At 60.9% G+C, this 115,343-nt stretch carries 78 protein-coding genes and 35 pseudogenes (2 of these 113 running past the window's edge); 45 read left to right on the top strand and 68 right to left on the bottom strand.

Annotation, left to right across the window (positions count from 1 at the left end):
- Positions 1-216: the 5' end (the start) of a hypothetical protein gene (locus HU230_RS41245; RefSeq protein ID WP_234633847.1), read on the bottom strand. The gene continues 228 nt to the left of window position 1, outside the view; 216 of the gene's 444 nt are visible here — the first part of the coding sequence; it begins with the start codon at positions 214-216; its stop codon lies beyond the left edge, outside the window.
- Positions 217-857: 641 nt separating this feature from the next.
- Here HU230_RS41245 and nopM point away from each other — a divergent pair.
- Positions 858-2,585, top strand: a complete 1,728-nt coding sequence (nopM, locus tag HU230_RS41240) for a T3SS effector NEL-type E3 ubiquitin ligase NopM (protein WP_176533515.1) — start codon at positions 858-860, stop codon at positions 2,583-2,585.
- A gap of 824 nt (positions 2,586-3,409) precedes the next feature.
- Complete coding sequence (locus HU230_RS41235) at positions 3,410-3,544, top strand: DUF2628 domain-containing protein (protein WP_371821700.1); 135 nt, start codon at positions 3,410-3,412, stop codon at positions 3,542-3,544.
- A gap of 328 nt (positions 3,545-3,872) precedes the next feature.
- Here HU230_RS41235 and HU230_RS41230 read toward each other — a convergent pair.
- The 3 genes and pseudogenes from HU230_RS41230 to HU230_RS41220 form a co-directional block, all read right to left on the bottom strand.
- Positions 3,873-4,175: pseudogene (locus tag HU230_RS41230) on the bottom strand (class I SAM-dependent methyltransferase); the annotation flags it as partial.
- Between the two features lie 31 nt (positions 4,176-4,206).
- On the bottom strand, positions 4,207-5,562 hold the full coding sequence (locus HU230_RS41225) for a DEAD/DEAH box helicase (RefSeq protein ID WP_224924243.1): 1,356 nt from the start codon (positions 5,560-5,562) through the stop codon (positions 4,207-4,209).
- A 153-nt stretch (positions 5,563-5,715) separates the two neighbouring features.
- Positions 5,716-5,967 (bottom strand): zincin-like metallopeptidase domain-containing protein, encoded by a 252-nt coding sequence (locus HU230_RS41220; RefSeq protein WP_176533516.1) that lies wholly within the window; start codon positions 5,965-5,967, stop codon positions 5,716-5,718.
- Here HU230_RS41220 and HU230_RS41215 point away from each other — a divergent pair.
- Positions 5,966-6,148: a hypothetical protein gene (locus HU230_RS41215; RefSeq protein WP_166104017.1), complete on the top strand. Its 183-nt coding sequence runs from the start codon at positions 5,966-5,968 to the stop codon at positions 6,146-6,148. The genes HU230_RS41220 and HU230_RS41215 overlap by 2 nt on opposite strands.
- Positions 6,149-6,485: 337 nt before the next feature.
- On the opposite strand, the gene HU230_RS41210 is transcribed toward HU230_RS41215, so the two are convergent.
- The 3 genes from HU230_RS41210 to solA form a co-directional block, all read right to left on the bottom strand.
- Entirely contained in the window at positions 6,486-6,674 is a 189-nt protein-coding gene (locus tag HU230_RS41210) for a WGR domain-containing protein (protein ID WP_321576397.1), read from the bottom strand.
- A gap of 227 nt (positions 6,675-6,901) precedes the next feature.
- Positions 6,902-7,447, bottom strand: a complete 546-nt coding sequence (locus tag HU230_RS41205) for a nucleotidyl transferase AbiEii/AbiGii toxin family protein (protein WP_166104020.1) — start codon at positions 7,445-7,447, stop codon at positions 6,902-6,904.
- A 545-nt stretch (positions 7,448-7,992) separates the two neighbouring features.
- Entirely contained in the window at positions 7,993-9,141 is a 1,149-nt protein-coding gene (gene solA / locus HU230_RS41200) for an N-methyl-L-tryptophan oxidase (protein ID WP_176533517.1), read from the bottom strand.
- 905 nt (positions 9,142-10,046) lie between these two features.
- On the opposite strand from solA, the gene HU230_RS41195 reads away from it, so the two are divergent.
- Both HU230_RS41195 and HU230_RS41190 read left to right on the top strand, forming a co-directional pair.
- Positions 10,047-10,226 (top strand): hypothetical protein, encoded by a 180-nt coding sequence (locus HU230_RS41195; protein ID WP_176533518.1) that lies wholly within the window; start codon positions 10,047-10,049, stop codon positions 10,224-10,226.
- A gap of 139 nt (positions 10,227-10,365) precedes the next feature.
- Positions 10,366-10,587, top strand: a pseudogene (locus tag HU230_RS41190) (transposase); the annotation flags it as partial.
- On the opposite strand, the pseudogene HU230_RS41185 reads toward HU230_RS41190, so the two are convergent.
- Together HU230_RS41185 and HU230_RS41180 are read right to left on the bottom strand one after the other, a co-directional pair.
- A pseudogene (locus tag HU230_RS41185) lies at positions 10,582-11,138 on the bottom strand (helix-turn-helix domain-containing protein); the annotation flags it as partial. The pseudogenes HU230_RS41190 and HU230_RS41185 sit on opposite strands and share 6 nt — an antisense overlap.
- Before the next feature lie 155 nt (positions 11,139-11,293).
- A pseudogene (locus HU230_RS41180) lies at positions 11,294-12,067 on the bottom strand (outer membrane protein).
- A gap of 107 nt (positions 12,068-12,174) precedes the next feature.
- Between HU230_RS41180 and HU230_RS41175 the strand changes: the two are divergent.
- Complete coding sequence (locus HU230_RS41175) at positions 12,175-12,891, top strand: ParA family protein (protein WP_224924242.1); 717 nt, start codon at positions 12,175-12,177, stop codon at positions 12,889-12,891.
- Positions 12,860-13,822 carry a hypothetical protein gene (locus tag HU230_RS41170; RefSeq protein ID WP_210284302.1) on the top strand — a complete coding sequence of 321 codons (963 nt, stop codon included), beginning with the start codon at positions 12,860-12,862 and terminating at the stop codon, positions 13,820-13,822. Before HU230_RS41175 ends, HU230_RS41170 begins: the two co-directional genes overlap by 32 nt.
- A 418-nt stretch (positions 13,823-14,240) precedes the next feature.
- Here the strand turns inward: HU230_RS41170 and HU230_RS44305 are convergent.
- A pseudogene (locus HU230_RS44305) lies at positions 14,241-15,319 on the bottom strand (IS110 family RNA-guided transposase).
- A gap of 69 nt (positions 15,320-15,388) precedes the next feature.
- On the opposite strand from HU230_RS44305, the pseudogene HU230_RS41160 reads away from it, so the two are divergent.
- Positions 15,389-15,701: pseudogene (locus HU230_RS41160) on the top strand (integrase core domain-containing protein); the annotation flags it as partial.
- A 1,053-nt stretch (positions 15,702-16,754) separates the two neighbouring features.
- On the opposite strand, the pseudogene HU230_RS41155 reads toward HU230_RS41160, so the two are convergent.
- The 4 genes and pseudogenes from HU230_RS41155 to tnpA (HU230_RS41140) form a co-directional block, all read right to left on the bottom strand.
- A pseudogene (locus HU230_RS41155) lies at positions 16,755-17,635 on the bottom strand (transposase).
- 1,652 nt (positions 17,636-19,287) lie between these two features.
- Entirely contained in the window at positions 19,288-20,859 is a 1,572-nt protein-coding gene (gene tnpC, locus HU230_RS41150; protein ID WP_166213725.1) for an IS66 family transposase, read from the bottom strand.
- Positions 20,860-20,911: 52 nt separating this feature from the next.
- Positions 20,912-21,265, bottom strand: coding sequence for an IS66 family insertion sequence element accessory protein TnpB (tnpB, locus tag HU230_RS41145; RefSeq protein WP_166073804.1), 354 nt, complete (start codon positions 21,263-21,265; stop codon positions 20,912-20,914).
- On the bottom strand, positions 21,258-21,716 hold the full coding sequence (gene tnpA / locus HU230_RS41140) for an IS66-like element accessory protein TnpA (protein WP_166073826.1): 459 nt from the start codon (positions 21,714-21,716) through the stop codon (positions 21,258-21,260). Before tnpA (HU230_RS41140) ends, tnpB (HU230_RS41145) begins: the two co-directional genes overlap by 8 nt.
- Positions 21,717-21,848: 132 nt before the next feature.
- Between tnpA (HU230_RS41140) and HU230_RS41135 the strand changes: the two are divergent.
- Positions 21,849-23,071: pseudogene (locus HU230_RS41135) on the top strand (IS256 family transposase).
- Between the two features lie 89 nt (positions 23,072-23,160).
- Positions 23,161-23,406 (top strand): annotated as a pseudogene (locus tag HU230_RS41130) (transposase domain-containing protein); the annotation flags it as partial.
- 114 nt (positions 23,407-23,520) lie between these two features.
- Here the strand turns inward: HU230_RS41130 and HU230_RS43965 are convergent.
- The 3 genes and pseudogenes from HU230_RS43965 to HU230_RS41120 all read right to left on the bottom strand — a co-directional run.
- Positions 23,521-24,351, bottom strand: a pseudogene (locus tag HU230_RS43965) (Ulp1 family isopeptidase); the annotation flags it as partial.
- Between the two features lie 1,076 nt (positions 24,352-25,427).
- The gene (locus HU230_RS43960; protein WP_338077335.1) at positions 25,428-27,419 is read right to left on the bottom strand and encodes a hypothetical protein; all 1,992 of its coding nucleotides are present in this window, start codon (positions 27,417-27,419) and stop codon (positions 25,428-25,430) included.
- A 263-nt stretch (positions 27,420-27,682) separates the two neighbouring features.
- Entirely contained in the window at positions 27,683-29,887 is a 2,205-nt protein-coding gene (locus tag HU230_RS41120; RefSeq protein ID WP_176533519.1) for a hypothetical protein, read from the bottom strand.
- Between the two features lie 218 nt (positions 29,888-30,105).
- Here HU230_RS41120 and HU230_RS44300 point away from each other — a divergent pair.
- Positions 30,106-30,180: pseudogene (locus HU230_RS44300) on the top strand (transposase domain-containing protein); the annotation flags it as partial.
- A gap of 35 nt (positions 30,181-30,215) precedes the next feature.
- Here HU230_RS44300 and HU230_RS41115 read toward each other — a convergent pair.
- From HU230_RS41115 to HU230_RS41100, 4 genes and pseudogenes are all read right to left on the bottom strand, one after another.
- Positions 30,216-31,489, bottom strand: a pseudogene (locus HU230_RS41115) (IS256 family transposase).
- A 111-nt stretch (positions 31,490-31,600) separates the two neighbouring features.
- On the bottom strand, positions 31,601-31,897 hold the full coding sequence (locus HU230_RS41110) for a transposase DNA-binding-containing protein (RefSeq protein WP_231168567.1): 297 nt from the start codon (positions 31,895-31,897) through the stop codon (positions 31,601-31,603).
- Between the two features lie 281 nt (positions 31,898-32,178).
- Positions 32,179-36,525, bottom strand: a complete 4,347-nt coding sequence (locus tag HU230_RS41105) for a Ulp1 family isopeptidase (RefSeq protein ID WP_224944077.1) — start codon at positions 36,523-36,525, stop codon at positions 32,179-32,181.
- Between the two features lie 247 nt (positions 36,526-36,772).
- Positions 36,773-36,997 (bottom strand): annotated as a pseudogene (locus HU230_RS41100) (transposase); the annotation flags it as partial.
- A gap of 273 nt (positions 36,998-37,270) precedes the next feature.
- Between HU230_RS41100 and HU230_RS41095 the strand changes: the two are divergent.
- Complete coding sequence (locus HU230_RS41095; RefSeq protein ID WP_371821700.1) at positions 37,271-37,405, top strand: DUF2628 domain-containing protein; 135 nt, start codon at positions 37,271-37,273, stop codon at positions 37,403-37,405.
- A gap of 328 nt (positions 37,406-37,733) precedes the next feature.
- Here the strand turns inward: HU230_RS41095 and HU230_RS41090 are convergent, their stop codons facing one another.
- Positions 37,734-38,666 (bottom strand): class I SAM-dependent methyltransferase, encoded by a 933-nt coding sequence (locus HU230_RS41090; protein ID WP_166106165.1) that lies wholly within the window; start codon positions 38,664-38,666, stop codon positions 37,734-37,736.
- 580 nt (positions 38,667-39,246) lie between these two features.
- Between HU230_RS41090 and tnpC (HU230_RS41085) the strand changes: the two are divergent.
- Positions 39,247-40,092 (top strand): annotated as a pseudogene (gene tnpC, locus HU230_RS41085) (IS66 family transposase); the annotation flags it as partial.
- A gap of 1,201 nt (positions 40,093-41,293) precedes the next feature.
- Positions 41,294-42,359 (top strand): annotated as a pseudogene (locus tag HU230_RS41080) (IS1380 family transposase); the annotation flags it as partial.
- Between the two features lie 466 nt (positions 42,360-42,825).
- Here HU230_RS41080 and HU230_RS41075 read toward each other — a convergent pair.
- Positions 42,826-44,649 (bottom strand): hypothetical protein, encoded by a 1,824-nt coding sequence (locus HU230_RS41075; RefSeq protein ID WP_224924239.1) that lies wholly within the window; start codon positions 44,647-44,649, stop codon positions 42,826-42,828.
- 239 nt (positions 44,650-44,888) lie between these two features.
- Positions 44,889-45,133: pseudogene (locus tag HU230_RS41070) on the bottom strand (IS256 family transposase); the annotation flags it as partial.
- A 151-nt stretch (positions 45,134-45,284) separates the two neighbouring features.
- Between HU230_RS41070 and HU230_RS44295 the strand changes: the two are divergent.
- Together HU230_RS44295 and HU230_RS41065 are read left to right on the top strand one after the other, a co-directional pair.
- Positions 45,285-45,668, top strand: coding sequence for an Arm DNA-binding domain-containing protein (locus tag HU230_RS44295; protein ID WP_176533520.1), 384 nt, complete (start codon positions 45,285-45,287; stop codon positions 45,666-45,668).
- A 53-nt stretch (positions 45,669-45,721) separates the two neighbouring features.
- Positions 45,722-45,982: pseudogene (locus HU230_RS41065) on the top strand (transposase); the annotation flags it as partial.
- Between the two features lie 297 nt (positions 45,983-46,279).
- Here the strand turns inward: HU230_RS41065 and HU230_RS43560 are convergent.
- Together HU230_RS43560 and HU230_RS44290 are read right to left on the bottom strand one after the other, a co-directional pair.
- A pseudogene (locus HU230_RS43560) lies at positions 46,280-46,882 on the bottom strand (transposase); the annotation flags it as partial.
- The gene (locus HU230_RS44290) at positions 46,779-47,282 is read right to left on the bottom strand and encodes an IS110 family transposase (protein WP_420840922.1); all 504 of its coding nucleotides are present in this window, start codon (positions 47,280-47,282) and stop codon (positions 46,779-46,781) included. The pseudogene HU230_RS43560 and the gene HU230_RS44290, both read right to left, overlap by 104 nt.
- 321 nt (positions 47,283-47,603) lie before the next feature.
- Between HU230_RS44290 and HU230_RS41055 the strand changes: the two are divergent.
- Positions 47,604-48,449, top strand: a pseudogene (locus tag HU230_RS41055) (IS3 family transposase); the annotation flags it as partial.
- Here HU230_RS41055 and HU230_RS41050 read toward each other — a convergent pair.
- Positions 48,419-50,488, bottom strand: a complete 2,070-nt coding sequence (locus HU230_RS41050) for a recombinase family protein (protein WP_176529004.1) — start codon at positions 50,486-50,488, stop codon at positions 48,419-48,421. The pseudogene HU230_RS41055 and the gene HU230_RS41050 sit on opposite strands and share 31 nt — an antisense overlap.
- Positions 50,478-50,648 carry a hypothetical protein gene (locus HU230_RS41045; RefSeq protein WP_176529003.1) on the bottom strand — a complete coding sequence of 57 codons (171 nt, stop codon included), beginning with the start codon at positions 50,646-50,648 and terminating at the stop codon, positions 50,478-50,480. Before HU230_RS41045 ends, HU230_RS41050 begins: the two co-directional genes overlap by 11 nt.
- 1,253 nt (positions 50,649-51,901) lie before the next feature.
- Between HU230_RS41045 and HU230_RS41040 the strand changes: the two are divergent.
- Positions 51,902-53,124, top strand: a pseudogene (locus HU230_RS41040) (IS256 family transposase).
- Between the two features lie 557 nt (positions 53,125-53,681).
- The gene (locus HU230_RS44285; protein ID WP_173640822.1) at positions 53,682-53,966 is read left to right on the top strand and encodes a PAN domain-containing protein; all 285 of its coding nucleotides are present in this window, start codon (positions 53,682-53,684) and stop codon (positions 53,964-53,966) included.
- A 639-nt stretch (positions 53,967-54,605) separates the two neighbouring features.
- Here the strand turns inward: HU230_RS44285 and HU230_RS41035 are convergent.
- Positions 54,606-55,736, bottom strand: a pseudogene (locus tag HU230_RS41035) (IS3 family transposase).
- Positions 55,737-56,764: 1,028 nt separating this feature from the next.
- Here HU230_RS41035 and HU230_RS41030 point away from each other — a divergent pair.
- The 3 genes from HU230_RS41030 to HU230_RS41020 all read left to right on the top strand — a co-directional run bounded on the left by HU230_RS41030 (position 56,765) and on the right by HU230_RS41020 (position 59,698).
- Positions 56,765-57,490 (top strand): thermonuclease family protein, encoded by a 726-nt coding sequence (locus HU230_RS41030; RefSeq protein WP_173640820.1) that lies wholly within the window; start codon positions 56,765-56,767, stop codon positions 57,488-57,490.
- 34 nt (positions 57,491-57,524) lie between these two features.
- Positions 57,525-58,238 (top strand): carbonic anhydrase, encoded by a 714-nt coding sequence (locus HU230_RS41025; RefSeq protein ID WP_224924238.1) that lies wholly within the window; start codon positions 57,525-57,527, stop codon positions 58,236-58,238.
- A gap of 905 nt (positions 58,239-59,143) precedes the next feature.
- Positions 59,144-59,698, top strand: a complete 555-nt coding sequence (locus HU230_RS41020) for an MFS transporter (protein ID WP_176533522.1) — start codon at positions 59,144-59,146, stop codon at positions 59,696-59,698.
- A gap of 283 nt (positions 59,699-59,981) precedes the next feature.
- Here the strand turns inward: HU230_RS41020 and HU230_RS41015 are convergent.
- From HU230_RS41015 to HU230_RS41005, 3 genes and pseudogenes are all read right to left on the bottom strand, one after another.
- Positions 59,982-60,188 (bottom strand): annotated as a pseudogene (locus tag HU230_RS41015) (helix-turn-helix domain-containing protein); the annotation flags it as partial.
- Between the two features lie 417 nt (positions 60,189-60,605).
- On the bottom strand, positions 60,606-61,832 hold the full coding sequence (locus HU230_RS41010; RefSeq protein ID WP_176533524.1) for an IS91 family transposase: 1,227 nt from the start codon (positions 61,830-61,832) through the stop codon (positions 60,606-60,608).
- Positions 61,833-61,852: 20 nt separating this feature from the next.
- Complete coding sequence (locus HU230_RS41005; RefSeq protein WP_029085027.1) at positions 61,853-62,713, bottom strand: tyrosine-type recombinase/integrase; 861 nt, start codon at positions 62,711-62,713, stop codon at positions 61,853-61,855.
- A gap of 201 nt (positions 62,714-62,914) precedes the next feature.
- On the opposite strand from HU230_RS41005, the gene HU230_RS41000 reads away from it, so the two are divergent.
- Both HU230_RS41000 and HU230_RS40995 read left to right on the top strand, forming a co-directional pair.
- Positions 62,915-63,675, top strand: a protein-coding gene (locus HU230_RS41000; protein WP_224924208.1) for an IS5 family transposase whose coding sequence is annotated in 2 segments (ribosomal slippage) — positions 62,915-63,241 and positions 63,244-63,675 — 759 coding nt in all. Because the reading frame shifts where the segments join, the coding sequence is not laid out codon by codon here.
- 519 nt (positions 63,676-64,194) lie between these two features.
- Positions 64,195-64,377, top strand: a complete 183-nt coding sequence (locus HU230_RS40995; protein ID WP_166072233.1) for a hypothetical protein — start codon at positions 64,195-64,197, stop codon at positions 64,375-64,377.
- A 210-nt stretch (positions 64,378-64,587) separates the two neighbouring features.
- Here the strand turns inward: HU230_RS40995 and HU230_RS40990 are convergent, their stop codons facing one another.
- The gene (locus tag HU230_RS40990) at positions 64,588-65,235 is read right to left on the bottom strand and encodes an FkbM family methyltransferase (protein ID WP_176535211.1); all 648 of its coding nucleotides are present in this window, start codon (positions 65,233-65,235) and stop codon (positions 64,588-64,590) included.
- A 436-nt stretch (positions 65,236-65,671) separates the two neighbouring features.
- Here HU230_RS40990 and HU230_RS40985 point away from each other — a divergent pair.
- Positions 65,672-66,404, top strand: a pseudogene (locus HU230_RS40985) (IS256 family transposase); the annotation flags it as partial.
- On the opposite strand, the gene HU230_RS40980 reads toward HU230_RS40985, so the two are convergent.
- Positions 66,358-66,651 (bottom strand): AsnC family transcriptional regulator, encoded by a 294-nt coding sequence (locus HU230_RS40980; protein WP_176533526.1) that lies wholly within the window; start codon positions 66,649-66,651, stop codon positions 66,358-66,360. The pseudogene HU230_RS40985 and the gene HU230_RS40980 overlap by 47 nt on opposite strands.
- 949 nt (positions 66,652-67,600) lie before the next feature.
- Here HU230_RS40980 and HU230_RS40975 point away from each other — a divergent pair.
- Together HU230_RS40975 and HU230_RS44280 are read left to right on the top strand one after the other, a co-directional pair.
- Positions 67,601-67,924 carry a hypothetical protein gene (locus HU230_RS40975; RefSeq protein ID WP_176533527.1) on the top strand — a complete coding sequence of 108 codons (324 nt, stop codon included), beginning with the start codon at positions 67,601-67,603 and terminating at the stop codon, positions 67,922-67,924.
- Between the two features lie 229 nt (positions 67,925-68,153).
- Positions 68,154-68,438, top strand: a complete 285-nt coding sequence (locus HU230_RS44280; protein ID WP_176533528.1) for a helix-turn-helix transcriptional regulator — start codon at positions 68,154-68,156, stop codon at positions 68,436-68,438.
- A 306-nt stretch (positions 68,439-68,744) separates the two neighbouring features.
- Here the strand turns inward: HU230_RS44280 and HU230_RS40970 are convergent, their stop codons facing one another.
- The gene (locus HU230_RS40970) at positions 68,745-69,059 is read right to left on the bottom strand and encodes a PLP-dependent aminotransferase family protein (RefSeq protein WP_224924237.1); all 315 of its coding nucleotides are present in this window, start codon (positions 69,057-69,059) and stop codon (positions 68,745-68,747) included.
- A gap of 737 nt (positions 69,060-69,796) precedes the next feature.
- Positions 69,797-70,525: a GNAT family N-acetyltransferase gene (locus tag HU230_RS40960; RefSeq protein ID WP_224924236.1), complete on the bottom strand. Its 729-nt coding sequence runs from the start codon at positions 70,523-70,525 to the stop codon at positions 69,797-69,799.
- Between the two features lie 424 nt (positions 70,526-70,949).
- Here HU230_RS40960 and HU230_RS40955 point away from each other — a divergent pair, with 424 nt between their 5' ends.
- The 4 genes and pseudogenes from HU230_RS40955 to HU230_RS40940 form a co-directional block, all read left to right on the top strand.
- A complete protein-coding gene (locus HU230_RS40955) occupies positions 70,950-71,264 on the top strand; it encodes a co-chaperone GroES (protein WP_176533529.1) in 315 nt (104 codons plus the stop codon).
- A gap of 78 nt (positions 71,265-71,342) precedes the next feature.
- Positions 71,343-72,983, top strand: coding sequence for a chaperonin GroEL (groL, locus tag HU230_RS40950; RefSeq protein ID WP_176533530.1), 1,641 nt, complete (start codon positions 71,343-71,345; stop codon positions 72,981-72,983).
- A 161-nt stretch (positions 72,984-73,144) separates the two neighbouring features.
- A pseudogene (locus tag HU230_RS40945) lies at positions 73,145-74,288 on the top strand (IS1380 family transposase); the annotation flags it as partial.
- 250 nt (positions 74,289-74,538) lie between these two features.
- A pseudogene (locus tag HU230_RS40940) lies at positions 74,539-74,929 on the top strand (transposase); the annotation flags it as partial.
- A gap of 54 nt (positions 74,930-74,983) precedes the next feature.
- Here the strand turns inward: HU230_RS40940 and HU230_RS40935 are convergent.
- The 3 genes and pseudogenes from HU230_RS40935 to HU230_RS40925 all read right to left on the bottom strand — a co-directional run.
- Positions 74,984-75,571, bottom strand: a pseudogene (locus tag HU230_RS40935) (transposase); the annotation flags it as partial.
- 219 nt (positions 75,572-75,790) lie between these two features.
- A complete protein-coding gene (gene tnpB, locus HU230_RS40930; protein WP_210284304.1) occupies positions 75,791-75,967 on the bottom strand; it encodes an IS66 family insertion sequence element accessory protein TnpB in 177 nt (58 codons plus the stop codon).
- A gap of 44 nt (positions 75,968-76,011) precedes the next feature.
- Positions 76,012-76,155 carry a hypothetical protein gene (locus tag HU230_RS40925; protein WP_176533532.1) on the bottom strand — a complete coding sequence of 48 codons (144 nt, stop codon included), beginning with the start codon at positions 76,153-76,155 and terminating at the stop codon, positions 76,012-76,014.
- Between the two features lie 141 nt (positions 76,156-76,296).
- Between HU230_RS40925 and tnpA (HU230_RS40920) the strand changes: the two genes are divergently transcribed.
- The 6 genes and pseudogenes from tnpA (HU230_RS40920) to tnpC (HU230_RS40895) all read left to right on the top strand — a co-directional run bounded on the left by tnpA (HU230_RS40920) (position 76,297) and on the right by tnpC (HU230_RS40895) (position 80,566).
- Positions 76,297-76,722 (top strand): IS66-like element accessory protein TnpA, encoded by a 426-nt coding sequence (tnpA, locus tag HU230_RS40920; RefSeq protein ID WP_224924222.1) that lies wholly within the window; start codon positions 76,297-76,299, stop codon positions 76,720-76,722.
- Positions 76,719-77,075, top strand: a complete 357-nt coding sequence (gene tnpB / locus HU230_RS40915; RefSeq protein ID WP_176529066.1) for an IS66 family insertion sequence element accessory protein TnpB — start codon at positions 76,719-76,721, stop codon at positions 77,073-77,075. The genes tnpA (HU230_RS40920) and tnpB (HU230_RS40915) overlap by 4 nt, the downstream gene beginning before the upstream one ends.
- Positions 77,076-77,197: 122 nt before the next feature.
- A pseudogene (tnpC, locus tag HU230_RS40910) lies at positions 77,198-78,010 on the top strand (IS66 family transposase); the annotation flags it as partial.
- A gap of 124 nt (positions 78,011-78,134) precedes the next feature.
- Positions 78,135-78,536, top strand: coding sequence for an IS66-like element accessory protein TnpA (gene tnpA, locus HU230_RS44275; RefSeq protein WP_166202958.1), 402 nt, complete (start codon positions 78,135-78,137; stop codon positions 78,534-78,536).
- Positions 78,533-78,883: an IS66 family insertion sequence element accessory protein TnpB gene (gene tnpB, locus HU230_RS40900; protein ID WP_166202960.1), complete on the top strand. Its 351-nt coding sequence runs from the start codon at positions 78,533-78,535 to the stop codon at positions 78,881-78,883. The genes tnpA (HU230_RS44275) and tnpB (HU230_RS40900) overlap by 4 nt, the downstream gene beginning before the upstream one ends.
- A gap of 99 nt (positions 78,884-78,982) precedes the next feature.
- The gene (gene tnpC, locus HU230_RS40895; protein ID WP_176535063.1) at positions 78,983-80,566 is read left to right on the top strand and encodes an IS66 family transposase; all 1,584 of its coding nucleotides are present in this window, start codon (positions 78,983-78,985) and stop codon (positions 80,564-80,566) included.
- Here tnpC (HU230_RS40895) and HU230_RS40890 read toward each other — a convergent pair whose 3' ends face one another.
- A complete protein-coding gene (locus HU230_RS40890; RefSeq protein WP_166202962.1) occupies positions 80,567-81,004 on the bottom strand; it encodes a hypothetical protein in 438 nt (145 codons plus the stop codon). It abuts the gene before it with no gap.
- Positions 81,005-81,142: 138 nt separating this feature from the next.
- Here HU230_RS40890 and tnpC (HU230_RS40885) point away from each other — a divergent pair.
- Positions 81,143-81,817 (top strand): annotated as a pseudogene (gene tnpC, locus HU230_RS40885) (IS66 family transposase); the annotation flags it as partial.
- 289 nt (positions 81,818-82,106) lie between these two features.
- On the opposite strand, the gene HU230_RS40880 reads toward tnpC (HU230_RS40885), so the two are convergent.
- Positions 82,107-83,216 (bottom strand): IS110 family RNA-guided transposase, encoded by a 1,110-nt coding sequence (locus tag HU230_RS40880; protein WP_173643979.1) that lies wholly within the window; start codon positions 83,214-83,216, stop codon positions 82,107-82,109.
- A 263-nt stretch (positions 83,217-83,479) separates the two neighbouring features.
- On the opposite strand from HU230_RS40880, the gene HU230_RS40875 reads away from it, so the two are divergent.
- Positions 83,480-83,758 carry a hypothetical protein gene (locus tag HU230_RS40875; protein WP_176533533.1) on the top strand — a complete coding sequence of 93 codons (279 nt, stop codon included), beginning with the start codon at positions 83,480-83,482 and terminating at the stop codon, positions 83,756-83,758.
- A gap of 540 nt (positions 83,759-84,298) precedes the next feature.
- Here HU230_RS40875 and HU230_RS40870 read toward each other — a convergent pair.
- The 7 genes and pseudogenes from HU230_RS40870 to HU230_RS40840 all read right to left on the bottom strand — a co-directional run.
- The gene (locus HU230_RS40870; protein ID WP_224944073.1) at positions 84,299-84,874 is read right to left on the bottom strand and encodes a 2OG-Fe(II) oxygenase; all 576 of its coding nucleotides are present in this window, start codon (positions 84,872-84,874) and stop codon (positions 84,299-84,301) included.
- Between the two features lie 97 nt (positions 84,875-84,971).
- On the bottom strand, positions 84,972-85,187 hold the full coding sequence (locus HU230_RS40865) for a GFA family protein (protein WP_234600203.1): 216 nt from the start codon (positions 85,185-85,187) through the stop codon (positions 84,972-84,974).
- 58 nt (positions 85,188-85,245) lie between these two features.
- The gene (locus HU230_RS40860) at positions 85,246-85,986 is read right to left on the bottom strand and encodes a hypothetical protein (RefSeq protein WP_224944344.1); all 741 of its coding nucleotides are present in this window, start codon (positions 85,984-85,986) and stop codon (positions 85,246-85,248) included.
- 329 nt (positions 85,987-86,315) lie between these two features.
- The gene (locus HU230_RS40855; protein ID WP_176533534.1) at positions 86,316-87,158 is read right to left on the bottom strand and encodes an electron transfer flavoprotein subunit beta/FixA family protein; all 843 of its coding nucleotides are present in this window, start codon (positions 87,156-87,158) and stop codon (positions 86,316-86,318) included.
- Positions 87,159-87,739: 581 nt separating this feature from the next.
- Entirely contained in the window at positions 87,740-89,494 is a 1,755-nt protein-coding gene (nifA, locus tag HU230_RS40850; protein WP_176533535.1) for a nif-specific transcriptional activator NifA, read from the bottom strand.
- Positions 89,495-89,746: 252 nt separating this feature from the next.
- Positions 89,747-90,583, bottom strand: a complete 837-nt coding sequence (locus HU230_RS40845) for an SDR family NAD(P)-dependent oxidoreductase (RefSeq protein ID WP_176533536.1) — start codon at positions 90,581-90,583, stop codon at positions 89,747-89,749.
- A gap of 383 nt (positions 90,584-90,966) precedes the next feature.
- Positions 90,967-91,287: pseudogene (locus tag HU230_RS40840) on the bottom strand (transposase); the annotation flags it as partial.
- Between the two features lie 604 nt (positions 91,288-91,891).
- Between HU230_RS40840 and HU230_RS40835 the strand changes: the two are divergent.
- Complete coding sequence (locus HU230_RS40835; RefSeq protein ID WP_176533537.1) at positions 91,892-93,190, top strand: hypothetical protein; 1,299 nt, start codon at positions 91,892-91,894, stop codon at positions 93,188-93,190.
- Positions 93,191-93,296: 106 nt separating this feature from the next.
- On the opposite strand, the pseudogene HU230_RS40830 reads toward HU230_RS40835, so the two are convergent.
- The 19 genes and pseudogenes from HU230_RS40830 to HU230_RS40745 form a co-directional block, all read right to left on the bottom strand.
- Positions 93,297-93,592 (bottom strand): annotated as a pseudogene (locus HU230_RS40830) (IS630-like element ISSpo6 family transposase); the annotation flags it as partial.
- A gap of 249 nt (positions 93,593-93,841) precedes the next feature.
- Positions 93,842-94,414 (bottom strand): IS66 family transposase, encoded by a 573-nt coding sequence (gene tnpC / locus HU230_RS44270; protein ID WP_420840921.1) that lies wholly within the window; start codon positions 94,412-94,414, stop codon positions 93,842-93,844.
- Positions 94,296-95,231 carry an IS66 family transposase gene (tnpC, locus tag HU230_RS40825; RefSeq protein ID WP_420840824.1) on the bottom strand — a complete coding sequence of 312 codons (936 nt, stop codon included), beginning with the start codon at positions 95,229-95,231 and terminating at the stop codon, positions 94,296-94,298. Before tnpC (HU230_RS40825) ends, tnpC (HU230_RS44270) begins: the two co-directional genes overlap by 119 nt.
- A 122-nt stretch (positions 95,232-95,353) precedes the next feature.
- Complete coding sequence (gene tnpB, locus HU230_RS40820) at positions 95,354-95,710, bottom strand: IS66 family insertion sequence element accessory protein TnpB (RefSeq protein WP_176529006.1); 357 nt, start codon at positions 95,708-95,710, stop codon at positions 95,354-95,356.
- Complete coding sequence (tnpA, locus tag HU230_RS40815; protein WP_224944070.1) at positions 95,707-96,111, bottom strand: IS66-like element accessory protein TnpA; 405 nt, start codon at positions 96,109-96,111, stop codon at positions 95,707-95,709. Before tnpA (HU230_RS40815) ends, tnpB (HU230_RS40820) begins: the two co-directional genes overlap by 4 nt.
- Positions 96,112-96,159: 48 nt before the next feature.
- Positions 96,160-96,351 (bottom strand): group II intron maturase-specific domain-containing protein, encoded by a 192-nt coding sequence (locus HU230_RS40810; protein ID WP_224924232.1) that lies wholly within the window; start codon positions 96,349-96,351, stop codon positions 96,160-96,162.
- Positions 96,352-96,419: 68 nt separating this feature from the next.
- Positions 96,420-96,853: pseudogene (locus HU230_RS40805) on the bottom strand (transposase); the annotation flags it as partial.
- Positions 96,854-97,271: 418 nt separating this feature from the next.
- Positions 97,272-98,498 (bottom strand): IS91 family transposase, encoded by a 1,227-nt coding sequence (locus HU230_RS40800; protein ID WP_176533524.1) that lies wholly within the window; start codon positions 98,496-98,498, stop codon positions 97,272-97,274.
- 20 nt (positions 98,499-98,518) lie between these two features.
- Positions 98,519-99,380: pseudogene (locus HU230_RS40795) on the bottom strand (tyrosine-type recombinase/integrase).
- Between the two features lie 174 nt (positions 99,381-99,554).
- Positions 99,555-100,574, bottom strand: a pseudogene (gene fni, locus HU230_RS40790) (type 2 isopentenyl-diphosphate Delta-isomerase).
- 86 nt (positions 100,575-100,660) lie between these two features.
- Positions 100,661-101,563, bottom strand: a complete 903-nt coding sequence (locus HU230_RS40785) for a terpene synthase family protein (RefSeq protein ID WP_166104093.1) — start codon at positions 101,561-101,563, stop codon at positions 100,661-100,663.
- A complete protein-coding gene (locus HU230_RS40780; RefSeq protein ID WP_176533539.1) occupies positions 101,560-103,107 on the bottom strand; it encodes a hypothetical protein in 1,548 nt (515 codons plus the stop codon). Before HU230_RS40780 ends, HU230_RS40785 begins: the two co-directional genes overlap by 4 nt.
- Complete coding sequence (locus HU230_RS40775; RefSeq protein WP_224944063.1) at positions 103,104-103,355, bottom strand: hypothetical protein; 252 nt, start codon at positions 103,353-103,355, stop codon at positions 103,104-103,106. The genes HU230_RS40780 and HU230_RS40775 overlap by 4 nt, the downstream gene beginning before the upstream one ends.
- A 28-nt stretch (positions 103,356-103,383) precedes the next feature.
- The gene (locus HU230_RS40770; protein ID WP_166104103.1) at positions 103,384-104,373 is read right to left on the bottom strand and encodes a polyprenyl synthetase family protein; all 990 of its coding nucleotides are present in this window, start codon (positions 104,371-104,373) and stop codon (positions 103,384-103,386) included.
- A 137-nt stretch (positions 104,374-104,510) separates the two neighbouring features.
- A complete protein-coding gene (locus HU230_RS40765) occupies positions 104,511-105,854 on the bottom strand; it encodes a cytochrome P450 (protein ID WP_176533541.1) in 1,344 nt (447 codons plus the stop codon).
- 63 nt (positions 105,855-105,917) lie between these two features.
- Positions 105,918-106,226 (bottom strand): ferredoxin, encoded by a 309-nt coding sequence (locus HU230_RS40760; RefSeq protein WP_173640810.1) that lies wholly within the window; start codon positions 106,224-106,226, stop codon positions 105,918-105,920.
- Between the two features lies 1 nt (position 106,227).
- Positions 106,228-107,517 (bottom strand): cytochrome P450, encoded by a 1,290-nt coding sequence (locus HU230_RS40755; RefSeq protein ID WP_176533542.1) that lies wholly within the window; start codon positions 107,515-107,517, stop codon positions 106,228-106,230.
- 92 nt (positions 107,518-107,609) lie between these two features.
- Positions 107,610-108,801, bottom strand: a pseudogene (locus HU230_RS40750) (cytochrome P450).
- A gap of 16 nt (positions 108,802-108,817) precedes the next feature.
- Positions 108,818-108,973: a cytochrome P450 gene (locus tag HU230_RS40745; RefSeq protein ID WP_224924231.1), complete on the bottom strand. Its 156-nt coding sequence runs from the start codon at positions 108,971-108,973 to the stop codon at positions 108,818-108,820.
- A gap of 566 nt (positions 108,974-109,539) precedes the next feature.
- Between HU230_RS40745 and HU230_RS40740 the strand changes: the two genes are divergently transcribed.
- Positions 109,540-109,779 carry a phospholipase effector Tle1 domain-containing protein gene (locus HU230_RS40740; protein WP_176533543.1) on the top strand — a complete coding sequence of 80 codons (240 nt, stop codon included), beginning with the start codon at positions 109,540-109,542 and terminating at the stop codon, positions 109,777-109,779.
- A 436-nt stretch (positions 109,780-110,215) separates the two neighbouring features.
- On the top strand, positions 110,216-111,007 hold the full coding sequence (locus tag HU230_RS43955) for a hotdog family protein (RefSeq protein ID WP_338025827.1): 792 nt from the start codon (positions 110,216-110,218) through the stop codon (positions 111,005-111,007).
- On the opposite strand, the gene HU230_RS40730 is transcribed toward HU230_RS43955, so the two are convergent.
- On the bottom strand, positions 110,985-111,803 hold the full coding sequence (locus HU230_RS40730) for a YopT-type cysteine protease domain-containing protein (protein ID WP_166104119.1): 819 nt from the start codon (positions 111,801-111,803) through the stop codon (positions 110,985-110,987). The genes HU230_RS43955 and HU230_RS40730 overlap by 23 nt on opposite strands.
- 726 nt (positions 111,804-112,529) lie before the next feature.
- Here HU230_RS40730 and HU230_RS40725 point away from each other — a divergent pair.
- From HU230_RS40725 to HU230_RS40715, 3 genes and pseudogenes are all read left to right on the top strand, one after another.
- A pseudogene (locus HU230_RS40725) lies at positions 112,530-113,391 on the top strand (tyrosine-type recombinase/integrase).
- 20 nt (positions 113,392-113,411) lie between these two features.
- Positions 113,412-114,638, top strand: coding sequence for an IS91 family transposase (locus HU230_RS40720; RefSeq protein WP_176528572.1), 1,227 nt, complete (start codon positions 113,412-113,414; stop codon positions 114,636-114,638).
- Between the two features lie 418 nt (positions 114,639-115,056).
- Positions 115,057-115,343, top strand: a protein-coding gene (locus HU230_RS40715; protein ID WP_207835011.1) for an IS5 family transposase; it runs 471 nt beyond the window's last position. Within the gene, positions 115,057-115,343 belong to an annotated coding region that runs on past the window's edge; the region does not span the whole gene.

Below are 115,343 nucleotides of genomic sequence, written 5' to 3'. Positions count from 1 at the left end.
CGACCAGTGGTTGCCGAGGCTATTAGGATCTTCAGGATCGGCATTAGTCACGAGCAGGAACAGGAAGTCGGCTGCATCATTACCATTATCATCATCGACGATGCGCTGGAATTCGGTTCGCACGACGCCATCGTCGTCAGAGCGCAGATAATTTAGAACGATGAGGGGATTCACGAACCGCGTTCGGGCGGCGAGATTTGGATGGTACCTCTGCAAATCCTGCTCCTGGAGCCGGTGATCCCTGTCGATATGCTCGTCGCCCAGCCATTCCGTCCTCGAGCACCAGCCCGCGGCCGTGGGACGAGGCTGTCGGACCTAAAGCCCCGATCTGAGCATCAGCGGAGGTGCTCGGAAACGGCCGTACAGAATTAGCATCGTCGCGTGATTCAGACGGCGTGGGCGCAGTCAGATCAACCAATGGAAAACCGCCGTAGGTGTCTGAGCGAGCCCTGGCAGCGGGCGCCGGCGCTGCTTCCATTGCGGAGGACCTCCTCAAGCCCCGAAATAAGGCGAGCATCCTCGGAATAAAGAGGCGGGCTTACTTCTGTCACCGCTGGCAACCGAGCGACCCGGGGTTCTGCAGCGACACTCGTCAGCTGATCGACAGGTAGGCCTGCTAAGGGCAGAACGCTGCCACGTTGACGGTCCTCCGGGACTTAATCTGGTCAACGAAATGGCAGGAAGCCTCGCAGCAGTAGCGATCCATTTGCCGCATTTGGGCTCATGTGAACCTGTACCGGCTCGAGTCGCGCGGGAGCCGCAGCGCACGTGCGCTGGCTCTCGAATGATCATGACAACCAGCCTGTTTCGCGACCTTGAGAAGCGGGGGCATTCTTGTTCTGACGATGGAGAAATTGATGAACACAGGACAGGCACAGCGGAGTGCAGGTTCTTCCTCGGACGCTTCTGAAGAGGGGGAGCAGGAAAGTTACCTCAGCGGCTTCAGCCGAGCCGTGGCGGATTTGGTCGAAGCCATGACAGGATATCGGACCCCGGCCTCCGCGCGCGCGCAGATCCTGGACAACTGGGTTGCCGAAGAGGGGCAGGGCGAAGCCGAGAATCGGCGACAGGGGCGCACACGAATTAGGGTTTCGGACAACGCGGGCTCGCACTTGCTGGATTTGTCCTCCCTCTCCCTGACCGCTTTGCCCGCCGCCCTGCCGCCAAGATTGCTTGAACTGCGCGCCAGGCACAACGAGCTAAGCAGCCTGCCCGCTAGCTTCCCACCCGGTCTTCAGCATCTTCTCATTAGCCATAACCGGTTGATCAGTTTGCCGGACGCTCTTCCGGCGACCCTCTCTCGGCTGGAGGTGGCCGATAACAGCTTGACCAGTCTGCCGGCCAACCTTCCGGCTCGGCTCGAGATCCTGAACGCAAGCGACAACCGACTAACTAGCCTGCCGGACGCTCTCCCGAGCAGGCTCACCTCGCTCGCGGTTAGTGGCAATCAGCTGACCGACCTCCCCGACTCCCTCCCATCGGGGCTCATTGAACTCGATGTCAGCAGCAATCAATTGGCCAACCTCCCCGCCCCTCTTCCGAGCACGCTCCAATCGCTCAATCTCAGCGGTAACCGGCTGACCAGCCTACCTGAGGGTCTTTTATCGAGTTTTAGCTATCCGCATTTGGAGAACCTCGAGTTCGGGGATAACCCGCTGCCGGACGACGTCCTCGCTAATCTGGCGGCGGCTGAAGCGCCACCTCAGCTTGCGCAGCAATCTCTGTATGAGGCTGCCGCGCACTGGCTGGGAGACGCCCCCTCGGCACTGGCCGAATGGCAGCACTTTGCGGATGAGCCCGGCGCGCAGGACTACGCACGGTTCCTAGAGAGGCTACGAGAGACCGTTAATTATGGCAATCACGAGTTTCGGCAGAGAGTGGCTGATGATCTGCGGCAGGCGGCGGCCAATCCGAGATTGCGCGAGCAGTTTTTTGCACAGGCTTCCGAGGCCAACGCGAGCTGCGAGGATCGAGTTACCTTGCACTGGAACGGTATGCAGACCGCGCGCCTCAACGCTGATGTCGAGGGCGGCGTCTATGACGATCGTCTTGGCGAACTGATCCAGCGCGGCCGTGTTGCGTTCCGCTTGGAGGCGCTTGACGAGATCGCGCGCGACAGGGTCAACTCGCTCCTCAGCCTCGACCCAGACATAGACGACGTGGAAGTCTACTTGGCCTATCAACATCGGCTGCGCGAGCCGCTGGAGCTCAGTCACGTCGCCCCTGACATGCGCTTCCTGGCGGTCTCTCGCGTAAGCGAGGATGATGCGACGGAGGCGCTGGACCTGGTCCGGGAGCGGGAAGCGAACCAATTCACCGACTATATGGCCACCCGCTGGCAACCTTGGGAGACGGTGCTGAGGCGCATCGCACCGGACGAACATGCAGCGATGCAGGACCGGCTTGTCGAAGCCATGGGCGAAGAGTTTCAAAGCCGTCTGGATCAGCGACTGGCCGAACATGGTCTGGTAGGCGACGTCGATGCCGAGCGGGTGCTCGGAGCCCAAGTCCGAAACCAAATCGCAGCCGAGATAAAAGGCGAGGTCATGCACCGGCTGCTCGCAGAGCGTGGCCTAGAACAATGAGACTCAAGAGTCCCGCAGGGATATTTTCATTGCTCTATGGGGCTGCTTCAAGATGGATTCCCGCAATCGGCATCATCCTTGAGCTGACGATTGGCGCTCGAGCCAGAGGCTGAGGCGCGGCCCGTTGAGGGCCGCACGCATCTACCGCCGTGAAGATCGCCCGATGTGCGGCAGCGTGAAATGGTCGGCGTGCAGCCGGTTCGAAACTGCTCAGAAGACTTCGCCGACGAAGGATCCCTCCAATGACGGATTCTTCGGCTTGGCGACCCAACAAAAAGCAGAGTGGTAGTACTCTTCCTGCCGCATCTTGAATGGGGATCGCAAGGCGCTCGAACGGCGCCGCGCACCTACTCGAGAAAAATACATAAATACGTGAAGATCCTTGAGCGCTTATTCGAACCTTCTCCTCTCAGGATTTGCAGCAGCAATCCGGGGAGATGCAGCGGGCTGCCGTATCCGGCCGCGTCGCAATCATGAACCACGGCAAACCAGATCGATTATGATGTCGGTCGATGAATTTCGTCGGCTCAAACCGAAGGCCGGTGAAAAGGTGCCGACAGAATCGGAGCGCCCCCCTCCTGTCGTCAGGCGGGTCCGATGCGAGACCCGCTCGGGTATTCGACCTCAGACCTCAAGACGGCGTCTTCCTGCAGGCTCGCATGGAAGACCACAGCGAATGCATACTGGCGTCTCAACCAAGGGGCAGCTCGGCGGCTGATCTCCGGGTGCATGATCCGGAAAAGGTCGTGCCGGTTTTCCGGAAGATCATGCTGTAAGTAAGAGTCCATCCTCGGCGGAGCGTTCGAAGCCGGTCTATACAGTGCATGCCCCCGCGGCCAACGGCGCGGCTCTTGCGGCGGCCGACAAATTCGTCTTCGTACGCGACCGGCTTCCATTTCTGGGCCGCGATTGCGGGCGTGATCTGGCTGGCCTGGAACAGGCTCTGGCTGGCGCGCTAATCGGCTGGCTCGTGCTGACCTTTGCTATCGATTTCGCCCTAGCCTTGGCGTCGGCCGCAGTGCGACCTTCTTCGCTTGCCGCACTTCGAACGATACGTTGGAAACGGCAATACGCCGCACTCGATCGTAGAAATCTGACGCAGCGGCGACCTCGATCATACGGCACGGCAACACATGGATTCGCAATCGGCGAAGTAGTCATAACCAAGGCTTCTCTGTAAGACTACCGACCTGATAGAAAGTAATCATTCAGGAAGTCAGGGTATGATCCACTTCGGTGTACAGTTCCTTGGGGCATACCCACAACTATCCTCGGAAAAGGAACCCGTCACGGCTCCAACGCAACCTGCAAGCCCGCGTTGCCTCCAATATGCACATAACGGGGCCCGATAGGCCGACCCCTGCCGCTGGCGACGGTGACAATGTTTTCGAGAGGGGTGGCGCGAGCATCCATCTCAGGGCGGGACAAGAGCAAATCGGCGTGAAACAGCCCTTCCGACTCAAGACCGGTAGTATCGACGCCAAGAGCCGCCAAGGTGGCCAAACAACTTTCAAACTCTTCAGCATCGCGAAAGCAACGCTGGATAAATGTCGCGCCGGTAAGACGTTCCGTTACAAGGCCACGCTTCGCGGCCATGACGCACAGAACCCGCGCCGCGTCTTCATCTGCCGGCCAGAAGCGCGGCGTCTTCGGTTGAGACGATGGCGCGTATTTCGGGCGGGTCGGCACGAAACCGCGCGATGGTCTCTTGGTTCCGCTGGCCCGATGAGCCGTTGATAATGCCAACCTTGAGCCCGAGTTCTAATGCCTGAATTGTGGTCTGCGTTTCGCGCCGCCCGGTGAAGACGACCATTCGCCAGCCGGTCGGAGTTTGCTGCTTGAGCATCGAAACGAGTTGACGAAGCCCTTCGAGCTTCGCGCTCGTTCTCATGGGCGTGACGATCGCTTTGACGGTTTCCGCTAGTTCGCGTGGCACCATCTCGTTACGGGCCATCGTCTGGAGTTGCGCCATGAGCGCGTGTAGACTGCTCGTCAACGCTTGCAGAATGCTGATCTGGGCGAGCCGATTGAGCTTTTGGATCGGTTTGGCTATGGCATTGATGAGCGCAAGCTCCTCCTCCGATGGGGTGACTTTGTGCAACTGGATCTTCCGTTCGGGAAAATCCAGATTGGCGTCGCCCCGTCTAACGCGCGACATATAGCCATAGACGATCTTACGAAACTCCTCTCGCGCCTCTGGCTTGAGGACGCGCGCATTTTCGCGCTTATCGTCCATGAAGCGGCGGGCAAAGACGCCTTCGTTGCCGAATAGATTTTCGTGTCCGCGCGCAACCGTGAGGAGTTCGACCAAGGAATAAAGATCCCATAGCCGATTTTGGATTGGTGTCGCGGTCAGCATCAGCACGTAGCGGAAGCGGCGTCGCTGCAGCGCCCTGTGAAATACCTTCGCGACCTGCGGCGTGGGATCAACGCCATAGAGGTTACGAAGCTTGTGAGCTTCGTCGAGCACAAGCATGTCGAAACGGTCATCGGGAATCTTGTCGAGATGGACGCGCGCGGAATGATAGGTCGTAATGATCGCGCCCATTTCATCAGGGTCGGCTGAAACAAGTTTGCTTCCGGTAACGACCTCGCCCGGGATATCGAACTTTGTCCCGAGCTCGTCCTTCCATTGTGGGCCAAGCAGTTTGGGCGCAACGATCAGAATCTTCGCCACCCGATTTCGGGCCATGAGCTCGCTTGCCACAAGCCCAGCGGATATCGTTTTGCCGAGACCGACATCGTCTGCGAGTAGGGTCACCGGCAAACGTCGGCAAAATGTGATGAGGTTTTGTACCTGGTGGTGGAAGGGCTCAAGTCGGCCCTTCCAACGGAACTCGGATTTGAAATCGTCGCGGCTTTCGATCACGATTGGATCGGTCAGCCCCCACTCAAGCGCGGCCCGATAGACGGTATAATGCTGGTACGATTTCGCTCGCCGCAAGATCTTGGTCTGTAGCCCCTGCGCCGCCGCCATGGCACCCGCCCCCTTTGAAAATAGAGTGGCGCTAGGTTTGGGGGACCGCAAGCCCTTCTTTTGCCAGATCACCCAAAGGTTTAGTCCTTATGGACGCACGACCGCGCCTGCCGATCGCCAGTGGGCGCACCAGATCGAAGCTGGCGGCGGGATTTAGCCGACCAGTTGCAGACCCCGGTCCTGCGGTGAAGCCGCAGGCGCCTCGCCGTAGATGGGCTGCAAGCTGCGCAGATATTCGGCTGCCTTTTGGGCGTACGAGCAAGTGGTGAAGAGGCCCCTTTTAACGTTCTTCGAGATCTTAATCCACGATCCGATATAGGCGGCGTGCACTTCCCTCACCTCTGGTCTGAGGTTGAAATCGGCCGAAAGGAAGGCCCCGCCAAGTTCGGCGACGAGTTTTTCCATGTCCTCGCACAAGCTGGCCCATGGCGCAGCGCAAATCCGAAACGTCGAACTGGATCGCGTCAACTTCAGCCGCGAATTGCTTTTGCCGCTCCGTCTCGTAGGCGCGGAGCGCGTTCATATACGGCGCGTTTTCATCTGGATCGGACATAGCAGTTATTTCGGGTACGGCAGTGGCTTCTGAAAGGCGGACGCTCCTCATAGAGGACCATGAGACTCTGTCGCGGAGTGGTTTGGCGTGATCGTCGATTGCCCACAAGACGGTTTCACAGAACGAGATGTCGGCCCCGGGGTGGATAGCTACACTCTCCAAAATCGCCGCAGTAGCGCGCACTTGCCGCCCTGGGTCGCGGCAAGAATTGAGAATTCCACCGCGACTTCATCGGGGACGCGAAGCGCGATCAAAGGCATGCGGGCCAATCAGCCAGCTTGCGGTATGTCGCACGCTGGCTCCAAACGCGGAAATTCTCGCTGGAGATAACCACGGCGGGTCTTGCGCCTGAGCCAAGACTCGAGGGCCTTTACAGCTGCACGCGCCCCTTGAACAGATCGAGCCGCCGTCGCCCGCGCCCACCGAGAGGACCCCATTCACGCACCAATGCCGTATCGCCAAACAGCGTCGGTTCGATCGTGAGCACATAGAACCGCGCCATGTTGCGGGCCGGATCGCGACGCTCGAGCACGAGATATTGCACCGTGAGTTCGGACATGCGCCAGAATCGCAATTACCGAATCGACCGTCCAATTAAATAAATGAATTAATCCGGGCCAGCGATTCAGAACTTTCATGCGGGCAATGAGACCGTCGCAGTCAGGCTCGCGCCGGCTGAGCTGAAGCCGCAATCTCCACTCCTGCTGGGCGGCGGAGTGCTCCCTGGACATGTCGTCTGAACGAGTTGCCACGCGCGTGCTCGACGGAGATCCCCCTCCTCCGACCTCAGGCATTACGCAAGACTTCCTCGAGTTGCGCGACGAGCTTCGCCCAGTGCTCGGCAGGAAGCTTGTCCAGATTGATCTGCTTCCAGCACACCGCCGGCAGCTCCGCCGCGCCAGGGACGCCCAGCAGGCTCCAATCCGGCTCGCCGCGCTTAAACCCTATGAGGAAATCCTTATGAGCTTGCGGCATTTTTCCCGCGATCTCGGCGATCAGCGTTTCTCGGGCTTCGAGCAACTCGTCCAGACTTACTTCATCGGCGCTCATGCCCTCGAAGCCGTGCGTGAACTCGTGCTCGATATCCTTGCGACGAGGAACCACGACCTCGGAAATCGGCCTGTCATGGCTGATGAGGTAGATGATGAATGCCTCGCGGAGATCATCCGTGATGCCTTCGTTGGCGAGCAGATCGCGGACATCGAACAGGTCGCGCGGATGCTGCCGGTCGAGCGCCGCGAGATACGGGTGTTGAAGATCCTTCTCGAGTCGGAACGGAACGCCCGCCGCGAGGAAGAGGCCAGGCACACTCGCACGATCGAGGCGCTTCAACGCGAGATCGAGATCGCCAGCCGCGGTTTGACCGACCGGGGCGCCGAAGGCGTCCGGCCATCGCGGACGGTCGGCGCGCCGGAACCGCGCTCAAGGACCAGATCCTGAGGGCCACCGACGACCGGTTCGGACCATTGGCGCGAAGATTGCTGCGGCCCGGCTCCAGATGGCTTGCAACGGAACGAAGGATTGGCGCTCGTACTTCGAATCCTTGAAACAGGTCCGCCCCGGCCTGACACCGGCACGTTATCAATCGGCGGGATCGATCGCGCTGGCGGCATCTCCAAGCGCGGCAACCACCAGGTTCGGACCTATCTGTTCGAGGCCGCGAACGTCCTGCGAACGGACGTCTTACGCCGAGCAAAGAGTTGCGCTGGACTGTAAGCAACCTGCATCATCTCGTGCTGCTCTCAAAATCAACCGCTAGAATCGGCCAGCAAGAGCTGCGGGCGACTCGGTTGTTTGCGGGAGCTCCATTGGTTCCCGAGCCCACGACCGCAATTACGCCATTGTCTGCAATACCAGAATTGGACGCCATTGACCTGTCAGGAGCTTGGCGGCTCGACGCCGCTGAACCGGTCTAATTGGAATGCCTTCGGCGCTATCAGCTTCGCATCGAGCGCCAAATCCGCGAGCATCGTACCGATCGCGCTGGCGAACTTGGCACCGTGACCGGAGCAAGGCGAGGCGACGATGATGCGGGGATCGGCCGGAAGTCGGTCAATGATGAATTCGTTGCCCTCGTCCGGTCGCAGGTCTGCTCGGAGCGTGTTCGTGTAGAGGCAGATATCGCGCTCGACGATTGGGCCCGCCGCTCCGGGGACCAATTCGGCGAGCGTCAATCCAACAGTCTCCAGTTCTGCGTCGGTCGGCTGCGGGTGCCAGGCGTCTGCCCCCACGACCGGCCCATGGTCATGCTGTGCAGCCTTCACGCCTCGTCCCTCAAAATCGGGAAAGCCGTATACCACTCCTTTCTCCCCTTCGACAATGAACGCCGGAAACTCACCGTAACGCACCAATTCCGGTTTGGCCGGCTTGAACCAACCGACCGTTTGTCGGGTGATCTTTAAGTGTCGTGCAAGTCCCGGGACTAGCCCGGCAATCCACGGTCCAGCCGCGATGATGGCCCTCTCGGCCAAGATTACCTCTTGGGGCATTGAAATACGGATGCCGGCGGCCACCGGCCGTATTCGGGCCGGAGCCAGAATGATGCGGTGCTCGGCTCCTTCGCGAAATGCGCGGATCGCAGCTTCGGCCAATAGGATCCCGCCGCTTTCCTGGACGACCACATCCCAGTGTTCGGGAAGCCGGAAGGCGGGAAATGCGGCGTTTGCTTCCGCTCCCGTGGCTGGACCGGGGACGGCGTCCTTCAGCGCGGCAGCGCGGGAGTCGGCCACCATCTTCGATCCGGGAGGTCCTGCTTCGAGTACATGAGTCGGCATCAGGATTGTCCGTCCACTGGCGGCCTCCAGCATCCGCCATCCCTTGAAGGCAGCATCGCTTAGCTCCGTGTAGGCCGCGCTCTCGAAATTGAAGCGTCGGTACACTCGGCATGAGCCATGCGACGAGCCGCGAGCCTCGCCCAAGACAAGAGGGTCGAATCCGAGCACGTCGGTCCCACGACGCAGCAGCGAATGGAACGCAGAGCTTCCTATCAGCCCGAGGCCGACGACGGCGACTTCGCAAACACGCATTCCTCACCCCGTCTTCCGCTGTCCAACGCGCGCTATTAATCCGCCGCGCCACCGCACTTTTAAGCTCCGCCCTTTGTGGACACGCTGCAGCCGCAGCAGGAGCACAAGAATCATCCGCCGTGCCGCAGCCATCGATAAGGGAGCGCCGCGCCATCGACCAGAGTCGTTACCATAGTCGGAGAGTGAGCGGCGCTCGACCCGCCTGCGCCGAACGGCGAAATGCCGCCTCGCTCCCGCAATCGCGGGCGAGCACCGCCGCCATCGCAGTGCCATAGAGCGCCAACGGTGCTTCCGCGAAGAGCACGCCGCGAATAACTGCTCGAGCAGCAGAAAGGTCGCGAGCGCGTGGGGCTGTGAGAGGCGCTGCGGCGGAGAACGGTGCGAAGACCGGAAGCAGCAGGCGGCAGTCGCGCACTATCGCAGCACAGCATTCTCCGCATCGTCCCCTCGTCGCGGTGTGATGGTGTTCTGAGCAAAGCAAGCGACGTGCCGAACTGAAAGTCCTTCTGCAAGCACTACATTCTCTGTTGGACAGAGCGGCGCTTGTTGATGTTGGGTCAAAGCTGACAACATTCGTGAGGATCCAAACATCTCCTCATTTTGAGCACCACCGCAGCCAGAAAGGGCTGCCAGCGTTACCCGCGACCCTCTTCAGGCCAAGTTTTGAGTCGGATCGCCGTTTAGACATCGAACCGGTGGAGGAGGAATGGCACGGCTGTCTCGGTATACAGTTCGTTCTCCGCTTGAGAGCCGCTTGCAATTGAGACGCAGGCGCCCGAACATGTTAGGTAAGCGGTTGGAGAATGATCCGGATTTCAAAGCGAACGGCGCCCACCTCGAACAGACGAACGAGCAAATGCAAACGCATAACAGTATTGGGGAGCTGCAGCGACAAGGTTTCGAGCTTGGAAGGCATTAAGCCTGCTTGCGGCAAACGCGATAGCTATGTTCATTCGACAGGGGAAAACGAGTTCATCAAGATCAATACATTCGGGCGCTTCGAGACCATCGCCTACAAGTTGCCACTGGCCGCTGTCCGGCGCCTGGCATGGACGCTGCCCGAGCCGGCCAAGAGGCTTCGCTGAAGGAGCAACGCCAAACGGCTGCCAGGATCGAGGTCAATATACAAAAGTAACCATGTTGACCTGGATCGCGACCAAGCGGCATGTGGCCCATCACAGCGACGGTCGCTCGTTGGCCCTGGCGCCGACGACTCGGGCATATAGGAGAGGACGCGACTTTGCGGCCTGGCTGGGGCTCACCCCGCTGCAGCGCTCCACGGGCGGAAAGCAGAAGCTCGGCGAGACATCCCGCATGGGCGAACGAACTCTGCGCCGACTATTAATCATCGGTGCGAGCGCAGCCGTGCGCTGGGCAATGCGTAAAGGCTCGACCGCAAATCCTTGGCTTGCGCGCTTGCTTGCCCGCAAGCCGTCCATGCTCGTGATCGAGTGCCTGAATGTGGCTTTTCTCATCGATGCTGAGGACAAGGGCTCGGTTTGGGATAGGTAAAGGCCGATGATATTGCCCACCTTGACGACGAACAGCGGATCGCTCGACAGCTTGAATGTCTGGCTACGGTGCGGCAAGCCGAACGCCGCCCACATGCGGCGGATCGTGGTGTGGAAAAAGCCAGTTTCCGCCGCCATCGAGCGGATCGACTGGGCGTCGCGTCGGCTGGCGTCAGCCGCAACGTTCGTTCGATCACCGCGGCAACCTGATCGGCGTTGATGGTGCGGGGTCAGCCATGGCGCGCCTCTTCAAGCAGACCATCACAGCGATCCTTCAAAACGCGATGGCGCCATTTGGCAACGGTGTGTTCATGGAGGCCGAGTTTGGCAGCCACGGACTTGCTAAGGCAAGCCGTCCGCACACCACAGGATCGCGCGGTACCGCTCAGATAGCGAGCGGGCAACGTGGTGACGACGAACGTGCCTCTCCAAGTACGTCCGCTCCTGCTGACTTAGCACCAACGGCGCGATCGGCCGGCCTCTCACACCTGCATTTGCGACAAGCGCTCTGCTTCAGAGGTCCCAGCGCCGATTTATGTGGCGAACTTGCGTTCCAGATGACTACCTTGAGAGAGGAGCAACGCGCGTCAAGGATTGTCTCTAGCGCTCCGTGTGATCGAACGCTTCCGTTCCGGCGAAGATCAATATGTCGTGGCGACCGCGCCACCCCAGCGGTAATTCAGGCGGACCAGACCGATATCGACGTCCTGACTGATACGGGCAGTCCCCGCGAAAGCGGCCGCCGGACCACCCACGAGTCCAGGTGAAAAAAGAAGTCCACGTCCCGATGACCCATGAACAGGTGGTCGTACTCAACGCCGATGGACCAGTTCGGAGCGAAGCCAAATTCAAGGCCCGCCCCTACCGTGCCGCCCCAACAAGTTTCGCTGCCGTTGTCGATAGTCAGCCCAGTCGCAAAATCGAAGACCCGGTATTTGTCGCGGACAACCGCAGCGCCACCCTTCACATAGAGCAGCATGTTATTCCAGGCATAGCCGACTTGGCCCGTGAACAGGCCGAATGCATCAAGCTTGGATTCATCCTGGACGCCTGCAAAAGCGAGGTTGGCGTTGGAGCCCTTGAAATCGGCCCAGTCGCCCTACGCCTCCAGGCCAAACTGCGAGTTGGCTATTTGCCAGCGATAGTCGATTTGACCGCCGACCGTGCCTCCCGTCGCATTATGGCAACCCTATGCCGACGGGCGGAGCGACAATCGCGCCTCCGGCGTTGACCACGTCCCAGCATTGATGCGCGGAGCCGCCGCCGCCATTTATGCCGACGTAGAAGCCGCTCCAATCATAGATTGGAATGACCGCTGGGAGCGCTTTGACGTAGGGCCCCGCGGCCAGATCAGCGGCAGAGGAAGGGGCAACCAGCGCGATCAGGGCTACCGTGCCCAGCAGGACCTTTTTCATTCTCTAAACCCAGCTTCGTATCGACCGTCCCTGACGGGTATAGGACGAAGATTGCCATGTGCCCGTCCTCTCCATCAATTCCCAAGGTTGGTAGTTGACTGACGCCCATGCAGCCGACGACTCATGCGTCTCATCTCGTTGTCATCCGGGAAGCGCAGGATATGCATGTCCTTGTTCTGGTCACCCAAAAAGGCGGAAGCGGCAAAAGCACGCTGGCGGTTGGCATTGCGGTCGCGGCGATGGGGAACGGGGAGCGCGTCGCAATTGTCGAGGCGGATCCACAAGGCACGATTTCAAAATGGAAAGAGCGGCGTTGCCATCCCTATCCGCGGGTCGTTCGGATCTCCGATCCCGCCGAACTAGAAGTGGCTCTCGTCAGCCTTGAAGCTGAGGGAATCTGGCTTACGGTCATCGATACCGCCGCCACGAACAATGCAATGGCCGTGCTCGCCATCGCGAGGGGCGATCTTTGCCTGATCCCAGTGCGTCCGAGTCTGGCCGACATCGAAGCTGCGATACCGACACTGATTGCTATTCGTAGGCTCAACCGCCGATTCGCTTTCGTCCTCAATCAGACGCCACCGCGGGGCTGCCGCTTGAGTGAAGCTGCAACGTCCCTCAATTCGCTCGGAGTGCTTGCGCATCCCTATGTCGGACAGCGCAATGTCCACCAGGACGCGCTTGGGGCCGGATTAGGCGTAACCGAGTTTGCACAAGAGGGAAGAGCCTCGGAGGAAGTTCGTGAGCTTTGGCGCTGGGTCTTGAAAACGCTTGTCGAGGGGTCGTTAGATCATGAGCCACACGAAAAAAAGGCGTCGTGCTAGCCATACGCGCTGTGCGCGACGCTCGCTGGTGGAGCTTACCGCGGCGGCGAGCCGAGCCGTTGACGATGGCCTGTTTGTGTTGTCCAGCGGGATTGCCGCTTCCAATCCGCGATCGGAGCACACAGGAGAGAAGACGCCTGATCAAGCAATGCTTGCGAGGCAAGCGACGGCTCCGGGTGCCGTTGCGGTGCTTGAATCTCGGAATGCGGCGGCGCCGCGCAAGGACGAACTTCTAGATTCCGACGCTACGACTGAGATGATGGTGAAGATTGCCAATCTCGTAGAGACACGGGTGGGGAGGGAAGCGGCACCGAAAGACATCGGCCGCTCCGGTCTTGAAGGCGACTTTTTGACCGCTCTCAAAGAAGCCGCAACAGAGTTCCCCGCGGATGCGGCCGAGTTGATCGTGCAGAAGGAACCTGCCGACGGCGCGGGGCAGCCGCAACTGCGATACATGCGGCGGCTCACTGACGAGGCGGTCAGATTGCTGGACGATCTTCAGAGCGGCAAGCTGGAGAATCAGGCGAACTTCATCCTGAGCGAATGCTTCAGAGAAGCCGCTAGCGCGTTCTCTATGATCAATCAGCAGCTCAAGCGCGACGGCTATGCTGCGAGCATTGATCCATCAATCTTCATTTGGCTTGCCAATCTCATCGAACCGGAGACGCGCGACACCGGGACCATGCGGCTTGAGATCGTACCCAACCACCGAGCTCGTCCGAGCACGTATGCGCGCCAGGTCGGTCAATTCATCTGGCACCTTGTCGAGAGGCAAGGCTGCGGGCGACAGGCCGCATATCGGGCTGCGCTCACGAAGTTCAGCATAAGCGCGAGTTTCGCCGAGACGGCCTATGCCTTTTGGGAGCCGATCTTCAAGCGGGCGGGACCGCACGTGAAGATGCTGACCCGCATTTCAGATCCAGAAATGTAAAGCAAAGCAGCGTGGGCATTTGGCGTCCGATTTAACTGAGGCCCCTGAGAGGACTGCCCGGCAACTTCGTCCGAGCTCTGGACGAAGAAGACGCTGACCTTGGGGCCGCTCCTGCATGGCCCATAATTGCGCTGATAAGGGCCCGGAGCGAAGCCGGCTGATCGTGCTGGGCGCCGTGACAATTGCGCTTGTGAAATCGAAGCCAGTACCGCATCTTGATTGTGCTCGTACTGCTCCAAGATTGCATCCCATAGGACTTTCCACTCCTTCGAGCCCCATTCGTAAGAACGTTGAAATAGAGGCGCCAACATCTGTTCGATGCCTTTGAAGAGTTCAATTATTGGACGGGACGAGCTTCCATCGAAAGTCTCTATTGGCGAAGGTTGCGCAGCGGACGTGCTTCTATTAACAAGAGAATCTAATTCATGCATGTTGTCGGTCTCAGATCAAGATCGGTCGAATGTTGTGCAATCAAGTTCGCTGCCTGCCACTGATTATTTCCTCCAGAGAGAGTCATCGCCCAGACGATCCGGGCCAGACTTGTTGGCAACGGCGATGGCGACGACGACCATGTCCGACGCCGTTCAAGCAGGACTTTGATCCAGCCGCCTCCAACCCGGGAGCGTGCCTTTGGGCACCGAACGACGTTACGTGCTCCGATGACAAGCAAGTGCCTGAGATAGGAATCGCCCTGTTCGTAATCCGGCCGAGCCGATCCTTCCCGCCGGTGAAATTCTGCTTAGGCGTCAGGCCAAGCCAGGCCGCGAACTCGCGCCCGGAGCGGAACATTGTCGCATCCGGCACGGTCGCGGCGAGAGCCGTGGCCGTTATGTGACCGATCCCTGGAATCGAGGACAGCAACTTCGTCATCGGATTTATTCGCTGGATCTGAGCTAGCTCGCGCTCGATGGCCTCGACCTGCCGGTCCAATTCCTTCAGTTGGTTCACAAGGACGGCTAGTGCAATTCGGGCGTGGGCCGGTAGCATCAGTTCCTCGTCATCCAACAAGCCCACCAGACCGTCCGCCCGTTGCCGGCCTTGCCCGGCAATGATTCCGAACTCAGCAAAATGAGCCCGAGTGGCGCAGGCTGTCGTGGCCCGTTGGCGGACCAACAAAGCCTCTTGCACGATGAAGCATCAAGAAGCCATGGTTCTCGACGCTCTTGATTGGAACGAACCGCATATTGGGACGGGTGACCCCTTCGCAGATTGCAGCCGCGTCAACGGCGTCATGCTTGGCTCCTCTTCGTAGGTAGGGTTTAACATAGGCTGGCGGGATCAATCTCACATCGTGTCCAACTGGCGAATCTCCCGCGCCCGGTTGTGAGCAGTCGCGCAGGCCTCAATGCCGACTAGGCAAGGTACGAGCGAGGAGAAGAACGACACGATCTCGCCTGGCCGGAGGCGTTGGCGACAGGCCACTTGGCCTTGGCCATCAACGGCATGGATGTGAAATACGTGCTCCGAAACGTCCAACCCAATTGTCGCGACTTCCATTGGTGAACTGCTGGCTGTTAGCGGGTTCGTCCATCGCCAGCATATCGCCGGCGCCGAGGGAGCGGGGCCGTCTTCCCCATCAATGGCCGGATGCGCGATGAGCTGCTCAACGAGACCCTGTTCTTCGATCTTGGCGGCGCCCGCGCCAAGATCGCCAACTGGGTCGACGATGACAATCTCCGGCAGCCTCACTCGTCGCTGTAGTATGTCATCCCCCGCGGCCTATGCAGCCCACCTCACCGCAACGGACGATCGGCTACGCAACCCCGACCAGCTTCGCCGATCGTTCGTTGCTCCAACCGCGCCACTTGGCGTCCAAGATCCCGACACTCTAATGCCGCTGGATGAAAGTTCAGTGGCAGGTCCATTCGTGAATCCATGATCGCTCCTCCAGATTGGTTAGAAGCCGACATTGTGGTTCGATAGATGCACAACTTAAATTCCGATTCGAGTTTTGCAGTGTGTCAGGGTTGCAGTCGCGCGTAAGCGCGCAATCAATCTGCAACGAGCAGGCCTACGTGCGAGTGAATTTGCGTGATGCGAAGCACTGAAGCTTCCTGCCTGTGCGCTTGCGACGCGAGACGCGACGCCGACCCTCGAGGCAACGCCCTGAACTGCGACGTTTGTTTGTAGAAAGCACAACGCCGCCCGCTCAAAATGCATGCGGGCGGCGTTGGCTCTAGCCCCAGGAAGGAAATGCAAAATCCTAGCTTGCATAGAATATGGAGGAGGGCGCACGCCGTCGCTATCCGTAAGACTCCGGTATCCTCCAATGAATAGGGGAACTGTGCGGCGCGGGGTCTCGGATCAAGAAACTCAGTTGCTCGCCCAAAGCCAACTTTCAAGCTCAGCAATTTGGATCGAGAATGATCGGGGAATTTGGCCTCCTGAGTATGTTGCTGCGGTGGCTACAAATGACGCGGGCGCTGCCTTGGAGAAACCGCCCAAGCGCAAGTCTGGGCTGAGCAGATTTGGCCATCTCATGGGGTCGCGAGTGTGAATGTTTGAGAAGCCAAGCCCGCACGTTTCTCAGCAACTCGCGTACCAAACGGGCACGACGAAAAGAGAGAGGGAAGAACAGGACGCGCGCGGTTGACTAGTCGCGCCCTCGGAAAAGCGTGCGAGCGGCTGCTGACGACCGCCCGCACGAGTTGCGGTATGAAGAGAAGAAGCAAGAAGCCGTACTTTTAAAGCAGCAGACGAGCCAGAGCCGCGCTGGCGCTGGGATTGTCAGAACTTTTGTGTCAGGGGTTTCTGTGAAGGGTGAATTTGTCTCCCGGCATCAAGAACAAGGCATCAGCGGCATGGTGGATGAGTTTGCTTGGCCGCACCGAGCGTTCAAGTCCCGAAGCCGCGGAGCGGCGCGCCGCAGGCGAGGAACTTGACGGCGAAGGGGCGTGCCGAGCCATCATGACCGTTGCCGTGATGCCGTTCGTCATCGCGTCGTTCCCGGAAAGCGCTCGCCGAACCGGATGGCAAACTGGCCCATCGCGGAGGTCCATTCGACCGGGCGTCGCCAGCGCAGGCCGGCATTCTTGATTGCGAGATAGAGCAGCTTCGACGCCGCGTCATCGTTTGGAAAGCTGCCGCGCGTTTTGATGATCTTGCGCAACGAGCGATGCAGCGCCTCCACAGCGTTGGTGGTGTAGATCATCTTGCGGGTGCCCGGTGCGAAGGCGAAGAATGGCACGACGTAATCCCAGGCGCTCCGCTAGGCCGCTCCGATCGCTGGATAGCGCTTGCCCCACTCGGCCTCGAACTCCTCGAGGCGGACAAGCGCAATATCGGCGTGCTCGGCCCGGTAGATCGCCTTGATCGCGGGCAGGATCGCCTTGCGGTCCTTCCGGGACACGAAGGCCATTTTGCCACTCCCGCACCTCATCGAGGACGGCATCGGTGACCCGGCTGATGAGATCGGGTGAGACCTCGGCCAGGTGGCCCTGGATCTCGCGCACCGTCATGCCGCGGGCATACAGGCCCAGAATCTTGTCGTCGAAGCCATCGAACCGCGTCCTGGCCCTTGGCGACGAGCTGCGGTTCGAAACTGCCGGCGCGGTCGCGCGGTATGGCAATCTCGATCTCGCCGTCCTCGGTCAGGATCGTCTTGCTGCTGGTGCCATTGCGGCTGTTGCCCGTCCCTCGACCGCCCGGATCGCCCTTCTCATAGCCGAGATGTTCGCTCAACTCGGCGGCGAGCGCGCGCTCGATCAACGCCTTCTTCAGCTGCTTGAACAGCCCGTTGTCTCCGGTCAGGTCCTCGGGCTTCTCATAGTTAGCAAGCAGTTGATCAAGCAGTTCAGGTGTTATCGTCGTCATGTGAGTCTCCTCGGTAGGGTAAACTCACAGAAACCTGCTTACACATTCCTTATGACACCCTCCTTCGCTGCCGCCGGCTGCGTCGCATCCTGGTGGGCACATTTCAGCTTGAGGACATCAGCAGGCGTGGCCTGAACCTGTTCAGGCTTCCGCGGCGCGAGGCGTGGTCAAGTCTGCCGGTGTAACCTGATCTTCTTGCCGACCTTCTGCGCTGGGTGGATCCGACGACCTGCCAAATAGTCAAGCCCCTTCATCGACGACAATTGCCGCAAACGATCAACTACCAATACTCGCAATTGACTGCTGATGGAGGTATGACCACCATCATCGGCCGATGAGCACGAAAAGGATATGGCTACAACACACTTGGTATGTTTCCTTCAACCAGTCGAAGGGGCCAAATCGATACCCCATTCGAGAAACCAGAACCTTTCCAAGCGAGGCTGACGCGAAGAGATTCGCAGACGAACTGCTGAACAGTCCATCCGCGAATTCGACTACCATGCTGGCTGGCACGATAAACCCACATTATCCAAGGCGCGTAATTGGATCGAGCGACATAATACTTTGGATACGTGGCCGCAACTGACATAATTGACAACCGCGCACGAAAACGGTGTGTTCGCGTCATTCAGTCGATAGCAATCAGAAAATTGTCTCGGGCGCTTCAGATTTCTGTGGGACGCCGATCGTGAGACTACCATCCACGACCATCTCTGAACCGGTAATGCAATGTAAGACGACTCGTCGCTAAGTCGGAACACCACTGCCTCAACGGCGTCTGCTCGGCCGTTAACGACGGGACGAACAATTTCCGATGCCTCCAATCTTTGGCGCCTCGAATACTTCGTACCGCGCCGGAACCGAGCACGGCGGAAGCGCGCGGATAGGCTTCGACTAGAGCTCGCCGACCCGGCACCCCCAAGGAATTAAGCGCGGATCTGATCAGCAGCATCCCCGCGATCGTCGCATTTACCGGAGAAGCGCGCCACGCTCGATATCCTCATAAAGCCGCCCACTGCAGCTTTGCACAGGTCATGATCGGGTCTTGAGTTGATTTCTGGCTCTCGGCAGCCCAACGCCTCGCCCTAGGCATTTTGCCCGTGTCGAAGCTTCTTTTCTAGGTACAACTGGAGGCAGCACAACGGTTCATCGTTCGTCAGGGCACCAAAGGTTGGATGGTTTACGATCGAGAACGCAAGGGGCCGGCTCTTTTAAGAAACGGGGACTGGGCCCGAGAAACTGTCGAGGGAAGAGGCCGAACGAATAAAGGGTCAGTTTGCGAACCAGGTCTCCTGACCGGCCGCTACCATCACTGAACGCCTCTGCCCTCAATTCAGAGCTCACCTCAAAATTGTCCTCCATTCTAAGTCGCTTCTTGCGCAAGCTGGTCGGTTCTACATCGCTTCCAGGATGTCACGGGCACCGAACAACTCGCATACGCAGACATCCACTCCCGTAATATCGGACGATGCTGTGGGCCTACGTGCCGATCCGCACAAAGCTCTGCGCGGGGAGAGTTCGGGGGGATGTCCCGGGTTCTGTTGAATTTCTGAAGAGGTCGGCGTTGCCCACCTTGAGCGTAAGCGCGATTTTCTTCGCACGCCGGCGGTTTTGATGGATTGCCCTGGTATCGGGCGATACCGAGCCGTTCAGGCAGTGGCGGCTTTGTGGAAGTTGAAGGGCAGCAGGTCTGTAATATCGGCGTCGCCGGCGCGCTGAGGCAATTCGGTGAGGACGTGGCGCAACCACGCTAACGGCTCGACACGTGAGGCGCGGCAGGTCAGCATCAGGCTATAGACGACGGCACTGGCCTTGGCTCCGTCCACGGTATCGCTGAACAACCAACTCTTCCTGCCAGTTGCAAAAACCCTGATGTCGCGCTCCAGAAGATTGTTGTCAATCGGCATGCTGCCGTCCCCGGTGTAGCGCGTCAGATATTCCCATTGGTTTCGGGTGTAGGATACGGCGTCGCCGAGCTTGCTGTCAGGCAAGACCTTCGGGGCCATGTCATCGAGCCATACTTTGAGAGCATTGAGGATGGGGACACTATGTTGCTGGCGGAAGCGGCGAATGCAGTAGGCCTGTGTTTCACCCTTCTCCGGTATTCCGTCCCACGCCCGCCTTTCAACCCGGTAGAGCTGTTCAAAGAACCGCAGCGCTTGCTCGGGCGGACCGCCGCCCTTCTTCCTGGCTTTGAGGGCATCGACAAAGCGCCGCCGGGAGTGGGCCATGCATCCAATGTGGGTGGCCCCTTCCAGCGTGCGCCATGCGGTATAGCCGTCACTCATTACAATGCCACGGTAATCGCCGAGGAAGGCTTGCGGGTGGATTTGGCCGCGGCCCGGCTGATAATCCAGAAGAACGATCGGCTCGTGGCTGCCCTTGCCGCTGCGATAAGCCCACATGTACGATGTGCTGGTGGCCCGTTTGTCCTTCTCCTTGAGGACCTGAACCGTTGTCTCGTCGCCATGGATGAGAGGTTGTGATCTGAGCCGCAGCTTCAGGGCGTCGTAGATGCGATGCAGATGCTTCTCGCTCGAGCCAATCACCCAGTGGCCCAAAGCGCCGCGGCTGACAGGAACACCTGCACGTTCGAAGGCCTGCGCCAGGCGGTAGAGCGGCGTGCCATCGACATATTTGTGAACCAGCGCGAACGCCAGCGTCGAGGGCGTGGCAACGCTGCCCGGCAATGGTTGCGGCGGCATCGGCGCGGTCACGACAGGGGCGTGGATCCCGGTGCGATCGCAATGGCGGCACGCATATTTGAAGCGCACATTCTGTAAAACCTTCGCCTTCACCTCGATATGAAGTTGCTCGGTGACAGCCTCGCCCATGCGATGCATCTGGCCACGGCAGCAAGGACACGCCTTCTGATCGTCGGACAGGTCATACTCGACGCGCTCACGAGGTAGGTTCCCCGGCAGCGGCTTGCGGCCGCGCTTCTTTCCCATTGTGTTTTCGACGGGTGGCAAGCCCGTGTCCGGAAGTTCGGCGATATTGTTCGTTTCACTGCCGGCGTCCTCCTCATCGGAGGCCTGCTCGGCTTCATTGAAGAGACGATCAACATGCTTTTCGCTGCGCGGCGCAAAACGATGCAGGCGTGCCAGCGCCAGTTCTTCCTCGAGCTTGGCGACGCGGTCGGCGAGTTGATGGTTCTCCGCCTGCAGCGCAGCAATGCGTGCCAACAGCACTTCAACACTCGGATCGCCGGTTCGATTCATCGAATTCTTGAATCTGAACCGTACCGACGCGTCAACCGCTCAACTCGAGAGCTCAGCCGGCAACCTGATATTGCCGCACCGGATGGCGGACCATCGCATCGATATCGATGCCGTCAAGGATCCAGTGCAATTGCTCCGTCGTCAGCGTGACGATCGCCTCCTGGCGGCGCGGCCATCGGAACCTGTCTTCGGTCAGCCGCTTCAGGACCAGTACAAAGCCGGACCGATCGAAGAACAGAAGCTTCATCCGGTCGCAACGGCGATTGCAGAACGCAAAAACCGCCGGAGTGAATGGATCGAGCGCCATCGTCTCCTGGACCAGGACCGCAAGGCTGTTGATGCCAGCCCGGAAGTCGATCGGCTCACGGTGCAGATAGACCTGCAGGTCATCGCCCAGTCTAAACATCGCCCAGCGCTCCGATGATCGCCGTCAATGCATCCACATCGCCGCATTCCAGCGCGAGCTTCACGCCATTCGGCAGCGACACGCTCACTTTGGCCGGAGAACAAAAAGCTGGAGTCCCTTTGGGTTCCGAACCACGCACTTCATCGTAAGCCGGCAAATCAACCGTCGCCACGCTGTCTTTTCGCGACAGGTCCCGCTCGGACTTCCCCTCAAGCTGAACCGGGATGAACGCCGGGCGTGAGGACGGCGGCAGCGACCTGGTCGCGCTGTGCTTCTTGATCCACTTCCGAAGGAGGTTCGCGTTGACCCCATGTTCGAGTGCAAGCCTCGATACCGAAACCCCAGGCTCAAGGCAGGCCGCGACAAGACGCTCTTTCGATGCCGCCTCGTAGCGCCGGCGACCGTTCCGGCCGACAAGCCTGACCCGCAGTTTCTGATCATCGTCGCTCATCACAAGGTGTCCACCTATTTTGGTGGACACCTCATGCATCAGGACTCTCAAAAGCAAAAGGTGCGGAGAAATTCGCGCTTACCCTTGAGCCGGTAGGCTCGGGGTGCTGATTCCATAAAGGAGAGCAACGCCATGACGAGAGATATCAAACCGGCTGGTTCGTCGGCGACCGGGGCGGTGGACGAAGCGTTTGCAGAAGTGCGGGCGAGCTTCGATCGGTTCTGCCTTGCGGCAGGGATGGAGGCGCTCGGCACGACGATGGAGGCGGATGTTGTGGCGGCCTGCGGGCCGCGCCACGGTCGCGACGCGGCGCGGCGGGCGCACCGTTGGGGTCGAACGCGGGGACGGATTGGTTTCCACGGCGGCAAGATCGAGGTCGAGCGTCCGCGGGTCCGGGGCGTGGATGGCGGCGAGGTCACGATCCCGAACTGGGAAACGGCGGCGCAGGAGGGTCTGGCTGGGTCGCTAGGCGATGAACCTGATGCTGATCAATGTGTCGACGCTCCGGTTCGGCCGTGCTGCCCGAGGGTGACGTGCCGGCACCGCCCGGATCGGGGTTTCGAAGTCGGCGGCCTCGCGGAGGTTCGTAGCGCTGTCGGCGGCGCAGCTGGCTGACTTCATGGCCGCCGATCTGTCCACGCTCGACCTTCTGGTGGTCCAAATCGACGGGCTGCATCTCGGCGACGATCTCGTGCTGGTCGCCGCGATCGGAGTTGACGGCGAAGGCAACAAGCATCCGCTGGCGCTGGTGGAAGGGGCGATCGAGAATGCCGTAACGGTTCAGGCCCTGCTGGACAACCTGGTCTCGCGCGGGCTCGACCCGACGGTGCCAGGACTGTTCATCGCCGACCGCACGAAAGGCGTTGTCGAAGGCGATCCGCCGCACCCTCGATTCGGCCGCTGCGATCCAGCGCTACCAGATCCACAAGGCGCGCAACATCATGGAACGCCTGCCGAAAGAGCATCATGCGGCCACCCGTCGGGTGCTGCGCCAGGCCTGGGAGCTCAATGACGCCGACAAGGCTGAAAAATTGATCCGCAATCTCGCGCGTCGACTCGACCAGCAATGGCCCGGTGTAGCGGCGAGCATCCTCGAAGGCCTCGACGAAATCCTGACTGTCGTCCGGCTGAAGCTGCCGAAGGAGCTTCGTCGATCGCTCGCCTGTACCAACATCGCCGAGAACATGATGGGCACCATTCGCGGCGTCACGCGCAACATCAAACGCTGGCGCGATGCCGGTATGGCCTTGCGATGGGTCGCGGCCGGCATGATCGAGGCCAACAAGGGCTTCCGACGATTGAAGGCGCATAAGCAATTGTCGGTTCTGCGTGCGGCCCTTACGAGGGCCGCGTAACATTCATTCCGGCAACGTCGGCCCGACGTAGTTCAACACCGATCGGGACATCCCCCCTCGACGCAGAGCCCTGTTTGGGCCGAATGACAGGCAGGATCTGCTTGACCAACAATTGTGCTGAGCGCGCATTGAGAGGCATCGCCTTGGGAAGGCGCAACTGGACCTTCGCCGGCAGCCAGCGTGGCGCCGACCGTGCCGCCATCATGCTGACGATCATCACGACCTGTCGCCTCAACAAAGTCGATCCCAAGGCCTGACTCGCCGACGTCCTCGCCCGTATCGCCGATCTTCCCGCATCGCATCTGCACGAACTGCTGCCCTGGGAATGGAAGCTCCTGCGCCGAGCCCGCCGGTCAGCAAGCCGCCTGACCTTCACGCAAACCATCATAGAGTTCGTCGTGCCCGCGCGCACGCTTCAATCAGGCGGTCTTCGTCGTATGCGTACGACATCAGCCCCTGAGTCGGTTCTGCAGCGCCTGCCGATTGGCAACGAGGCTGCTGAGGTTCAGCAGGTGTGGTGCTCGTCCTTGCTCCAATTGCCTAACCAGCGCCCGCGTGCCGTCCACCACGAAGACGCCGCAATCATAAGTGTTCAGCTGCTGGGTCATGCCGCGTGACTCCAGGCGGGCGCCCAGCCTTGCTGCGAGCTCTGCTGCGGGCGTGTTGTTGTATTCCCCCATGGAGTCGTAGCGATAGGCAACCGGCCTTTCGCGGTCGCGGCGATCAACAAACAGCAACGACCAATGGGTGCCGGGGAGATTCGTAGCACGGGCATTGTTCACTGGCAGGAACAGGAAGTCGGCTGTGTCGTCACCATTCTGATCATGGACGATGCGCTGGAATGCGCGTAGCATTTCGCTCTCGGTGCCCAAGCGCAGGCTAACAAGGGTTATGAGAGGATCCACGAACCGCGTCCGGGCGGCGAGATTCGGATTGTCCCCCCCCAACTCTTGCGCCAGGAGCTGGTAATCTCTCAGGACATGCTCGTCGCCCAGCCATTCCGTGTCCTCGAGCACCAGCCCGCGGCCGTGAGGCGAGGCTGTCGGACCTAAAGCCCCGATCTGAGCATCGTAGGAGGTGCTCGGAAACGCCGGCACAGAATTAACATCGTCGCGTGATTCAGACGGCGTGGCCGCAGTCAGATCAACCAATGGAGGACCGCCGTAGGTGCTTGAGCGAGCCCTGGCAGCCTGCGCTGGCTCAAAGTGAGCATCGTCGCGCAACTCGGACGGTGTCGGCGCATTCAGAGCAAGAAATGGCTCAAGACCAGCGTAGATGTCTGAGGGAGCCCTGGTAGAGTGCGCTGGCGCAAAGTGAGCGTCGTCGCGCAACTCGGACGGTGTCGGCGCATTCAGATCAAGAAATGGCTCAAGACCAGCGTAGATGTCTGAGGGAGCCCTGGTAGAGTGCGCTGGCGCAGAGTGAGCGTCGTCGCGCAACTCGGACGGTGTCGGCGCATTCAGAGCAAGAAATGGCTCAAGACCAGCGTAGATGTCTGAGGGAGCCCTGGTAGAGTGCGCTGGCGCAAAGTGAGCGTCGTCGCGCAACTCGGACGGTGTCGGCGCATTCAGAGCAAGAAATGGCTCAAGACCAGCGTAGGTGCTTGAACGAGCCCTGGCAGCCTGCGCTGGCTCAAGGTGAGCATCGTCGCGCAACTCGGACGGCGTCGGCGCATTCAGATCAACAGATGGCTCAAGCCTGCCCTTAGCATGTGACGGGGGCCTGGATGGTGATGCTGATTCTTGCAGCTGTTCACCCAACCAAGCCCAAGCTCCCGCGCTGGCTGGCGTTGAGGGAAGATCCTGCGCCGAGCCGGAATGCCGATCGCACTGCGCGGCCGGCGAGCTCGGCTGCTCAGGGCCTGGCAACCCCAGCCCTCGGTTCGCCTCGATGAGTTTTAAGTAGCTGCGAAGATGCGACAAATCGGGACCGTGTATTCTGCTTCCAGTCCGCTGGAACGCTAGCACATCGTTGTCCAGCGTTAACTGCTCCTTGCTAGAGCCGTTAAGTCGCCCAGTTATGCTCCCCCTGCCGTTTTCTTTAAGCCACGCACTCAGCGCACGAAGACGTGTAGCCCGCTTCTGCGCAGACTGCCTCTGCGCCGCAATCGTGGTTCTAAGATCGTTCAAGGCTTGGCCGAGCGCTCCCTCGATGAAGGTGGCGTCTTCGGGATGAGGAACCACGCGACGGGGGCGACCAAGGACTCGGGGTTCGGGGGCTTCGGCTTCTTCACTCCCACGCAAGAGCCGCCGGAGAACATTCAGATTCGATTTGATGCTGTTCTGACGGTCCCGCCCCAAGCTCCTGTACGCCGCAATTTCCTCATCCAGCGATGAACCGCCTCGCAGCCGAGAAGCTACGGGCCCCTATGACTTGCGTTGACCCAGCGAACAAATATCCCAAGCCCGGAAACACTGTTCTTGATGGCTCCTGGGGTGAGCTTGCGCCGCTCGGCGTCTACACGAAACTTCGCCAAGAGCTCCTCGTCTTCGCCCGGGAGCTGCTCGCCGATTAGTCCGTCCGACGACCGCAGGCTTTCGGGCGCAAACGTGTTCAGTGTGTTCCGAAAGGTAGCATCATCACGCAACTGGTACGATCTGGATGGAAGCTGAGCTGGGACAGGCAAGGATGACGCAGTTTCCGAGCTCGGCCACATGCTCCAATCAAAGTCGAGCGGCATCTGCGGTGACCAAGTTGAGGTGGACCCGGCGGGTTCCTGCGGTCCGGCTTGTTCTGCCCCCTGGAGCCGCTCAGGCGGGACCAAGACGGACCATGATGGGCCGCCTTCCACCATCACCGAAAGCTGATTCCTGACGGCGTCACGCGATGCGTCGTGCCGCCTAGCGGTGTCTCGGACATGCCTCGCTACTGAATGTGCCGCTGGGGCGTATTCGTGCGCACGCGACGGCATCGGCGCTTGCCTCTGCGATGGTGACGCCGCCAGTTGATGGGATGGGGTCTGCACCAGCTGCCGCTCAACGGCGACGCCCTGGGGGTTGCTTAGCGTCTTCTGCCTCTTCGCTGATCTCAACTCCCCTGTATCATGCTCATCGCTGATGAGAACCTGCTCGCCTGGCACGAGGGTGTTCCTGTGACGTTCATCCGACAGTTCGTGATCATGGTGGCGCCAGTTCAAGGGGCGAAGGGATTCTGCAGGATCCAATGCCAAGCTATGCCGCGGTGGAACCCCATGGTCGTCGCGGGAAAAGTTCAAGTCACGAAAAGACCCTCCTGCATCCGCTGCTTGTTGATGGTGCGCGATTGTCTCGAGAGGCGGCGAGGAGCTGGGTCCGTCCATCGTCTCCAAAAGCAGATCCTGCTGGTTCGCAGGCAGAGTCTCCGGCCAGCTGATAGCTCCATTCGAGCCGCTGTGCTGTGCAGTCGCGGCCCGGGTCCGCCTCGGCTCGGCGCGAACCGCGTCTTCGAGATCAGGAACGGGGCGAATATGAGGCCGGAGCTCGATCGCTCTAGCACCCGCCGGCGACCTCAGGAGATGAGCCAGTGCGGCCCCGGCTTTTCTGCGGCCACGGGGGTCCGCCTCCTTATACTGGCTGACATCATTATCCAGCGAGCCGTCGCCAAGTCGAGCAGCAATGCCGGGCTTATCGTTTTCACGGAGGTAATCACTGAAATCGATAAGAAGAGCTGCATAGGTCCTGACGGTGTTGGCGGTGCCTGACGCTGCATCTTCCTTGTACCTTTTGATGAGATCCGCATCTTGGGGATAGGGATTCAGCTCAACCCGGCTTGCAATCGGCGCGATGCCGCCCGGCGATTGGGCGGCTCGAAGATGATCCAGTGGCGTAGCGATGGCCTGCCCCTCCTGCTTGCCGAACTCCTGGGCATCCTTGTCCAGCGACTCTTCGGAAAGCCGGGCAGCAATGCCCGGCTTTCCGTTCTTTACGAGCCAATGCCCCAATCCGAGAAGACAACGTACATTGCGCCTGACGGTGCGCTCGGAGGCCCCAGCCTTGAAGAGTGCCGGCCCGAGCCCCTCAATAAGAGACGCATCTTCGGAATAAACAGGATCCATGCTGCTACCTGCGAAGGCCAAATTTACATGGCCGAGCGGCAGCGCCGACGCATTCAGCATCGCTCCACCGCATTCACCGTGCGTAGCCGGCGTATATGGTTGCCCGCTCGCCCGCATGATGGGCCGCGCCTCAGATCGCGATGCATCCGCTTGATGGGCGCGGACCTGCATGAGCACGGGAGAGGACGGGACAGCGACCTCGCTCAGCTGCCGGTGAAAGGCCGCCGCCTCTGCCGACGAGTCGGCCGGAGAGGCATCTTGCGCGTCCACGCTATCCGTTTGTTGACGCACGCGATTCATTAAGACGAAGTTCATCTGTACTCACTTTCGAAGATGAAGGGCCAGGAGCGCTGATCGTATGCGTCTGGACTTGAGCGCCGGCATTTGACGGTTCAGCCGCCAAGCGAAAGGAAGTCGTGGTCACGACGCTCCCGATCGAATTTCAATCGGACCCCGCTGTCGATCTGTTCGAGGAGTTCGTGCCGACTTCGAGCTCATCGAGGATTTCCTCTCGGTGATAACGGCCACTTGATCGTGTCACCACAGCGGCGCTCCGGCGCGAGACAAACCACCTGTAGCTACATCCCCAGGCGCGCCATCTGGGTCGACATGTGCTCCGTCTCGGGAAGGGGATACCACGGATGGCCACCAACTGCGGTGCTCATCAAGGACCTACAGAACGCCGGCGTGAGCTTCCCGCGGTGGATCACGACGTTCTCGCGCCCCGTCGCAGCTCGAGCGCTCTGCCAGTCCTGATTGTAGCCGCGTTGGTCATTGGACTTCACGTGGCAAGCGGCGAACTCGGCATCGCTCAGCGTTGCCAACTGCCAGGCATGTACCGGCCGCTTGGTATGGATGTGCACCCACATCGGGCTTGGCATCGCGCCATTGCGCAGGGCCTTGGGCTGCAGCTTGATCTCGAACAGTGTCCCCGGATCATCCTTCAAGGCGCGCGGTGGATTCACAGACGCCAGCTCCCCGGCCGCCCGCAACTGTTCAAGATACTTCTGGGACGGAAATGCGTAGGTCTTCATGCAATCGATCGTGATCGCCACCTTTCGCGCCTTCAAAGAGTTCGCCTGTCCCTGCACCTCGGACAACATCGCCTTGAGCCGGGTTATTTTGTCATGCACTTCCGGCACTTGCGCAGGCGTGAGTAGGACACGTCGGCGAGGCTCCTCCAGCGCGACTACACTGGCCTCAATCTCGGAGGCCTGCGTCTGCAGTCGCTTAACGACGAGATCCACGACGTGATCGGCGTCCTCGGGCTTCATCTGGCGCGCTTGCGAGACGGTGCTTTGCTGAGCGGGCAGATCGAACTGCAAAAGTTCGTCCAATCGCTCGATTAATTCGGTCAGTGCTTTCCTGGAGGGCGGAGCCTGCAATATCTCCAGGTGCCCAGTCGCCGACGATGACACCCTCGCGTCTGCCTCCTCCGCGCTCGCGAGTTTCTTTGTACCCAAATCCGAGAGTACGATCACCTTGCCTGTTGGGGCCGTGGCCGCGTCGGGCGTGGCGAGCTGCGGCTCGCGCAGCCCGGCCGCCGAACTTCGCTCGCCTGCGGCCGGGGCGCGCTTGCCTTTCCCCTTCCTCCGCGCCGCGCCCCCTTCAACCACTACGGCAGTCCGGGCCAGCGGCTCAATCATGGCGGGCGTCTTTGGCTGCACGACCAAAAGACGCGTGACGTCGTCCGCGGTGACCCATGCACCTTCCGCGATCTGGCCCAACAGTTCCAACGGAAGGTCGGCATCCGTTCCGGCGCCCCTTAGTCGGGCAACGATGCCGTGCACCCCTGAGGCAAATTCCGAAAGCCGTTCCATGACTCCTTCCAGAACGGTGCAGTGGTCTGCGTCGAGCGCCGCTCCCTCCAGAACGGCGTGGGAAGTCGAGTTGAATGCCGGAAAAAAATCCGCGATAAAGGTCCCAAGCAGTCGCACCCGCCCATCCTCACCCATGAGGGCGTCGTTCACGGCTGGGCCGAACGTGGCCGCCTTCGACTCGATCAAGAGTCGCGCGAGAGCGATGCGCGATTCCAGGTACATGCACTTCGTATACAGTGCCCAGCCGGTATGCTGGCGTAGCGCGGCCTCTTCTTCCTCCCGCATCTTGGACGTGGTGCTGGGCAAGTTGGCGGTGTCCGTATAAACGGACCGCATCCGCTCCGAGCGCAACACCTTCTTTCCCCACCAATCCAAGCAGGCTTCGTAATGCTTCGCCACGCTGGATACCGCCCGGCCCAGCTGGTCGGACGGAGCGCCGGCATCTCGCATCCGGCCGAGCACGGCTGCTGCTTTGCTCCTGTTCGCCTCCAGGTTGTTGACAATCCAGGTGGCCGCGATGTTGCATTCGTCTCCCGCAGCGATAGTTTCGGCGCGGACTTGACGAGCCTGACTGTCGGAAAGAAGCCTGCGCGCCATGTCCGAGGGGAGGCTCGCGTAATACTCCAGAACTTCCGAGCCCGCCTTGACGATTTGATCGATCAGCTCTTGCGTCTCCGACGGATTCCGGGCTTGTGTGGCTGCATTTCGAGAACTATCAAGGCCCTCAAGCAGGCTGCGCATTTTTTGCTTCGCTGCCTTGATTCCGTCGACACTCGAGGGCATCCGGACTGCCACACCGGACGCGGGTGGCTCACTCATGAGCGCGGCTCCTCCGGAGCGCATCCGCTCCAATTCCCTGTCGAAAGATTGCCCGCCTTCCCCAGGGGCGGGACTGGGCTCCGCGCTCGAACTGCTCGATCCCCATGCGCTGTCGGCTCCTGAAGGCCCAACAATGCCCGCCATCTTCCACCTCCAATCAGGTCCATAATGCGCAGTCTGTTTGGATAGACAGCTCGGCTGACGAGAAGCTGACCAAGAGCGTTTTCCCCGGATGCACAGGAAAACCCAGCTCACCATGGGTTGCAATTCTATGGCGTCTGGGGTGCTGCTGGAGGTAGCGGGGCATCGTCAACTTAATCGACCGGGAGCCGAAGGAGCGCTTCTCAAAGGTTTGAGATTAGTTAGCTTCGTTGATCGAGACCTGTAAGCTCAATAGCGTCAGCGCCGAGCACTGGCTCTCCGACGTCCTCGCGAAGGAGCTATCGCCAAATTTTGGTGACGGCGCGGCCGGTCAGGCGGCGGCGGTTATGGGCTGACGGTCAGTCGGTTTGGCGATGAGCTCGATCTCGTCGTTGAATGTCACACCGAGAACGAGTTTTGGCAACTGGTTGTGGCCATCGAGACGACGCCGGCTTTTCTGCGCGGCCTCAAGCAGTTTGAAGACCATCGCGGGCGCCGTTCTGTTGGACAGGCAGCCCTTCGATCGGATCGTGCGGTGGCGCACGGTAGCGAAGGTGCTTTCAATGGGATTGGTGGTCCGCAGGTGTTTCCAGTGTTCGGCCGGGAAGTCGTAGAACGCCAGTAGCGTGTCCCGATCCTTGCTCAGGCAGTCGGCCGCCTTCTCGTATTTGGGCGTATAGCTCTCGATGAAGGCGTCGAACGCCAGCTCGGCGGCGGCCTTGGTTTCGGCCATCCAGCTCTCCTGCAACGCGCGTTTGGCTTTAGGCTGCTGGCTCTTCGGCAACTTGGCGATCACGTTGGCGGTCTTGTGTACCCAGCAGCGCTGCTCGCGCGTTTTCGGCCAGACCTCGCCGGCGGCCTTCCAGAACCCGAGCGCGCCGTCGGCGATGGTGAGCCGCGGCGGCACGCCGAGCCCGCGCCGCTTCAGGTCGAGCAGCAGATCGCGCCAGTCCTGCGCGCTCTCGCGGGCGCCATCGGTGAGGCCGACCAGTTCCTTGCGGCCTTCCGGCGTCGCGCCGATCAGCACCAGGATGCACTGCTTTTCGTCTTCGAGGCGTGCTTGGAGATGGATGCCATCGGCCCAGATGTAGACGTAGCGCTTCGCCGACAGATCGCGCCTCTGCCACGCGGTGTGTTCGTCAAGCCAACCGTCCTTCAGACGGCCGATGCCGACAACCCGGCAGCATCCTTGCCGAGCAGCGCCGCCAGAGCCTCGGAGAAGTCGCCGGTGGAGATACCCTTCAGGTAAAGGATCGGCAGCAGCGTCTCGATCGATTTCGAGCGGCGCATGTAGGGCGGCAGGATCGACGGAGAGAACCGGATGCGGTCGGGATCGGTAGCCTCCGCCTCGCGATCGCGTACACGCGGCTGGCGGACGCCGACCGGACCGACACCATCCATCACCTCGCGTTCCGGCAGGTGACCGTGGCGCACGAGCTGGTGGCCGTCCGCAGTCTTCAAATCGGCATGCTTGCCGAGAAAGTCCGCGACCTCGGCCTCGACCGCCTGGGCCAACAGAGCACGCGCCCCATTGCGCAAGATTTCGGTGAGTTGATCGTCGACGTTTCCTGGCTGAATCAACTTGATGATGTTATCTTTGGACACGGCATATCGCTCCTTCGGTGGAGAAGTGGAGGCGTCAAGCACCCCCACGATATGCCGCCTTCCCGATTCCCGCCGTCACCAACTTTCAGCGATAGCTCCTCGCGAAGCTCGTCAACGCTCTCGGCGAGAAGCTTCGTAAGCGGAATTTGACGCAATTCCCGCCTTATCCCGTCCACTGTTTATGCTCTTGGTGATGCCGATCACTTCTGACTTCTCGCGTTGATAGCTGAACTCGGTTGTACCGTGCAGCACAAGAACCAAACCTTCAGCGGCGACGACACGATCACGCGTCGATTGGAAATGGCCGGTCAGAATGTCCGCTTCGCTGACCCGGTCATTGGAGAAGAAGCGGTAGGCTGCCTTGGTATTCGCCCAATCCTGGCAGACGAGCTGGATGCTTTGTCCCATGGCGCTTCCAATCTGCGTGAGCAGTTTGCGGAATCTGTCGCCGAGCCCGCGTCCCTAAACTCGCATCCACTACTCTCTCGATCAATCCAACATTCGCCTTTCCAGGACCGCAAACAGCCTTTTGCGGATTGATCCCTTAATGTCAGCCCCATAGAGCGCCCCCTCGCGAATCAAGTGCTCAGCAAGGAATCACAAGTGATACTTTCGATTCAAGATTTCGCGGATCAGCGCGAGTCGGCGAAATTATGGGTAATTGAAAGCTTCGTCGTATGCGTACGACATCAGCCCCTGAGTCGGTTCTGCAGCGCCTGCCGATTGGCAACGAGGCTGCTGAGGTTCAGCAGGTGTGGTGCTCGTCCTTGCTCCAATTGCCTAACCAGCGCCCGCGTGCCGTCCACCACGAAGACGCCGCAATCATAAGTGTTCAGCTGCTGGGTCATGCCGCGTGACTCCAGGCGGGCGCCCAGCCTTGCTGCGAGCTCTGCTGCGGGCGTGTTGTTGTATTCCCCCATGGAGTCGTAGCGATAGGCAACCGGCCTTTCGCGGTCGCGGCGATCAACAAACAGCAACGACCAATGGGTGCCGGGGAGATTCGTAGCACGGGCATTGTTCACTGGCAGGAACAGGAAGTCGGCTGTGTCGTCACCATTCTGATCATGGACGATGCGCTGGAATGCGCGTAGCATTTCGCTCTCGGTGCCCAAGCGCAGGCTAACAAGGGTTATGAGAGGATCCACGAACCGCGTCCGGGCGGCGAGATTCGGATTGTCCCCCCCCAACTCTTGCGCCAGGAGCTGGTAATCTCTCAGGACATGCTCGTCGCCCAGCCATTCCGTGTCCTCGAGCACCAGCCTGCGGCCGTGAGGCGAGGCTGTCGGACCTAAAGCCCCGATCTGAGCATCGTAGGAGGTGCTCGGAAACGCCGGCACAGAATTAACATCGTCGCGTGATTCAGACGGCGTGGCCGCAGTCAGATCAACCAATGGAGGACCGCCGTAGGTGCTTGAGCGAGCCCTGGCAGCCTGCGCTGGCGATGCTTCCAGCATCGGCCACATACTCCAATCAAAGTTGAGCGGCATCTGCGGCGACCAGGTTGAGGCGGACCAGGCAGGTTCCTGCTGTCCAGCTTGGACTATGTCCTGCGCCTGCTCCGGGGGAACCCCGGGCCACGGTGGGCCGTCTTCCACCATCAAACGCAGATCCTGATCATAACCTTCCGGGAGGACCAATGGCCGACTGACAGCTCGCTGCAGCGCCGTGGCATCTTGGTACCCACTCCCCTGCATCGTCGGCTGCGCCTGCCATGGCGATGCACCCAGTTGATGGGTGGGGGCCGACGTCAGCAGGCGACCGCCTGAAGCGACGATCTCGCTCAGTTGCCGCTCAATGGCAACGCCGTGCAGATTGTCTAGGGTCCTCGGCCTCTTCGCTGGCCTCAATTCAGCTGTGTCATGCTCATCGTTGATGAGGACCTCCTTGCTTGGCAGGAGGTTGCTCTTGGCAAGTGCACCGATCGGCTCGTCCGGGAACTGCTGGCGGTCGGAGCCCCAATTCAAGGGACGAATGGACTCTCCGGGATCCGATGACTGGTCATGGCGCGCGGCTGGCTCAAGAAGAGATGACGACGGGCCGGGTTCGTCCATCAGCTCCCAAAGCAAATCCTGATCGTAGCCTTCTACAGGAAGCAGCTCCTTTGGCCAACTGCCCGCGTCCTGCGACGCGCTGTGCTGCGCAGCGGCGCCGCCGGCGGGCATCGGCTCCATCAGTACCGCGTTTTCGGGATCAGGACCGGGGGAAATATGGCGCTCGAGCTCCATCGCTTTAGCGCCGGCCTGCGATTTTCGGAGATCAGCCAGTGCGGCACCGATATTCCGATTACCCCCGGCGTCCTTCCTATAGCTCTCGACATCTCCATCCAACGCCTTGCCGGAAAGCCGAGCAGCAATGCCCTTCTTGTTATTTTCACGCAGGTAGTCACTGAAACTGTTAAGAACAACTGCATAGGTACGTACGGTACCTGTCGCAGCTTTGTTTTTGTACTCTTTGATGAGAGCCACGTCCTGGGGATAAGGATTCAGCTTAGCGCGGCCTGCGATCGGCACGATCCCGCCCGTCGACTGCGAGGTCCGGAGATGGTCTATTGCCAGAAGGAGTCGTCTCCTGTTAAGACCCTTTTTGATGGCCTCGCGCGCATCATTGGTTAGCGACTGGTCGTCGAGCCGAGCAGCGATCGGATCTTTGTTATTTGCGAAGAGCCAGCGGCCAAGGCTGAGAAGAGAACCTGCATAATCCCTGGCGGTGTGGTTGGCGGCGTTGCCGTTGCGGAGGGCCTCCTCAAGCCCCGAAATAAGGCGAGCATCCTCGGAATAAAGAGGCTGCTTGCTGTGCCCTTTCAAAACCCCAGCTGACTGAGCCGGCTGCAGCGCCGAGGCGGCCGGCATTGCTCCACCACCTCCACCTGAATTGGCGATCTCGCTCAGCTGCCGCTCAATGGCAAGGCCGTGCAAATTGTCTAGGGTCCTCGGCCTTTTCGCGGGCCTCAACTCAGCTGTGTCATGCTCATCGTTGATGACGACCTCCTCGCTTGGCAGGAGGTTGCTCCTGGCAAGTGCACCGATCGACTCGTCCGGGAACTGCTGGCGGTCGTAGTCCCAGTTCAAGGGACGAAGCAACTCCTTTGGCCAACTGCCCGCGTCCTGCGACGCATGCTGCGCAGCGGCGCCGCCGGGCATCGGCTCCAACTGTACCGCGTTTTCGGGATCAGGACCGGGGAGAATATGGCGCTCGAGCTCCATCGCTTTAGCGCCGGCCTGCGATTTTCGGAGATCAGCCAGCGCGGCACCGATATTCTTACCCCCGGCGTCTTTCCTATAGCTCACGACATCTCCATCCAGGAACTTGCCGGAAAGCCGAGCAGCAATGCTCGGCTTGTTGTTTTCACGCAGATAGTCACTGAAACTGCGAAGAACAGCTGCATACCCCCTGCCGGTCCCTGTCGCTGCTTCGTTTTTGTACTCTTTGATCAGAGCCACGTCCTGGGGATGAGGATTTAGCTCAGCGCGGCCTGTGATCGGCACGACTCCGCCCGTCGACTGGAAGGTCCGGAGATGGTCTATTGCCGGACGGAGTCTCCTGTGATGACCCTTTTCGATGGCCTCGCGCGCATCATCGGTTAGCGACTGGTCGTCGAGCCGAGCAGCGATCGGATCTTTGTTATTTGCGAAGAGCCAGCGGCCAAGGCTGAGAAGAGAACCTGCATAATCCCTGGCGGTGTGGTTGGCGGCGTTGCCATTGCGGAGGGCCTCCTCAAGCCCCGAAATAAGACGAGCGTCCTCGGAATAAAGAGGCTGCTTGCTCCGCCCTATCAAAACCCCAGCTGACTGAGCAGGCTGCAGCGCCGAGACGGCCGGCATTGCTCCACCACGCTCGCTCAGTTGCCGCTCAATGGCAACGCCGTGCAGATTGTCTAGGGTCCTCGGCCTCTTCGCTGGCCTCAATTCAGCTGTGTCATGCTCATCGTTGATGAGGACCTCCTTGCTTGGCAGGAGGTTGCTCTTGGCAAGTGCACCGATCGGCTCGTCCGGGAACTGCTGGCGGTCGGAGCCCCAATTCAAGGGACGAATGGACTCTCCGGGATCCGATGACTGGTCATGGCGCGCGGCTGGCTCAAGAAGAGATGACGACGGGCCGGGTTCGTCCATCAGCTCCCAAAGCAAATCCTGATCGTAGCCTTCTACAGGAAGCAGCTCCTTTGGCCAACTGCCCGCGTCCTGCGACGCGCTGTGCTGCGCAGCGGCGCCGCCGACGGGCATCGGCTCCATCAGTGCCGCGTCTTCGGGATCAGGAACGGGGGAAATATGGCGCTCGCGCTCCATCGCTTTAGCGCCAGCCTGCGATTTTCGGAGATCAGCCAGTGCGGCACCGATATTCCGATTACCCCCGGCGTCTTTCCTATAGCTCTCGACATCTCCATCCAACGCCTTGCCGGAAAGCCGAGCAGCAATGCCCTTCTTGTTGTTTTCACGCAGGTAGTCACTGAAACTGCGAAGAACAGTTGCATACCCTCTGCCGGTCCCTGTCGCTGCTTCGTTTTTGTACTCTTTGATGAGAGCTACGTCCTGAGGGTGAGGATTTAGCTCAGCCCGGCCTGTGATCGGCACGACGCCCGTCGACTGGAAGGTCCGGAGATGGTCTATTGCCAGAAGGAGTCGTCTCCTGTTAGGATCCTTTTTGATGGCCTCGCGCGCATCATTGGTTAGCGACTGGTCGTCGAGCCGAGCAGCGATCGGATCTTTGTTATTTGCGAAGAGCCAGCGGCCAAGGCTGAGAAGAGAACCTGCATAATCCCTGGCGGTGTGGTTGGCGGCGTTGCCGTTGCGGAGGGCCTCCTCAAGCCCCGAAATAAGGCGAGCATCCTCGGAATAAAGAGGCTGCTTGCTGTGCCCTTTCAAAACCCCAGCTGACTGAGCCGGCTGCAGCGCCGAGGCGGCCGGCATTGCTCCACCACCTCCACCTGAATTGGCGATCTCGCTCAGCTGCCGCTCAAAGGTCGCCGTATCTGCGGACGGCGCCGCGGGTGAACTCTCTTGCGGGCCCGTGCTCACCCACTTCGTCGAGGGGAAATCCATCCGTTCTCACTTTCAAAATATAGGCCTTCGAAGCCGGGCTCGAATTTGACACGCTGGGAATCAGCAACAAACTACCCTTTAGCCCGTCCTATTCGTGAGAGTGCGTTTTTTTTGGTCCCATTGATGTGGCCGCACATCTGCTGACGAGGCGCGCGGGATTGCCTTCGGCTTTTCACCGCCTGACGACCGGTACTTTGCAACGCGCTTGAGGGATGGGTTGGGCGAACGGGGGCGGACGCCCCGCCGGTCAAGGACCGAGCGGCAGCAGCGCGCCTGGCAAGCCGCGGATCAGGTCGGCTTCGGGACATGCCGCGGCAAACGCAAGGCGAATGCGGCTCGTGGTCTCGACGACACGGGCAGCGAGTTTCAAGAGACGAAGACGCAGCGTCGCGAACTCGGCTGTGGCCAATTCCCGGGCTTTGGGAATCGCGTCGCGCACGGTCAGCATCAGCCAATAAGCGGCGGTGTCGAGTGCCGACAGAATCGGAGCGCCCCTCTCCTGTCGTCAGGCGGGTCCGATGCGAGACCCGCTCGGGTATTCGACCTCAGACCTCAAGACGGCGTCTTCCTGCAGGCTCGCATGGAAGACCACAGCGAATGCATACTGGCGTCTCAACCAAGGGGCAGCTCGGCGGCTGATCTCCGGGTGCATGATCCGGAAAAGGTCGTGCCGGTTTTCCGGAAGATCATGCTGTAAGTAAGAGTCCATCCTCGGCGGAGCGTTCGAAGCCGGTCTATACAGTGCATGCCCCCGCGGCCAACGGCGCGGCTCTTGCGGCGGCCGACAAATTCGTCTTCGTACGCGACCGGCTTCCATTTCTGGGCCGCGATTGCGGGCGTGATCTGGCTGGCCTGGAACAGGCTCTGGCTGGCGCGCTAATCGGCTGGCTCGTGCTGACCTTTGCTATCGATTTCGCCCTAGCCTTGGCGTCGGCCGCAGTGCGACCTTCTTCGCTTGCCGCACTTCGAACGATACGTTGGAAACGGCAATACGCCGCACTCGATCGTAGAAATCTGACGCAGCGGCGACCTCGATCATACGGCACGGCAACACATGGATTCGCAATCGGCGAAGTAGTCATAACCAAGGCTTCTCTGTAAGACTACCGACCTGATAGAAAGTAATCATTCAGGAAGTCAGGGTATGATCCACTTCGGTGTACAGTTCCTTGGGGCATACCCACAACTATCCTCGGAAAAGGAACCCGTCACGGCTCCAACGCAACCTGCAAGCCCGCGTTGCCTCCAATATGCACATAACGGGGCCCGATAGGCCGACCCCTGCCGCTGGCGACGGTGACAATGTTTTCGAGAGGGGTGGCGCGAGCATCCATCTCAGGGCGGGACAAGAGCAAATCGGCGTGAAACAGCCCTTCCGACTCAAGACCGGTAGTATCGACGCCAAGAGCCGCCAAGGTGGCCAAACAACTTTCAAACTCTTCAGCATCGCGAAAGCGACGCTGGATAAATGTCGCGCCGGTAAGACGTTCCGTTACAAGGCCACGCTTCGCGAGCGTTGCAGCCAGAGAATCAAATGGGAACATTCGTAGCACGAATGAGATAATCCATGGACGCTTCTCTGTCGCATCGAGAATTTTGCTGAACGTCTTCTCGGTAACGTAGCCGATGCACCCCGTCGACATGATAACGTCAGTGGGGCGGATGATGTGCGCGCTGTCCGTCGATAGCGTCTCCTTTTCAAGATCAGCGACAATACCCTGCTCAAGGAGACCGACACCTGTTGCATAGCTGATCGCCGGTGCCGATACATCGAGACCGATAAATCGTGCCAGTCCGACATCCGGCCAAGACGCATAGAAACTGCGATCAAGACGCACCAGTGTATCAGAGCTGATTGCCCTCATCTCGCGCCGAGCGTAGCGATGACGCAAGCCCCCGAACGTCAGTGGAAACCGATGCACAGCAGCGTTGATGCCGTATGAACAGCCAATGTCAAGCACGGTCGGCTTAACGCCAGTTGCCGATGCGTTCGCCGCGAGAATCTGGCGCACAACCGGCTCAGCCACGTCCGGGATCATATAATCCAGGTCTCCCAGCACGGTGAAATATGCCCTGGGATCATCCGAAGCATAAATATCATCGAAGACAGCCTTAGACCGATTGATGCGCGGAAAATCTATTAGCAACCCGATGCCTCCTATTCATTTTGCAAACCGGCCGACGGCTGTGCCTTCAAGCGACTCGGTGCCTTGTCGCAGAGATTGGCCGACGCATAAACCCCATCGTTCGTTTTTTTCAATCGCGCTTTATGAAGTAGAGGGGCTGAGAGTACGTATGAGACGATGGAGCAACGCTGTCGATCGACAGCGATCGCGATGACCACACGTTGATGGCACGATGATGGCCGGAGTGAGCACAGAGCGATGCGCTCCGTCGTTCGATCCTGTCGATTGCCATCGTCTCAATCGTTGGGTATAGGCAAGCGCCGAATAAGGTGAGAATGGCGCACATTTCGTATAGCGTGTTCCAAGCGCCGTGCTCATTGTCAGCCCGATAGGCGGCAGCCATCACATCGTAATCGATCGCTTCACTACCGTTTCCTTGGACGGCGATTTAAAATGCGAGGACTTTAGCTTCCTCATTCGCGTACCTTTTATGTTGAGAGAGCTGATGCATGAGGTGGCCACCAAATGTGAGGTGGACACTACGTGATGGAAGAAGGACAGAAGCTGCGGGTGACGGTTGTGCACCCGAGCGTGCCAGGCCCTCATCCACGGCGACGAAACAACGGTTCAGGTATTGAAGGAAAAGGACAAGGAAGCCTCCAGCACCTCGTACATGTGGGCCTATTGCAGCGGCGAGGACAGTGAGCAGCCGATTGTGCTGTTCGATTATCAGCCTGGTCGTGGGCAGGAACACCCGCAGACCTTCCTTGGCGACTACCGCGGCATCTTGATGAGTGACGGTTACTCGGCCTGGCGCACGTTGAAAGGCGCCACGCATATCGGATGCGTGGCCCACGCCAGGCGGCGCTTTGTCGACGCCCTCAAAGCGAGGAAGAAACCCGGCGGGCTGCCGGCGCAAGCCCTCAAGTTCTTCGACCAACTCTACCGGATTGAAAGACAGGTGCGTGAAGAAAAACCGGATGACGGCGAAACGCGGGCCAATTACAGGCGCCGCTTCCGCCAGCAACACAGCATTCCTGTCCTGAACACTCTCAAGGCATGGCTCGAAGCAATCGCCGCAAAGGTCGTGCCCGACACCAAGCTCGGCGATGCTGTCTCCTATACGCTCAATCAGTGGGAATATCTGACGCGCTACAACGAGGACGGCGAGATGCCGATCCACAACAACCTTCTTGAGCGCGACATCAGAATCTTCGCCTGTGGCAGGAAAAATTGGCTCTTCAGCGATACCGTTGATGGAGCCAGCGCCAGTGCCGTTGTCTATAGCCTGGTGCTGACCTGTCGCGCCCGTAGCGTTGAGCCCTTCGCATGGTTGCGACATGTCCTCACCGAATTGCCCCAGCGCCGCGACGACGACGATATTGAAGATCTACTCCCTCTCAACTTCCCCAAAAGCCGCAGCGCCGAAAACCCGGCCTGATATAACATAATCTCTCGTCCAGCAGCGAATCCACTGGCTCTCGTAGGGGCCGACTGATTCTATGCGAGATTCAATGTGACGAGAAAGTCGCGCTTACGCCGCAACCACCTAGCCGGGCAATTCCGCATTGTGCTGCGCCACCGCCTTCTTATCAGCGCTACAGTTTTCGCTATCCTCGCCCCGAATGCAACCTGTTCCCCGTAAGCGGCAAGCTGAGGCCGTCAGGCGGGTGGTTCCTCGCATAAGCGCGGTCGATTTCGCTGCTCGGCCAGCCGTTGGATACGTGGAAGTTGTTAGGCGTGCCAGGCGAACGGATCGCCATAAACCTTCGTATCGTTCCGAGCCTTCCTTGAGTTGCCTAACGCTTACCAAGGTCCAATTGAAGCGCTGATGGCGATCCTCTTAGCTGCATATGTCGCTGGCCGTGGCGGACATCTCATTCGACTTCGCCGGCGACGTCAACGATAGTCCGTCAGGAGGTCGCGGATTCTGTTTTTCGTCGGAATGGCAGCCTTTGCCGAGGCGTGGGTAGAGACACTGATGGAACCTTTCGAGCTTGCATGGTGCGAATTTGAATACCAACGGGCTCTCAGATGCCTCGAAGAGAGGGAGAACAGGGCAGGCTAAAGGCTCGTCCGGTTGGCGTTGTCAAGGCCGTATGGTTTCGCTGGACATCGCAGGGGGCTCCGCGACGGCGCCGGGAGGCTTTCTCCCAGCCTTCAACCCGTCACGAAAAGGCCCATCCGCGCCCACACTCTCGGAGCGTTGTGGATGCCCCCGCAGAAGGGGCGTGCCGGTGACTGGAGCGCCGGTCAAGGGAAAGGCCTACCCCTCGATCGCCTACCTCAAAGGCGCTGCCGACATGGTTCCAATTATCATGCCATGAATCCAAATATCATGAGGCATAGTTCCAATTTTCTGGGCCTCGGAATCGGCATGTACCAGCGGTTGGTACATCAAAGAATCACTAGCGATTCTGGCGACTCAAGTTTTCGGCTCAGTGCACCGCAAAAGATGTGAGTAATCGTAAAACGACGAAGGCCGCCTGATCAACGCATGCGCGCGGGCACGGCGAGCTCTATGATAGCGTGTGAAGGTCAGGCAGCCTGCTGATCGCCGGGCTTGTCGGCTTGGTGCTGGAGCTTCCATTCCTAGGGCAGCAGTTCGTGCAGACGCGATGCGGAAGGTCGGCGATGTGGGCGAGGACGCCGACGACCTCGATCATCTGCGGTCCGATCCCGCATTCAAGCTGGCCTGCGGACGGCTGCCGGACACGGGTCGCGATCTGTGTTCCCAACCGACGCTGTCGCGGCTGGAGAATGCTCCGCGCCTTCGACGCATGGATGGATAGCTACCCGCGCGAGCCGGCATCCGTCACGCTCGACATCGATGATACCTGCGATGTCGTCCACGGCCATCAGCAGCTCTCGCTGTTCAACGCTCATTATGACGAACGCTGCTTCCTGCCGATCCACGTCTACGACACGGAGAAGAGCCGGCCCGTGGCGGTCGTGCTGCGGCCCGGCAAGACGCCGGGCGGCGTCGAGGTGCGTGCCCATCTGCGCCGCCTGATACGGCATATCCGGACGCGGTGGCACAACACGCGAATTACGTTCCGTGGCGACGGGCGCTATGCCCGGCCGGAGGCAATGGCGTGGTGCGAGACCAACGGCATCGACTACATCTTCGGTCTGTCCGGCACCAAGCCGCTCGCCAGAAAAGTCGACGAGGCCGCCGACGGCATCCGCACGCGACGCGCCATCGAGAACCTGCCGGTTCTGCGTGGCTATACCGAGACGCGCCACAAGGCAAAGTCCTGGGATCGCGAACGACGTACCGTCGCCCGTATTGAGGCGACGATGCTCGGCCTCGACATCCGTTTCGTCGTCACCAGCCTCGATGTCGGCTCGGCCGAGTGGATCTACGACAGCCTGTATTGCGCGCGCGGCCAAGCCGAGAATCTGATCAAGCTGCATAAGACGCAGCTCGCCTCCGATCGCACCAGCTGCCGTTCGGCGCTCGCCAATCAAGTCCGCCTCGTTCTCGACACCGCCGCTTATTGGCTGATGCTGACCGTGCGCGACGCGATTCCCAAAGCCCGGGAATTGGCCACAGCCGAGTTCGCGACGCTGCGTCTTCGTCTCTTGAAACTCGCTGCCCGTGTCGTCGAGACCACGAGCCGCATTCGCCTTGCGTTTGCCGCGGCATGTCCCGAAGCCGACCTGATCCGCGGCTTGCCAGGCGCGCTGCTGCCGCTCGGTCCTTGACCGGCGAGGCGTCCGCCCCCGTTCGCCCAACCTACACCTCAAGCGCGTCGCAAAGTACCGGTCGTCAGGCGGTGAAAAGCCGAAGGCAATCCCGCGCGCCTCGTCAGAGCAGATGTGTGGCCACATCAATCGGACCCAAAAAAACGCACTCTCACGAATAGGACCGGCTAAGCACCACACCGCGCAAGGCGGCCTACGCTGGAGCGATACCACGCTCGCGTCGGATTTGACCGCGCGCCGACTGGAAGTGATCCCGAAACGGGACGCCGCCTTTGGTTCCCCGGGGACGATGCGACCGGGAAGCCGCTTTGAGAGGACGGAGACTGGCGAGGGGGATGGTCATCCAGATGATCCAGCACTTGCCCTAGCTCCCTCCTGAGAGCTCTGCTCTGCATCGAATGCGACATCCCCCTGGACCAAAGCGGACGGGGCGAGGTGATCATCTCACCCTTCCTGCTCTGCGGATTCATCGTCGCCAAAGCTCCCCTGAAGAGAATAGCTCTGGATTGAAAGTAAACTCTTCTGGATCAATTGAGAACGAAGGCGCGGGGTGGTTGTCCCGTCGTCCGTGAAGCTCCTCATGGAGGTCCTTTTCCAGTCGCTGAAGCTCCTCTGGAGCGACGGAGACTGGCGAAGGAATGGGTTGATCATCCAGATGATCCAGCACTCGCCGAAGCTGCTCCGGAGTAAGCTGCTCTGGATCGAGCGCGACCTGCCTCTGGACGAAAACCGACGGGTGAGCCGATTGATCATCACGCCCTCCCTCAAGCTCCGAGGCGGATTCATCACCAAGCAGTCGCCAAAGCTCCCCTGGGGCGAACAGCTCTGGATTGAAAGTGAACTCTTCAGGATCAACTGAGAACGAAGGCGCGGGATGGTTGTCCCGTCGTCCGTGAAGCTCCTCATGGAGGTCCTTTTCCAGTCGCTGAAGCTCCTCTGGAACGACGGAGAGTGGCGAAGGAATGCGTTTATCATCCAGATGATCCAGCACTCGCCGAAGCTGCTCCTGAGGAAGCTGCTCTGGATCAAATGCGGCGAGCTCTTGGCCGAAAGCCGACGGCGCGGGTTGATCATCCTGTTGTTCCTGCAGCTCTTCTAGCCGACTATCAGCTTCGTGCGGCGCGTTGCGCTGCGCGGCGGCATCGTCGAGGCGCCTCGGACCAACCAGTGCCGTGCTTTCGGGATTAGTGAGGACCACGTTCGGGGGAGGAGGATTGTGGTTGGCGCGAGCGCGCCCTGGGCGTACGATCGGCGCACCAGTTGACCGAAGGGTGCGGAGATGCCCTAATGCTGCAAGGAGTTTCTTCTTCGTACCCTCTCCGGCGAACTCGTGTATGTCACCGCCGTCGCTCAGCGACTTGCTGTCCATCCGAGCAACGATGCTCGGTCTATTTTTTGCGAACAGCCAACGGCTAAAGCCAAGAAGACAGCTTACATATTGCTTCGCCGCGGCGGAGGTCATCCCGCCTTCGATGAGGGCGTCCTTAAGCCTCAAGATATCCGGAGCATCCTCCGGATAAAGAGGCTGCTCGTCCCTCTGCCCGACAATTCCCGTTGACTCAGCCGGCTGCAGCGCCGAGGCCGCTGGCATTGCTCCACCCCCCTCTCCTGAAGTCGCGATCTCGGTCGGCTGCCGCTCAATTACAACCGTTTGCGAGTTATTTAACTTCCTCGGCCTCTTCGCTGCTCTCGACTGAGCTGCCTCCTGCTCAAAGTTGATGAGGACCTCCTCGCTTGGCAGGACGTTGCTCCTGGCGAGTGCAACCATCGGCGCGTCCCAGAACGGCTGGCCTTCGCTAGACGCGTCTTTCGCTGAGGGGATCGTGCGCGGCCGCCCGCGAGAAACGATATGGCCGGAATCGTGATACGCGCGAAGGACGCCCACCCCTGTCTTCATGTTTACGTCTCTCGGAAAGTAGCTATTTACGTGATCGAGCAGGGACCGGTGGTCCCTTAGATCAGTCGTTTGGCCACGAGCGCGGAGATCATTCCCCAATCGACGAAGTGCCTGAGTATAAAACTTAATCGTGCTCGGTTGTGGATTTTTCTGAGTCGCATACTGAGTAATCGCCCTATCGATAATGTCCCGGTCTTCTTCAGACAGATGGGGGTAAAACTGGTTGTCTCGTCCCTCACTGGCGACGGGAGCAGAATCGGTCTGGTTTGCCTCGGCCAAGTGTTGCTCAAAGCCGTCTTGCCCGGCCTGGTCCGTCTGGGGCTCTTCCGAGACAGCGTGCTCCACCTGTAACCAAGCCGGTAGATTAAATGGGTCAAAATTTTGACGGTCCACGCTAACCTCATGTCTGATCACCTTGAGCAGGCCTCCTACTCGAGCAAGCTTTCGAGAACCTGACATGGCCAAAGGGCCGTAGCCGAGCCGGACAATGCAGTTATCTGCCGCGTGCGCGTCGTTGGTGAGGAAACATCTCACCGCAGCCTTGATGTTCAGTAAGTTCTGAGGGTTTCGGGCGCCACGCTAGCAGAAGCCCGCAATGAGCTATCGCCAATTTTTGGAGACGACCGGGCCGGTCAGGCGGCGGCGGTTGCGGGCTGACGGTCGGTCGGCTTGGCGATGACCTCGATCTCGTCGTTGAATGTCACACCGAGAACGAGTTTTGGCAACTGGTTGTGTCCGTCGAGCCGTCGCCAGCTTTTCTGTGCGCCCTCAAGCAATTTGAAGAAGCTAGCGCGGTCGTGTTGGACAGGCAGCCCTTCGATCGGATCGTGTGGTGGCGCACGGTGGCGAAGGTGCTTTCAATGGGATTGGTCCCCCGACCCCAGGATTATGATTCCTCATTTTCGCATCTACATCCTAAAACATACTGCGCCATAGCGACCGCTACCTTTTTTAATTCTATTGAAGAATTACCGCCTTGGTGCATCATAGATCGCCGCTCCACTCCCCTCGTTGGTAATGGCTAGCCGATGGCTAAGATGGCGTTTTCTGATGTTGGCCTCCGGAGCATATCGCCGCCTCCCAAGGGCCAGATTTGCTATTGGGACGATAAGCTTCCGAGCTTTGGCTTTCGTGTGTCGCAGGGCGGCTCCAAGACATTCGTCCTCAACCGCAAGAACTCGCTCATTACGATCGGCCGTTTCCCCACGATTTCCCTCTCCCAAGCTCGGACGGAAGCCAAGCGGCTGCTTGCAGAGTTCACGCTTGGGAAGGTGCGCCCGCAGTCGATCACGTACTCAGAGGCCGTCACGCTGCTCCTGGAGGAGAACGCCAAGGCGCGGCGTAGAGCACCGTCTCTGGCTATAAGGGCCTGCTCAACAGAGCCGGCCCCGGAATTCTGCACAGGGCGATAAGTGGAGTTTCTGCCTGACAGCGGGCACGCTGTGCCTGCGAATCAGGAGCGACAATGAGCAGAAGAACACGCCGGAACCACACACCGGCCTTCAAGGCGAAGGTGGCGCTCGCCGCCGTGAAGGGCGATCGAACGCTGGCTCAGCTTGCCGAGCAGTTCGACGTCCACCCCAATCAGATCACGGCGTGGAGGGCTCAGCTTGAAAGCAAGGCCGCCGATGCGTTCGGTCCCGGCGGCGGCTCCGGAGCGGAACAAGCAGCCATCGATGTGAAGTCGCTGCACGCCAAGATCGGCGAACTGACGCTGGAGAACGATTCCTAAGAAACGGCAGCATCTACTTTTCGGCTTCAAGGGATGGAGAACAAAGCCGAATGGCTTGGCACGCCGATGCAAATTGTTGACCACTCGCGTCCGGTAACGCGTCTCGTAGGACGAGGCCTTGGGATCGACATAGTCCATTCCGTATCGCACAGCATTGTAGAACAGCACTGCGATCTTCCGGGCCGTGGCGGTCACGGCCTTGGCCTCGCCGATGCGTGCTGAGAGCCGTCTATAAAAGGCGCCGAGCGCAGTGTCTGTACGCCCCACGGTCACGGCAGCAAGGCGCAGAAGTGCCGCCGCTCGGCCGCCGGATCGGCGCGTTCGGGACGAGAGCATTTTGCCGCCGGAGACCTTGTTGCTCGGCGCCAGTCCCAGCCAGGAGGTAAAATGCTTTGCACTTGGCCACGAGGAGAGGTCGTCGCCGCATTCAGCGATCAGCTTCAGCGAGAGGTAAGGACCGAGGCCGTCGATCGCGGTGAGGTCCTTTCCGAGCAACGCGAACAGCGCCTCGCGGACGTCGAAGGCTGGAGCGTTCGCCTGATCGGTTCGATTCCGACGCCGCGAGACCTGCGGCGCTGATCCGTGGCCATGACCGCGATGGAAGCTCAGTTCCTTCAACACGGCTTCAATTCGGGCGTCGCAGGCAGATGCCTTCTCGTGGTAGGCGTCGTAAAGCGCAAGTGCCTGCTCGAGCGCAAACAGATGCTCGGCGCGGTAGCTTCCGGTGAGCACCTTCGCGATCGTCTCGGCGCTGGAGCGGCAACTATAATGGCGCAAGCACGCCAGCGCCTCAGGATCGCGCTCGCCGGCAAGGATCGCTCGTATGATACGCAGGCCGGTCACGCCGGTGATGTCGGTGATGTCGGTGACGACGTGGTGCAGCTGAAGATTCATCTCCGTCAAGGCCTTCTGCATATGCTGGATGTGTGAGGCCGCGTACTCCAGCAGACGCTCGCGCTGACGCACGTAGGCTCTCAGCTCGGCAATCTGCCCTTTGGGCCGAAAGCTGGCCCGCAAACCCGAATGAATGGAGCCGCTGCAGCCATTGCGCATCGCTGACATCGGTCTTGCGCCCCGGCACGTGCTTGGCATCGCGCGCGTTGACAAGAAACACGTTAAATCCCCGGGCATCGAGAAGCTCGAAGATCGGAATCCAGTAGACGCTGGTCGATTCCATGACGACAGTCTCGACGCCGCATTCAGTAAACCAGTCGACTAGCCGATGCAGATCAGCCGTGAAGGTACCGAAGCTGCGGACTGGCTCCGGTGCGCGATCTGCCCTCACGGCAGCCATGTGCATAGTCGCTCCGACGTCGATGGCAGCCGCGTCCGGGTGCACCATCTGCATCTTACCTCCGTTCCTCGACTTCGATCTTTTGGGGTTCATCTCTAATCCTCCTGCTGACGGCGGCGGAAGGGCTGGGCTGCGCTATCCGTCAGATTCCTAAACGGGATCGCCGGATGGCGTCACCACTCTCAAGTGCGCGACAACCCATGGACCAGGTTTTTTAACGGGGTCACGTGCCACCAAAATCGTATCGGCCGCTCCCTCCCGGTCGGCAATCTAGCGCCGGTCCGTTTCTATCCCACAGGGGGAGCGCAGCGCCGCGCATAGTTTTTTAGAAGGAGCGCTCACCAAGGCGGGATTGCTGAGCGCAAAGCGATGATCGACCGTGAGCACGAGCTGTCGATCACCAGGCAAGCGGAGGCTTTGAACATCGGCCGCGGCAGCGTGTACTACCTGCCGCGGCCGGTGCCGGACGCTGACCTTGCGATCATGCAGCGCCTCGACCGGCTGCATCTGGAGTTCCCTTTTGCCGGCTCTCGCATGTTACGAGGGCTGCTGGCTGCCGATGGGTGCAAGATCGGCCGTCGGCATGTGAAGACGTTGATGCGGCGGATGGGGATAGAAGCGCTCTACCGCCGTCCACGCACGACAAAGCCCGAGCCGGGCCACAAGATCTACCCGTACCTGCTGCGCGGAATGGAGATCACGCGGCCGAACCAGGTGTGGGCGATGGACATCACCTACATCCCGATGGCCCGCGGCTTCGTTTATCTGGCGGTTGTGCTCGACTCGTTCAGCCGCCGCGTGCTGTCGTGGCGCGTATCGATCACCATGGAGGCGACGTCCTGTGTCGAGACGCTTCAGGATGCCCTGGCTCGTCACGGCAAGCCGGACGTCTTCAATACGGATCAGGGCTCGCAGTTCACCGGACAGGCTTTTACCGGCGAGCTCGCCGACAACGGCATTGCGATCAGCATGGACGGCAAGGGAGCCTGGCGAGACAACGTGTTTGTCGAACGGCTATGGCGCAGCGTCAAATACGAGGAGGTGTATCTGCGGGCCTATGACAGCGTCAGCGAGGCCCTCGCGTCGATCGGCCGATACCTCGACTTCTACAACCGCGCATCAGAACACCCATCTGTCTATGTTGTTGAAGAGAAGAGAGTTTGCTGATCGGGATGCGATCCTGTGGGGTATCTTGGGTTCTGTCGCGCTCCTTCGGCGATAGATTGAGCGGCAGCTGTTATCAGCGAGGCGCGAGCAAAGATCCACGGGCCGTCCGATAGCGGATGGATGGCTGCGATCTCGCCGGCTTCAGCGGCGAGCCGGAGCGTCTTGGGCGCGACCTTCAGGAGCTTTGCGGCGTTGCTAAGGTTGAGCCAGGGTTCGATCCCGTCATCGGCGGGCTTGAACACCGGGAGGTGGTAGCTCGAGCGCATTGATGTGACGCGCTCGCGGGTCCAGCGATTGCCGTTGCCCGTCTTGAGGCCGTTTCGGTTGAGGAGGCCGGCAATCAGATCGTCGCTGGCGATCAGCACCAGTTGACGCACGGCTTGGATAATATCGGCGGAAGTGCTGTTGCGCTGTCCGCGCCGGCGCTTGGGCAAGCGCAACTCGCTGTGAGCGCCACCCACCCAGTGGACGATGAGAACGATCTCGGACGCCGCGTCGTCTATATCGGCCACGACCTCATGGACGAGGGTGCGTACAATGCGCTTCTTGAGACGAGCATCCGTCGTCGGCGCATCCCAGACCGTTTTGAGGTTCGAGGCCAGTACGCCGAGCGAAGCTGGATCAGCAATGGGTGCGGGCGTGGCCGCATCATGCATGGCGATCTTGCCCTCGACCTCCGCCGCGTGAGCGAGTGCCCTGTTCCAGCGCGCTTCCAGCTCACTCGCCACCAACCGGTTCGCGGGGTCAGCGGCATCGTATTGCCGGAAAGCCCGGTCGGCGGCATAGCGCGCCGCTTCCAGATCGCGACTGAGCGCATCGCGCACCTGATCCCGCCGTTCCCTGGCTCCTTCGGCGGCAGCGGTTGCAGCGGCGATAGCGCCCGGACCGACGACGCCAAGCAGTGCTTCCTCGATTGCATCATCGACACGCAATCCGCCGAAGGCGATGCAGTGAGGACCGCCATTGTCCATCCAGGCGCGGCTGCAGCTGTAGCGTGGGATATGGTGCTTCATGCCGGAGTACCGGAGTGTGAGCTTGCGGCCGCAGCGCTTGCACCGGATCAGACCGGCCAGCAGCGCGTCACCATGCTTGGGTGCGCCGTGATGCCGACCGGTGGGAACGTTGCTGCTGACCATGGTGCGGATCGCCTCGAACCTCTCCCAGCTCACATACCCGTCGTGGGTGTTGGGCTTCAGCGCCAGCCATTCGTTCCGTGTCTTGCGGCGGATCTTCAAGCTCACGCCCCCGGCGCTGTATCCCGCCGCCACAGCCGTCTTACCATAGGCATAGGCGCCGCCGTAGACCGGGTTCTCAATGATCCGGTGGATGGCGGAGTAACTCGGTCGCCGCCAGGCTGTGTCGCCGTTGGACTGCTTCACTGGTAGATCGAGATTGTACTCGTGGAGCCAGCAGAGCGCCTGTCGCGCGCTGCCCAGTTCCTCGACCTTGTCGAACACCAGCTTGATCGCTTCCTGGACACGCCGATCCGGATCTTTCTCATAATGGTCGCCGGCCTTCACGAAGCCGACGGGCGCCGCCACAACCAACTCGCCCCGGCGCGCCTTCTCGTAGCGGGCCGAGAGCGAGCGTTGGCGCAACAAATCCAGTTCGTACTCGTTGAGGCTGCCCTTGAGCCCGAGCAGCAGGCGGTCGTTGCCGTGCCTTGGCGCATAGATAGTCTCCTGATCGACCAGAACGGTATCGACCACGCGGCACATCTCGATGAGTTGCTGCCAATCCCGGCTGTTGCGGGCGAAGCGCGAGACCTCGCGGGCGCAAACCGCACCAACCTTACCGAGGCAAACCTCCGCTACCATTCGCTCGAAACCGGCGCGTTGCACGCCGCCGGCGGCTGAACGACCGAGATCATCATCGATCACTTCGATCTCTGACCACCCGAGTGCCGTCAGCCGGTCCCGCATGGCGTATTGCAATGCGCTGCTCTCGCGATTGTGCAACACCTGATGTGCTGAGGATTGGCGCACGTAAAGAATCGCCTTACGCTCCAGATGATGAGGCCTGACCTTGTCAGAGATCATGATCGACCCCCTTCGCGGGCGGCGTCGCTGTCATCGCAGCATGGTCGAGGATCAACTGCGTCATCAGGCTTGTGAGGGCCGCCCGCGCTTCCGCCGGCAGCTCCGACCATGCCGGCGCGCCGAGGGCGCCGTTCGACAGGCCGCTCCCGAACAGATCCATCTGCTGCTGCAACCGCGGTTGTCGATTGTGTCGGTATCCGCTCCCTGGCATTGCCGTCTCGCGTGACATGAGTCGCTCCCCGATTCTGGTCGTGAGAGCCTCTGGATGCGCCAGAAAGCGGGGCAGCTGATGGCGTTCGATCCTTCAACGCCAGATCGAGAAGCGCAGCGAGCGCCGCAAGTGCATCGATGCTAACAAACGGCCGAACTGTCAGAAGCTCGGCGTCAGGGCAGGCCGTCCGGTCGAACATCCATGCTGGAACTTCCAGCCAACGGTCTGCTTGCGATCCGTCCAGGGTGCAGCGAAAAACGACATCGTCAGCCTTGTCGACCGCCCCATGAACGCAAACTCGGCGACCAAACCAGGGATGATGCCGATAAAGAACCTCGCGAAGAACGGTCCTGTGGGCGTTCTCAAACGTCGTTGTACAACGGTCGGCGCCCGCATTCGAGCCTTGACGGCGTCACCCCCGATCAAGCCTACTTCAACCCGCTGCCACTCCGCTTGGCAGCCTAACCATGGCAGAGACTCCACTTATCGACGCGGAAAATCTGTTCAGACAACCGGAGCCAGCTCAGGCTCTGACGTATTTCCACACGGTTACGCAAAGGAGACTCGCGCTTGTACTGCCAAAGGCGATTGCGGCTCGTGCGGACATAATTTCATCACAGCCTGCTTCTTGCGCCTTGGCCGACTTCGGCTTGGTTTCGCAAAAGGCTGTCAGGGCGCTCTTGAACAGGGTGATCACAACACATGAATTGTCCGCAACAAGCACCTTGGCTCGCTTTTTATGGGCGGAACGTTCCGTTCGACAACTCTGTTGATTGCGCCATCATAAACGATCACGCGTCAGAACACCTGCTACAGTGGAGAAGGGTTGCAATTGGGCATTTTCGCTCGTCGCCGCTCGATTTCTGAACACGCGCGATTGTGCGCAACGCGAAAGGAACGCTAATGCCCCACGTTATCCGCTTCAGTGCTCCGGCCGGCGCGGTTTCGTTTTGGCCGAAAGGTTTCGGCCTCAGTTCCCACGCGCACGCGCCGACGATGGACAGGCGCCGAGCACTTCGCGGACGCCGCGCGCGCTCAACGTTCCCTTAACGGCTACGTTAACCCGCCGGCATTCTGGAATTAACGGCTTTCGGGTCGTTCCGGGGGATGTCCCGGGTTCTGTTGAATTTCTGAAGAGGTCGGCGTTGCCCACCTTGAGCCGGTAGGCTCGGGGTGCTGATTCCATAAAGGAGAGCAACGCCATGACGAGAGATATCAAACCGGCTGGTTCGTCGGCGACCGGGGCGGTGGACGAAGCGTTTGCAGAAGTGCGGGCGAGCTTCGATCGGTTCTGCCTTGCGGCAGGGATGGAGGCGCTCGGCACGACGATGGAGGCGGATGTTGTGGCGGCCTGCGGGCCGCGCCACGGTCGCGACGCGGCGCGGCGGGCGCACCGTTGGGGTCGAACGCGGGGACGGATTGGTTTCCACGGCGGCAAGATCGAGGTCGAGCGTCCGCGGGTCCGGGGCGTGGATGGCGGCGAGGTCACGATCCCGAACTGGGAAACGGCGGCGCAGGAGGGTCTGGCTGGGTCGCTAGGCGATGAACCTGATGCTGATCAATGTGTCGACGCTCCGGTTCGGCCGTGCTGCCCGAGGGTGACGTGCCGGCACCGCCCGGATCGGGGTTTCGAAGTCGGCGGCCTCGCGGAGGTTCGTAGCGCTGTCGGCGGCGCAGCTGGCTGACTTCATGGCCGCCGATCTGTCCACGCTCGACCTTCTGGTGGTCCAAATCGACGGGCTGCATCTCGGCGACGATCTCGTGCTGGTCGCCGCGATCGGAGTTGACGGCGAAGGCAACAAGCATCCGCTGGCGCTGGTGGAAGGGGCGACCGAGAATGCCGTAACGGTTCAGGCCCTGCTGGACAACCTGGTCTCGCGCGGGCTCGACCCGACGGTGCCAGGACTGTTCATCGCCGACCGCACGAAAGGCGTTGTCGAAGGCGATCCGCCGCACCCTCGATTCGGCCGCTGCGATCCAGCGCTACCAGATCCACAAGGCGCGCAACATCATGGAACGCCTGCCGAAAGAGCATCATGCGGCCACCCGTCGGGTGCTGCGCCAGGCCTGGGAGCTCAATGACGCCGACAAGGCTGAAAAATTGATCCGCAATCTCGCGCGTCGACTCGACCAGCAATGGCCCGGTGTAGCGGCGAGCATCCTCGAAGGCCTCGACGAAATCCTGACTGTCGTCCGGCTGAAGCTGCCGAAGGAGCTTCGTCGATCGCTCGCCTGTACCAACATCGCCGAGAACATGATGGGCACCATTCGCGGCGTCACGCGCAACATCAAACGCTGGCGCGATGCCGGTATGGCCTTGCGATGGGTCGCGGCCGGCATGATCGAGGCCAACAAGGGCTTCCGACGATTGAAGGCGCATAAGCAATTGTCGGTTCTGCGTGCGGCCCTTACGAGGGCCGCGTAACATTCATTCCGGCAACGTCGGCCCGACGTAGTTCAACACCGATCGGGACATCCCCTCGTTCCATACGGTTGGCCTTTCTCCCGAATAAAGCGATGCCAATTTTTAAAGAGCAGCCAACACTCATGACAGTAAAGCTGGTCACTGAAGTTAACTGCGCGTGATAGGGACAGCGTCGGTTCGCATGTTTCCCGGCGCCGAGTCGCGTCCGCGCAGGCTGCCCCAGTGTAGATCGCGCCGGTCGCGTTCGGCCTGCGAGGGCTAGCTGCTTTGCGGCCAAGGCTGAGGCGACTGATCCACGCGTCCATGAAGCCAACCAGTCTTGGTAGGTGCGGGCGTGGGACCTTTCGAGATATAATTCTCCATTATCTCGGGCTTTCCGGAGCCAACCGGTTAGTTTTGCTTGCAGGACCGACCGCTGAAGTTAGCGGCGCGTGGCAGGGACTGAACCGCCACAATGGCCAGATCCAAGATATCCCGGACTATGAGGGAGAGTGAGCATATGCGGCTACCGATTGCTTATGTCGCCATCATGACGATCTGCTAGGAGGATTAATGAGATGAAAGCTCCCCTCGTCGCTTTGGCGCTAGCTCTCCTTAGCGCTACGGCGCTCGCCCAGTCCATCGAGTATGGGAAGGACCGGTTAGGCTCCGATATCAGCAGCTTCTCTCTGCCGCCGAACAGCGTTCCTGAGAACTGCCAGGGTGCGTGCTGGGCCAATTCGGGCTGCGCGGCGTGGACCTTCGCCCGCAGTGGCTGGCAAGGTGAAACTCCGCGCTGTTGGTTGAAGAACGCGGCGCCGGCACCAACGGACAATTTCTGCTGCGTGTCCGGCCACAGGTAAGCCCCGTAGCAGCTTGCATGAATTGGCGGGCGGAACATTGCAAGGTTGAGATGGCTGGTCTGTCGCCTTATCAAGCACAATCTTCTCGGTGGCGCCGACCGAGCTGGACTTGGCCAGCAATATCTCGTTCACCCGGTCGAACAGGGCGTTGCGCACGGTAATAAAAGCCGAAAGGATTGCCTGCGGGTCACCGTCCTCGAGGAGCGTTGAGCCCAGCGCTGAAAGAACACCCTCAATGTAGACAAGGGAGCTTGGTGCTATGGTTCGCTCCGATGCCATCAAACGCACAGTGTTGGAAATGAATTCGAGTCGCAGTTTTTTTCAACCAACCGCTGAAATTTGCGCATTCTACTTCGATCGCGCGCACGAGATCGAATACCCGCGTGGGACGCGCGCCACTTACTAGGCAGACCTGTTCGAGCGTGATGGTATCGCCGAATTCACATTGATCAAGATCGGCATCCAGAAACGCCGAGTTCACGATCGTCACGCCATTCAGGAAGGCATGGGACAGGGATTTCGAATCGTGGAGGTTAGAGCTGGTCCCGGTTGTTTGGACAGGGCCCCGCGAAAATTAAGTGGATTCCTGCCGGGAGGGCGTAAGCTCGACCAGATCCGCAGCAAAATCGTTGGCGACGATCATGCGGCCGTCACCATCGTTTGCGTGCCGAAGTAAGCCTCGTCGGGCGTGCGTTCGTCAAGTCTCGAGTGAGGACGTCCTCGATTGTAGAACGCCAGATATTTGGAAATCGATGCTCGCGCCTCGAGCACGCTGTCGTAAGCACGCAGATAGACTTCCTCGTATTTGACAGTGCGCCACAGCCGCTCGACGAACACGTTGTCGCGCCAGGCACCCTTGCCGTCCATGCTGATGGCGATGTTCGCGTCCAGCAGCACGCCGGTGAAGTCGAGGCTGGTGAACTGGCTACCCTGATCCGTGTTGAAGAAGATCTCGGGCCTGCCGTGCTTCGCCAACGCCTCCTGGAGCGCTTCGACGCAGAATATCGTCTCCATCGTGATCGATACGCGATGGACCAATACCCTTCGGCTGAACACATCGACGACCGCGGCGAGGTAAACGAATCCACGTCGCATCGGAATGTAGCTGATGTCCATTGCCCAGACCTGGTTCGGCCGCTCGATCTTCAATCCGCGCAATAGGTACGGGTAGATCTTCTGGCCCGGTGCGGGCTTGCTCGTGTTCGGACGGCGATAGATCGCCTCGATCCCCATGCGCTTCATCAGCGTCGCGACGTGGCGGCGGCCAACCTGCATGCCCTCACGCTGCAACAGCGATCGCAGCATGCGCCCCCCTGCGAAGGGATAATCGAGGTGCAGCTCATCGAGCCGGCGCATCAAGACAAGTCCTCGGCCGAAACCGGCCGAGGTTCATAGTAAACCGTACTGCGGGCAAGGTTCAGGACCTTCGCCTGGCGCACGACAGACAGATCATGGTCGCGGTCGATCATCGCTTTGCGCTCAGCAGGGCCGCCTTGGTGAGCGCGCCGGACAAAAAATCGTTCTCCAACGCAAGCTCGCCGATCTTGCCATGTAACGCTTCAAATCGACCGGCGCCTCGGCCGGTCCGTTGTCCTGCCCAAACACTCCGGCGGCGCCTTCCAGGAGTTGGGACTTGCAGGTCGTGATCTGGTTCGGATGGACATCAAACAGTTGCGCCAGCTCGGCCAATGTCTTCTCCCCCTTCACGGCCGCCAAAGCCACCTTTGCCTTGAATGCCGGAGAATGCGTCCGGCGACTCCTCTTCGTCATCTTCGCTCCTGTTTCGCGGCAAGAAGCCGCGCCGCTCTCAGGCAGAAAATCCACTCAAGCTACTGTCCGAATTTGCGGAGCCAGCTCTAACCGCCCGCCAGGGTTTCATGCTTCGAAAACGTTGCTTCCCCGGCCACCACGGCCTGTGCGTGTCAAGTCGCTGTCCTTTTTGGTCCGCATCGCCAATAGCGACCGCGTACGCCGACGCTGAAATCATCCGTGACAAAGTAGGACAACACGCCGGACCCGCCGTGATGAGTAGCCGATGTGGCAAACCGCCGCGAACACAGGGATATGACGGCGTCGCCGGATCGACGGACTGTAGGAATTATTTCAGCATGTCCGCAGCAATTACCGCCGACGTGTTCGCCAATGCACCCTCCGGACCAGCACCGCTGCACCGCCGGCTCAAGTTCTGCCGAATCGTCTTACCACTTGGGACAAGCGCAACTGCCGTGGCTCCCAAAAAACGAACTCCAGATCGCATTAATACTCCAGGGCCCTTTCCTGACTCCCAACCGAGCGCCTTTGGCTCGCATCGATAACGGCGCTCGAATGAACCAGGCAGCGCGCCGCTCGAACTGGAGGTTATCCAGTGGCCTTCCCAACGCGCTGGTCAAATCGGGACTAAGTCGCAGACCCCGCAATGGCGCTATTCGCGATCAGCAGTATGCCGCACGGCAGGAAGCCGCCGTTCCCGCTGCAATTTTGGCAGCTGATCTGATCGGCCTGAGCAGAGGCTGGATCAGCTGTTGAATATCCAACGAGACGTTTGAAGCCCGAGCATCACCGTTACGGCCGAGGCTGGACGGGGTGAGCCAGGTCACGAGCAGCAACGCCCACACCAGACGAAATTGCTTGAACCTCACGTTGCGTCAGGACGTAGGGTGAGAATCACGAACGACAAAGCAAACCTCGGACGATGCACAGGCCAGATGGCAAAGATGTGTGATCAAGCGGTCGAATGTAGCGGTGACCGATTGTACGTGTGTCTGTGCCCATGGACCAAGAACGAAAGGTTGTCAGATATGAAACAACGCATGATGATGGCCGCATTGCTCGCTATCATCGCATCTCCGGTTTGCGCGGCGACACTCAGCGGCGCTCCCCGCATTCTCGACGGCAACACGATCGAAATCGAGCAGACCAAAATCCGGCTCTCGGGCATCGAGGCGCCAGAGACTGATCAGATCTGCCTCGACGCCCATGGCCAGAAATGGGCTTGTGGCATAGCTGCTCGCGATGAGCTCATCAAGCATTCGAACGGGCGAACCTGGGATTGCCATACCACAGGGGTAGATGTGTACAGGAGGTCGCTTGGCAACTGCTTCATCGCAGGCGAGGATGTGAACGCGTGGATGGTACGCTCGGGATGGGCGCTATTATCGGCACGCTCCGCAGCAAGCTATGCCATCTATGAGGTTGTTGCGAGCAATGCCTATGCGGGCATCTGGTCCGGGGCGTTCATTGCACCTTGGGATTGGCGCCATCGCAACCAGTCGACGATCATTATTGGCGCAAGCTCGGTGCCCTCAGACGTTCAAGAACTCCTGCTCGGATCCGCTTTGCTGACCGACCCGCCCTCACAGGAGTGTCTGATAAAGGGCACCGTGGGCCGTAAGGGCGAGCGCATTTACCACTTGCCCGGGCAAAACAGTTACGAACAAATCGATATGACGAAGAACTTAGGTGAACGTTGGCTTTGCAGCGAATCGGAAGCGACCGCCTTGGGATGGCGTAAAGCCGCGCGATAGGGTGCCACCACACATGCAAGCAGATTCTTCGAGCATGAGCCATTCGATCGAACCTTCGCGCCGTTCTCTGTTGCTGTTCACTATGTCGGCTGTCGGCATGCTGCTTGCCGACCATATCGTCGAGGCGAAGGAATCAAAACTGCGGCCGAAGCCGGATAATCTGCTCTCTCCAGGTGCTGCGCTGAAGCGGCTAATGGAAGGTAATGATCGCTACGTCCAGGGCGCTTCCCAAGGCCACGATTTCAAACGCGAGCGCCGGGTTTTGGTCGGTGGGCAAAATCCATATGCCGCGGTTCTGGGCTGCGCTGATTCTCGTATTGCGCCAGAACTGGCCTTCGACAGCGGACTTGGTGATCTGTTCGTCTGCCGACTCGCCGGAAATTTCGTCAACGAGGACACGCTCGCCAGCATGGAGTATGCCGTGGCCGTGCTGAACACGCCATTAATTGTGGTACTTGGTCACGATCATTGCGGCGCAGTAGACGCCACGATCAAGGCGCTCAACGACGACAAGCCGCCGCTGGGACATATTCCATCGCTCGTCGCCGCACTTGCACCTGTGGTTAAGGAATCTCGGCAGCAAGGCGGCGACACGTTCGCCAATGCGACCCGGCAAAATGTAATCGATAACGTCAATAAACTCAGATTGGCGGGACCGGTTCTAAACCGGGCAGTTGAGCAGAACAGACTGATGGTTGTCGGGGGCCTTTACAGGCTTGATACGGGCAGAGTCGATCTGCTGAGCTAATGGATGGCGGCCGCCATGCGCGGCGGCCTCGTCCTAACTGGCTCAACAGCGACCTCGGACGACATTCGCTCATTCATCCGCCGCCGCAAGTGCCCTGGATATCGTCAACAATTCTAGTACAGCTTCGGATAGCTCAGGTATGCGCGGGCTCTTAATTCTCGTTGTAATCCTTGTACTTATTCTGGCGACACGCGGCCAGCACCAAGAGAGATTCTTGGCCCGGCCGACAACCTGGATGTCTCGTTAGTTCGTCCTGGCTCACAGAGTTGGCTCGAGCGGAAGATCGCGCTGGGATTTGAGCTCAGCCTCCGCACCAGCGAGCCCAGCAGAATTTTCTCGACGCTGGCGATCCGCTATGCCATCGATCCAAATTCTCCGTTGATCGTGCTTAAGCGGCCTGAGCGATGCTTTGAGGCTGCCACTCCCAAGCCAGCAGTTCGTCTATGCGCTTGGCAGAGTGATCCCGTTGTTCGAGCAGATCGCCGGAAGTGAGCTGGTCCGCCTCGGCTATTTACCGCTTGCAAGCCCGTCTGGCGACGCGTGAGTCGCCGGAACTGTTCCGCCGCGATTGGCGGGTTGCCGCGCAGCTATCTTGCGCTGCTGGTCGGCCAGACCATTTCGCTGCTGGGCTCCAACGTCACCATGTGTCGCCATCCGGAACTGCCCCCTTTGCGTCATAAAGAACTGCCCCCACCATCGGGATTATGATCTCGGTTGAAGGTTGGCTCCGCCGCTGACGGGACGGGGGAGGCGGAGCCGACCGTAGGGCCGTCAGCGGCGGGCGGCTTGATGAGGCCGCTCTTGCGCTTGGCTCGGAGCCGGTGGCGGCAACACTGGCGACGATTCCGTTGCCGACGCGGTCCGCTGGGCGCTCAACAGCCGCCTCGTGCGCGGTACTCTGCCAAGTGGCTGAGGGGCTGGCGGGCGTGTTCGGCAATCCGATCTTGAGGGCGGTCACTTTAGCCACCGCCACGTTCATCTTTTGCCATAGCGCATATTCTGCAGCCTTTCTGTTGCATCTGACCAAGGATCTCGAGTTCGACAGCCGGATCGTCAGCGTGGTGCTCGGAATCGGCGCGCTTGGTGGTGTGGTCGGCGCGGCTAGCTCGCCCTCGGCCGGCCGGGCAATCGGCATCGGCCCGGTGTTAATGGTCGGTTTGGCCGTGAGCACCGTGGGCATGAGTTTGGCCACCCTGATCACCGAACCCCGGTGGGCCGCGGTGGCATGCGTTTCGCTCTCCCAATTCATTCTGTCGGCCAAGGTATCTACAATGTGCAGCAGGTTCCCCTTCGATACGCGTTGGTCGCGCAACGCTTGCAAGGCCGGGCCAATGCGAGCATCCGCAGCGTGGTGTGGGGACTGGCGTCATTGGGTGCGCTGGCCGGTGGCGCAGTCGCTGCGGCAACAGGCTTACGCATTACGTCGCTTGCGAGCAGCCTGCTTGGCGCCGCCTCGATAGTTTGGATTTGGCGCTCCCCGCTGCGCCGCACGCGCAGCTTGCGTGTGTAACCGACACGACGGACCGGCGCATCACATCAGAGAATTTGGCGATCTTGATCGGCAACCGGGTCGGCTGACGGTGTGTTCCCGCCCCCTGTCAGCTAGCGGCCGACGCGCGCGTCCGTCTTTTGTTCGGGAGGAAGGCCTTCGATCTGCTCGGCCTCGCACTTCGCGACCGTTTCATGGTGTCCTGTATGGACAATCCGAGGGGGCGCCCGATCGGATTGCTTGCCAGCCATTTCGCGGTGCGGCCCCGCAATCTTCTTTGGCCGATAGCCCCCGATCTGGTCTGGCTTGACGCTACCGGTCTCGTGGAAGCGCTGTACCCAGTTGATCGCCGTGCTGATGGCCACCCCAAATTGAGCCGCTGCCTGATGCCGCGACAGGCCACCTTTGATGACAGCTCTCACCACCCGCTCACGAAGGTCGTCCGAATAGGCTCGTCCCATCCATGCTGGCCTCCTTCCCAGCCAGCATGTTGAATCAGAAGCCTTCCGATTTGGGAATCTGGAGGGTTCTGTGAGGTCGCGCTCACGCGAGGGCGCGGCAGGCGCTTATGACGCGACCTCATTGAAGCCGGATTGAACGAAGGCGCGGGAGGCTATTCGCGGTTTTGCAGCTATGGGGATTGTTCGAGATCGCCATGCCCGATCTGCTGGCTCGGCGCGTGAGGCAGAGACACAGGAGTGCGCATCCTGGAAGAGTTGAGATCAGACGCGCTTCGCCTGAGATCGCGATAGGCCTTTTGCTGCATCGGACGGTTGTTGTCGCGCAGTGTGACAGCACGGATTCGACATCGTCCGCGATGATCGAGACGCTGGGAGCGAAATGACGAATGATGATCGTCGTGCACGACATGACTTGGCTCACGATGTGTCGCATCGGAACGGTGATGTTCGAGGGCTGGGGCGTCTGAAGCTATGTCGAAAGCGCTCAATGATGCGCATGACGCCACCACAATCGGGACAGGCAGGAACCTCGGCCCAGGTTTGAGCCTCCGAATCCACAGGCGACGGCTGGCCATCGTTTGGGGCTGTTCGCTCATGATCGAGAAGTTCGCGGCAAAGGGCGAGCTTGGCAGCGCGATGGCGGTTGGCCATGAAGCCGAAGTGGCGGATGCGGTGGAAGCCGTCAGGCAGCGTATGAAGCAGGAAACGGCGAATGAACTCATCGGGCTTGAGATTCATGATCTTTGTCGCGCTGTTTTGGCGATAGTCCTTCCATGAGAAGGCGACATGATCGTCGTCGAGTGCGACGAGCCGGCTGTTGGCGATCGCGACGCGATGGGTGTAGCGGCCGAGATAGGCCAGGACCTGTGCGGGTCCGCCGAAGGGCCGCTTGGCGTAAACAACCCAGTTGATGCGTCGCATGGCGTCGAGGTGGGCCGCAAAGGCAGCCGGCTCGGCCAGAGCTCCGAGATCGCCGAAGAAACGCAAGGCACCGGAGTTGAAGGCTGCCGACAGACGTTTGAGAAAAAGTGTGCGAAATAGTCTGGACAACGGTTTGACGGCCAGGAAGAAGTTCGGTCGGCAAGCGGTCCAGCGCGCGCCATCGGGCGAGAGGCCGCCACCCGGAACGACGCAATGGACGTGGGGATGATGCATCAGCGTCTGTCCCCAGGTGTGGAGGACGGCGACGCCGCCGATCGCACCGCCGAGCCGGCGTGGATTGGCGGCGAGCGTCGTCATCGCCTCGGCGGCAGCCTTGAACAGGATGGCATAGACGACGGCCTTGTTCTGGAAAGCGATCGCGGCGATCGGTGCGGGAAGTGTAAAGACGACGTGGAAATAGGGAACCGGAAGCAGGTCGGCTTGACGCGCGGCGAGCCACGCGGCTCGGGCTCTCCCCTGACACTTCGGACAGTGCCGATTGCGGCAGGAATTATAGGCAACGCGTGTCGTGCCGCAGTCGTCGCAAGCCTGCATGTGGCCGCCGAGCGCCTCGGTCCGGCACGCAACGATCGCGCTCATCACGCGCCGCTCGACCCGCCCCAGATGACCGGCATGTACACGGCGATAGGCGTCGCCATGCCGGCACAGAATATCGGCAATCTCGATGGCGGGCCTGTTGGAGCGGATGTCGGAGCGGGTCATGACCCGCATCCCGCTGCGGGTCATCCAGGTGGCGTCACCTCCAGCGACAGGCGATCGAGCGGGCTCTGCGTCGCTCGGATCGTATCGGTGGCGACCTGCGTGTAGCGCGCTGTCGACGACAAATTATTGTGCCCGAGCAAGACCTGGATGATCCGGATATCGGTTCCGTTCTCGAGAAGATGTGTCGCGAAGCTGTGGCGCAGCGTGTGCAGCGTGACGCGCTTGGTCAGGCCCGCAGCCTTCACCGCCGACCGGCAGGCGGCATGCAGCACGGTCTGATCGATCGGATGATCTTCGTCACGACCAGGGAACAGATAAAGCCGCGGCCGGGCGAGCCGCCAGTAGGTGCGCAGGATGCCCAGCAGCTGGGGCGACAGCATCACGTTGCGATCCTTCGCGCCCTTGCCGTGGCGCACCTGGATGACGCCGCGGGCGCTGTCGATGTCTTCGATCCGCAGTCCCGCAACCTCCGAGGCCCTGAGCCCGGCCGCATAGGCGGTGGTGAGCGCGGCGCGGCTCTTCAGGCTCGATACCGCTTCAAGAAACTGAACCACTTCGTCGGCGCTGAGAACGACCGGCAGCTTGCGCGGTTCTCGCGCATAGGGAATGCGCTCTGGGATGAGCGCCTCGCCGAGCGTGACGCCGTAGAAAAACCGTAGCGCACAGACGATCTGGTTCAGCGCCGGCCATGAGATGCCGGTCGAGACCAAATGCACCTGGAAGGCGCGGACGTCTTCCAGCTCTAACCGGTCAGGCGATCGGCCAAAATAGCGGCTGAACTTCGAAACCGCGCTGATGTAGGATCTTTGCGTCGCCGGCGACAGATTGCGGACGGTCATGTCTTCGATCATGCGGCGGCGAAGAGGGCTCAAATCGGCCATCTCGATACTCCTGTCTGAGGGGGTGGGCTCCAACACCCACATCCTCTCAGCCAGGAGGCGATCTATGCCACCTTGCCCCCTACGCCGCGGCAGCGGCTTAGTTCAATCCTGAATGTCGATCGGCCCTAGGGTTTGTACTCAATAGAGATTCCATCTGGAATTGGACTGTGATTCAAGCTTCTCAGCGCAAGGGAGGCTTGAATGGCAAAGCAGGTCTACTGGCTCAGCGATGCGGAATGGCGGCGGATTGAGCCGTTGTTGCCACGAGGGCGCAAGGAAGCGCATCGGGTCGATGATAGACGCGTGATCAGCGGCATTGTGCACATGCTGAAATCTGGTTCGCGCTGGCGCGATTGCCCGGAAGTCTACGGCCCCTACACGACGGTCTACAACCGCTTCAACCGCTGGAGCCGACAGGGGATTTGGACGGATATTTTTTACGCCCTGACCGGATCGACCGGCATGTACGGATCGATGTCGGTGGATTCCAGTTACATCAAAGCCCATCGCTCCGCGGCCGGCGCAAAAGGGGGGCCTTCAACAACGCGATCGGCCGCTCGCGCGGCGGGCAGACCACCAAAATCCACGCGCTGACCGACGATATCGGCCGTCCGCTTGCCTTCCTGATCACCCCTGGCAACACCCACGACCTGGTCGGTGCACGCGGCTTGATCGGCATGGTTCGTACCCCGCGCCGTCTGCTGGCTGATCGAGCCTACGACGCCAGGAGCCTACGCAACGAACTAGCCGCACGCCGCATCAAGGCCGTGATCCCGCCAAATCCGACCCGCAAGCATCCGCATCTCTACGATAAGGTCGCCTACAAAGGCCGCAACGTCATCGAGCGGATGTTCTGCCGTCTCAAGGACTTCCGCCGGATCGCAACCAGATACGACAAGCGCGCAGACATCTTCCTGTCTGCAATCCTGCTGGCCGCCGCGATCACTTGGTGGATCAATTGAGTCCGGATCCTAGAGCAGCTGTAAGCGAGCTTTCCGGCGCCAAGGACCACAGCGCGTATTGCACGCGTCGCAACACAACGCTCAGAGCCAAAGCCGGTGCTTGGAATTCATTGATGCTGTATGGACACTGACAGGCCGGGCGCCGAGGCGATGTCGGATCCGCAACAACCACGAACCTAGTATTCTCAGATCCGTAGGCTAGATCGAGCTGATGGCACGGTCGTTGCAAAACCCTCACGCAACATTTGCCTCTGTACAGCAGACTGAATGGTTCCCGCCAGGATCATGAGCGAGACGGCAGGACTGAAAAAACCGCGAGAAAGAAGCTAACCAACGGAGACAATCGTGCGACCAACTGCATCCGGCGGGGAAAAACGACCCTTTTTACCGATCTCACGTCTTCCTATCTGCGGTGTTGATCGGATCGAACGCCGATGCTTCAGCCCGTCTTCGCATTGGAGCAATTAGAGCAAGGTTGACCGGGTGACAAAACTGGCGAGGCTCAAGGAACTACGCGACATGATGCAGCTGCTTTGGCAGTTGTTCGAATCAGTGCAGCAGCTTCCTAGAGGCCCAGAGCATGCAGCAACCGTTCAGACGCTTAAACAGTATGAGCGCCGGCTGATGGAGCTGATTCAAGCATCTGAAACGGCTCGCGCGGCTATCCGGGACGTCACTCACCGCGCCGATATATCAAAATAGCGATTATCAGCAACTTAGCAATTATCACGGGAGTCTTATGCATCTCCCGTCCGTAAGCCCGTGCAACGGCAACAACCGAGAACGTCAAAGGATATGCCGCGAGCGAGGCAACGAGCCCGCTTGCCCGATCCATCGCTGTTACACAACAATGTGCTACATAAATCTGGGGCAAGCTCTTTCACCGACGAACGGGGCTGCCGGATATGGCAGCTAGAATTGCGTATTTTTCAGCAATACGTCACCCTCCACTTCGCGGGGATAATGAGCCGCCACTTCGAATGATGGTAATAGGTCGAGAATGGCTTGCAGGGACAGCTGCCCCTCGTAGAGCTCGCGATCGCTATATTCCGTGTAGATGAAGCGCGTGTTGCTTAACGTCTGCACGCCACCGGCGATGACATCGGCCTCGGCTCCTTGAACGTCCATCCAGATGAAATCGACCGTGTTCAGTCCAGCTTCGCTGCACCAATCGTCGAGCCGTCGAGTTTCAACCGAGAAGGGACGGTCGAAGCGAACCCAATCATACTCGGTAAGATGGTTCTTCGGGCGGCGTATTGAGCCCGAGAGGTCCCATTCCTTTGCATCTCCATCTGCATTGCTTGGATGGAAGTCGATCGTCCCGTTTCGTTCGCTGATCGCAATTTCAAGCAGCTTCACCTTATCGAGATTTGGACCGAGCTTCTTCTTGAAACGCGCGATCGCTCGGGGGTCCGGCTCAAAGCAGTAAAGCTGAGCTTGTGGGCACAGGGTGAGAAAATGTGCCGTATCGGTTCCGTCATTGCAGCCGATATCCAAGATCACTGGATTGGACATCCCAAGAAGTGACAGAATATGCTGATGTACGTCCACACAAGACACGGGTTGTTTTTCCATTGGAACTCCGTTGACACTTTGTCCTAGACGCGCAATCACACGTCAGACATGCCAGCACAACGTATATCAACGTATATAATTCATATGCCGGCGCGCGAGCGGTCGCGGATGGCGCTCTCTTTCGCTCGAGCGTGGCGAGGGATGATGCTGCCGCCACTGCCGGCTTGTCTTGCGAAGCGGGCCGCGGCGTGCTCTCGAGGGCGCCATCTGGAATGCGATCTTCGCGGTAACATAGGTGATTTGCGAGTGGCCCTTTGACCACTGCATCGCGATCTGGCTTCGCAAGGCGATAAAGACCCGCGCCGAACGGATTGTGGTCTGATTGTCACCAGTCTTGGTACCACCTTCGGGCACCAGGTACCGGGAGCGGCCACGGGCGACTGCGCCCGCTCCAGGAAAGGCTACTGATCGACGTTCACTCCGCCTCAAAGACGAAAAGCAGTGCATCCTGGTGCTGATCGGCGCGACGCCGGAAGGCCGCAAGGAACTGGTCGGCTTCACCGATGGCGCCCGCGAGAGCGCGCAGGACTGGCGCGATCTGCTGCTCGACCTGAAGCGGCGCGGGCTCGGCGTGCCGCCGCGGCTCACCATCGCCGACCGCCGACGGCGCGCTCGGGTTCTGGAAGGCCGCCGGCGAGGTCTGGCCGAAAACGCGCGAGCAGCGCTGCTGGGTACACAAGACCGCCAACGTGATCGCCAAGTTGCCGAAGAGCCAGCAGCCTAAAGCCAAACGCGCGTTGCAGGAGAGCTGGATGGCCGAAACCAAGGCCGCCGCCGAGCTGGCGTTCGACGCCTTCATCGAGAGCTATACGCCCAAATACGAGAAGGCGGCCGACTGCCTGAGCAAGGATCGGGACACGCTACTGGCGTTCTACGACTTCCCGGCCGAACACTGGAAACACCTGCGGACCACCAATCCCATTGAAAGCACCTTCGCTACCGTGCGCCACCGCACGATCCGATCGAAGGGCTGCCTGTCCAACAGAACGGCGCCCGCGATGGTCTTCAAACTGCTTGAGGCCGCGCAGAAAAGCCGGCGTCGTCTCGATGGCCACAACCAGTTGCCAAAACTCGTTCTCGGTGTGACATTCAACGACGGGATCGAGGTCATCGCCAAACCGACTGACCGTCAGCCCATAACCGCCGCCGCCTGACCGGCCGCGCCGTCACCAAAATTTGGCGATAGCTCACGAGAACCAGCAGGGTCACGTTTCGTCCGATTGCTTTCGGAGAAATGATTGAGACGTCCGCTTCGATTACGCGCAGTGCTCGCAGGCGCTTCAGTCGGCGCTGAACGCCAGAGGCCGACAACCCGACCTTCGCGCCGAGTATTTCACTGCTCAGACGGTTGTTTCTTTGCAGTAAGTCAAGAAGGCGGGCATCCGTTCTGTCAAGTTTCATGGTTCTGGCGGGATCAACGGGCGAGCAGGTTTTTCCACGACCAAACCCGGCCCCTCGCTTGAGCCCTGCCCTTCCAATACGTAATCAGATCGTTCAAGCGGGGAGCGGTAGGGCGTCAGACCAGCTCGGCTCGCACGCCCGATCGCTTTGTTGATTCTCGAGCGACGAGCTTGCTCAGCCAGCTACGGTCGGCTTGCCGGCGGGCGCGCAGGCGATCGAGGCACTTCCTTGGACAAAGAGAGGTCCGCCATGAGTAGTACCGGACCAGTCCGAACTGACCATTACAGACGGCGCATCGTTTGACGATGCTAATTCCGAGAGTTTCAGAGCAGTAGCGCATTGTTGTCTCTTCGTGCCTTGCCCGGCTGATCTCCCTTCACACCCATTGCGTACACGATGCGCTCTATCGCAGACATTTTCACCGCAGCGCCGGTTTAGACATCGCGAGACCAAAATGCTGCGATGACCAAGCTTCGGACGCGCCGCACCTTGCTTCAATACATCAGTTGACCGATTTTGCGAAGCCAGTAGCAGCGCCGCACAGACGGACTGCGCTAGCGAACAGCTTGTCTCGCCCAATGCGCGCGTGTAACGCCCGCTCTATTCGCCTGGCGAGGACGTCGTCGAACAGCTGGTGGGCTAGTGGAAAAGCCCATCTCGGACAACCGACCTAACCTTTGACGGCCCCGAGCAGTCCAATAGCCGGCGCGAACGAATATTAACTGTCGTAAGCTGGCTAAAACAACGAGCCGCTAGGAGCGCTGAGAGCAACAAGGCGGCGCGACAGCCGCCCAAAACGCAACGTAACATCGACCGAGCGTGACCGGCGGGCTTCTTCCGCAATGATATCTTAAGGGGGGAATCGGTGAGAGCACTTTTAGAGAGCTCGGTGATCGTTCCGTGGGATGCGGCATCCGTCGATCCACGGGCGTAACTGATTGATAGGACCTTGGTGCAGTGTTCCGCTTTTACTTTGAGTGCTTGGGATCCGCTATCGCAGACTCATCTGCATCAGACGCTCGCAAGTGACGGTTACTCCGAGAAGCTGCTCGATCACATCAATGATGATTTCGTCAAAGACAATCCTGCCTTCACCATTGCGCATCAGGATGATCCGCGCTCGCTCAGGTGGCGCGATTGTGAGCGAGACTGGCCCCTTTGGTTTCCCGAGACTCTGACGGCGCGCGAATTTCTCATTCCATCGGGCCTCCACGAGGGCTCGACGATGTGCTTGCGGTTGTCGGACTGCCGCTACGTCGGTGCTTTCCAATGAAGTGGACTACGTCAGCGGGGGCAACGGATGAGCCCAAGGACATCACTCAGCGATTTCGTCCCATTCTGGCCGAGGTCTCCGACCGGCTGAGAACGCCCCCTCTACTCGCAGAAGGCGTGGCTCCTAACTCGTTTGCGTTGGTGATTTCTTCAAGTGGCGCCGCTTTCAACTTGCTGGCACGTGCAGCGGGTCGACAGCTGGGCGACGGGGGTGCAAACTGCTCGCGGAGATGCTTAGGCCCTGGACCCCGCGACGCTTCCTGTGGAGCGATGACAGCGGCCAATGCCATCACGTCTCAACCTTGCCAGCATACCATGGTCGTGGTCACCGAGGAGCAGATTCGTGGCCATACGATCTCTCGCTCAGAGAGATCCAAGTGTTGCATCTGGTTGCAACCGGCGCGTCAAACCCGCAAATCGCACAGCAGCTGTTCGTCTCGCCGCGCACGGACCGATCGTCAGATCGAGCGCGCCTGAAACGCATTTTGCCGACTGCATCGCCCGCTTGCAAATAGGGGGCCGACTGAAGTTGCTTATGGCTCTCTCAGCCCACGAATACAAGCGAGAACACGCTGCTCCAGGGCGCGTATTGCCAAGGCGTTGCCATCTTTCACCATACACGAGGGAGGAACTCCCGCAGCACAGTTGAATCGGCGTGGGTGGAGCGAGCGTCGACGACGGATCGGGCCAATGCGGGCCGACCCTCAGCTGCGTTGGCATCGCCGCAGATTGCAACCGTTCAACGCAGAACACGCATTCGCCCGAGGGCACCAAAATCCCGCGTGCAAAGCAGCACAGCGGTGTCAGCTCGAGGACGATTATCAGCCGCTGTTGCTCACTGCCTCAATAAGCGCGTCGATTTGACTCTTGGTCGTCCCTGACGCAACGACTAAATGGCCTACGTCCTGAGCCGCAATTTGCCATTTAGCCTTGATACACTCCTCGACAGCAGGAAAGACGACCGTAAGCGCATTAGGATTACGCCAGGCGCTGACGCCTCGGGCATTGAGTTCCCTGGCTGCATAGGCGGCGAGCTGTTCACATTCAACAAACATTTGTTTGATGCCCTCGACACCCAGACGACGGATCGCATACCAAAGGATGATCGGTGTATAGGCATTACGCGAGCCACTCAAGGTTGCGTCGAAGCTCCCGATGTAATCGATAGAACGCTCGATACGCTGAGCATGAATTTTACGCTAGAGAACGATACCGCAGGGCCTTGGCGCGCCAAGGCACTTATGTCCGCTGACCGTAATCGAGTCCGCTCCATCCGCGAATCGAATGCGGGCCTCGGGCTCAAGAGAGCCGCGTATGCCCCGCATAGTGCCGCGTCGGAGTGAACGTAGATAGCGTCAATACCGACATCGCGAAGCACGGCGCGTATCTTGAGCGTATCGTCCCTGCCTTCCTTCATGGTGGTGCCTCTGTTTGCCACCACGACGGCGGGCCTTTTGCGATCACGAGCCGCTTCCTGCGCCAGATGGTCATAGCTAATCTCTCCATTTGGCTGCGAACGAACCACGCGGTGCTCAACCCCGAGCAGAGCTCACGCTGTAATGAGTATCAGACGAGAAATACGTCACAGCATCCGGATAGAGCTCACGTGTTACCTTCCGTCCCTCCGTTGGTGAGGTAGCCCCGAAATTCCCGCGGTGCTCGAAACAGCTCGGCGAAGAATTCGATAACTTGCCGTTCCAGGGTATGCGAGTTGACGCGATAGGTTCCTGGTTCGAACGGGGCTCCAAGGTTGTTGCCTGTGAACTTCAAGAAGCGCCATAAGGGTCCATAGTCGATCCCCTCGCGAACGGGTATCTCAGAAAGCATTCATTTGTCTCCTGCTCGAGGAGAACAGTTCGTCCACTTTTTTGATTTACTGGGATTGCAACATGACGAGCGCGTCTTGCAGGGGCCGAACTCGGCGGCCCTGCGATCTATTCGGATCCTGATTCATGGGTAGAACAAAGCTCCTGCCCGGCCCGGCCCGCGCGTACGGTCCATCAAGGGTGACGGCGCACCATCGGGAAAATGGGCGGCGAACTGCCGACCTGAACCTCACCCCGATCTTCCATCCCAGCCGCTCATATAGACGTGCCGGCCCGAGACTGGTGGCCTCGTTGAATGCCAAGCCTTTCGCCTCGTCCGGGATTGCAAGGCCGTATTGGAAAAGACGGCCGCCCCGGCCCGATCCTTGATGCATGGGATCGATGCCCAGCATGGTGAAATACCAGTGTGGCTCCTCGGGGTGATACTTGCCGAACTCCTCGAACAGCCTTTCGGTTTCCGTTCGTCGGTCCTCTGGAACACTGCCGAGCAAATATTCCATCATGCGCTTGTCATTACGGTGCGCTTTGTCGGTTAACCACAACAACGCACCTTTCTGGCCGTCTTCGAGATACGCGCCACTTCCATCGAAGTAGGGATCGCCGGCGTAGTATTCCAGGAAGCCGGCGAAATGGCGTAAGTAGCGCTCCGGTTCTGGATATAGCCATCTTAGCAGCAGGCAGGTCGTAAAGGCTGTCGCCAGAACGGCAATGACCTTCGGACGGTCGGCAGGGCCGACGATCTTGATAGACCCGTTCTCTTTTGACGCGGACTGCATGATTGCTCCTTCCAAATCCGTCCAAGCGGCTTCGATGCCAAAGCCCAACAGCGCAGAGCCGCGGAGAAGCCGCGGAGAAGCCGCGGATCACGAGGGTTGGCACTCGAGTGCACTGCCAATCGTGAGCCTGCATGCATCGGACTCCTCTGACCAGCCTGACTTGCCGCGCCCCAAGCCTGCATGATTTAGGCCAAGGCGTGACGATCGATGCTGGTGCTTTGACGAGATGCAATGTCACTTTCACGACAGCTTGACGGGCTGAGTACGCCAGCGCGTTTGCTTCCGGACGAACATACGCGCAAGTGTACGATTTAGCAGAACTGCAGGCAGGATCAATCAGCTCATCTTTGGCCTGCCTCTTGCTATAAAGGCGCTGTTCGCAATGTGCCTATCTCCAACCCGTTCAAATGCTCAGGAGGCCCGCATGAATTTCCGTCCGCTTCACGATCGCGTCGTGGTCAAACGCATCGACGCAGAAGAGAAGACCGCTGGCGGTATCATCATTCCCGACACAGCCAAGGAAAAGCCCTCGCAAGGCGAAGTTATCGCCGTTGGCCCGGGTGGCCGTGACGAGACCGGCAAGCTGATCCCGATCGACGTGCAGGTCGGCGACCGCGTGCTGTTCGGCAAGTGGTCGGGCACCGAGGTCAAGATCGACAGCCAAGAGCTATTGATCATGAAGGAAAGCGATGTCATGGGCGTTCTTACCGACGTGTTCTCAAAAAAGAAGGCCGCCTAGTTCGTCGTTCACACTGCTTATCCCCGAAGAGTGCCGGCCGGGCGCCCCGAAGGTCGAAATACAACTGAAGGAATCATTATGTCAGCCAAAGAGGTCAAATTCGGCGTAGAAGCGCGCGATCGCATGCTTCGGGGTATCGATATCCTCGCGAACGCCGTTCAGGTCACGCTCGGTCCGAAGGGCCGCAACGTGGTGCTCGACAAATCGTTCGGCGCTCCGCGCATCACCAAGGATGGGGTCGCGGTCGTCAAGGAGGTGGAGCTGGAGGACAAGTTCGAGAATATGGGCGCCCAGATGGTGCGCGAAGTCGCCGCCAAAGCCGCTGACGCGGCCGGAGATGGCACCACGACCGCGACCGTGCTTGCGGCTGCCATCGTGCGTGAAGGCGCCAAGTCGGTTGCGGCCGGCATGAACCCGATGGACCTGAAGCGCGGTATCGACCTCGCGGTCGAAGCCGTCGTTGCGGACCTCCAGAAGAACTCGAAGAAGGTCACCTCGAACGAGGAGATCGCCCAGGTCGGCACCATTTCGGCCAACGGCGATGCCGAGATCGGCAAGTTCCTCGCCGACGCCATGAAGAAGGTCGGCAACGAGGGCGTGATCACGGTCGAGGAAGCCAAGTCGCTCGAGACCGAGCTCGACGTCGTCGAGGGCATGCAGTTCGACCGCGGCTACATCTCGCCCTACTTCGTCACCAACGCCGACAAGATGCGCGTTGAGATGGACGACGCCTACATCCTCATCAACGAGAAGAAGCTCTCCTCGCTGAACGAGCTGCTGCCGCTGCTCGAGGCCGTGGTGCAGACCGGCAAGCCGCTGGTGATCGTCGCTGAAGACGTCGAAGGCGAAGCGCTCGCCACCCTCGTCGTCAACCGCCTGCGTGGCGGCCTGAAGGTCGCGGCCGTCAAGGCTCCGGGCTTCGGCGATCGTCGCAAGGCCATGCTGCAGGACATCGCGATCCTGACCGGCGGCCAGGCCATCTCGGAAGACCTCGGCATCAAGCTCGAGAATGTCACGCTGCAGATGCTCGGCCGCGCCAAGAAGGTGATGATCGAGAAGGAGAACACCACGATCGTCAACGGCGCCGGCAAGAAGGCCGACATCGACGCCTGGATTGCCCAGATCAAAGCGCAGATCGAGGAGACCACCTCGGACTACGACCGTGAGAAGCTGCAGGAGCGTCTCGCCAAGCTCGCAGGCGGCGTCGCGGTGATCCGCGTCGGCGGCGCGACCGAGGTCGAGGTGAAGGAGCGCAAGGATCGCGTTGATGACGCGATGCATGCGACCCGTGCGGCTGTCGAGGAAGGCATCGTCCCGGGCGGCGGCGTCGCCCTGCTCCGAGCGTCCGGGCAACTCAAGGGCCTGAGCACCAAGAACGACGACCAGAAGACCGGCGTCGAGATCGTGCGCAAGGCGCTGTCCTGGCCTGCCCGCCAGATCGCGATCAATGCTGGCGAAGACGGCTCGGTCGTGGTCGGCAAAGTGCTTGAGAAGGATCAATATTCTTTCGGCTTCGATGCGCAGACCGGCGAATACAGCAATCTTGTCTCCAAGGGCATCATCGACCCGACCAAGGTCGTGCGCATCGCAGTTCAGAACGCCGCCTCGGTTGCTGCACTCCTGATTACCACGGAAGCGATGGTCGCCGAGCTGCCGAAGAAGGCTGCGGCCGGGCCCGCAATGCCCCCGGGCGGGGGCATGGGCGGCATGGACTTCTGATCCAGCCTCTCTCGGCAGCCATGACTGGCAGAACCCTGGCAGCAATGCCGGGGTTCTTGCGCCTTCGGTCGGGCTTGCAATGATCCTCAGCCCTTGCGAGCTTCGAACTGGATCGGCAGCTTGCGCCGAGATACTCAAGATCAATTGGGGACGCTTTTGAGTCGCTGCGCGATCCGACGCGGGTCGTGCACAGCCTTGTCGATATGTTCCGCGCGCGCATGTTCGCGATCTGCTGCGGCTACGAGGACGCCGACGACCTCGATCATCTGCGGTCCGATCCCGCATTCAAGCTGGCCTGCGGACGGCTGCCGGACACGGGTCGCGATCTGTGTTCCCAACCGACGCTGTCGCGGCTGGAGAATGCTCCGCGCCTTCGACGCATGGATGGATAGCTACCCGCGCGAGCCGGCATCCGTCACGCTCGACATCGATGATACCTGCGATGTCGTCCACGGCCATCAGCAGCTCTCGCTGTTCAACGCTCATTATGACGAACGCTGCTTCCTGCCGATCCACGTCTACGACACGGAGAAGAGCCGGCCCGTGGCGGTCGTGCTGCGGCCCGGCAAGACGCCGGGCGGCGTCGAGGTGCGTGCCCATCTGCGCCGCCTGATACGGCATATCCGGACGCGGTGGCACAACACGCGAATTACGTTCCGTGGCGACGGGCGCTATGCCCGGCCGGAGGCAATGGCGTGGTGCGAGACCAACGGCATCGACTACATCTTCGGTCTGTCCGGCACCAAGCCGCTCGCCAGAAAAGTCGACGAGGCCGCCGACGGCATCCGCACGCGACGCGCCATCGAGAACCTGCCGGTTCTGCGTGGCTATACCGAGATGCGCCACAAGGCAAAGTCCTGGGATCGCGAACGACGTACCGTCGCCCGTATTGAGGCGACGATGCTCGGCCTCGACATCCGTTTCGTCGTCACCAGCCTCGATGTCGGCTCGGCCGAGTGGATCTACGACAGCCTGTATTGCGCGCGCGGCCAAGCCGAGAATCTGATCAAGCTGCATAAGACGCAGCTCGCCTCCGATCGCACCAGCTGCCGTTCGGCGCTCGCCAATCAAGTCCGCCTCGTTCTCGACACCGCCGCTTATTGGCTGATGCTGACCGTGCGCGACGCGATTCCCAAAGCCCGGGAATTGGCCACAGCCGAGTTCGCGACGCTGCGTCTTCGTCTCTTGAAACTCGCTGCCCGTGTCGTCGAGACCACGAGCCGCATTCACCTTGCGTTTGCCGCGGCATGTCCCGAAGCCGACCTGATCCGCGGCTTGCCAGGCGCGCTGCTGCCGCTCGGTCCTTGGCCGGCGGGGCGTCCGCCCCCGTTCGCCCAACCCATCCCTCAAGCGCGTTGCAAAGTACCGGTCGTCAGGCGGTGAAAGGCCGAAGGCAATCCCGCGCGCCTCGTCAGAGCAGATGTGCGGCCACATCAATCGGACCAAAAAAAACGCACTCTCACGAATAGGACGGGCTAGCAGGCTGTTGAAAAAGGTGCTCGCCGCCGACCAGCGACCGTGATTCATTGGCTCCGACGAGATTCGGAGATGGTGCGTGCGCGGCGGCGACAATCGAACGGGCGAGCTGTTCAGCTACGTTGATCTGGAGGCGGGTGCGGCGTGACCATCCGCTGCGAGCGATCCGGACGATCGCGAACGAGGCGCTGTCGACGCTGGAGCGCGAGTTTGCCGCGCTCTCTTCGCCGATTTGGCGGCCGTCGATCCAGCCGGAGAAGTTGCTGCGGGCGATGCTGTTGCAAGCGATCCGCTCGGAGCGGCTTTTGATCGAACGGCTGGAATACGACCTGCTGTTCCGCTGGTTCGTCGGAATTGGCGTCGACGACGGAGCCTGGGACCATTCGGTGTTCTCGAAAAACCGCGACCGGTTGCCGGAAGGCGACATCGCGGCCAAGTTCCTCGCGGCGGTGCTGGCGCAGCCCAAGGTGTAGAAGCTGCTGTCGAGCGATCACTTCTCGGTCGATGGCACGCTGATCAGCGGAGGTAAAGGCCCATCCGACGCGTTCATGGCCAGGGAAGCGGGTCTTCTCTTGCCCGGCGACCGTCTTGATCCAGCCGAATGCCTCCTCGATCCGCTTGCGGATGCGCTGGCTGGCGGCATAGCCCCCGTGCCGGGTCGTTCGCCCGTCGATCGCAGAGCTGCGGCCGCTGGTGTTCTGCGCAACATGCGGCGTCACGTTCATCGAGCGCAGCTCGTTGATGAAGTCTTCTGCGTCGTAGGCTTTGTCGGCGCCAAGCGTGATCGCTGTCGGCCGGTCGGCACGCGGTTCGATCAGGTGCAGCGCGGCCACCCGTTCGGCATGCCCGTCGGCCCGCGTCAGGCAGGCGTCGACCAGCAGGCCGTGGCGGTTCTCCATCAGCCCATGCCCGATGAAGCACAGCTTCGTTTCGTTGCCCTTTCCCTTGCGGTAAAGCCTGGCATCCCGATCGGTGGTCGAAGCATGGGTGCCGTTCGAGCGCTTCTGGCCATGGAAGTCCGCTTCGGCGTTGCGCCCGCCGCCTCGCGCCGGCGGCGCGCCAGAGCCATCCTTCGGCTTCACGCTCTTCATCGAGGCCCAGGCCTCGATCAGCGCCGCCGCCTACAATCTGGTGCGGCTGCCCAAGCTGATCGCGGAGGCCGCTGATGGCCAAGGTGCCCGGCTTCGCCAAGGCCTTTGCTGGCCGTTGGCGCATCGTCGAAATGGACAACTGGGACGGCGACTTCCTCGGTACGCCTACGACGAAGGCCGCCTGATCGCCGTGTGCGCGCGCGGGCACGGCGAGCTATATGTGATGGCGTTGGGTGAAGGTCAGGCGGCTTGCTGATCGTCGGATTTGCCGGCTTGTGGCGCAGAAGCTTCCATTCCCAGGGCAGCAGTTCGTGCAATGCGCCCCCGGAAGACGAACAAATGACCGCTGAGCGGATCCTTGCGCAGCACCTCTTGCTCCTGGAGTGCCAACGACGGAAAGCCCCGGCGCATATCCATGTGGCCTGTCGCGAGCCACACTCGCGCGCCTGTCGGAACCGGGATCATCGGTGGGCCAAAGCATCGAGAACGCGACGTAGCGCGTCTCCATCAACGTCGCCATCGACCCGGATGCGATGCCCGCTATCAAGATCGATCTCGATGATGCCGTCGCTCTTGCGTCGCCGCGCCGTCGTCGTCAACGGCACTTCGGCCAGCTCCCGCGGTGACGCAGGGTAAGCGCTGTTCAGCGGCCACCTTCCGGATGACGGGGTGATCTGCGAGTCTGCGGTTCGGTTTGGACCGTTAGGCTTAGAATGGACACAGAGCATAGTGCTATCACGGAGCCGGTGCGGCGGCTTGAAGTCTTCACCGGAGCCGGCCGTCGGCGGAAGTGGAGCGATGGGGACAAGGCGCGGATCGTTGCGGAGATCGTGGCGAGCGGCGACTCGGTCTGTTCGGTAGCCCGACGGCATGGATTGTCACCGCAGCAGTTGTTTGGCTGGCGACGTCAGTTGCGAGAAGCAGCAGGCGGTCATTCCGCAATAGAAGAAGTACAGTTTGTGCCGGCGGTGGTGGATGCCGCGGTGCCGGCGCCCGCTGTTGACCGGGAGCGCAAAGCGGTGCGCTGCAAGGCCAAAGCGGATACCCGGGCTCGCCGTTGCGATGCCGGGATTATCGAGATCGAAGTCGACGGCATCATGATCCGGGCCGGTCGTGGTGCGGATACGACGATGGTTGCGTCGATTGTCCAGGCGCTGAAGGCGAGCCGGTGATCGGTCCGTCGGGTGCGGTCCGGGTGATGGTGGCGACCAAGCCGGTGGACTTCCGTAAGGGGATGGAAGGGCTCGCGACCCTGGTGCGCGAGAGCATGCGGGCAGATCCATTCTCGGGAGCTGTCTATGTGTTCCGGGCCAAGCGGGCGGATCGGATCAAGCTGGTGTTCTGGGACGGAACGGGTCTGTGCCTGTTCGCCAAGAGGCTCGAGGATGGGATCTTCCGCTGGCCGAAGATCGAGGACGGCGTGATGCGCCTGTCGGCGGCGCAATTGTCGGCGCTGCTGGAAGGGCTCGACTGGCGGCTTGTGCATGAGGCGCGGGAGACGTCGACGCCAACGCAGGCCGGATAGCTGTTGGCAGCGCTGCGGCGAAATGAATCAGGAGCGTCGGACGCGTCGCCAGATGGCGGCGAATATGCTCTGAATTGGGTGTGAGCGACGCCCTGCCTGACGATCCCGAGACGCTGAAAGCGATGCTGCTTGCCGAACGATGCGAGAGCGAACGGCTGCGTCAGATCATCAAGGAATTGCAGCGGCATCGGTTTGGCCGGCGGGCAGAGACGCTGCCTGAAGATCAGATGCTGCTGGGCTTGGAAGACGTCGAGCAGGTTGCCGCATACAACGAGACGGCACAGGACGTGAGCGCACCTGAAGGCCGTGAGGCGCGGGCTCGCACGCGCCGCGGCAACCGTGGCGCCTTGCCGATGCACCTGCCGCGGATCGAGGTCGTCGTCGACATCGAGGGCAAGACCTGTCCCTGTTGCCAGGGCGAGTTGCACCGGATCGGCGAGGATAGAAGCGAGCGGCTGGACCTGGTCCCGGCGCAGTTCCGGATCCTCGTGACCCGGCGTCCCAAATACGCCTGCCGGGCTTGCGAGGACGGGGTCATGCAGGCGCCGGCCCCGATTAGGCTGATCGAGGGCGGATTGCCGACCGAGGCCACCGTCGCCCACGTCCTGGTCTCCAAATATGCCGATCACCTGCCGCTCTACCGGCAGGCGCAGATTTACGCCCGCCAGGGCATTGAGCTCGATCGTTCGACGCTGGCGGACTGGGTAGGACAAGCTGCCTTCCACCTGCGTCCGCTGCATGACCGTCTGCTCGGCAAGCTCAGGCAACGGCCAAAGCTGTTCGCCGACGAGACGACGATGCCGGTGCTCGATCCCGGCCGCGGACGCACCAAGACCGGTCAGCTCTGGGCCTATGCAGCGGACGACCGGCCGTGGGGCGGTGCCGATCCGCCGGGCGTTGCCTATGTCTATGCCCCCGATCGCAAAGCCGATCGTGAGCGTCATGCGGAGACCACGCGCTGAGGGTTGATCTGGTCGGCTAGGAAGATCTCGCGGAATGGTGTGTCGCGAGGTCACAATGTCAAAGGATAGTCGTAAGGATAGCGATAAGGATAGGCATATGCCTATCCTCGAACACGGCGCCGACACGCTGCAGCGTGTCGAGATCATCACCGGGACGGGCCGACGTCGGCGCTGGTCGACCGATGCGAAGGCGGCGATTGTTGCGGAGAGTTTTGCGCCGGGTGCAAGCGTGTCCGCAGTGGCGCGGCGACACGACATCAGTCCAAGCCTGTTGTTTCTCTGGCGTCGCCAGGCTACGCGGGCGCAGGTCGCGGAGCGCGGGGACAGAGGCATGCCACCTGGCTTTGTGCCGGTCGCGATCACCGGCTGTGGGCGCCCGAGTGAGGAGCAGGCGGCGATCGAGATCGAGGTCGGCGCGATTCGCATCCGTGTCAGGGGGACAGTGGACCGGGAGGCACTGTGCGAGGTGCTGGCGGCGGTCGGGACGGTTGGTCGATGATCGGGCTTCGAGCTGGGTTGTCGATCTGGATTGCGACGCAGCCGGTCGATTTCCGCCGCGGCATGGACTCGCTGGCGATGCTGGTGAGCGAGGCCTTTGGAGCCGATCCGTTCGACGGCGGACTTTATGTCTTCCGCTCCAAGCGCCGAGATCGCGTGAAGATCCTGACTTGGGATGGAAGCGGCCTTGTCCTTTACTACAAAAGAATCGAGGGGCAGTTCACCTGGCCGCCGATCAAGGAAGGCGTCATGTCGCTATCTCATGCTCAGCTCTCGGTGCTGCTCGATGGCTCGGACTGGAAGCGTGTGCCGATGCGAGTTGTGGATCAGCCGATGCGAGCTGGTTGATCATTATCAAGAGTCGTTCGTCACTCATGCGGAGTTGTTGTAGAATCGCTCTGCATGAGTGATTTGCCTTCCGATCCAGCATTGCTCCGACAAGCCGTGATGACGCTATCGTCACGGCTTGCGGCGTTGTCGGAGGAATGCAGCACGCTGGCGACCGAGCGTGATGCAGCGATCGCCCAACGCGACGCTGCGATCCAGGAGAACGACAAGCTCCTGATGATCCTGTCCCAGTACAAGCGCACGATCTTCGGTCCGCGCTCCGAGACACTGGATATCGGACAGCTGTCTCTCTTCACCATCAGGGCACAGGCGGTTCGTGCCGCCGCCAACGACGACGTGACCGGAGGCAGGCTGCCTGACGGAGCGGAGGGCCGTGGAAAGCGACCGGCGCGACGCAACCGGGGGAAGCTTCCGGAGCATTTGCCGCGCATCGATGTCGTGATCGATATCGAGAGCCACATCTGCCCTTGCTGCGGCGAGCAGCTGCACAAGATCGGGGAGACCGTCAAGGAAGCCTTCGACGTCATTCCGATGCAGTACCGGGTCAAGCGCATCATGCGTCCACGGTACGGCTGCCGGGGATGCCGCCAGGGTGTTCTGCAGGCACCCGCGCCGGCCCAGGCGATCGACGGTGGAATGGTGACGGAAGCCTTGCTGGCCCACGTCGCGGTGATGAAATACGGCTACCAGCTGCCGCTGTATCGCCAGGAACAGATGTTTGCCGCCCAAGGCATCACGCTCGACCGGCAAACGCTGGCCTCGTGGATGGGCCGCGTCGCCTGGTGGCTGAAGCCGCTTCACGCGCTGTTGCGCCGCGCAGTGATGTCCTACCCGCGGCTGTTTGCCGACGAGACGCCGCTGCCAGTTCTCGATCCCGGCCGTGGCAGAACCAAAGTCTGCCAGTTCTGGGCGATCGCCACCGACGACCGCCCGTGGGGCGGCCCGGCGCCGCCGGCAGTAGTCTACGTGTTCGCCGAGGATCGCAAGGCAATCCGCGCCAGGCAGCTGTTTGGAGACTACGACGGCATCCTGCAGGTCGACGGCTACGCCGGGTACAAGGGGCTGATTAAAAACGGCGGCCGTCTGGTGCAACTGGCGTTCTGCTTCGCGCATGCGCGGCGGAAGTTCTGGGACGTCCACATCGCGACGAAATCGCCGATTGCCGCGGAAGCGCTGCAGCGGATCGCGATGTTCTACGCCATTGAGGATCGCATTCGCGGTTTGCCGGCGACGCAGCGAGCTGCGGTGCGACAATCCGACACCAGACCGCTGATCGAGGACTTCAAGCCCTGGCTCGAGGCGCGACTGCTGGAAGTCTCAAAGAAATCCGGCCTTGGCAAGGCGATCCGCTACACCCTCAACCATTGGGATGGCCTGACGCGATTCATCGATGATGGGCGCATCGAGATCGACAGCAATACGGTCGAACGCAGCATCAAGCCGATCGGGCTGGGAAAGAAAAACTATCTGTTCGCAGGCAGTGAGGGCGGCGCCGAAACCTGGGCCACTCTCGCATCACTCATCAACTCCGCAAAGCTTCACGACATCGACCCACGGCACTATCTTACTGATGTTCTCGAGCGCATCGTCTCCGGACGTACCAAGATCAATCAGCTGAACACGCTGCTGCCGTGGAATTGGAAAGCCGAGCGCGATGGTTCGGAGCCAAAGCTCGCCGCTTGATCAGTTCGACGGCACGGCGTCGGGAACTTCCTGCGCATCGCTGGCGTCGTCGTAGATCTCTTCGCGGATCACGCGCAGCGTTACCTCGTGCAGATACACTTGCAGAGCACCCTCCAGCTCGGTGAACTCGGGCAGCAGGACTCTATCAACGAAGCCCCGTGACGCACGGACCATCACCGTGTTACGTCGCTGTCGGCGATAACGAAACGGCCGCAGCCCATATCGGCGGCAAAGCGCCAGAAACAGGTGCCGAGACCACTGGTCGGGAAGTGAGAATTGCTGTTCGATCGGTGGATCGTGGCGAGCAAGTTCCTCGACCCGGGCCCGCACCCGCTGCAGCGCGGCTTCCGCTGCAAGGCGCTCACCAGCAGTTCCGGCCCCCACGAACAACGCCTCGATCTTCCGAAGCTTCTCGCGCAGCTGCGACTCGCTGGTCATTCTGATCCCCGTTGCCCGCTCCGAACCGGGATCAACCCATCACCGCGCGCCGGCGGCGTCAATCATCCCGACCGCGCTATCCAGAGCATTCCGCGCAAGTCAAGCCCTGGCACCCGTGATCCTCTCGTGACGCTCACAGCCGATCGGCCGATCGCCCATCTCGCAGGCTTCGAAGGGATCCTGCAGGTCGATGGCTATGCCGGCTATGGCAAGCTCGCCGAGCGTGGCGATGTCCAACTTGCATTCTGCTGGTCGCACATGCGACGTAACTTCTACGAACTTGCCACACCCGGTCCCGCGCCCATTGCCAGCGAGGCGCTCAAGCATATCGCCGAGTTCTACGCCATCGAAAGGGACATCCGTGGTCGCGGCGCCGAGGAGCGCCGTCTCGTTCGGCAGCAGAAAATCCGGCCGCTGGCGGAAGCCTTCGAGCGATGGCTCCGCGCAAAGCTCGCGTTGATCAGCCAAAAGGGCAAGTTGGCCGACGCCATTCGCTATGCGCTCTCACGCTGGGAGGGCCTGACGCGCTTCATCAATGACGGCCGCATCGAGCTCGACAACAACGTCGTCGAGCGCTCGATCCGTCCGATCACGCTGAACCGGAAAAATGCGCTGTTCGCAGGCTCCGACGGCGGCGCCGAGCACTGGGCCACCATCGCCTCCCTGGTCGAAACCTGTAAGCTGAACGACGTCGATCCGCTCGCTTACCTGACCGACGCCCTCACCAGGATCGTCAACGGCCATCCAAACAGCGACATCGATCAGCTGCTTCCGTGGGCCTATTGTCGTCAAGACCTCAAAGCTGTGGCCTGAGAACGACGCTCTGATGTCCGCTGTCAAGGATTAGAACGCAGAGCACCGCCCCGATCGTCGTCGATCGGCTATTCATAGAGATGGTCGTGCATAGGTGGAGGCGGAACCGAAGGACGTCGGTGATCAAGCTCTGATGCGCGGGTTGGCTACCGCATTCCCGATTGTGCGTCCGAGGTCTGCTCCTATCTTACTGCGGGCGTCGGCGCTCTTGCCGGCCACAAAGCGTCTGACGGGCATTCCCTCTGCCGTGGTCCCGCCTCCGCCCATGCACGATGATAAGGGCGCTCGATCAGGCTGTCTGCACTTGCCTGGCAACCGCCCACATGAACCCCACCAGTTCACGGGCGATAGCGGTGCAGACCACCGTCGTTCGTTTGCCGCGCGCCGCCAGCTTCCGGTACCGGGCCGTCAAGCGGCTCTGCGCCTTCCAAGCAATCTCTCGCACTGCTGGCGACGTCTGTTCGAGCCGGTATAGTTTTGTCTTGCCGATCTTCGGCGGGTGTCGATATGTCCAGGCGCTTTCGACCAACATGTGGCGAACACGGCCGTTGCCGGCCTTGGTGATGCCGCCACGTCTGACAGCCTCTCCCGTCGATCGCTCGCTTGGCACCAGACCGAGGTAACCCATAAGTTGACGTGGGCCCTCAAAACGGCTCACGTCACCGACCTCGGTTGCGAATGTCACTGCGACGACCAGATCGACGCCGCGCAATGTTTGAAGCGCCCGCACGAGCGGCTCCAGAGACCAGGTCGAGACGAACTCTTCGATCGTGCGCTCGAGCCGGTCGACCCGGTCCCTGGCGACGCGAACTGCTTCGACCATTTCTTGTAGCGCGATCTGATGTGCGGGGTGGTCGAACTGTTGTTCCTGGAGCCAACGCAAATAGCGCATCGTCCAGCCCTTTTTGCGGGGATAGGTGCGGCCATGCTTGAGCATGAAGGCGCTCACCTGCTGCCGGTGGATGCGCAGCGTCTCAACCGCTGCCGATCGAGCGCGAACGAGGTCGCGCATCGCTTCGTGACCTTCATCGGGAACCCATACCGCCGTCAGCTCGCCGGCGCGTAGCAGCCGCGCGAGAGAAACGGCGTCCCGGCGGTTCGTCTTCACACGATCACCCGGCTTCCTTGGGATCAGCGACGGCGCCACCACCGTGCATTGGTGGCCGAGCGACCGGATCAGGCGATAAAGACCATAGCCAGTCGGGCCGGCTTCGTAACAGAAGTGGACGCGGTCAAACCGGTTGGCGATCCGCCCTAAGACGCGGCGCATGTTGGTGGCCGAAGCATCAACCTCGCCGAAGAACCGAACCTCCCCCTCCCGGCCTGCATCCGCAATCGCGACGGCATTTCTCAGCTTGGCCACATCGATTCCGACGAATGCTTCCCTATAATCTGCCACGGCTCGTCCTCCTGTGATGAGGATCGGCTCGGTTCGCCCGAGCAACCCTCGGACGCGCAGTGTAGGGCGAGCCACCTCATCGGTAGAGGCGGACATACGGTCTTACGACGCAGGCGGCCCAATCTCGACTGGAACAAACGGAGCCATGCTCGCTTCGCCGTGCTTGCAGAGCTCCTTCCGTCCTCGAAATCGTCATAGCGCTTCTCCTAGGATTACCCCTAGGACCTGCAGCGATCCCGTTCGTCAAACAAAGGCGGCCTTCAATGGAGGATACCTTCCTCGACCTCGTCGAACAGGCGCATCTCACCTTCACGGGCAAGTCCGACGGTGAAATTGCCTTCGGTGCGCTGAAGGGCTTCCTCGATGTCCGCTACGGCGCGCGAGACGGTTCGGCCTGTGCGGAGTTCTCATGGGAAGGGCACGACGAGAATGACCCCGCCTGCGGTCGCAGATGGGCTATGATCGGCACTGCGGGCAGGCCCGTCGGTCACTTCTACATACACAAAGGCGACGATTTAGCCTTCGTTTGCGAACGCGGCTGAGTTCTTCAACAGCCTGCTAGGTCTTCAGGACGCCCCACGAGGTGATACAGCTCTTTAAGACGCGCGGCTTCTGGTGGGAGATTGGTTGTGAAGACCATATTCGCGGATCCAAGCGGAGAATGTCATCGGCGCTATCGGCTGTCCAGCCTACCGCACGGGGCGCCGCTGTGAGCGAGGACCGTTCCATTGAACTCGTCCCGAACCACGATTGCCTTGAGCCTGATTTAGGCCGACCGGCGATTGGACGATTCTCAGTCCACGCGTATCGACTCGCGAACGGCGCCAACGTCATGGTTTCCGGCTCCATCTGGCCACTTCCACTGTAGCGCACAGCAATGACGAGCTCACGGACATCTGCCCGAAGAGATGCTCTGCCGATCTCGTCCGGCAAGCTGCCCGTTACTCAATGCATCCACAGATCCCTCCAGCTACCTCTTGTCATCGGCTAACTAGTAGAGCTCTCGATGATCCGGCGGTTCGCGCCGCTGCGTTTTGAACAGAAATAAACCAGTGAACGACGCTCCCCAGCGTGCACAGGCTTCACCTCATGCCGGTTCCTGCATGTAGTAACAAGTACGCTTCCAAATGGTGGTCGAACACGTATTGTTCGTACGCACTAGGATATATCACAAACTCCCCCCCCTCAAATTCTCTAGTGAGTTGAACAATCACGGCGTACTCGAAATCAGGGTCGCTCTCAGCATCCAAATGGATGCCAACAAAGGATCCGGTCGGCATACGATGTATTTGGCAGCGGCGAATCACATAATCAGACCATCCTCCTAAGATCTTTTTCAACGTGAGGCGACGGTGTCTCCTTTCGAGTAACTCGATGATTTGAGCTGGAGCTGTACCATGCGCATTGCTAGGAGGGCGGCCGGGCAGATCTACCCTGACGCGTTTCACAAAGACACTGTGTGAATCGCCGGCATCCCCTTCCCGCACCTCCTCTTCGGGAATCTCGGTCTGCAGCTGATCGACCCTTGCCAAGTCATCATCGGTGAACAAGGTCTGGGGGGCGATCAAGACCGTCCCCTTAACCAACAGCTCTATGCGGTATTTTGTGAGAGCCTCTTCTGCAAGCAGACGGGATTTATCATTTACTGCGCGTGCCATTCGCGTTTACTCCAAGTTCGGACTTAAGGATCCTTCGCTATCGCCTTGCATCGAGTGGATGGCCTGCTCCCAACGCTCGCCATCAAAGTCCTTTTATTCATACGCTTTCGATCGTTCGTTTATCCAAGCATACAATATTTACGCTGAATCCTGAAGGACTGGATCGAGGCCTGTAGAATGGCTTTACGCCGCAGATCCGGCAAAACGTGTGCCGAGCGACGTTCTTATTAAACTGGTACGAAGTGAGAAATTCTTCGCCGCACTCAATGCCCACTTTGTCGCCAGGCACGAGCAAATGTAAAAATTTCGACATTTGGCAAATTGAGCAGTTGCATCCCACTGCGGAACTCGCAGCGCTCGAACGCAGAATTTCACAGAACCACAATGACAGCGGCCATGGTGGCGGATCTCGGCACCATCGCCTTCGAGGGAAAACCCTGCGAGCAGATCCCGGCACCACTCGAAGCTGTGCCGCCAAACTCATCGAAAAAACGGCTACTGCTGTCAGCCGGGACAATTTCGCCAATGAGGCGGCTTGTCATCTCCTCGTAATATTTTTCCGCTGGATCCTCGCCGCCGACATGGACCCGAAAGTACTCAAGATCGTCTGCCTCCACATCAAAGGTCTCGACCACAGTGGCCGATAGCGACTGGATCATCTCCGCAGCATGCAGTTCGAATGCGACCATGTAGGCGCAACGCACCACGGGGTCTTTCGATGACAGCCCGGCATACAGAGAATGCAGATATCGCTTTGTTGTGGGGCTATAGTTTGGTTTTACTGCCCCACCGAGTAGTCGCGATGCATCTTTTCTAAATAGGTTCGAGTGGAACTGTTCGGTGGCCAGAATATCGGGTAACGCCGCGTTGCCGGCCCGGAGAACTCGGCTATGACCACCCGTCTCATCCCAACAGATGAAATTTGCGACCACGCTGGTCAGTTCAACATGCCTCGGAAGGTCGCGATTGGTATGCATCGCAGCGAGTACAAGGTCCTTTTGGGACCCTGCCCGCAGATATGGGAATGCCTGTGACATCGCCAAGTATTCAGGAATCAGGCTGACAATCTGGTCCTTTGACATCGCCGCAGCGAACGGATGGGGGCCGAACACGCCCGCGCTTTCTGTGTCAAATACTCATGGACCGAGATCTGAGGAGGCTGATCCAGTGCAAATTCAGATGCGCGAGAAGACGTCATTTAATCTCTAGCTATTAAGGTGACGCAACTGATCAACGATTTCGTTGGGAAGGCGGTCTATGATGGCGTTGACCATGCATGTGAAACTCCCCTGGGCCGGCACCTTCACGGCAACAGACTGCGGCATGACTAGCTCGGTCCTATTGATGATCGCATCGATGGAAACATGTCCATTTGATGATGGCGGCGACGATGCGCCCGGCAGACTCGACGCGTCACTCGAAGGCAGTAACGCAGTTGAGATCAAGCATTGCGGGCTAACGCCGCGAGTTCGGCTTCTAGCTTCGGTTGATGCTTGAAGATGGCGTCGATCAGCGCTTGCGCTGGTTGCTCGGCCGCTTCAACCAGTGCCGCCTTCTCAGCGCGGGCGGACGGAGCGAACACCCGCTTGACGACAGTCGGCGAGCCCCTAAGACCGCATTTTGAGACGTCCTCGACGCCGACATCCTGGGCGCTCCATTTCACGATCGGGGCGCGCGCAGCGCGCAAGGCATCCGCCATGGCGCCACGACGAATCTGGTTGGTCGCCTCCAGCATGGTGATCAGGCACGGCAGCCTGGTGTGCAGAACCTGGACCCCACCTTCGGAGCGCCGCTCTGCCTCAATTGTGCGTGCGGCGAGATCAAGCGACCTGACCTTGGCGACGTAGGTTAGCTGAAGCACGCCTAGCCGCTTTGCGATGCCGGGCCCGACCTGCGCAGTATCGCCGTCGATGGTTTGCTTGCCGGTAAAGATAAGATCTGGCCGGCCATATTCCTTGTCGATCTTTCGAATGGCTGTTGCCAGTGCGTACGTTGTGGCCAGGGTATCGGAGCCCGCAAAGCAACGATCGGTTAGCAGTATCGCGCGATCGGCGCCAAAGGTCAGTGCTTTTCGGAGCGAGTCTTCCGCCGACGGCGGCCCCATTGTAAGCACGGTTATTTTGCCGCCGAACCGATCGCGCAGCTCCAGTGCGGCCTCGAGCGCGAAAAGGTCATATGGGTTGATGATCGTCGGCACGCCCTGGCGCATGATCGTATTGGTGACCGGGTGCACGCGGATCTGTGCAGAATCGGGAACTTGTTTAATGCAGACGACATTGTGCACAGTTCAGCTCCATAAATTCCCAAGCTGCGAAGAAGAACAGCAAGTGTTGTACCAGCGCGCATGATTTCGGAATCAGCTCAACAATACAAAAGCTTAGGCGAGCCAGGCGATATCGCCCGACGCTCCCGACGAAGCAATGTCGACACTCGTCGCGACTGCGACAGGGCTGTTCGAGCGACGTGATCGGCAATTGAGCCGGCCCGGGAGAGTTCCTCCTCAACGAGGTGGGTTTTGCTCCAGACGATCAAGATGCGGATCCAATTCGTCCGAGCCGGCGTTGGCTTGATATCTCGGTTGAACTATGGATCAACCAAGCCGCTCGCCACGACGACCGAACGTATCGACGCTCGGTGGTGTTCTGCACGTCGAGCGCAAGCCGACCTCTATCCCGGTCGAGCGAGCTCATGCTCCTCACAGCTCTCGAGTCCGGTCCGGGTCTCTATCCATCATGAAAACCTGCGGTGGATAGGACCGTCCTCAGAGGAGGGGTAGACCAGCCCCCCCCCGAAACCATCGACGATTAACCTGCCACGGCTATTTGCCTCAATGTGATGATCGCAGCTCCCGCTCTTGTGTCCTTCTCAAAATCGCTTGATCTCGATTCCGTATTTCCTCAACGCGTAGCCGATCTGGCGCGGAGTAAGTCCGAGCAAGCGCGCTGCCTTTGCTTGAACCCAACCGGATTTTTCCATGGCGGCAATGACCCGTTCGCGATCGGCAATCTTCGCGCCGCTCACGAGGACTGTGCCGGGAGGCCCCAGTGAGGCCAACTCGCTGCCAACAGGCGGCAGCGGCGCGTCCGCCTTAGTCACGGGTGTGACAGGACTCGCCGGCATTGGCATGGTTGGTGCAGGCTGGACTGTCATCTCATCCGATGTACTTTTCCAGAGCATCGCGGAAAGGCACTGGCCATGGCAACATGCAAAGTCATTTCTCATGATCGAGGGCCCGGCGGCCAGGGTCGCGGTTCGCTGGATGCAATTTTCGAGTTCGCGGACATTTCCTGGAAATCCGCAGTTCATCAGCACATCGATCGCACTCGCCTCAAAGCTCAGCGTACGGCAGTTCTCGCTGTTGAAATTTTTCAGAAACTCGCTGGCAAGCAACGGAATATCACTTCGCCTTTCGCGCAGCGTTGGCAGCATCAAGGGAACTACGCTGATGCGATAATATAGGTCTGCGCGGAACTCGCTCCTCGCCACAGCCTCTTCAAGATTCCTATTGGTCGCAGCTATGACACGAACATCCACCTTGATGGTCTGGTTACTGCCGACGCGCTCGAACTCCTGCTCTTGCAGAACGCGCAGCAACTTCGCCTGGAACGGGGCCGAAATTTCACCGATCTCGTCAAGAAACAGCGTGCCCTTGTCAGCAAGCTCGAAGCGCCCTTTGCGCGCGCTGAACGCGCCGGTAAAGGCACCCTTCTCGTGACCGAACAATTCGGACTCCAGAACTGTCTCAGGGAGCGCCGCGCAATTCAGCTTGATGAAGGGCCGCTTGGCACGCAACGACAACTCGTGAATGGCCTTGGCTACGAGTTCCTTCCCAGTACCGGATTCACCGCGAAGCAAAACGGTGCTGTTCGATTTAGCGACGACCGCGATCTTCTCGAGCAGCCCGCGCAGCGCCGGGCTGTCGCCGATGATCCCGTGGATCGGCACCTTCTTGCGCTCCCTTGCGGGCTGTCTAAGCTCTGACAGTTGCTTATGCAGCCGGTCTTTCTCCACCATCAGTCGTTCGCGGTCACAGGCGAACAGGCGATGCAGCTTAACTGTCTGCCCGACCAGGTTGGCGATCATGCCGAGCAGCCGCGCGTCGTAGTCAAGTAGTTGGCTCGACCTGTCGTCCCGAATACGATCAACCGTCAGCGTACCCACGACTTTCGGATCAATACGAATTGGAACCCCGATGAATGACACCAGCATACTGTCTGTGGCGCCGAGCACCTGCAGGTCCGCAGCGCTGAACGCCGGCTCGACTGCCACATTCTCGGCGATCAGGGGTGTGTCCGTCGCGACGATCTGATCGATCGCCTTCCGCGGCAAGTGCATCCGGTAGCGCTCGTCACTACCCTCGCTCCAGCCGGCCCCCACGGCGATGTCCGGCATCCCTTCATCGTCGAAGAGTGAAACGATGCCGTGTCGCATCTGCACAAACGATTGCAGAAGATCGACCACTTTGGCCAATGTCACTTCGAGCCGGCAAGGTGCAGTGAGCACCCTTGATATTTCGAAGATGCCGGTCAGGGCGCTCTCGCACAGCGGTTCGACCGAGACCTCGCGCTCCGTCTCTGACTGTGAGTTAGGTCTTTCGCGTGTGGATGCGATATGCAGCATAACGAGGTCTCCGTTGTTCTGATCGGCCTCCCCTGGCACCTTGTGCGGGTTTGCGAGCGTTTCTTTGCATGTCATGCTCGATCTAGCGCCAAGTGTTGACGAGATGACATAGAAGGGTCACACCTTTTCATGGCACGAGGGTAACTCACAGGGCCTCGATCTCGGCTTTTGCGGAATGGGTGCGTAACGTCGGCGTGAACGCAAGTTCCACGACTTCAGTTCAAGTCAGCTACCTTGCTGGGCCTCGCCGTTTCAAAGATGTTGCCCACCATTGATCGGCACCTCGGCGCCGGTGACATAACTTGCAGCATCCGAACATAGGAAGAAGATGACCTTGGCCACTTCATCGGGTGTTCCCACTCTGCGCAGCGGAATGCTTGGCACGAGACGCGCTTCCGTGTCGAGCGACAACATACTCGTCTGTATTTCGCCGGGTGCGATCGCATTCACGCGAATGCCATGCGGCGCATAATCGTGGGCCATTTCTCGTGTCAGACTTGCAAGCGCAGCTTTCGACGTCGCATACGCACTGCCGGCAAATGGGTGCACACGCGAGCCCGCGATGGACGTCACGTTGACGATCGATCCTGACGCAGCTCTCAGCTCCTCAAACAACCCTTGCGCCAGCATTATCGGAGCCATCAGATTGAGATGGAACACCCTCATCCAGGTTTCGGGTGAGGTCGTCAACGACGTCAGCCGGCCACCATTGGACGATTTCGGCGAGACGCCGGCATTGTTCACCAGCGCGTGCAACGGTGCGCCCGCCAACCGTTTCTTGACCTCGGTGATCACGCGCGGCAGCATTCGATGATTGCCAAGATCGACTTGGACATGATCCTCGTTCCCTGACTCCCACGGGCACCGCTCGCGATCGAACGGTTGGCGCGCGCAAGAAATGATCCGCCAGCCCGCCTGCGAAAACAGCTTGGCAGTGGCGTGACCGATCCCGCGTGAGGCGCCGGTCAGCAGCATCGCCTTCTTTTCTCCCCGGTGGACGCCGGCGTGGCAGGCATGCACGGGACAACCCGACTGTGTTGCAGACAACAGACCTCCGACCATATCGTCATCTGGCAGATCGAGACCCACGCCAGCCTCCCATCCTGTAGCACCGTTGGCGGACACGTAGCAGGATTTGGGCCATCGCTATGCACGCAAACGCGCCCCGCTTTTGCGTCCTAATGTCGCGCTCGCGTAACAGCTGGAGGCTTGGCGACAAGGCGCGTATGCATTGCGACAGCGACGGCTTATCACCTACAAAATGCCGCGCGCACTCGCCCGCGCTACGCGATCAGGGCGTAAAGCACGCCCCGCCTTGCTGGCTCGTAGCCTGACCAGCGAGTGGATGGACAGCGTCTCTCGTCCGAGCAACTATCGGTCAGGATCGCTTTTGCAATGTACAGCCGCATCAACTTGTACAGAACATGAGGTAACCGGCTTCATACGTTAGGTTCGCCCGTCACTAGAGCGTGTCACATCTTGACTGAAGCATAACCGGCGTTTGCGAAGTAGTTTGCGCATTCGCGAGGCTGGATGTCCTGAACGAGGTGACCGATGTGGCGCCAAGTGTCTTCGACGGTGCGCCTCTGAGCCTGCCGCATCCAGTGTTTGATCTTGGAGAAGGCCTATTCGATCGGGTTGAGGTCGGGCGAGTATCGCGGCAGGCACCAGAGCCTGGCGCGAGCAGCCTGGATCATCTGCCTGACAGCTTTCGACTTGTGACTTCCGAGGTTGTCGAGAATGACGATGTCGCCTTCGCGCAGGGTTGGCAGGGGAAGGTGCTTCACATAAGCGCGGGAGATGAAGGACCCCCGGCCGGACTCTGGATCTGTCCCAGAAAAAATGAGGCGAGGATCAGCCGTGAGAGCCTGGGCGACGACGTTGGCGGACGACATCGCCAAGGCTCAAACCACGCAACAGATTGCTCCTTGAACGGCGTGAGCCGTCGCGTCGGTTGTCATCCTGCTCGGCGCGATAGAGCCCTCGCCTGTCCCTCTGACTTGATCCGGTCGCGCCCAGAATAGGTAGGAGCCCGATCCAATGCTGATGTTGTACCGTCAAATGTCGCTAGCCTTTCGGGCTGGACTCCGTGCAGCATCAAGATCTGACGATGTCTAAAAAGACTGCTAACTTGCGAGCGGTTGATCTGGTTGCATCGGGTGGCCGCTCGATCAGATCGGTGGCCAAGGAACTTGGTCCCGGGAGGCCAACAGTGGACGGCTGAAAGAAAATTGAAGGTTAGAGCTGGCTCCGCAAAACGCCACAGCAAGATCGTAAAGCCCCGCCTTCAGCATAACCCGGCAGGAATCCACTTAATTTTCGCGAGGCGCTGTCCAAACAACCGGGACCAGCTCTGTTGCCGTCGAATTCGATTCTGCAACGATTAGGGCCAGATAAATGTACCAAGTGCCAGTTGATGAATTACGCGCAACGTCCGCGGCGGCTGTCGGAGCAACTCTCAAGGACGCAGCTTACATCCTCGAGGAAACGCAACATCGCCCTCTGTCCCCTAGGGAAGTTGGCGAGTTCATTGGGACGATCAACACGCCTGATTTTGAGAAGATTAAGGCGATGGTCCTTGACTGTTCCTCCAAAATTAGAGTGCGGAAATATGGTCGCTCCGTTGTCACGATGTCCCCCGTGGAGGTTACTAACCGATGTGCGTCTAACTGTGATTTTTGCGGATGGCGCGCCGACAACACGCAGATGGGGCGCGTAACTATCGATGAAGAACTCGCCGATATTCAAACTCAATATTTGCTTGAGAAAGGTGTTCAGGATATCGAACTGGTCGGCGGCGATGACATTCGATTTGTCCGCGCTCTTCCAGTTCTCCTAAGGAGGCTGAAATCTCGTCTTCCAACTGGTGCTAGTCACCTGTTGTTTAGCACGATGGCACTTACGGAGCGGCAATATCAGACGCTAGCTGCCTGCGGCGCTGATGGAGTGATAATGTGGCAAGAGACATATGATGAGAGTGTGTATAATCATCATATCTCGAGTGGGCCCAAAGCTTGCGGAATCGACGAAGAGTTCCGCATTGTGAAGAATGGTAATGGCTTCTTGTTCAGGCTACAGAGTCAGGATCGAGCAGCCCAAGCAGGCCTAAATCTTTCGGTGGGATCAATGCTTGGGCTAAACAAAGACGTTGCCTTTGACGTGTTGGCGACCATCCACCACGCGAGGTATCTTTGCACAACGTATGCCCCCGTGAGCCCCTTGATTATAGGCATGCCAACATGGAACGAAATAACGACCCCTGAGACAGACAGACGCCCCGAGCAAATCTTAGATATAGAGAAATGTTTTTCGTTCTTCGCTGCACTTTATCTCCTGGCCTTATCGGATCTAAATATATGGGTGTTCCCTACATGTCGCGTTTCGATGACGGCTCATATTGAGGCGGTAAGAGTTGCAGGCGCTTATACGTCCACGGAAGTAAAAACAGGCCCAGGGGGCTATTTGGTTGACGCGTTGCGGAATGCAGACCCCAGAGTACGCCAAACTATAATAGAAAAGCTTTATCGAGAGTTTGGCGAAGAACGCATTAGCGCAAACGCGCTTCTGAAGCGTCTTGATGGAATTGAGCAGTTCAAACATTATCACTATCCCCACGAAACGTTTGCGCGTGCGCTTGCCGTTGCGGGGATCAAGATTGCAAATCGCGATGGTGCGGGCACGCTCTCTGCGATTTGAGCGGTTTGAGGCGATTCTGCGTAAGCACGAAGTTTGCCGGATAGGTCGATCAAGGGTTCCTTAAGCGCGGCCGGAATACTTTGAAAACACTTGGAGCTTTTTCCGATCACGTTGCGTCGTAGCCAGCTGCGACGAGATAATTTTGACATTCCTCGGGTGAGAAGCGTTTGAGAGCGTTGGCGATTGCTTGCCAGAGATCGGGCATGGTGCGCGCTGCGGCGGCCCGCAACAGCGCTTTCAGTTTGGAGAAGGACCGTCCAGAACAAGCGGCGCGATCAGACCGTCGGAGCGCAATCCAGCGGTGAATGTCGTCGTCTTCCAATGTCCGTGTGGGATAGCTGCACGACATAGCTCGCCGCGTGGCGAGCGCCCGTAACGCCGCGCCATTTTGGTGTTGGCGCTGGGGTGAGTAGGCCGGGGGATTTTCACCCCCGGCCTCTCGCAGAACGGTGCGTGAACCTCTCGGTTCACACCGCTCCCGTCAGGTGAACGTGGTCGTTCCGAAGAACTGCCAGTGTACGAGCAGCTCCGCGTTATTCCGAGCCAGCTTTCGCAAGAACAGCGAAGCACCGGTTTTGTGGGTACGGAAGCCCTTGTACTTTGTAAGCGCTGTTTTCAGGCCACAGCTTTGAGGTCGTGACGGCAATAGGCCTACGGCAGCAGGTGATCGATCTCGTTATTCGGATGACCGTTGACGATCCTGGTGAGCGCGTCGGTCAAGTAGGCAAGCGGATCGACGTCGTTCAGCTTACAGGTTTCGACCAGTGATGCGATGATGGCCCAGTGCTCGGCACCACCGTCAGAGCCCGCGAACAGCACATTGTTCCGGTTCAGCGTGATCGGACGGATCGATCGTTCGACAGTGTTGTTGTCGAGCTCGATATGACCGTCGTCGATGAAGCGCGTCAGGCCCTCCCAGCGTGAGAGCGCATAGCGAATGGCGTCGGCCAACTTGCCCTTTTGGCTGATCAACGCGAGCTTTGCACGGAGCCATCGCTCGAAGGCTTCCGCCAGCGCCCGGATTGTCTGCTGCCGAACGAGACGGCGCTCCTCGGCGCCGCGACCACGGATGTCCCTTTCGATGCGTAGAACTCGCCGATAGAAGTTACGTCGCATGTGCGACCAGCAGAACGCAAGTTGGACATCGCCACGCTCGGCGAGCTTGCCATAGCCGGCATAGCCATCGACCTGCAGGATCCCTTCGAAGCCTGCGAGATAGGCGATTAGCCGATCGGCTTTGCGATCGGGGGCATAGACATAGGCGAACGCCCGGCGGATCGGCACCGCCCCGCGGCCGGTCGTCCGCTGCATAGGCCCAGAGCTGACCGGTCTTGGTGCGCCCACGGCCAGGATCGAGCACCGGCATCGTTGTCTCGTCGGCGAACAGCTTTGGCCGTCGCCTGAGCTTGCCGAGGAGGCGCTCATGCAACGGACGCAGGTGGAAGGCTGCTTGTCCCACCCAGTCCGCCAGCGTCGAACGATCGAGCTCAATGCCCTGGCGGGCGTAAATCTGAGCCTGCCGATAGAGCGGCAGGTGATCGGCATATTTGGACACCAGAACCTGGGCGACGGTTGCTTCGGTCGGCAGTCCGCCCTCGATCAACCGGGCCGGGGCCGGCGCCTGCATGACACCGTCCTCGCAAGCGCGGCAGGCGTATTTGGGACGCCGGGTCACGAGGATCCGGAACTGCGCCGGGACCAAGTCCAGCCGCTCGCTTCTATCCTCGCCGATCCGATGTAACTCGCCCTGGCAGCAGGGACAGGTCTTGTCCTCGATGTCGACGACGACTTCGATCCGCGGCAGGTGCGCCGGCAAGGCGCCACGGTTGACGCGGCGCCTACCGGCTTGCACCTCACGGCCTTCAGGTGCGCTCACGTCCTGCGCCGTCTCGTTGTATGCGGCGACCTGCTCGACGTCTTCCAGGCCCAGCAGCATCTGATCTTCAGGCAGCGTCTCTGCCCGCCGGCCAAACCGATGTCGCTGCAATTCCTTGATGATCTGACGCAGCCGTTCGCTCTCGCACCGCTCCGCAAGCAGCATCGCTTTCAGCGTCTCGGGATCGTCAGGCAGGGCGTCGCTCACACCCAATTCAGAGCATATTCGCCGCCATCTGGCGACACATCCCACGCTCTTGATTCACTTCGCCGCAGTGCCGCCAACAACTATCCCGCTCGCGTTGGCGCCGGCGTCTCCCGCGCCTCATGCACAAGGCGCCAGTCGAGTCCTTCCAGCAGCGCCGACAATTGCGCCGCCGACAGACGCATCACGCCGTCCTCGACCTTCGGCCAGCGGAAGATCCCATCCTCGAGCCTCTTGGTGAACAGACACAGACCCGTTCCGTCCCAGAACACCAGCTTGATCCGATCCGCCCGCTTGGCCCGGAACACATAGACAGCGCCCGAGAATGGGTCTGCCCGCATGCTCTCGCGCACCAGGGTCGCAAGCCCTTCCATCCCCTTGCGGAAGTCTACCGGTTTGGTCGCCACCATCACCCGGACCGCACCCGACGGACCAATCACCGGCTCGCCTTCAGTGTCTGGACGATCGACGCAATCATCGTCGTATCCGCACCACGACCGGCCCGGATCGTGATGCCGTCAACTTCGATCTCGATGATCCCGGAATCCGTCTTGGCCTTGCAGCGCACCGCTTTGCGCTCACGGCCAAGAGCGGGCGCCGGCACTACGGCATCCACCACCGCCGGCACAAACTCTACTTCTTGCTCTTCGGAATAATCGACCGCAGCATCTCGCAACTGACGGCGCCAACCAAACAACTGCTGCGGCGACAATCCATGCCGTCGGGCTACCGAACAGACCGAGTCGCCGCTCGCAACGATCTCCGCAACAATCCGCGCCTTGTCCTCGTCGCTCCACTTCCGCCGACGGCCGGCTCCAGTGAAGACCTCAAGCCGCCTCACCGGCTCCGTGATAGCACCATGCACTGTGTCCATTCTAAGCCTAACGGTTCAAACAAACCGCAGACTCGCAGATCGCCCCGTCAACCGGTAGGTGGCCGCTGAACAGCGCTTACTGTACTTTCGCATGATCCACGCCTTCAGCTTCTGATTGACGTAGTCGACCAGAGAGAACAGCGCTGAACGGCTGAACCGACCATAATAACCTATCCCCCCGGAGGAGCGGATTGATCTGTTGGGCAAGCTCAGCCAGCGTACCCGGCGTTTGCCGGGGAATGTGCAAACTTCGGATGGCTGCTCGCATGGCCTTCCAGCCGGCCCGGATCAAGTCCGGCCTGCCAGGATTGCCAACGCTGGCGCCTACGAGAGACGTCGGCGCGCGCTTGTTCGAGGGCGAACAGTGTTTTTTTGAACCGCAGTCCTTCCCGGCGCAGGAACAGCCAGACCGCGTTGTGTGAGACCTTGCCCCCCGAGCTGCCAGTTCCGCCTTCAGACCATGCAGCATCAGGTGCGGCGTCTGAGTGATCCGCTCGACAATGAAGGCACGATGCGGATCAAGCACGGGCTTGCGGTGACCGCCCATCTTGCCAGGCGCAACCGAGCCGGTCGCCCGCTGCCGCTGTGACCACTTCACAACCGACGAGACCGCAACACCAAACCGTTCCGCCACAGATCGGCAGCTCTCGCCCGCTAAAACCGACGCCACCACACGCTCGCGAAGATCCAGGGAAAGAGGTCGGGTCATGCGATGCTGGCCTCCAATCCAGTCAGCATCTTGAATCATAAACCGCCAAAAACCGGAATCTGGAGGGTTCTGTGAGGTCGCGCTCACGCGAGGGCGCGGCAGGCGCTTATGACGCGACCTCATTGAAGCCGGATTGAACGAAGGCGCGGGAGGCTATTCGCGGTTTTGCAGCTATGGGGATTGTTCGAGATCGCCATGCCCGATCTGCTGGCTCGGCGCGTGAGGCAGAGACACAGGAGTGCGCATCCTGGAAGAGTTGAGATCAGACGCGCTTCGCCTGAGATCGCGATAGGCCTTTTGCTGCATCGGACGGTTGTTGTCGCGCAGTGTGACAGCACGGATTCGACATCGTCCGCGATGATCGAGACGCTGGGAGCGAAATGACGAATGATGATCGTCGTGCACGACATGACTTGGCTCACGATGTGTCGCATCGGAACGGTGATGTTCGAGGGCTGGGGCGTCTGAAGCTATGTCGAAAGCGCTCAATGATGCGCATGACGCCACCACAATCGGGACAGGCAGGAACCTCGGCCCAGGTTTGAGCCTCCGAATCCACAGGCGACGGCTGGCCATCGTTTGGGGCTGTTCGCTCATGATCGAGAAGTTCGCGGCAAAGGGCGAGCTTGGCAGCGCGATGGCGGTTGGCCATGAAGCCGAAGTGGCGGATGCGGTGGAAGCCGTCAGGCAGCGTATGAAGCAGGAAACGGCGAATGAACTCATCGGGCTTGAGATTCATGATCTTTGTCGCGCTGTTTTGGCGATAGTCCTTCCATGAGAAGGCGACATGATCGTCGTCGAGTGCGACGAGCCGGCTGTTGGCGATCGCGACGCGATGGGTGTAGCGGCCGAGATAGGCCAGGACCTGTGCGGGTCCGCCGAAGGGCCGCTTGGCGTAAACAACCCAGTTGATGCGTCGCATGGCGTCGAGGTGGGCCGCAAAGGCAGCCGGCTCGGCCAGAGCTCCGAGATCGCCGAAGAAACGCAAGGCACCGGAGTTGAAGGCTGCCGACAGACGTTTGAGAAAAAGTGTGCGAAATAGTCTGGACAACGGTTTGACGGCCAGGAAGAAGTTCGGTCGGCAAGCGGTCCAGCGCGCACCATCGGGCGAGAGGCCGCCACCCGGAACGACGCAATGGACGTGGGGATGATGCATCAGCGTCTGTCCCCAGGTGTGGAGGACGGCGACGCCGCCGATCGCACCGCCGAGCCGGCGTGGATTGGCGGCGAGCGTCGTCATCGCCTCGGCGGCAGCCTTGAACAGGATGGCATAGACGACGGCCTTGTTCTGGAAAGCGATCGCGGCGATCGGTGCGGGAAGTGTAAAGACGACGTGGAAATAGGGAACCGGAAGCAGGTCGGCTTGACGCGCGGCGAGCCACGCGGCTCGGGCTCTCCCCTGACACTTCGGACAGTGCCGATTGCGGCAGGAATTATAGGCAACGCGTGTCGTGCCGCAGTCGTCGCAAGCCTGCATGTGGCCGCCGAGCGCCTCGGTCCGGCACGCAACGATCGCGCTCATCACGCGCCGCTCGACCCGCCCCAGATGACCGGCATGTACACGGCGATAGGCGTCGCCATGCCGGCACAGAATATCGGCAATCTCGATGGCGGGCCTGTTGGAGCGGATGTCGGAGCGGGTCATGACCCGCATCCCGCTGCGGGTCATCCAGGTGGCGTCACCTCCAGCGACAGGCGATCGAGCGGGCTCTGCGTCGCTCGGATCGTATCGGTGGCGACCTGCGTGTAGCGCGCTGTCGACGACAAATTATTGTGCCCGAGCAAGACCTGGATGATCCGGATATCGGTTCCGTTCTCGAGAAGATGTGTCGCGAAGCTGTGGCGCAGCGTGTGCAGCGTGACGCTGCTTGGTCAGGCCCGCAGCCTTCACCGCCGACCGGCAGGCGGCATGCAGCACGGTCTGATCGATCGGATGATCTTCGTCACGACCAGGGAACAGATAAAGCCGCGGCCGGGCGAGCCGCCAGTAGGTGCGCAGGATGCCCAGCAGCTGGGGCGACAGCATCACGTTGCGATCCTTCGCGCCCTTGCCGTGGCGCACCTGGATGACGCCGCGGGCGCTGTCGATGTCTTCGATCCGCAGTCCCGCAACCTCCGAGGCCCTGAGCCCGGCCGCATAGGCGGTGGTGAGCGCGGCGCGGCTCTTCAGGCTCGATACCGCTTCAAGAAACTGAACCACTTCGTCGGCGCTGAGAACGACCGGCAGCTTGCGCGGTTCTCGCGCATAGGGAATGCGCTCTGGGATGAGCGCCTCGCCGAGCGTGACGCCGTAGAAAAACCGTAGCGCACAGACGATCTGGTTCAGCGCCGGCCATGAGATGCCGGTCGAGACCAAATGCACCTGGAAGGCGCGGACGTCTTCCAGCTCTAACCGGTCAGGCGATCGGCCAAAATAGCGGCTGAACTTCGAAACCGCGCTGATGTAGGATCTTTGCGTCGCCGGCGACAGATTGCGGACGGTCATGTCTTCGATCATGCGGCGGCGAAGAGGGCTCAAATCGGCCATCTCGATACTCCTGTCTGAGGGGGTGGGCTCCAACACCCACATCCTCTCAGCCAGGAGGCGATCTATGCCACCTTGCCCCCTACGCCGCGGCAGCGGCTTAGTTCAATCCCCTCCGATTCAGTTAAGCAATGAAATGCTTTAGGCGCCCGCCGCCACGTGCGGGCGACGCCGGCATCAACCGGCGGGCAGATGCACCGCTGGCAACAAGCGCGCCTGACGCAACGCCGCCAGATCAGCCGAGCCGGTGCAGAAGCAGGCGACGGCCAACTGGCGGATGACGATCTCGAAATGCGCGACAACCGCCTCAGTGGAAACCGTAGCCGCGCGCAGCACGCCGGCCGCCTGCCCGGCGATGTCCGCGCAGGCGGATGGCCTTGGCCACGTCGACGCCGCCGCGGATCCCGCCCGCGATCAGCTTCACCGTTGGCCCGACGTACCGCCTGCACGCTGGCCGGGGTCGGAATCCCCCAATCGGCGAACGCCATCGCCACCGTCGGCGGCATCGCGGGCGCGCTGGGCCCTCCACCACGGCCCAACTGGTGCCGCCGGCGCCGGCGACATCGATCACCGCCACGCCCGCCTCGACGAGCGCTCAGGCCACCGAGGCGGAGAGGCCCGACCCCACTTCCTTGGCCACGATCGGCACGCCCACGCTGCGCGAGCGATCTGCGCCAGGACGCCGCGCCAGTCGCGGTCGCCCTCCGGCTGTACGGCTTCCTGCAGCGGATTGAGATGGACGATGAGTCCATCGGCATCCACCGCCCGGCGCGCCAGGTCCAGGCTGTCGGCCTCGCGCAGTTGCGCGGCGCCGTTATTGGCCAGCAAGGGGGACGTCTGGGGCCAGGCGGCGCAGCGCGCGCGTTAGCCCCTGGGAGTTGCGGGATTGCAGGCTCACGCGCTGCGAACCGACGCACATGGCGATCCCCAAGGCTTGCGCTGTCTCGCCCAGATGCCGGTTGATGGCCTCGACGCGTGGCATGCCGCCGGTCATGGAGCTGATCAGCAGCGGCGCGCGCATGGTCTTGCCCAGAAGCGAGGCGCGCAGGTCGATCTGCGTCAGGTCCAACCCGCGCAATGCGCAGGTTCGAAACGGATGTACTCCCAGCCGGCGGCGACCGTGGCCGGCGCCGTTCGCCGATCCAGCACGATGTCCAGATGGTCGTCCTTGCGCTGGCTCAGGGCGGCGTCGCTCATGCTCGCTCCATCCGTCGCATCGGGCGACGGCGTTGCGTCGGAGCGGACCGACGGCAGCGCGCGCACGCCGCCGCCCTGCCGCGCGTTCAGGCCGGCGCACGCTGGCCTCCCCCCGCAGCGTCGCTGCGGTAGCGGCTGGTCGAGGTCTGGTAGTACTGCGCGCGGATGGCCGCCATGGTCTCGATCAACGGTCCCCACGGCGCGGGAAAGCGTTCTTCCGCCATCACCCGATGCAGCATGCGCGTATGGCCGGTCAGCTCGTCGTTGAGGAACTCCACCACAGGCATAGCCGGATAGCGCTGCAGCAGCAGGATTACCGCGTTGTCGGCCTCGCCGGCCGACCTGTCCTTGTCGCGTCCATGCAGATCGTTCTGCAGGCGCCCTATCGCGGAGATGAGCCGCAGGACCTGGCGAAACGCCGGACGCGCACGCAAGGTCGCCATGTCCAGCCCCCACAGCAACGACAGGCAACAGAATACGTTCGTGTAGGCGATTGAATTGATGCCGTTGTGCAGGTACTCGGCGTAGGACCAGCGTTCCGCCCCTGCCGCCTGCGCGTGTCCGGCGCGCAGCGCCGCGCAGTAGCACCGGGTATCGTCGAGAAGCTGAGCATAGTCGCGGCGATCGTAGGCGAGCGCGGCCAGCGAAGCGCGCAGCACAGCGCAGCCCTCGAATCCGGGGAGCGCGCAGGGCTCGCCCTGCCCCAGCGCCTGCTCCACCGCGGCGAGCTGTTCCGGCGCGATCAGGCCAAGGTCGTTGCAATCGTCGAGCCAGAACAGCAGCGCCAGTTCGCGATAGAACGCCACGATCAGCGTTTCGTCCTGCGGATCGCGGCCGATGCGGGCGCTGGTGTCGCGCAGGCTCGTGTGGATGCGCTGCAGGATGTACTGGCCGCCCCTGACCGCTTCCACGGCGTGCTCGTCGGCGAACCCGGTCAGGGAATGCCCCCACTCCAGCACCTGCTGCAGCGCGCGTTCGGTCTGGATCATGGCGCCGCTCCTGCTCCCTCGGCCAGGACGCGCCGCCCCCAACGGAGCGCCAGCCACAACCCGGCGAGTTCGGCCACGCGCACGACCCGGGTGGGGCAATACAGTTCCTTGCCGATCCACAGCGGCGTCTGCGGCAATGCATGCGCATGGCGGGCGAGCATCCACTCCAGCGCATGCGCCACCGCCTGCGCGATGCGCCTGCGCCCTGTCGGCTCTTCGCTCCCGTCCATCACGTACAACGCGAACAGCGCATAGGCGGTTTCCTCGAATGTAGACGCGCGACCGGCGCCCCAGCCACCGTCGTCGCGCTGCGCCTGCAGCAGCGCCGCCAGCGCGCGGTCGTCGCGCCACTGGGGCTTGCCTTGCGCCAGCGCAGCGACCGCATGCGCGGTGGGATACAGCCACGAAACGTGCCATTTTTCGTTGTCCCATAAACCGTGCGCGTTGCGATTGGCCTCGACGTAGGCGCTGGTGCCGGTGGCGGGCTTTCCCAACAGTCGCAACGCATGCAGGGCGTGGATGTTGGTCGACACCGAGGCATTGCGCTCGCCGGGGAAGGTGACGAACAGCTCGCCGATTTCGAAATGGCGCAACGCATCGACCGCCGGGTCGCGGCCTGCAAGGCGCAGGACGCACAACGCAACGGCGGTGTCGTCCGCATCTGCCGCGAAGTGCAAGGCCGGGCCTAGACCGCGCACGCCCAGGCGAGCGTCGAGCTGCGCGACGATCACGCGCACCGCCTCGGCGAGCACGGGATGCGCGAACAGTCCAGCCAGATGCAGGGTGTACAGCGACCAGCATAGCTCGAACACATTGATCGGCCAGACGTTGGGAACGACACCTTCGATGCCGCTGCGCGTCGCCCGCGATGCCGCCTGCAGATACGCGTCGGCACGCCCGACCTGCGGCGTGCTCCCCTGTGTCACGGCGTGCGCACGCCACGCGGCGGTGGCCGCCGGACTGATGCCGATGCTGCCGTCATCATCCGGGCATGCGGTGGTCGGCGACGTCCCCCAGGCTTCCCAGGAGTGCAGCAACGGATGGCCGCTCGGGAACGTCGCCACCGCCCTCAGCTTGACCAGGCACGCTTGCCGCAACGGCAAGAGCGCCCGGTGGCGCGGAAACGCCACGCCGCCCAGCAAGGATGCGGCCTCGCCGCACAACTGCGGCAGGATCAACTCCGCGCCGATCGGCGCGTCTTCCGGCACCGCATGCGCGTAGGGATCGGGCTGGCGCTCGAGGAACCGGATTGCAGCCTGGACTGCGTCGGCAGCGCCGGGAAGAGGATCGGCACACTGCAATGCCAGCAACGCCGCCCACGTGGGCGCATGGCGGAACAGCGGGAAGTCCGCGCTTCCCCATCCGCCATCGGCCTGTTGCTGTGCGATAAGCCACGCGTATGCGTCCTGCCGACCAGCGGCGTTGCCGTGGAACTGCAGAGCTCGCGCCGTGTCGTAAACGGACGGACCGACGCTGCCGCCGTCGCTCATCTCGCTCAGCAGGTGGCGCAATTCGGAAAGGATCTGTTCGGACAGCGAGTTCACGCGGGATGTTCCTTCTGCAGACGGTTGACGAGAACCAGGATCGGGCAGACGCCGCGCACGTCACCGCAGGCCCGGCGCATGGGCAGCGCCGGACGGCCGCCCTGCTCCGGCGCGGCGACGCGCCCGATGTCGGTCCGCCGCATAGGCTTGCGCGCAGCGCGCCACGGCCGTGCTGGGCAACCGCTGCGATCGGCGCCGCGGACTCGGACACAGTGCAGCATGCAGCCGCCGGCCGATCGCAGCGGCACAGGCGCGACTCCATGCGGACGGGCGCGATCACGCGCATGGCGCGTGCTTGAACAGATACGCGTTGGCCCGCTGCAGCATCTGCGCCAACCGTTCCGCACGCGGCCCCAACGGGGCGATGGCCTCCCCGGCGTCGCGCAACAAATCCAGCGCGAAGTGGCGAGCTGCCTGCAGCCCCATGATCGACGCGCAGGTCGGCTTCTGCGCCGCCGCGTCCTTGCCGGGGGTCTTGCCCAGCGTCGCGGTATCCGCTGTCGCGTCGAGAATGTCGTCGACCACCTGCAACGCCAGGCCGAAACAGGCGGTGTAGCGATCGAGCGCACAGTACAGCGCAGCGTGCGCGGCATCCTCCGCGATGGCGCATAGCGCGCCCATGCGAACGGACGCGCGCACTAGCGCTCCGCTCTTCATCCGGTGCATCGCCACGATCCTGTCCAGCTCGACGTGCTTTCCGACCAGCGACAGATCCATGGCCTGCCCGCCTGCGGCACCCTCGGCGGACACCGCCTGCGCCAGTTCGCGCACGAGCGCGATACGGTTGTCGCCCGGCGCATCCAGGCTCGCCAGGGTCAGGAAGGCGTGCGCCTGCAGCGCATCGCCGACCAGGATCGCAGTGGCTTCGCCGAACTTGACGTGCACGGTCGGAAGGTCGCGGCGAAGCACGTCGTCGTCCATCGCGGGCAGGTCGTCGTGGACCAGGGTACAGGCGTGCATCATTTCGATGGCGGCGCCGACGTCGTCGAGCATGTGCACCGGCGTGTCGGCCAGTGCGCCGGCAGCCAGACAGAGCAAGGCGCGGGTGCGCTTCCCGCCATGCAAGGTGGCGTAGCGCATCGCCGCCATCAGCTCGGTCTCACCGTCGTGTTCGGCGCAGAGAAGACGCGCCATCGCCTGTTCGACCCGCTTTGCGCCGTCCTGCATCCAGATCTCCGGCAGCAGCCTGCCGGGTGCATGCGCGCCCAATCCGCCGAGCGCGGAAACGCCAGTTCGGTCGTCGTGTAGCGTGGAACCAGTCTGCATGTTGTTCATCTCCTTGGTACCTGAAACGGCCACGGCGAGCCCCAAGCCGCCGCGGTGTTGCCGGCGTCGCACCGAGTGCAGCAATGCCGCGCGTCGCCGGCGCCGCTGCCTCGCCACACGGGGCATGCGATCCCAGCTCATGAGAATCCGATGCGGATTGTCATGGACGGATGTGCGGTCGGGTAATAGCGCCGGCCTTTTTCGACGCCGCTCAGCAACCGCGGCCGCACCCCGGCCTTGTGCATGGTCAGCGCCAAGGCGATGCAGAACTGCACCAGTTCCAGCCATACCAAGTGATAGCCGATGCAGACGTGTGGGCCGGTACCGAACTGCAGCATGTCCACCGGCCGGATCGGCTCCGTGCGTTGCAGCCACCGCGCCAGGCGGAACTGATCAGGCGCCTCGTGCAGCAGCGCCGATGTCGAGAAATGCAGCAGCGGGATGCACAGATGGGTGCCCGCGGGAATGCGCCGTTGGCCGAGTTGCAATTCCTGCAGCGCGCGACGCGGCAGGAGCGTGGTCGCCGGATGCACGCGCAGCGTCTCGCGGAACAGCGCCTCGGCGACCGGACACTGCGCCAGGTCCGCGTGCCGGGTCGGCACCGCGCCCACGCGTTTCGCCTCCTCGACCAGGGCGTTCCACAGCACAGGCTGCCGCGCCAACTCGATCACCATCCAGGCCATCGTCGAGGCGGTGGTGTCGTGACCGCCAAGCAGCAGCAAGCGGATATTGGCGACCAGCACGTCATCGGAGAGCGCATCGTCGCTGCGATCGAAGGCGCTCACCATGTCGTTGATCAACCCGGTGCGCGCGGTATGCGCGCGCGCGTCGCGGACGAACTGGCGCAGCTGCGCGTCGATCCAGTCGCGGGCGGCGCGGCCGCGCCGCAAGGGCAGTCCGGGCAGGTCGACCCGGGGCGCGACGATCAACTGCAGCAGTTGCCGGTACTTGCGATGCCATCCCGGCAGGTCCTGCGCGGGGATTCCCATGAGTCTGAAGATGAGCGTGAGTGACAGGTCGCTGGTTTCGCGCAGGATGGTTACGTCGCCGCGGTCGCGCCACGCCTGCACCCGCGCCCGGATGACGGGCGCGAACAGGTCGCCGATGCCGGCCTCGGTCAGCCCCTTGGGCAGGAACGCCGCTTTGATCGCATCGCGCGCCTGCCGGTGCGCGCCGCCGTCCTGGGCGACCAACGTTCCGCCAAGCAATTCGGGCGCGATCTCTTCGATCAGCGCCGAGGACACGTCCTTGTGCCGGAGCAATGCGAACGCATCCGGATCCACGCAGGTCATCTGGTGTCCGGCAGGGCCGAAATCCAGCCAGAAGCAGCTGCCCAGCGTCCGTTCCGCGCGCAGCAGCAGGCGCGGCAAGTCGCAGACGATGGCGGGAAGATGCCCGACCAAGGGGAAAGCGCCGGGCACGACCGGGATATCGTACCGCAGCCGGTGCCGACGGTCCAGCGGGTTGAGCAGCATGTCCATCAGCAGCGCGGCGCCGATTCGGCGGCAGGTACCACCACTCTGCCGCCCACGGCCACCTTGCCTTCAAACCGCCCCATCGTGTCCTCCTGGATTGCGTTGGTCTTTCGCGGCATGCCGCTCGGCCTCCGCCGGAGAAGGCGCAGGGTCGGCGCAGGGTCGCTGGTCATCGCCAGCGTCGCTTTCGATGACCCGAATGGCGGCGACCGGGCACTGGCTGGCCGCGCGCCGCACGGCGGCGTGCAGCGCCTGCGGGACCGTCGCTACGCACACTTCGGCCACGCCGTCCGGGTCGCGCTGGCGAAAGGTGCCCGGCAGCGTCAGCACGCACTGCCCGGTGGTTCCGCACAGATCCTGGTCGACCACGACGCGCATCTCAGCCCCCCCGCGCTTGCAGCCGCACCGACAGCGCGCGGAACGTCCTAAGGAACGCGGACGGCTCCCGGGTCGGCTGCTCGGCCAATGCCAGTGTGGGGAAGCGCGCCTGGATCCGCGGCAGGCTCTCGGCCAACTGCACCCGGGCCAGTTGCGCACCGAGGCAGAAGTGGATGCCGTGGCCGAAGCTCAGCATGATCTTCCCGTCGGTCGACATGCCAGGACTGGTGCCGTAGAATCGCGCGGGATCGAAGCGGTCGGGATCGGCGAAGGCGTCCGGGTCGCGATTGCCGGCCGCGACCAGCACGCGCACGTCCGCGTTCTTCGGGATCACCGCGCCGCCCAGTTCGATGTCGCGCTGGGCGATACGCGGAATGGAGCTGAACATAACGGGCGCGTCGCAGCGCAGGACTTCTTCGACGAATGCCTTCACCCCCACGGCGTCTCCCTGCAGCCAGTGCCGCTGTTTGGGATACGCCAGCATCGCCAGGACCGCATGGTCGATGGCCGCAGCAGTGGTGGCGAAGCCGCCCAGCAGCATGCCCCACAACATGCTGATCAACTCCGCATCCGACAGCGTGTCGGCATCGTCGTCTTGTGCGCCGACCAGCATCGACACGATGTCGTGGCGGGGATCGGCGCGCTTGCGCGGTATGAGGTCGCCGAAGTAGGCCAGCACCCTGGCGCTGGCCGCGTCCGCCGCGGCGAGCTGGGGATCGCTGGCGTGCGGGCGCAGGCCTTCCAGAATGGCGCCGATACCGGCGGCGAGCCCGAACATGTCGTCCGGGGGCATGCCGAACAGTTCAGCGGAGACCAACACGGGCAAGGCCAGCGCGAATTCCCGATGCAGGTCCACCGCCTCCCCGCGCTCCAGCGCGGGCGCCATGCCGTCCAGGCGCGCAGCGACGATGCGCGCGATGCTCGGCCGCAGGTTATCGATCTGGCGCATGGTGAAATCGCGCGAGATCAGCCGGCGCAGACGCGTATGCGTCGGTGGGTCCTTCATCGCTAGCGTGGACGCCAGCAGATTGAGCGATAGGCTGGTCGCCACACGCGGGAAATAGCGCGCCAGTTCGCCCGGCGCCGGCGCCCGAAACGCATCGCCCGTGGCCTTGAACGCCCAGTAGATGTCGGCGTGGCGGCTCAACAGAAAGAGCCCCGACGCCGCGCGATGCACCGGATCGTGCTCGCGCAACCACCGCATGAACGGATACGGGTCGTGGGTGCACGCCGCCGACGCTAGTTCGGCGAAGGCGTCCCGGCATGCTGCCGTGGTTTCTTGCATGTCCATCTTGGCTACCTGTTGGCTACCTGATCTGACCGGCGCGCGAGGCGCGCCGGCAAATTGCGGAGAAGATCCCGATCCCCGGCGGCGTCCGCGCATCACCAGAGCACCGGGAACTCCTCGAACCCGCCAGTGATGATCTCCTTGCGCAACTTCAGTTCTTCCGGCGCCACGGCCAGGCGCAGCGCGGGAAAGCGCTGGAAGATCGAACCGAACACCACCTTGAGTTCCAGCCTGGCCAGCGCCACGCCAATGCAGTAGTGCGGCCCGAAGGAGAACGCCAGGTGCGGCTTTCCGTCGCGCCCGACGTCGAAGATTTCCGGTTCGTCGAAATGGCGCGGATCGAACGACGTCGCCGGCAGGCCGACCAACACCTTGCTCTCCGCGGGAACTATGAACGCCCGCGATGGTCACGTCGGTCCTCGGATAGCGCATGATGCCGTCCCACCCCGCGCCCGGCGGGTACATGCGCAGGATTTCCTCCACCGCCTTGTCCACCAGGGATGGATCACCGACCAGGCGTTCGCGCTGCTGCGGATGGCGGAGCATGGCCAGCAGGCCGAATTCGATCTGCGCGACGGTGCTCTCGTGCCCGGCCACCAGCATGCCCGCCGTCAGGCCCATCGCCTCTTCCTCGGTCGCGTTGCCCAGGTCGACCGCCGCAAGCAGATCCGTCAGCAGGTTGTCGCCCGGATCCTGGCGCTTGTCCCGCATCTTGCCGCGAATGTAGGCGCGCAGCTCTTCACAGGCCAGGCGCGACGCGGTGCGCGGGCCGCTTTCATGCTGGTGCGTCATCACCTCGTCGAAAAAGGCGTGATTCTCGTAGAGCACACCCATCAGCGCGCTGATGACCATAGCCGGAAGCGGAAAGGAGAGGTGGCGCCGCAGGTCAGCGGGCTGGGGCTGGGCCGCCAGCGTCTCGAACAACTGCGCGGCGATCGCCTCTACCCGCTGCGCGAGCAGCTTCACCCTGTGGTCGCTGAACGCCGGCGCCACGATCGTGCGTAACCGGGCATGTTCGGCCCCCTCGTGCGAGACCAGCCACCCCGGCGAACCGAGAATCACCGAATCCGGGGTGAATGCCGCCGGCGGCATTCCCGCAGGCCGGAACGCCGTGTCGGACAACACCGCCTTGGCTTCGTCGTAGCCCGTCACCCACCAGCCTTCGTGCCCGGACGGGAAGCGCACGCGGTGGATCGGACCGTTGGCGCGTAGCGCCAACATCTCGGGCGAGGGCTCGATGTGATCGACGCGCCACATCGGTAGCGTCGGCAAGGGGTGTTCGGACATGGTGGCACTTCACTCTCTAAGCGATGGAAGGGCGGAAGGTGACCGGCAGGCGCTGCGGGCAGCGAATGACGTAAGATGGCACGTCGACGACCTCCTCCGCGGCGACGGTCAGCGGCAGATCCCCCAGCCGCACGAACAACCCGGGGAAGGCGCATCGCAATTCCAGGTGCACCAGCGCAGCACCCAGGCAGAAATGCCCCCCCGGGCCGACAGGCGCGGGTTGTCCCGCCGGGTGACATCGAACCTGTCCGCATCGCCAAAGATCGACTGACCGCAGGGATTGGTGAAGGAGGCTCGACCGCACCCGCCACCGACGTGTCCGCCAACATAGCCTCCGGCCCAGTCCGACTCCGCCGGCGGCAAGCTTGACTCCTGGCTCAAGGCCTGCCGCTTCTCGCGACGAGCGCAATTGTTGTGGCTCCCAAAAGAAGAACTCTAGATCGCATCCAACATTCCCCTTTCCTGCATTTTCTCGGTCCGCAATCGAACGCCAAGTCATTGCCACAGCAAACCGTCGGAACGAACCAGACGCGAACAGCGACGCGCGCCGTGTCCGCCCCGAAGACCATCGCACTGCGATTAGTGATGATGCCGCGAACAGAGCAAATCGCGTGCCGAACTGAATTCGCAGGCTCAACAGGCACTTCGTAGCGGCGCGTAGTGTCAGGTTGTCGGCATTGAGTCTCAATGCCGACAACCGGCGCGGCAAGTGCCCGACAAGGCCTGCTCTCGCGCTGAATGTGCGGGGCAGCCCTTGCGCGATATTTTAAGCATTTGAATTGGCTGCAGCAGGTGTGGTTCGCCGGAAGCCACTCCGATGTCGGCGGTAGCTATCCGGAAAACGAAGCCCGCCTCTCCCTCGCTGGGTTGAATGGCGCATGCGGCCGAGACCTTCCCGACGGCAAGACGCCCGACGGCTCCGGCATCAAGGTAGACGATAGAGTCCTGAAGCTGAATCCGGATCCGCTTGGTCCGTAGCACGACGAGCGCGAACCCGGGTCACTTGCGGGGGCAAGTCAAGTGGACCGAAGGGTTACGTCAAGTGCAGAGCTAGGCAGTCCTTCATCCGGCGGTGCTTGAGCGCTTCGCCGCGCTAAGGCTGGCTTCGAGATTAAGTCTCAGCCGCGACTAAGCTCTGTCGTCGCTTCGAAGCGCCTCACCATCAGCAGCGTTGCTTGCTAAGCGAGTTCGCCGACCTGACCGGTGGATTGGCGTTGCTCTGCTTCTATAGCCGGCGATCTGCTGCCCGTAGTGGCGGGTGCTCGAGGCATCCGGAGCCACGTCGCTCTTCCAATCGACGACCGCGTCGATGCCGCCGCCGTCAGGAGGAGCCAAGCAAAGGATTCTAGCGCTCGCGCAGCCCCCTCGGTGCAAGACAATTGGTCCCTATACGCGCAATAAGGGGAACCGCTCTGTGACAGTCTCTCTTGACGGCGAAATTCGAGACGGACGGCGCTACATGCAGGTGCGAGTCTACTTTAAGATATCGACGCCCTGCCAGATTGTTTATCACACGAATTTTCTCCGTTTCATAGAGCGCGGCAGAACGAATTACTTGCGCCCGCTCGGCACCAATCAGCAAGGGCGGCTCGAGGAAACGCGGAACGATGCGCCGGGCTTCGCCTTCGTTGTCCGTTCGACGACAATCGATTCTCTAAAACCGGCGTTCTTGGACGGCCTTCATGACATTGTCACGGTCCCGCAAGAGGTGAGAGGCACTTCGGTTGGCTTGCCGCAGGAGTGCAGGCGCGGGGACGATCTCTTGGTCTCGGCGCGGGGACGGGTCGCGTTTATCTCAGGCGGAAAAGCGCAGCGCATCCCAAGGTCTGAGGCTTGCTATGGAAGAGCACAGATAAATCTGCCTTTCGTTCACGCCTTAATGCTCCAGCGCCCCGATGAAATCAATGCATTGGCCTTCTGCTGCGACATCGTCAAGTCAGAGTTCGCCGGAGCGACACGTTGCTCAAGGTTCACAATCCAACTGGGTGACTGTTCTCGTCGTGGCGCTCTTATACGCGACGATCATTGCCATTGCGGCCTCATTCACCGCTGCCAAGCTCTTGGAAGGAAATTCCTCCATCTGCCGCAGAGCTGGCTCCCGACGCCGCGGCCGACGCAAGCGCTGGCCGACGCATCCGCGCCTTCACAGAAGGCGTCAATCACCACCGGCCTGCAGGCCCAACTCACTGCATCCTTTGCGTCGTGATTGTCGACAAATGTTGCCCGTTGGGATTCCTGTAACGATCGGCGAGGCTTTGCAACAATGAAGCCATCTGGTTCGGATCTGATCGAACAGTAAATTCTCCAAAGTTAGGGTCGAAAAGCGTGGTCGTTCCATTGGAAGCCGACGTCGCCACTGTGTGTGCGCCGCCTTCGGCGAAATACAAGCTGAGCAAATGGTTCGATCGGTCTTTGTTGATTTCGTTCACCATGCGCTCGACGTTCGAAGACTTGCCGAATGCGAATCTCTTCTCCTCTCCAGCCGGTTCCAAGCCAGCTTCCTCCAAAATGGCATTCTGTGCCCGAAGGTCGGCGTGAGAAGAGTCTGCTCCCCTGCTTCGCAACTGATCCTTGAGATTTTGATATTGCTGCTGCCGTTCAGCCGCTGAGGCGTGCGTTTGCGACCCAGGTGTGAGCGCACGCATTCGGGTTGGTGGGCTGTTGTTAAGATTGCGGAACCACTCCGCAGTCAGCCCAACGCAGATGCCGTCCACATTCGCATCACGCAGATCGGCCGTTCTGTAATCAAACAAGGAGGTGGCCGGACTCTCTGGAGCGGATGTACTGGGGTCGGAGGCACTGGAAGTTCGAACGTCGTTTTCATCCGAGGTATGTGGCTTGCTGCAGCAGGCCCCCCTCTTGTCGGGCAACTCCCCCGGTTGTGAGTTCCACTGAGGCGAGAGATGTGCTAGTGTTTCCGTAAAGCTGCCGCTATCCACCGACTGACTCAGTTCGTCAGCTTGGCTAGTGCGTGTCGATGAGCTACTGATTCGATCGTACATGACGATTCACCTTTCTGTGCTGCGCTAGTTTCCACGGATCGATTCGGGATGCTTAGGCCCTGCTGCGAGGATACCCAGCCAAGCTGACGGGCAGCTGTTGTCCAGCTTAGAATCGTTCCTTTGGCGAAGTTCTGACAATGTCTGATACGGTGCGGCGTAGCGCTGTGTTAGATCCTCCCGCGCATATCCGGTAGGTGGCCTTGAGCAGCGCTATCGTGGGGACGGACAATTCCTCCGCAACGCTGTTTGCCAGGATTTTAGCGGTGAGGCTGGCGCCGAATTCCTGAGTGCGCTCACCGGAATCATTCGTGGCGGTGAGCGGGCAATACCGCCAACGCTTCAACTACCGACCTTTAACCGATCGGGTTCGGCTGTCCGTCAGTGAGGGCCTCACAGTGAGCTGCGAAGCGGGCGACCATCGGTATTCCCTGTTTCGTGACGGCCTGGCGCTGCTCGGCAATCTGTTCCGCGATCGCCTCCGCGAGGTTGTTATCTGGTCGCCAAACGACGTGCTATCTTTGCGCTGGGCGGCGTCATTCCAGGACGACATTGAAGGAAGGAACGGTCGTCGGAAAGCAGCAAGATCTCGATCGCGCGCTAGGGCCGATCGACATTCAGGATTGAACTAAGCCGCTGCCGCGGCGTAGGGGGCAAGGTGGCATAGATCGCCTCCTGGCTGAGAGGATGTGGGTGTTGGAGCCCACCCCCTCAGACAGGAGTATCGAGATGGCCGATTTGAGCCCTCTTCGCCGCCGCATGATCGAAGACATGACCGTCCGCAATCTGTCGCCGGCGACGCAAAGATCCTACATCAGCGCGGTTTCGAAGTTCAGCCGCTATTTTGGCCGATCGCCTGACCGGTTAGAGCTGGAAGACGTCCGCGCCTTCCAGGTGCATTTGGTCTCGACCGGCATCTCATGGCCGGCGCTGAACCAGATCGTCTGTGCGCTACGGTTTTTCTACGGCGTCACGCTCGGCGAGGCGCTCATCCCAGAGCGCATTCCCTATGCGCGAGAACCGCGCAAGCTGCCGGTCGTTCTCAGCGCCGACGAAGTGGTTCAGTTTCTTGAAGCGGTATCGAGCCTGAAGAGCCGCGCCGCGCTCACCACCGCCTATGCGGCCGGGCTCAGGGCCTCGGAGGTTGCGGGACTGCGGATCGAAGACATCGACAGCGCCCGCGGCGTCATCCAGGTGCGCCACGGCAAGGGCGCGAAGGATCGCAACGTGATGCTGTCGCCCCAGCTGCTGGGCATCCTGCGCACCTACTGGCGGCTCGCCCGGCCGCGGCTTTATCTGTTCCCTGGTCGTGACGAAGATCATCCGATCGATCAGACCGTGCTGCATGCCGCCTGCCGGTCGGCGGTGAAGGCTGCGGGCCTGACCAAGCAGCGTCACGCTGCACACGCTGCGCCACAGCTTCGCGACACATCTTCTCGAGAACGGAACCGATATCCGGATCATCCAGGTCTTGCTCGGGCACAATAATTTGTCGTCGACAGCGCGCTACACGCAGGTCGCCACCGATACGATCCGAGCGACGCAGAGCCCGCTCGATCGCCTGTCGCTGGAGGTGACGCCACCTGGATGACCCGCAGCGGGATGCGGGTCATGACCCGCTCCGACATCCGCTCCAACAGGCCCGCCATCGAGATTGCCGATATTCTGTGCCGGCATGGCGACGCCTATCGCCGTGTACATGCCGGTCATCTGGGGCGGGTCGAGCGGCGCGTGATGAGCGCGATCGTTGCGTGCCGGACCGAGGCGCTCGGCGGCCACATGCAGGCTTGCGACGACTGCGGCACGACACGCGTTGCCTATAATTCCTGCCGCAATCGGCACTGTCCGAAGTGTCAGGGGAGAGCCCGAGCCGCGTGGCTCGCCGCGCGTCAAGCCGACCTGCTTCCGGTTCCCTATTTCCACGTCGTCTTTACACTTCCCGCACCGATCGCCGCGATCGCTTTCCAGAACAAGGCCGTCGTCTATGCCATCCTGTTCAAGGCTGCCGCCGAGGCGATGACGACGCTCGCCGCCAATCCACGCCGGCTCGGCGGTGCGATCGGCGGCGTCGCCGTCCTCCACACCTGGGGACAGACGCTGATGCATCATCCCCACGTCCATTGCGTCGTTCCGGGTGGCGGCCTCTCGCCCGATGGCGCGCGCTGGACCGCTTGCCGACCGAACTTCTTCCTGGCCGTCAAACCGTTGTCCAGACTATTTCGCACACTTTTTCTCAAACGTCTGTCGGCAGCCTTCAACTCCGGTGCCTTGCGTTTCTTCGGCGATCTCGGAGCTCTGGCCGAGCCGGCTGCCTTTGCGGCCCACCTCGACGCCATGCGACGCATCAACTGGGTTGTTTACGCCAAGCGGCCCTTCGGCGGACCCGCACAGGTCCTGGCCTATCTCGGCCGCTACACCCATCGCGTCGCGATCGCCAACAGCCGGCTCGTCGCACTCGACGACGATCATGTCGCCTTCTCATGGAAGGACTATCGCCAAAACAGCGCGACAAAGATCATGAATCTCAAGCCCGATGAGTTCATTCGCCGTTTCCTGCTTCATACGCTGCCTGACGGCTTCCACCGCATCCGCCACTTCGGCTTCATGGCCAACCGCCATCGCGCTGCCAAGCTCGCCCTTTGCCGCGAACTTCTCGATCATGAGCGAACAGCCCCAAACGATGGCCAGCCGTCGCCTGTGGATTCGGAGGCTCAAACCCGGGCCGAGGTTCCTGCCTGTCCCGATTGTGGTGGCGTCATGCGCATCATTGAGCGCTTTCGACATAGCTTCAGACGCCCCAGCCCTCGAACATCACCGTTCCGATGCGACACATCGTGAGCCAAGTCATGTCGTGCACGACGATCATCATTCGTCATTTCGCTCCCAGCGTCTCGATCATCGCGGACGATGTCGAATCCGTGCTGTCACACTGCGCGACAACAACCGTCCGATGCAGCAAAAGGCCTATCGCGATCTCAGGCGAAGCGCGTCTGATCTCAACTCTTCCAGGATGCGCACTCCTGTGTCTCTGCCTCACGCGCCGAGCCAGCAGATCGGGCATGGCGATCTCGAACAATCCCCATAGCTGCAAAACCGCGAATAGCCTCCCGCGCCTTCGTTCAATCCGGCTTCAATGAGGTCGCGTCATAAGCGCCTGCCGCGCCCTCGCGTGAGCGCGACCTCACAGAACCCTCCAGATTCCCAAGTGGTTTGATCGCTGATTCATAGAGTTCCGTGATTCGACACGGAGCAGATGATGGCGGCGAAGCGATATGAGCTGACCGAGGCGCAATGGTCGATGATCTCGCCACTGCTGCCGGGGAAAGCTGGCGACCCGGGACGTACGGCTGCGGATAATCGTCTGTTCGTCAACGGATGTTTGTGGGTCTTGCGGTCGGGCGCACACTGGTGCGACCTGCCGGATCGGTACGGTAAGTGGAAAACGGTACATCAGCGCTTCAGCCGCTGGTGCCATGCTGGCGTCTGGGAACGCGTGTTCGCCACTCTGACCGCCGATCGCGACAACCAGTATCTGATGATCGA

The sequence above is a fragment of the Bradyrhizobium quebecense genome (genome assembly GCF_013373795.3).
GTDB classification, from domain to species: Bacteria; Pseudomonadota; Alphaproteobacteria; order Rhizobiales; family Xanthobacteraceae; genus Bradyrhizobium; species Bradyrhizobium quebecense.
This window is presented reverse-complemented; position numbering and strand designations above follow the sequence as displayed.

What these genes read in the sequence shown, in the direction of transcription:
- nifA (WP_176533535.1), bottom strand. Translation starts at nt 89,494, where the DNA reads ATGCTGCATATCGCATCCACACGCGAAAGACCTAACTCACAGTCAGAG.
- HU230_RS44295 (WP_176533520.1), top strand. Translation starts at nt 45,285, where the DNA reads ATGGCTAAGATGGCGTTTTCTGATGTTGGCCTCCGGAGCATATCGCCG.
- HU230_RS41225 (WP_224924243.1), bottom strand. Translation starts at nt 5,562, where the DNA reads ATGGCGGCGGCGCAGGGGCTACAGACCAAGATCTTGCGGCGAGCGAAA.
- HU230_RS40835 (WP_176533537.1), top strand. Translation starts at nt 91,892, where the DNA reads ATGTACCAAGTGCCAGTTGATGAATTACGCGCAACGTCCGCGGCGGCT.
- HU230_RS40800 (WP_176533524.1), bottom strand. Translation starts at nt 98,498, where the DNA reads ATGACCCGCTCCGACATCCGCTCCAACAGGCCCGCCATCGAGATTGCC.
- tnpC (WP_166213725.1), bottom strand. Translation starts at nt 20,859, where the DNA reads ATGAATCGAACCGGCGATCCGAGTGTTGAAGTGCTGTTGGCACGCATT.
- HU230_RS40720 (WP_176528572.1), top strand. Translation starts at nt 113,412, where the DNA reads ATGACCCGCTCCGACATCCGCTCCAACAGGCCCGCCATCGAGATTGCC.
- tnpA (WP_166202958.1), top strand. Translation starts at nt 78,135, where the DNA reads ATGCCTATCCTCGAACACGGCGCCGACACGCTGCAGCGTGTCGAGATC.
- HU230_RS41050 (WP_176529004.1), bottom strand. Translation starts at nt 50,488, where the DNA reads ATGATCTCTGACAAGGTCAGGCCTCATCATCTGGAGCGTAAGGCGATT.
- HU230_RS40760 (WP_173640810.1), bottom strand. Translation starts at nt 106,226, where the DNA reads ATGCGCGTCGTGGTCGACCAGGATCTGTGCGGAACCACCGGGCAGTGC.
- HU230_RS43960 (WP_338077335.1), bottom strand. Translation starts at nt 27,419, where the DNA reads ATGAACTTCGTCTTAATGAATCGCGTGCGTCAACAAACGGATAGCGTG.
- HU230_RS40755 (WP_176533542.1), bottom strand. Translation starts at nt 107,517, where the DNA reads ATGGACATGCAAGAAACCACGGCAGCATGCCGGGACGCCTTCGCCGAA.
- HU230_RS41010 (WP_176533524.1), bottom strand. Translation starts at nt 61,832, where the DNA reads ATGACCCGCTCCGACATCCGCTCCAACAGGCCCGCCATCGAGATTGCC.
- HU230_RS41025 (WP_224924238.1), top strand. Translation starts at nt 57,525, where the DNA reads ATGAGCCATTCGATCGAACCTTCGCGCCGTTCTCTGTTGCTGTTCACT.
- HU230_RS41120 (WP_176533519.1), bottom strand. Translation starts at nt 29,887, where the DNA reads ATGGCGGGCATTGTTGGGCCTTCAGGAGCCGACAGCGCATGGGGATCG.
- HU230_RS40765 (WP_176533541.1), bottom strand. Translation starts at nt 105,854, where the DNA reads ATGGACATGCTGCTCAACCCGCTGGACCGTCGGCACCGGCTGCGGTAC.
- tnpC (WP_420840824.1), bottom strand. Translation starts at nt 95,231, where the DNA reads ATGCTGCTTGCGGAGCGGTGCGAGAGCGAACGGCTGCGTCAGATCATC.
- HU230_RS40785 (WP_166104093.1), bottom strand. Translation starts at nt 101,563, where the DNA reads ATGATCCAGACCGAACGCGCGCTGCAGCAGGTGCTGGAGTGGGGGCAT.
- HU230_RS40955 (WP_176533529.1), top strand. Translation starts at nt 70,950, where the DNA reads ATGAATTTCCGTCCGCTTCACGATCGCGTCGTGGTCAAACGCATCGAC.
- HU230_RS44280 (WP_176533528.1), top strand. Translation starts at nt 68,154, where the DNA reads ATGCTTAGGCCCTGGACCCCGCGACGCTTCCTGTGGAGCGATGACAGC.
- HU230_RS41110 (WP_231168567.1), bottom strand. Translation starts at nt 31,897, where the DNA reads ATGGGACAAAGCATCCAGCTCGTCTGCCAGGATTGGGCGAATACCAAG.
- HU230_RS40875 (WP_176533533.1), top strand. Translation starts at nt 83,480, where the DNA reads ATGGAGGATACCTTCCTCGACCTCGTCGAACAGGCGCATCTCACCTTC.
- HU230_RS40730 (WP_166104119.1), bottom strand. Translation starts at nt 111,803, where the DNA reads ATGTACGATCGAATCAGTAGCTCATCGACACGCACTAGCCAAGCTGAC.
- HU230_RS41105 (WP_224944077.1), bottom strand. Translation starts at nt 36,525, where the DNA reads ATGGATTTCCCCTCGACGAAGTGGGTGAGCACGGGCCCGCAAGAGAGT.
- solA (WP_176533517.1), bottom strand. Translation starts at nt 9,141, where the DNA reads ATGCGTGTTTGCGAAGTCGCCGTCGTCGGCCTCGGGCTGATAGGAAGC.
- HU230_RS44290 (WP_420840922.1), bottom strand. Translation starts at nt 47,282, where the DNA reads ATGGCTGCCGTGAGGGCAGATCGCGCACCGGAGCCAGTCCGCAGCTTC.
- HU230_RS41095 (WP_371821700.1), top strand. Translation starts at nt 37,271, where the DNA reads ATGCCCCCGCGGCCAACGGCGCGGCTCTTGCGGCGGCCGACAAATTCG.
- HU230_RS40740 (WP_176533543.1), top strand. Translation starts at nt 109,540, where the DNA reads ATGTGCGGGGCAGCCCTTGCGCGATATTTTAAGCATTTGAATTGGCTG.
- HU230_RS41235 (WP_371821700.1), top strand. Translation starts at nt 3,410, where the DNA reads ATGCCCCCGCGGCCAACGGCGCGGCTCTTGCGGCGGCCGACAAATTCG.
- HU230_RS41220 (WP_176533516.1), bottom strand. Translation starts at nt 5,967, where the DNA reads ATGGAAAAACTCGTCGCCGAACTTGGCGGGGCCTTCCTTTCGGCCGAT.
- HU230_RS40865 (WP_234600203.1), bottom strand. Translation starts at nt 85,187, where the DNA reads ATGTCGAAATTTTTACATTTGCTCGTGCCTGGCGACAAAGTGGGCATT.
- groL (WP_176533530.1), top strand. Translation starts at nt 71,343, where the DNA reads ATGTCAGCCAAAGAGGTCAAATTCGGCGTAGAAGCGCGCGATCGCATG.
- HU230_RS40960 (WP_224924236.1), bottom strand. Translation starts at nt 70,525, where the DNA reads ATGCAGTCCGCGTCAAAAGAGAACGGGTCTATCAAGATCGTCGGCCCT.
- HU230_RS40870 (WP_224944073.1), bottom strand. Translation starts at nt 84,874, where the DNA reads ATGGCACGCGCAGTAAATGATAAATCCCGTCTGCTTGCAGAAGAGGCT.
- HU230_RS41030 (WP_173640820.1), top strand. Translation starts at nt 56,765, where the DNA reads ATGAAACAACGCATGATGATGGCCGCATTGCTCGCTATCATCGCATCT.
- HU230_RS41210 (WP_321576397.1), bottom strand. Translation starts at nt 6,674, where the DNA reads ATGTCCGAACTCACGGTGCAATATCTCGTGCTCGAGCGTCGCGATCCG.
- tnpB (WP_210284304.1), bottom strand. Translation starts at nt 75,967, where the DNA reads ATGGATATGCGCCGGGGCTTTCCGTCGTTGGCACTCCAGGAGCAAGAG.
- HU230_RS40980 (WP_176533526.1), bottom strand. Translation starts at nt 66,651, where the DNA reads ATGAAACTTGACAGAACGGATGCCCGCCTTCTTGACTTACTGCAAAGA.
- HU230_RS40770 (WP_166104103.1), bottom strand. Translation starts at nt 104,373, where the DNA reads ATGCAGACTGGTTCCACGCTACACGACGACCGAACTGGCGTTTCCGCG.
- HU230_RS41005 (WP_029085027.1), bottom strand. Translation starts at nt 62,713, where the DNA reads ATGGCCGATTTGAGCCCTCTTCGCCGCCGCATGATCGAAGACATGACC.
- tnpB (WP_166202960.1), top strand. Translation starts at nt 78,533, where the DNA reads ATGATCGGGCTTCGAGCTGGGTTGTCGATCTGGATTGCGACGCAGCCG.
- tnpB (WP_166073804.1), bottom strand. Translation starts at nt 21,265, where the DNA reads ATGTTTAGACTGGGCGATGACCTGCAGGTCTATCTGCACCGTGAGCCG.
- nopM (WP_176533515.1), top strand. Translation starts at nt 858, where the DNA reads ATGAACACAGGACAGGCACAGCGGAGTGCAGGTTCTTCCTCGGACGCT.
- HU230_RS41045 (WP_176529003.1), bottom strand. Translation starts at nt 50,648, where the DNA reads ATGGATCTGTTCGGGAGCGGCCTGTCGAACGGCGCCCTCGGCGCGCCG.
- HU230_RS44285 (WP_173640822.1), top strand. Translation starts at nt 53,682, where the DNA reads ATGAAAGCTCCCCTCGTCGCTTTGGCGCTAGCTCTCCTTAGCGCTACG.
- HU230_RS40995 (WP_166072233.1), top strand. Translation starts at nt 64,195, where the DNA reads ATGATGCAGCTGCTTTGGCAGTTGTTCGAATCAGTGCAGCAGCTTCCT.
- HU230_RS40890 (WP_166202962.1), bottom strand. Translation starts at nt 81,004, where the DNA reads ATGACCAGCGAGTCGCAGCTGCGCGAGAAGCTTCGGAAGATCGAGGCG.
- HU230_RS41175 (WP_224924242.1), top strand. Translation starts at nt 12,175, where the DNA reads ATGCAGCCGACGACTCATGCGTCTCATCTCGTTGTCATCCGGGAAGCG.
- tnpA (WP_166073826.1), bottom strand. Translation starts at nt 21,716, where the DNA reads ATGAGCGACGATGATCAGAAACTGCGGGTCAGGCTTGTCGGCCGGAAC.
- HU230_RS41170 (WP_210284302.1), top strand. Translation starts at nt 12,860, where the DNA reads ATGAGCCACACGAAAAAAAGGCGTCGTGCTAGCCATACGCGCTGTGCG.
- tnpC (WP_176535063.1), top strand. Translation starts at nt 78,983, where the DNA reads ATGACGCTATCGTCACGGCTTGCGGCGTTGTCGGAGGAATGCAGCACG.
- HU230_RS41215 (WP_166104017.1), top strand. Translation starts at nt 5,966, where the DNA reads ATGTCCTCGCACAAGCTGGCCCATGGCGCAGCGCAAATCCGAAACGTC.